The organism is Granulicella mallensis (assembly GCF_014203225.1).
In the GTDB taxonomy this organism is placed as follows: Bacteria; Acidobacteriota; Terriglobia; order Terriglobales; family Acidobacteriaceae; genus Granulicella; species Granulicella mallensis_A.
In genome coordinates this window covers 346029-461371 of the sequence record NZ_JACHIO010000001.1, presented here as the reverse complement: position 1 = coordinate 461371, position 115343 = coordinate 346029, and the positions used below count along the sequence as shown (strand labels likewise).

Genomic DNA, 115343 nt, shown 5'->3' with positions numbered 1-115343 from the left:
CATTTATCTTCATGCGAATCAACACTGTGTTGCGAACCGAGCTCCAAATCAGGCAAAGCTGCGGATGCTTTTCGAGACCCAGAATGGGCTGCGCCGCCTATTCTGTCCTTCCGATCCCTTTCATGCGGAGCGTGATGGGCGAATTATCCCCAAAGCATCGGATCTTCCGGGGCATTTAATGCCACTTCTCCGATGGTATGAGGAATGGTGTGCGAAGAGGCGCAGTCGCGCATCCACAGATGACCCTTTGTTGGCCCTGGCCGGGTCGGGCAAGGGGCTTTGGGCGTTGGATGCGGTGGAATATGTGAATCGGCTGAGGGCCGAGTAACGATGAGCCGAATCTTCTGGGACACCAATGTGTTCATCTATTTATTCGAGAACCATGCAATTCATCAAAAAGAAGCCATGGCTCTACGAACCAAGATGCTGGTTCGTGGGGATGAGTTAATTACATCCTGGGTCACCGTCGGAGAGATTCAGGTGCAGTCGCCACGGAGAGCAAGCATCGGAAACTATTCGAAGTATCGTGATGTGATCGTACAGACGGCTCGCGTCCTCGCGTTTGAGGAAGTTGCGAGTGATCGGTATCGCGAAGTCCGGCAATTGACTTCGGTACGAGGCCCTGATGCCATGCAACTCGCTTGCGCAGCGGCTGCTGGGGTAGAGATTTTCGTGACCAACGATAAAAAATTGCACGGATTGCAGGTTCCCGGAATTCACTTCATTGCTTCCATTGCGTCAGCAGAGCACCTCTTGTAGCGCATGATCGATTAGAACAATTCTTCCTGTTACACCCAGTCGCCCGCCCGCATGAGAGGCTCGGCAGAGCCATCGGCTGCGAGGCCGTCGACGTTCATCGTTGGCCCGCCGATCATCCAGTCCACGTGAATCAGGCTCTCGTTTGCGCCGAGTTTGGCGAGCTCTTCGTTCGACATCTTCTCGCCGCCGATCAGGCAGGTGGAGTAGGCCTGGCCCAGCGCGATGTGGCTCGCGGCGTTCTCGTCGAAGAGCGTGTTCCAGAAGAGGATGCCGGACTGCGCGATGGGCGAGTTGTGCGGCACCAGTGCGACCTCGCCGAGGCGGCGGGCGCCGTCATCGGTGGAGATGAGCTTGTTGATCGCTTCCTGGCCTTTGGTCGCGGTGGCTTCGACGATCTTGCCGTCCTTGAAGGTGCAGCGAATGTTTTCGATCAGCGTGCCCTGGTGGGAGAGCGGCTTGGAGGCTGTGACGACGCCGTTGACGCGATCCTTGTGCGGCGTGGTGAAGCACTCTTCGGTGGGGATGTTCGGCTGGCAGTAGACGCCGTTGCCTGCCGTGGTGCCACCGCCGGCCCAGAGGTGCTGGTCGGCGAGTCCGACGGTGAGGTCAGTCGTGCCGTCCGGGGTGTAGAAGCGTAGCGAGTGGAAGCGCTTGTTGTTCAGGAAGTCGACGCGCTTCTTGAGGTTGGCTCCGTGCTCCTTCCACTGGGCGACGGGATCGGCGGAGGTGATGCGCGAGGTCGCGAAGATGGCGTCCCAGAGCCTGCCGAGAGCCAACTCCGGTGGATCGTTGGGGAAGACCAGCGCGGCCCAGGAGGGCGTAGCCGCGGCGACGATGGTCCAGTTGATCTCGTGGCGGGTGATGAGTTCCATCGCGGGCTTGGAGGCCTTGGAGGCGGCGATGTTGGCGCGGGAGACCTTGGAGGGGTCCTGCTGCGCGAGCAGAGCGGGGTTGGCTCCGGTGATGGCCATGCGGGCTGCGCCGCTCCGGAACGCCGTGGCGATGGCGTCCTGCAGCCACTGGGGCGCGTAGTCGAAGCTGGCGTCAGGCGCGTGCTGGAAGCGGGCGATGGTGGTGGCGTCGTCGGAGTAGAAGACGGTCACGAGCTTCGCGCCGGCCTTGTAGGCGTGCTCGGTGATGCGGCGGACGAGCGGCAGCGCATCGGTGGGAGCGGTCAGGACGAGCTCCTGGCCTTCGCGCAGATTGAGGCCGATTCGGATCGCCACTTCGGCGAGGCGGTCCAGCTTTTGATCGAAGGAAAGGGCGGCGAAGGCGTCGGAAGGAAGCGAAGACATGCTGAAAGTTTATCGCGAGTGGTGATCCTGGAAACCGGTCAGATTTGATCGTTTTGTGCGCGTTCTCCGTTACCTTCGAGTGCTATCCTGATTGCGCCTCGAACGGGGTGTATCCATTCTGAATGCTTCAAAGGAGTCGGTCATGGGATTTTTGGAAGAAGCGGAAAAGATCGCAGGAGCTGTAGTCGCGGTTGAAGGCGTGAAGAAGCTGGATCCGAATGCGTCGATCCTGACGGAAGGCGCAGCAGCCGTCGCAGGTTACAAAGGTGCTGAAGCCATCGAGGATCATTTCGAAAAGAAGGACGACGAGAACAACCAGTAAGCCAGAGGGTTAGATCCCGAACGAAATCAGAGGGCTGAAGGCTCTATCTCTTGTGGCGACACGGAGGGGCGGTCTTCGGCCCCTTTCACGTTTTGTTGAAAGAAGCGTGTTTCGTTACGTATAGCAAACAAGTCAGCGATTGTGGGCTGTGATCAGTCAGCGAGTCAGGCGCAACACTACAACTGACTTGCTGACGCGAAGCAAGCTGACTCGCTGACTTGCTGTTCCTACAGCTTGTCGAAGACCTCGCGCACGTTGTAGACGCCGGTGCGGGAGGCGAGCCATTCCGCGGCGCGGACTGCGCCTTCGGCAAACGGACGCCGTGATTTTGATTCGTGGGTGAGGAGCAGACGGTCACCGTGGCCGATGGCTTCCAGCGTGTGGATGCCTGCTACTTCGCCGGTGCGGGTGGCGTGAATCGGCACCTCGTTGTTGTTTCCAAGGGTTTCCAGCACGGCGTCGCGGAGGGTGATCGCGGTGCCGCTGGGAGAATCGAGTTTGCTCTCGTGGTGTGTCTCGGAGATGGCAAAGTGGTAGCCCATGTCCTTGAGCGCGGCCGACATCTTCTTCGCGAGGTCGAACATGATCTGCACGCCGATGGAGAAGTTGGTGCCGTAGAGCAGGGCTGCGCCACGGCGCTCGGCGAGCGACTTCATGTCGTCCAGCTTGTCGTACCAGCCGGTCGTGCCGATGACCATCTTCGCGCCGGTTGCGAGGCAGGCGCGCATGTTGGAGACGACAGCTTCAGGGGTGGTGAAGTCGATGATGATGTCGAAGCCGGCGACGAACGGCGCGGTGAGGGCTGCGGCGTCCTTGTTTTCCTTCGCGTCGAGAACGTGAACGCTATGGCCGCGTTCCGCCGCGACCTCCGCAACGAGCTTACCGGTCTTGCCTACTCCGAGTACGAGAATGCGCATGATTCAAAAACTCCTAAGCGTTCGTGGGCACTGCTCGCGCTTCAACGTCCCGTGCGAGTGTAGCTCGCGCTTCAACGTCGAAGATACTCGCGTCGGGTGCGGCAAAGAATCTCTTGTGCAGCGAGCGAACCGCCTCATCTACATCTTCTTCGTTAATCATGAAGCTCATGTTGATTTCGCTGGCTCCCTGCGAAATCATGCGCACATTGACGTGCGAGACCGCGCTGAAGACCTGCGAGGCGATGCCGGCGTGGCCGCGAATGTCCTCGCCCACCAGGCAGATGAGCGCCTTGTTGCTCTCGTACTTGACGTCGGCGATGCGGCCCAGCTCTTCGCAGATGGCGGGTAGCGCTTCCTTGGAGTCGACCGTGACCGAGATCGAGACCTCGGAGGTGGAGACCATGTCGATGGCGCACTTGTGCTTGTCGAAGACGTCGAAGACCGACTTGAGGAAGCCGTGAGCGAGCAGCATGCGGCTGGCCACGATGTCGATGATGGTCAGCTTCTTCTTCGCGGCGATGGATTTGAACGGACTCGCGCAGGACTGCGGCGTCGCGGTGATCTTGGTGCCTTCGTTCTCAGGATTGCGGCTGTTGAGCACCCAGACCGGGATGTTCTTCTGCACGGCGGGCAGGATCGTGGCCGGATGCAGGACCTTGGCGCCGAAGTAGGCGAGCTCGGCGGCCTCTTCAAAGCTGATGGTCTTCACGCGCAGGGCGTCGGGGCAGATGCGCGGGTCCGTGGTCATGATGCCGTTGACGTCGGTCCAGATCTCGATGGCTCCGGCGTGCAGACCGCCGCCGACGAGCGCGGCAGTGTAATCCGAGCCGCCACGGCCGAGTGTCGTGGTTTCGCCGCTGGGCGAGGAACCGATGAAGCCGCCCATGACGGGGATGGCCCCGGAGTCGACGAGCGGCAGGACCTTCGCGAGGAGAGCGCTTTCGATCTCTACTTCGTCGGGTGCGGCCTTGCCGTAGTGGCTGTCGGTGCGGATGATGGTGCGGGCATCGATGTGGGCGCTGGCGGTACCCTGCTCGGCAAAGGCGGCGGCGATGATCAGGCTGGAGAGCCGTTCGCCGAAGCTGACGATGAGGTCGGAGGTGCGTACGGTCAGCTCGCCGACAGCGGCGATGCCGCGCAGCAGCTCATCGAGCGCGTCGAAGTGCTCGTCGATGGAGCGGTGCAGCGCGGTGAGACGATCTCCGCTGGAGAGGCGTGCGGCGGTTTCGATGTGGCGCACGCGCAGGCGCGAGGAGATCTCCAGCGCGGGCTCGCGGTCGCCACGGCCGGCGTGAGCAGCAGCAGAGCAGGCGAGCAGGGCGTCGGTGACCTTTGACATGGCGGAGACCACGACGACGGGGTTGAGGCCCTTGCGCTTGCGTCCGGTGACGATGCCTACGGTGCGCAGGATGGCGGTAGCGTCCTCGACCGAGGTTCCGCCGAACTTCATGACGACGATGTGGTTGCGGGGTGTGCTCATGCCTTCACCACCGCTTCCGCAACCTGTACCGGCTGCTTCAGGGGAGGGAACTGGCGGAAGTCGAGCTTGCCGAGGACGGCGAGGATCTCGGCGTTCAACAGGGCGGCACCGGCTGCGCCGCGAATGGTGTTGTGCGAGAGCACGACGAACTTCCAGTCGAAGATCGAGCAGGGACGCAGGCGTCCCACCGTGGACGTCATGCCGTTGCCACGCATGCGGTCCAGGCGCGGCTGCGGGCGATCGACGGCGGTGTCGTACTCCACCGGGTGGAGCGGCGCGGTCGGCAGGTGCAGGCCGTCGAGGCCCTTGCCGCTGAGCGGCTGGAACTCTTCCCAGGCGGCGATGACCTGCTCGTAGGTTGCGGGCTTGCGGAGCTTGATGCTGACGCACTCGGTATGTCCGTCTTCGACGGCGACGCGATTGCAGTGCGCGGAGACCTTGGCGGGCAGCGGAGAGACCGAGCTGCCGTCAAGCGAGCCGAGCAGCTTGCCGACCTCCTCCTGCATCTTTTCCTCTTCGTTCTTGATGAAGGGAACGACGTTGCCGAGGATGTCGAGCGAAGGCACGCCGGGATAGCCCGCGCCGGAGATGGCCTGCATCGTGGTGACGAAGAGGCTGTCAATGCCGAACCTGTCTTCCAGCGGCTTGAGCGCGAGGACCAGTCCGATGGCCGAGCAGTTCGGATTGGTGACGATGTAACCGCCGGAGGTCTTGCGCGTGGCCTGCCGCTCGATGAGATCGAGATGGCCGGCGTTGACCTCGGGAATGACCAGCGGCACGTCCAGCGTCATGCGGAAGGCGGAGGAGTTTGAGATGACGGCGCAACCTGCCTCGGCGAACTTGGGCTCAAGTTCGCGGGCGATATCGGCGTCGAGCGCGGCAAAGATGATGCGCGGCAGTTCGGTGGTGGAGGCTTCGGGGGTGTTGGGCTGCACGATCATCTGCGCGATGTGCTTCGGCAGGGGGGTGTCGAGCTTCCACTTACAGGCGTCGGCATAGGTTTTGCCGGCGCTGCGGTCGCTGGCGGCTAGCCAGGTAATGTTGAACCAGGGGTGATTCGCAAGAAGCTGAATAAATCGCTGCCCGACCATGCCGGTCGCGCCCAGAATGCCTACGTTACGCCGTTCCATCTATCAAGAATAACGCGTGAATTGTGCGGCGTCACGATTGCTGCAAGAAACAACGGCTGGTTGTGCGACAGCTTGCCGCACAACCAGCTGTTAGGTCTCGCTTAATCTTCGATGACCCTGACGCGGCGACGGCTCACCACGCGGCTTCCGCCCCCACCCCATGCGACCACCAGGCCGATGGCGTGGATCAGGAACCAGAGGCCGATGCCCTGGTCCTGGTAGATCCAGAAGAGGATCAGGATGCGTGGAATCAGCAGGGCCACGATGATCTGGATCAGGTTGAGGGAGGTCGGGATGTAAGCCCCGAGACCATGCTGCAGCCACGCGATCAGCAGGCAGATGCGCGGAAGAAAGAGCGATAACACCAGAAACCACAGCGGCAGCGTGTGCGTGACCAGCAAAACATGAAGATTCATGGCAGTCGTGCTCCAGCGCCGCAAGCTAAAGTTTCCTGCGGCGAAATCCTACTTAGGTGTGAAGGCAAAGCTGGCACTGGCGGTTGCTTTAGGAGCCACAGTTATCTGGATATCCTGTTCGCCGAGCTTCTCATGCACCGCGGCGAGCGTGTAGGTTCCTGCCGGTAGACCCTTGATGGTGAAGCTGCCGTCCGCGCCGGTAACGGCAAAGTATGGGTTGGGAGCAACGTTGATGAAGGCGTTCATCCAGGGGTGGTTGTTGCAGCGGACGGGCAGCATCACCTCGGGCGATTTGAACGAGTGGGTTTGGGGCTGGCCCATGGGGGACTGAGAGATGTCTACGCCTTCGTTGCCGACGGTGGAGGGCATGGTGTGGATGTTGTGCATCGTGGGGTCGGAGTTATGGAACTCAACCGATCCACCCTGCTGCACGGCTACGACGTGGGGCAGGTAGCGGCAGCCCTTCTGGTCGAGCACGACGGGGGCTGTGCCTGCGGGGGCCTGCGAAGGCGCAATACCCGACTTGATGTAGATGTACACGTTGGCCAGCTTGCCGTCGGTGGCGACGAACTGCTCGCTGAGGTTGGGGTCCTTGGAGAACGCGCAGGCCGGGTCCATCGACATGTCGATGGGAATGCGGGCAGGGGCTTTGCCGTCGAAGTGCACGACCCCTGTGACGGTGCCGGTGGTGGCGGGATCGACCGCCGGCACCGGGCTCGACTGTGCGGTCTCGGTGGCCTTCGGGGCAGCGTCGTGCTTGCAGCCGGTGAGGGTGAGGGCGGCGAGGAGGAGGAGCGATGTCGAGCGGAGAGTCACGGTAGTCCTTTGAGGATGCGGTGATGGTGATTGGGAGGCTGGTGTTGCTTGTCTTGCCGTTGCTTTTCTGGTTGTTGCTGTTGCTTTTCTGGTTGTTGCTGTTGCTTTTCTGGTTGTCATTCCGAGCGCAGCGAGTGAACCTGTTGTCTCCCGTTCTTTGCTCGTACCGCCCAAAAAACATTTGAGTTGGAACAGGGCCAGTGCTGCCGCATAGCGTTTATGGCAGCACTGGCGAAAAACGGGAGGAAGCAGGTTCGCTCGCTCCGCTCGGAATGACAAACCAGAAAAGCAAATGCAGGAACAAAACTACAACGCGGCGATAATAGCCTCGCCAAAAGCGCGTGTGCCGGACTTGCCGCCGACATCGCGGGTCAGTGTCTTGCCTGCGGCGTAGACCTTCTCCAGCGCAGCCTGAATCTTGTCCGCGGTGGCTGCTTCGTCGATGTGATGCAGCATCAACACGGCAGACTGCAGCAGCGCTGTCGGGTTGGCCTTGTCCTGTCCGGCGATGTCCGGAGCGGAGCCGTGAACGGCCTCGAAGATCGCGCACTCTGCGCCGAGATTGGCGCCCGGAACCAGTCCCAGGCCGCCGACGAAGGCCGAGCAGAGGTCCGAGAGGATGTCGCCGTAGAGGTTCTCCGTCAGTATGATGTCGTACTGGTAGGGGTTCAGCACCAGCTGCATGCAGGTGTTGTCGACGATGTGCTCGGCGTAGGTGACGTCGGGGAACTCTTCGGAGACTTCCTTACAGCACTTGATAAAGAGGCCGTCCGAGAGCTTCATGATGTTGGCTTTGTGGATGGCGTGGATCTTCTTGCGGCCATGCTTCTTCGCGTAGTCGAAGGCCGACTTCGCGATGCGGGTCGAGCCCTTGCGGGTGATGATCTTCATCGACTGTGCGATGTCGGGATTGATCATCACTTCGAGGCCGGCGTACAGATCCTCGGTGTTCTCGCGGAAGATGACGAGGTCGATGTCCGGGTAGTTGGACTTCAGACCGGGGAGGCTCTTGACGGGGCGGAAGTTCGCGTACAGGTCGAACTTCTTGCGCAGCGTTACGTTGATCGACGAGAAGCCACCGCCGATGGGCGTGGTGACCGGCCCTTTGAGGGCAACGCGGTTCTGCTCGATCGACTTGTAGAGTGCCTTGGGGATGTACTCGCCGGTCTTGGCGTAGGCGTCTGCACCGGCATCATAGTTGTGCCAGTCGAAGCTGCAGCCGGTCTGCTTGCCGGCGGCTTCGAGGATGTTGACGGTGGCGGCGGTGACTTCCGGGCCGATTCCGTCCCCGGGGATGAGCGTGATCTTGTGCGTGCGGGTAAAGTCGGGCAAGGTTCTTCCTTCGTGTTAGAGATGAGGGGGAGGCTAGCGCGAGGCGAGCCGCTTGGATTTAGGGTCTTTGCCGCCGAGCAGCTCTTCGAGCTCCTGCTTGAACTCGCGAACATCTTTGAAGTCGCGATAGACGCTGGCAAAACGGATGTAGGCGACGGTGTCGATGTCCTTCAGGCGCGCCATGATGAGCTCGCCGACGGACGCGGTGGTGCGTTCGCGCTCCGGAGAGTCGATGACGAAGGCTTCGACAGCGTCCACGATCTCCTGCATCTGCGTGACAGAGACCTTTCGTTTCTGGCAGGAGTGCAGCAGGCCGGTGAGGACCTTCTGGCGGTCGAAGTTTTCGCGTCGGCCGTCTTTTTTTACGACCATGTAGGGGATTTCATCGAGGCGTTCGTAGGTGGTGAAACGCTTGTTGCAACGTTCGCATTCCCGCCGCCGCCGGATGGAGTTCGCGTCTTTGCTCTCGCGTGAGTCGATGACCTTGTCTTGAGTGAAGGCGCAATACGGGCATTTCATGTCAATCGGATTTTATCAGTGTTGCCGCTAAACCCTTTCAATTGCGATCTTTCGCTCGCTGCCTATGAACGGAAATCACAGTTTTGCCGGGTTACGACAGATTATGCTGTTTTGCTCCGCTTTCGGCGACGGCCTCCCGCAGGGTAATGCCCTGCAGCCGTGCGGCGATCAGCCCGATTGGAAGGATGTCGAGAGTGGTGACGAAGAGCATGACCGCGCCGCAGGCTGTCGCGGTCTCCCAGGGAACGTTGAAAAAGCCGTGCAACGCCGTGGCGAGGACGCCGGTCTGCGTAAACCAGCCAAGGATCGGCAGCTGCAGCATAGAGCCGCCCAGGCTGGCTGCGACGATAAGCATCGTGGCCGTAAAGCTGAAGTGAGACAGGGTTGGCTCGGTGGTGAAGGAGCGTGCCGACAGCAGGTAGCCGCATGCGATGCCGAGCCACATCAGCAGAGAGATCGCAGAGGCCGTGAAGAACTCTCTCCAGGTGGAGAGGATGTGGAGGCCTTTGCAGAAGTCGACGATGCGGTCATTGACGCGATTCGCAAGATCGGCGGAGAGCGGTGTAATCAGACGGCGGATGAGCTCGGCGACAGTAGTTCCGGCAAAACGCAGGGAGACGGCAAACGCGACGAGGGCGAATGTGGCGGCGAGTGAGAGTGCTCCTGCTTGAACGTAGAGCACGTGGTGCGGGAGATTATGTGGTGCGACCGCGAGCGTAAAGGAGAAGAGAACTGCGGCGGCCCCGACGTCGAAGGCTCGCTCCACGGAGTAGATCGCAAGCTGTGTGGCGACCGGGAGACCCAGGCGGCGGGCAATGAGGTAGGGACGGACCAGGTCGGCGATTCTGCCGATGAGCATGACGGCGGTAAAGCCGATGAGCTGGGGGCCGAGCAGTTCCATCGGGCGGACGCGCTGGACGGGTGTCAGGAGAATGGCCCATCGCCAACTGCGAAGCCCGTAGCCGAGGTAGAGCAGGGCAACGCCTGTGAATACGTATCCGAGAGAGACGGATCGCAGTTGCCGCCCGAGGGTGGCCCAGTCGAAGGTGATGCGGTTGTGGAGCAGCCATGCGAGTACGGCCACCGCAAGGATGGCGACGATCCATGGGATTAGCCGGTTTTTATGTTGGCCCGAGTTCGCTGGCATGCGGTAAGGCTACAGGAGCTTCAACGCGATGCGACGTTAGTGGTCGTCAATTGCGCGGTCTTGCGGCGATTGAACTCCCGGATGACGCGCGAGACGTAAGCGCGAGTCTCGCGATAGGGCGGGACGCCGTGATACTTCGCGACTGCGGCGGGGCCTGCGTTGTAAGCGGCGAGTGCCAGCGCGAGGTTGTCCTTGTAGAGCTTCAGCAGCGAGTCCAGGTAGGCTGTGCCGCCGGCGATGTTCTGGTCGGCGCGGGTGACGTCCTGCACGCCGAGATCGTGGGCGGTGGAGGGCATCAACTGCATCAGGCCCCGGGCTCCGGCGCGGGAGACGGCGTTGACCTGGAAGTTGCTCTCGGTCTTGATGACGCTGGCCAGCAGGTCGACATCGATATCGTGCTCGGCGCCGGCGTGGGCCAGCATCTCGCGCAACTGGGCCAGGGTGGGGGTTGCAGTAAGGTCGGCATGCGCGGCTGGAGCAGGGGCGGGTGGAGGTGGCTTGGGCGGATCGGGCAGCGTCTCGATGCTGGCGATCTCAGCCGACGCGAGTTCCTGGTAGTTGGTGTCTCCGGTATACAGCCGCGTACGATCGCCTACGGCCTCATGGCGTACGCAGTCGACGGAGAAGCCGTTGCGGAGCGTGATGTGCTCGAACGCGTGTGCGGCGGGGCAGGCCATGGCGACAAGGCTCGCCAGGGCGATGCAGTGACGGCTTGGAAAGCGGGAGAACACTGAGGATTCAGACTACCATTAGAGGCTTTTCGGTAGCATTAAGGGTGGATGTAATCTCCAGGGCGGCTTCGATGGCCACCGCGACCCCGTCTTCGTCGTTCGAGGGGCCGATCGTCCAGCCTCGTTCTCCGGCAATCTGCTTCAGATCTTCGGGAGCGTTAGACATCAGCACGGCTTGACCGGCGTGGTCGAGCATGGGCACGTCGTTCCAGTTGTCGCCGATGGCGAGGACGTTCTGCATGGAGATTCCGCGCAGCTCGGCCAGGTGCTCCAGCGCCGAGGCTTTCGAGCAGCCTGCGGGCAGGATGTCGATGATGCAGAGGTCGTGGTCTGGGTACTCGGTGCGGTGCAGGGCGATCTCAGCGTCAGGCCGGCTATCGGCTCCGATAGGGGTTACGAGCGGATGCTCCGCCAGCAGGGCCTCGGCCCGGCGCATGTGGGCGATGGGGCCGCACAGCATCATCTGGGTGGGCGGGTCGCCCCGGAGGGCTTCCTCAAACGAGGGGACGTGCGCGATATAGGGTTCGTTGCTCTGCATCCAGCGGTCCATGTTGGCATACAGGCCGCTGGTCTCTTCGACGACGAGAGCGCCACGGGAGTCATCGCCGTCTTCGCCTACGGTGTCGAAGGTGAGCACGAGAGTGCTGCGGAACTCTGCAACGTGCTCGCAGAGCCAGAGCGCCGTGGAGAGAGGGATGTGGCTGCGGTGCAGCAGTTCCGCCGAGCCGATGGTGCGAATGACTGTGCCGTTGGAGCTGACGAGGGCGCTTGTGCGCCGGAGGTTCAGTTCACGCAGGACGCGCATGGCGAAGGCATGCCGGCGGCCGGTCGCTATGACGATCTCGACGCCGGCGGCTTCGGCGCTGCGGAGCGCGGCGAGATTGCGCTCGCTGACACGGCCGTTGGAGCCGAGCAGGGTTCCGTCCATGTCGATGGCGATGAGTTTGGGAGGTGAGTAGGGTACGAGCATCTTTCTAAGGTTAGATGAGATGCGTGGCCGAGATGGTGAAGTTTCGGCTTTTGCCGTTGTTCTTGCCTTTCTGGCTTGTCATTCCGAGCGCAGCGAGCGAATCTGCTTTCTCCCGTTTTTCGCAAGTGCCGCCACAGTATTCCGTCCCCTTCTAGTTCTCCCCACACGCTTCCTGGTGATACGAGCAAAGAGCGGGAGGAAGCAGATTCGCTCGCTGCGCTCGGAATGACAAGCCAGAAAGGCAAGAGCAAAAAGCAAAGGAGGCAGTACAAGCTTCTACAGTCGTCGGCTAACATCTAAGAGATGCCTGCCATTGCTTACCTCGAGTGCGCTCTCTGCTTCCACCGTCTTCCTGCCGATACCCCCCAGACCCTTTGTCCCATCGATGCCGGGTCTCTCTACGTTCGCTATGACATGGACGCGCTGCAGAAGACTGCCCGCCGCGAACATGCGGCTGAGCTGGCCGCGGCCTCGCCTGCGAGTCTGGGGATGTGGCGCTACGCGGATGTCCTGCCGGATGCAGCGCCGGTGACGCTTGGCGAGGGCTGGACGCCGATGGTTCATAGTCGGCGCTATCCGGGCCTCTTCGTCAAGGAAGAGGGAGCGAACCCTACCGGAACCTTCAAGGCCCGCGGCCTGGCGATGGCCGTGACGATGGCGAAGCACTATGGCCTGCGGCATCTCGCGGTGCCTTCGGCGGGCAATGCGGCCGGGGCTCTTGCGGCTTATGCGGCTGCGGGGCAGATCGCCGCGCATATCTTCATGCCTAAGGATGTGCCGTTCGCCAACTATCTCGAAGGCGTGCTCTACGGCTCGGACGTGACGATGGTCGATGGGTTGATCTCCGACTGCGCGCGTATAGTGGGCGAACGCATCAAGCAGCAGCGTGAGAGCGGTGTGGCGGCGGAGGATGTCTGGTTCGATATCTCGACGCTTAAGGAGCCGTTCCGCGTGGAAGGCAAGAAGACGATGGGCTATGAGCTCGTCGAACAGCTTGGCTGGGAGTATCCCGACGCGGTGTTCTATCCGACGGGCGGCGGGGTTGGGCTCATCGGCATGTGGAAGGCGTTCGAGGAGATGGAGCAGCTTGGCTGGGTGAGCGGAAAGCGTCCGCGCATGTACGCGCTGCAGGCTTCGGGCTGCGCCCCGATGGCAAAGGCCTATGACGCGGGCAACAGCGCGAGCGAGTTCTTCGCCAACGCCGAGACCTTTGCCGCCGGTCTGCGCGTGCCGAAGCCCTATGGCGACCGGCTGATCCTCGACATCGTGCGTGCTTCTGGCGGAAGCGTGGTGGCCTCGGATGATGCCGCGATCCTCGCCTCGATTCTCGACTGGGCAAAGCACGAGGGGCTGTTTCTTTCGCCCGAAGGCGCAGCGGCGACGGTGGCTTATGACACGCTGCTGGCAAGTGGTGAGATCAAGCCCGGCGAGCGGGTCGTTCTGTTCAACACCGGCGCTGGCCTGAAGTACACCGATGTGGTGGCGGAGGCGATGCATCTGCGCCGCCCCGGATCTCTGCCTACATCCTTGCCGGTCGGTGGGATTATTACCCCAGTTTAATCGCGGCGAGTTCGCTGGCGGTGCGCTCAAGCACAGAAACCTGACGTTCAAGGCGGCGGAGCTGCTGTCCTGAAAACGAGTCCTGCAGCGTGGGTGCTGAATCGTTGGCAGCCTCGACTGCGACGAAGGATTCGTGCTGTTCGAGCGCGCGGGAGACGGCGTCGAGTCGTTCCGCGAAGCGTGCGATGAGGCGGCTGGTCTCTTCTTCACCGCCGTAGCCGATGGCCGCCAGCGTCGTGATGGTCTGGGTGAGACGGCGCAGGTAGGTGGTGAAGGTGAGCGCGGCGCGGTTGAGGATCTCGGTGCGGGCCTTGGCCGGATTGAGTGGGATGGAGTGTTCGAGCAGTGCGTGGTCGAGCGTCTCTTCGGCATCGTTGACGGTCAGGCCGCAGAGACGGCGTGCCGGGGCCAGCAGCGATCGCTCAGCGGCGATCCTGGCATCGACAGAGTCATTGTCCGTCTTCTGCCAAAAATTGAGCATGGCGCGCAGGTACGTGGCATCCGCGGCGGCGCCCCGAGCGAGCAGGCTGGGAAGCTGCAGGCTCTCGCGCTCCGGCCAGAGCAGCAGCATGGCCAGGACGGAGACCAGCGCACCTAGGCCGGTCATCTCCAGGCGCACGGCGGCAAAGTGCCAGTCGCGCAGGTGCGGAAGCGTCATGAGTACGACCGTCGGGGTGAGAAAGAAGCAGTACCAGGCGTAGTCGACCGCGTAGAAGGCCACGGCGAGGATCGACCCGACGGTAATGGCTACGAGCAGTCCGGCCTGGCCGTAGATGACGGCTGCCAGCAGTGACGCGACCGCGGCCCCGGCGACGGTTCCGATCGTGCGCTCGCCCGATCGGCGCACGGTCTCGCCCGCGTAGGGCTGGAGCACGATGATGGAGGTCATCGCGAGCCAGTAGCCATGCTGAATTCTCGTGAAGTGAATCAACAGGACGTCAATGGCTACTACGGTTGAGAGGCGCAGCGCATGACGAAACATGATGGAGCGCAGGGTGAGGTTGGCGCGGAGCGTCTCGGTCCAGAGCATGGGCGCAGAGACCTTTGTGGCGACGTCTTCGAGGCCGGAGTTACGCAGCCTTGCGGCCTCGCGGCTGCGCGGCTCGACGCCGGACCAGATCGCTCGAACGGCCTCATAGGTGACTTCAAAGATGAGCAGAGAATCGAGCAATGCCGAGACGAGGTGTGTCCTGGAATCGGAGGTTGAGGTGTCGCCAACAGCGGTTTTCAGACGCGCGAAGGTTCGATGCAGCTCTACCGAAAGCGAGCCTTCCGGCGCGAAGGCTGCTTCGTGATCGACGGGGCGCTGGCGTAGTGCGGACTCGATGGGAGCGAGCGAGGTCAGCAGCCAGGTGGTGATCTCGGGGAGATGCAGGGGAGCATCCGCGGTGAGGTGGTTGCCGTCCGCCGACCTGGAACCGAGTTCGGCAAACCGCATGATGCGGGCCGTCAGCAGGTCGGCGCTCTCGTTCAGGACGGAGAGATTGCGCGCGCGGATAGTGCGTGAGGTCATGCGGGCCGGCGTGGCGGCCAGTGCCAGTTGGGCCTCTTCGATGCGAAGGCGGAGGCGTGCCAGAACTTCATGGAAGTGCGGTTGGCCTTCCGCGGTATGGGCTGCGGGGAGAGCGCGTATGAACTCGCTGAGGGTGAAGTAGACATCGGCGACGGCGTTGCGCGCCGGACGAAACGGGTCAGCCGGCCAGAGCAGCAGAGCGAGTAACGAGGCCCACAGGCCTCCGAAGACGAAATAGCCCGTGCTGGTCAGGCCATAGGAGAACGTATGTTGCGAGCTGCCAAACGCGACGATGTAGGCGACCAGGATGGTAACGCTGGACGAGGCCAGAGGCTGCGAAAGCACGCGAGCCAGTGTGGCGACAAAGCAAAAGAGAAGGCTGACCACGACGGCAACGGGCAGGTTGACGCCTGCGATCACGCCGAGGGCGACTGCAATCGAGCCTCCCAGCAGTACGGTTACGATGTTGGCCAGGCGAGAGCGATAGGGGCCGCCGTTATCGGCCATGATGACTTGAAGACCGCCCAGCGCGGCCCATCCCATGGGTTTGCCGAGAAGATAGCAGACCAGCATGGCGCCGCCGACCGCGAGACCGGCACGCAGGCCTCTACCCCAGTGCGTCCGAAGGAGCGCGGAACGGAATCCTGTGATTTGTACGATCGGCATGGGTCAAGTGTAGCGAGGGGGCAGCACTTACATGGGTGCCACTGCAAAATGCGGGGGTCCTTCGCCTGCGGCTCAGGATGACGACGAAAAACAAACAACAGCAGAGGCAAACAAGGGCAAAACAAACGGCCCCACCGAGGGGCCGTTTGTTATCGAACAAGGGCTATTTGAAGCAGGTCTCGCCTTTTTGTCCGTGAGCGCCTGCGGCTTTGGCGTCGGCTTCGGTCATGTACTTACCGGCCTTGGTCTTGCCGTAGTAGCGGTCGCTGGGGCAGTGGTAGACGTTGCTCGCCGTGTTGACCCAGACCATGTTGGGGCCGCCGCCGGGAGCTGCTGTTGCTGAGGGAGCTGGCATGGACTTCGCGGGCTTCGAAGAGGGCGCCGGGGCCATCATCATGGTGGTGGAAGACTGGGGGGCTGCTGCAGGTGCGGGTGCCGGAGTGGACTTGGCAGGGGCGGCCGCAGGCTTGGCTGGAGTTGCCGCAGAGGCGGTGAACCACTGCTGCACGCCTTTGTGGCCGCGGCAGGCGCCGGCTTTGGTGGCGGCTGTGGAGTAGGTGCCGTCCTTGCATTGGCCGGTCGATCCGGCAGGTGCGCCGGCGGGGGCCTGGGCGAGGGATACGTGACAGCAGAAGAGCGCAGCAGCGAGTGCGGGAAGAGCAAATCGCAATTTCAACATGAGGATTCTCCGATCGGTATTGAATTTAGGGGCGCAAGGTTACCGCAGCATAGTAGCAAAGACCCCTGTGCTTTTGTGCAAAGAACTCAAAGCGGCTCAAGTCTGGGTGGGGGCGAGAGCGTGGTCAGCGCAATCGCCGCGCCGACGATCATGGCTCCGCCGACGAACGCGGATGGCCCCAGATGCTCATGCAGGATGAAGACGCCGAGCAGCGAACCCATCAGGGGTTCCATGTTGAGCAGCACACCGGCCTGTGAGGCGGGAACCTGTGTCATCCCCCAGTTCCAGAGCAGCGTGGTGATCGCGGTGCAGAGAACGCCGCTCGCCGCCAGCGCGGCCCAGGCCTTCAGCGAGATTCCATGGACAGGCGGCAGGCCGTACGCAAAGGGGACGTAGACCGCCAGCATCGCCGTTCCCAGGACCAGGCCATAGGTGGTGATCATGATGGGGCTATGCCGTTCGACCAGGTTCTTATTGAGCAGAATCCAGAAGAGCGCAATGAACATCGAGGCCACGACGAGCAGGTCGCCGGTGAGGGTCGGACCGCCGGTAGCGGTGTTGTGGTGTCCTCCGAGAGCGATCAGCGCAGCTCCTGCGGTCGAGAGGATAAGAGCCACCCAGCCGAGTTTGTGCAGGCGTTCGTGCGTGAAGAACACCGCGCCGACGGCGAGGATCACGGGCATGGTGCCGACCATCAGCGAGGCATGGGAGACGGTGGTCAGCGAGAGGCCGCGGAACTGCGTCAGGAACTGCAGCGGCACACCGAGAAAGGTGCAGATCAGCAGCATGCGCCACTCGGAGGCGTTGAGGCTGGGACGGTGCGTGATCAGCAGCGGCAGCAGGCCGAGCGTGCCAAACAGGAAGCGATAAAACACCATCGAGCCCACGTTCATCTCGGCGAGAGCGATCTTACCGAAGAAGAATCCACAACCCCAGAAGGTACTTGCAAGGGCACAGGCGGCGAAGCCAAGAGAGCGATTGGGGGCGAGACGGGGCACAATCTACTTTCGCATGAGAAGCAGAGGATAGAGCGTAGAGGATAGAGCGTAGAGAAAACCACGCCTTTTCTATCCTCTACGCTCTAAGCTCTACACTCTGTTTTTCTTACCAGATTCGGCAGGCGTCGGTTGGAACCATGGGTGAGGCCTTCTTGCAGCCGAATGCCGGACCAAATCCGGGTTGGTTGACGATGGCTCCGTTGGCGCGGAAGTGGTCCGGTGAGTGTCCGTCGGTGAGCACCTGCTGACGAACCTGCTCGGGACGAGCATTCTCGCACCAGTTCTGTGCGAACGCGATGTAGAAGCGCTGCGGCCCGGTATAGCCGTCGATCTTCTTGTTGATGTCCAGCCCGTCCTGCTTCGCGCGAGCCACATAGGCCATGTACGCCAGTACCAGGCCGCCGTTGTCCGCGGTGTTTTCGCCCAAGGTGAGCTTGCCGTTGACCTTGACATCACCGACGGCGGTGAAGCTGCCGTACTCGTTGACCAGGCAACCGGCACGAGACTCAAACTTCTTGGCGTCGTCAGCCGTCCACCAGTCGGTCAAGTTACCCGTGGCGTCGAACTTCCGGCCCTGGTCGTCGAAGCCGTGTGTCAGCTCGTGGCCGATGACGGCGCCGATATGACCGTAGTTCACGGCGACATCCGCCTTGGCGTCATAGAACGCGGGCTGCAGGATGCCGGCGGGGAAGTTGATGTTGTTCATGCTGGGGTCGTAGTAGGCGTTGACGGTCGGCGGTGTCATGCCCCACTCGAGTTTGTCGACAGGCTGGCCGATCTTGGCCAGTTCGCGGTCATTCTCGAAGGCGGTAGCGCGCTGTGAGTTGCCGAAGGCATCGTCGGGAGCGACGTTGAGCTTCGAGTAATCACGCCAGTGCTCGGGGTAGCCGATCTTGTCGGCGACGGCGTGCAGCTTCTCTTTCGCGCGAACCTTGGTCTGGGGGCTCATCCAGTCCAGCGTGTCGAGATCGTTGTTCATGGCGCTCTCGATGTCGTGGACCATCTCAAGTGTCTTGGCTTTGCTGTCGCCGGCGAAGTACTGCGAGACGTAGACCTGGCCGAGGGCTTCGCCGAGAGAGCCGTCAACGGCAGCGGAGCAGCGCTTCCAGCGGGGACGCTGTTCGGGCTGGCCGCTGAGCTTGCGTCCGTAGAAGTCGAAGCGCTCGTCATCGAAGCGCTTGGGCAGGTTGGAGGCGGCCTCGTCCACAACGTGGAAGCGGAGGTAGGCACGCAGCGTCTGCATGTCGGCGCTGTGAACAGCTTCGATCATCTTGGGAAAGAAGGCCGGGTTGCCGTTGACGAGGGAGTCGATGTGGGGGGAGTGGATGGCCTCGAAGAAGGGAGCGAAGGGGACGTTGCCGATGCTGGCTTCGAAGGCTGCCATCGTTTGCGGATGGTAGATCGCCTCGGGATCGCGGCGCTCGGTGTTGGTCATCGAGGCCTCTGCGAGTGTGGTCTCGAAGGCGAGGATGTTTTTTGCATCTACGGCTGCCTGCTGCGGGGTTTCACCGGCAAAGGTGAGCACCTTGGTGATGTGGGCGACGTACTGGTCGCGGAGCGTCTTGTCCTTGTCGCCGGTGCGTGTGTAGTAATCGCGTTCAGGCAGGCCGAGGCCGCCCTGATCGATGAAGGCAACCTGCTTGGTGGAGTCCTTGAAGTCCTGGAGCTCGCCGAAGCCGAAGAAGACGTTCACGCCATAGCGCTGCAACTCGCCTGCGAAGTAGGCCAGGCCGGGTCGGCTTACTTTGTTGATTGCGTCCAGCAGCGGCTGGATTGGTGCCAGGCCCCGCTGCTCGATCAGGTCGGTGTTCATGCAGGCGGCGTAGTAGTCGCCGATCTTCTGCTCGTTCGGGGTGCGCGAGGGATCGGCCGCGGTGTACTTCTTCAGGATGCCGTTCAGCTCCTGTGTGTTGACGTTGTAGAGCAGGTAGAACTGGTCGACGCCGGTCTGGTCGGAGGGGATGGGGTGGTTGGCCGCGAAGTTGCCGCAGGCGTACTTGTAGAAGTCATTGCAGGGGTCGGCCTTCGGGTCGATGGAAGAGGTGTCGAAGGCGGGCGCGGGGACGTAGTGGGTCTCAGGGGGAGCGTCGGCCTTTGCAGGGCTCTGCGCGGTGAGTGGCGAAGGACAGGTGGCAAGAAGGAATGCGGCCGAGAGCGCGGCTGTCGCCAGCGGACTGATTGCCGCCATGCGCAGGGACTTGTAGTTCATGGGTGGAACTCCCTAAAGGAATTTTGCGCTCCTCTCCTGTTCTTTTGGAGAGTGAGCAGACGTCAGGCTTCGGTTTACAATGGACACCGCGCTAGCCGTTTGTGCAAGAGTACATGTACGCGGAGTCGTCGATGCTGGTTCCCCTGCCAAAGAGACTGCGTTGCGATGGAGCCTGGCGAAGGTTTCTATACCTTCTGCCGCTGGCTGCCGCGTTTGCGGCGCCGCTGCAGACGCTGGCGTTTGAACCCTCCCATCAGGCCCCTCCCGAAGCTCGATTCTCCCTCGAAGATCTGGGTTTTCCAGGGACTTCTCCCAACTTCCTGAATGCCGGAGTCTCCCTGCTGACGGTGCACTTTGCCGACAGCGAGCATCTGCTGGTGACCTTCAGCTTGCGCTGCCTGGTGCCGCGACTGCCGGGTGATCCGCCGGATCATGACGATCGCATGGTTGCCGCTCTTCTGGTGGAGCTGCCCTCCGGCAAGGTGCTTGCCCGGACGGAGTGGCATCTCCATGACCATGGCCGCTACCTGTGGAATCTGGGGGGAGGGCGCTTTCTGCTGCGTGAGGGCAATGCACTGTGGACCTTTACGCCGATGGTGAACCTGAAGTCCGGCCAGCCTTTTGTGCGCAGGCCGTTTCCGCATCGCTCCGGCCAGGTTGAAGCGGTGGTGGTTTCGCCGGATAACCGGCTGGTAACGGTTGAGACAAAGGCTGCGAAGAACTCTGGTGCGACTACGGTCTCGCTTGGCGATGCTTCGTCGTCTTCGATGGTCGCTCTCGACTTCTACCGCATTGCCGGTGGGGGCTCGGATGGTTCTCCTCTGGCGAGCTCCGTTGTGGGGTCGGCGCGCTCGGCCTCAACGATTAACCTGCCGATGAGTGCCGACGGCTATCTCCGGTCAAACGATATGGGGCAGGGCACTCGATGGTCGGTTGCGTTTGAGCCCTTTGGCGGAAAGACGATCAAGCTGGCACCCATCGACAGCAGTTGCCCTCCCGGCCTCCGGTTGGTGAGCCCCACCCAGTTAGTGGCCCTGAGCTGTCGTGGAAGCGTGGACCGGACCATACTGATGGCGTTTGATTTCAACTCCCATGAGATGTGGCAGGAGCCCCTGGACAGCTTCACGGTGCAGCCGGTCTTCGCCTTCGCTCCAGCCGCTGGGCGTTTCGCGGTAAGCCGCACGAATGCCTCTGTAGCGACGGACATCCTGACGACCGATCAGGACAATGTGCAGTCCCAGGAGGTTCGCGTGTACCAGACGCAGACCGGCGATCTGCTGCTGAAGGTGAACTGTTCTCCGGTGCTTCGGACTTCGGAGAACTTCGATCTTTCAGCAGACGGGATGAGAGCGGTCGTGGTCCGGAAGGGGGCTATCGAGGTCTATCGCCTGCCGGAGTTGAGTGCCGGTGACCGGGCCGATCTGGCAGAGCTGCAAAAGGCGGTGCCACCATCCAGGGAGGGGCCTGTCGATCTTAGCGGGCTGGCGGTGGCTGAGACGAAAGAAGCCGTGCCGGAGGAGGAGGTTGTGGCGGGGCCTCTGGCTGTGAATACGGAGGAGGCTGCGGTGCCTGAGGCTCCGGTGGTGAAAGAGGGGGCTGTTCCGCGAAAGCCGCCGACGCTGCTTAATCCGGGGGAGAAGGCGGAGTTTGTGGACAAGTCACCGCGGTAGGACAAGCAGCAGCAAGGACGAAAGACACGCAACGCCAGAGCAAACAGAACAGGCCAGCGCGAGGCTGGCCTGTTCTTCAAATTTGAATGGTATTAAGCAGTCTTGACGACGAGTGCCTTGACGCGGGCGTTGAGACGGCCCTTGTAGCGGCTGGCGGTGTTCTTGTGCAGGATGCCCTTCTGGACGCTCTTGTCGAGGATCGACGCGGTCGAGCGGTAAGCTTCGGTGGCCGACTTGTGGTCGCCGCCAGCGATCGCTTCGCGCATGGCGCGAAGGGTGCCGCGGAGCTTGGACTTGTTGGCGCGGTTGATGGCCGTCTTGGTGAGGGTCTGACGAGCGCGCTTCAGAGATGAGACATGATTTGCCATACTAAAAACTCTTTTCTGTGACCCGAGCTGTGCGGGAAATGGGATGCAGGCCGGAGGCTGGTGGGCACACAGTCCTGCCGCGTCCCTCTGCAACTTCTGATTTTATGGGTTTTTCCGGGCTAGGTCAATGATACTTCGAGTACCCGAAGCAGATTACTGCAAAGACCGCGAAGGAAGCCGGTCTGCGATCTTTCCCGGGTAGATTGAGGAAGCCAGCCAGGTTCGCTTTTGCACAGTCTACCTTGACTCGGGTAAGGCAGCGGGGTTACGCTTTCGCCAACATCGTTACTCTATTGGCAACCCTAGCCAATCCGGTAGAAGCACAGCTCGCGGCGGAACATCCCCACGAGAGTTCGGCCAAACTGGCTGTTCGACAACCGGTCCGTAACATCCCCCTCATAACCTATCTCAAGGTACTTCCTGACGGAGGTCAGATCCTCGCTTGGTAAAAAAATCGCTGCATCTCACTCCCGGAATCGAGCCGCTGTATGGCACGCGCGACGAGAACCTTCGTCTGATGGAAGATGGGCTGAACGTCCAGATCGATTTACGATCGGATTCGATTCAGGTGCTGGGAGATGCCGCGGCCGTCGCGCGCGTCGAAGGCATCTTCACCGATTTTGAGCACTTGCGAAAACTAGGAGTACATCCCCATAACGGGGAGCTGAACGCATTATTGAAGATGGTGGTCTCTGACCCCACCGTGAACCTGCGCGGACTGGTGGAAAGCGGCAAGCAGCGCTCTGCGGGCGTCAAACGCATGGTGCAGCCGCGATCGCCGAACCAGCGCAAATATGTCGAAGCCATCGAGAGCAACGACATGGTCTTCGGCCTGGGCCCGGCGGGTACTGGAAAGACCTATCTTGCTGTAGCCATGGCGGTTAGCGCGCTGCTGGCGAAGAAGGTCTCGCGTATCGTGCTGGTGCGTCCGGCGGTCGAAGCCGGCGAGCGGCTGGGCTTTCTGCCCGGTTCGCTTCAGGAGAAGGTCGATCCGTACCTGCGGCCGCTCTATGACGCGCTCTACGATCTACTCGACCCGGCGAAGGTCGACAAGATGCTCGAGACCAATGTGATCGAGGTGGCTCCGCTGGCGTTCATGCGCGGACGGACGCTGAACGAAGCCTTCATCATCATGGACGAGGCGCAGAACACGACCAACGAACAGATGAAGATGTTCCTGACCCGCCTGGGCAATTCGTCGAAGGCGGTCATCACCGGCGATCTTACCCAGATCGATCTGCCGAACCCGAAGAAGAGCGGTCTGTTCGAGGCATTGCATGTGCTCGATGGGGTGGAGGGCATCAAGTTCTGCCACTTCGAGGATGTCGATGTCGTGCGTCACCAGTTGGTGCAGCGGATCGTCCGGGCGTATGACAGCTATGGACGGGCCGAGCAGTTGCCGCTGGCGATCGACGGTACGCCGTTGGCGTTGCCGGTGGAAGAGACGCGGAAGGTGGCGTTGAAGCCGCAGTAGCAGGGGATTTAGCAGGGATTAGGGCACAGGGATTAGGGATTAGTAGGCTTTCTAATCCCTGATCCCTGTGCCCTAATCCCTTGCTTGCGATAGCATCAGACCACGCATGATCACACTAGAACCTCCACGAAGACTGGAAGCCAGCGCGGACCCCTGGGGTGAGCTGGGGCTTTCCCGGGCCGGTCTGGGACGATTTGTACGGACAGCCCAGGCTGCGGTCGGTCTGCGTGGCGAAGTCGAGATCCTGCTGGCGGACGACCGTACGCTGCGCCGCCTCAATCGTGAGTTTCGCGGCAAGGACAAGGCGACCGATGTGTTGAGCTTTCCTGCTCCTCCGGAGCTGGAAGGGGAGCTTGCCGGGGATCTGGCGATCTCGTTGGATACCGCGTTGAAGCAGGCCCAGGAGCAGGGGCACACGCTACGCGACGAGGTGCGGGTGCTGCTTCTGCATGGGTTGCTGCATCTGTATGGCATGGACCATGAGGTCGATGAGGGTGAGATGGCAGCGCGTGAGACGGAGCTGCGGACGCAGTTGCGGCTGCGGAATGGGTTGATTGCGCGGGTAGAGGCTGTGGTCGTGCCTGAGCGGAAGCCAAAGCAGATTCCCTCCCATTCGACTACGCTCAGGGCGAGTGACAAGAAGAAAAGCAAAGGTAAGAAGGCGTCTGCGAAGAAGGTGTCCGCATGAACTGGATCTTCGGTGCTTCGATCTTCGGGTTGCTCTGCCTGCTGGCGCTCTCGGCTTATATCGACCGCATTTATTTTGAGATGGGCAAGTTTCTCTCGCGTGAGTATGCCGAGAACATCGACGCCTGGGAAAACAACGTAGAGCCAAAGCTGCTGCTGGGGCGGGAGTCGGCGGCGATGTCGGCCTCTGTGCTGCGCCAGATTGCGCTGGGTGCCCTGGCCTTTCTGCTGGCGATGCGCCTGCATGGAAGTGCCGGTGGACATAGCCTGGTGGAGATCTCTCGCGCGGTCTTTGAGCTGGTCCTGGTGCTGCTCTTCTTCGACCGCCTTCTGCCGCAGCTCTTCTTTACCCGCACGCGAGGAGAGTGGGTAGCGCCCATTACCCCGATTGTGCAGGCGCTCTTCTATCTCGTATTGCCGGTGACGCTGATGATCGGCCTGCTGCTCTCAATCGCAGGCCTGGCCGAGCCGGAGGTCGAGGTGGAGGAGCATGCCAGCGAGGCGATGGATGCCCTGCTCGAGGCCGGTGAAGAAGAGGGTGTGCTGGATGAAGAGGACCGGGAGCTGGTGCGCAGCGTCGTGGAGTTTGGCGACAAGGTGGTGCGCGAGGTGATGACGCCACGGCCGGAGATGTTTGCCGTGCCGGGAACGATGTCTCTCGAAGAGTTCACGGCCCAGGTCAACGAGCACGGGTTTTCGCGAGTGCCTGTCTATGCCGGTTCGATCGACGAGATCACAGGCATTGCCTTTGCGCGCGATCTGCTCGGCGTGAAGGACAGCGAGGCGGAAGAGCGCAAGGTGGCTGAATTGCAGCGTCCGGCGGAGTTTGTGCCGGAGAGCAAGAAGGTGAACGAACTGCTCCGCGAGATGCAGGGGCAGAAGCAGCATATGGGCATCGTGATCGACGAGTACGGCGGCGTTGCCGGGCTGGTGACGATCGAAGATCTGCTGGAGGCCATCGTCGGCAATATCGAGGATGAGCACGATGCCCCAGCGGTGGACGAGCCGGTAGAGGAGTCGGATGGTGCATTTCTGGTCTCCGGCAGCTTCGAGGTGAGCCGGTTGCGGGAGCTCTTCGGGGAGAGCCTGCAGTCGCGGGCTAGCTCGGAGGATGGAGCTACGGAGGACGAGCCAGCGGCGGAGGACGTGCTGCCGCAGTTGTTGACGGACTATGAGGCGACGACAGTGGGTGGGCTGGTGAGCGAGATTGCCGGACATATTCCGCTGCCGGGCGAGGTGGTCGAGGATGGGCCGTTGCGGCTGGAGGTGATTGCCTCGACGGATCGGCTGGTGGAGCGGGTGAGGGTTTGTCTGGCGGGGTCGCAGACGGCTAGTGAGCCGGAGTAGTAGCTTTTCGTCATTGCTTTTCTAGCTTGTCATTCCGAGTGTAGCGAGCGAACCTGCTTCCTCCCGCTTTTTGCTCGTGTTGCCACAAGCGTTATCGTTTGTGCGCAAATCGTATCTTCTCGTTCGGGTCGCGTGTTTTCTAGCCGTCACGAACGAAGAGCGGGAGACAGCAGGTTCGCTCCCCTTCGACTGCGCTCGGGGTCGGAATGACAACCAGAAAAACAAAGACAGAGGCAAAAGCAACGGCAAAGACCGCAGAGTCCATCGGACATTGCACACTATCGGTGTCATCATAAAGATATGGCACTTCGCTCCGGATTCATCTCGATCGTCGGGCGCCCCAATGCGGGCAAGTCGACGCTGTTGAACGCTCTGCTCGGGCAAAAGCTCGCGATCGTCACCCACAAGCCGCAGACCACACGCACGCGCATCCAGGGCGTGCTGGAGCTGCCGGTACGCAAGAAGACCAAGACCGATGGCGGACGCCCCGCGTCGCAGATCGTGCTGGTCGATACTCCCGGAGTTCACAAGCCCGAGACGCAGCTCGACAAGCGCATGATGCAGGAGGTCCACGACGCGCTGGAGTCGCGCGATGTCGTGTGGTTCATCGTCGATGTGACGCACCGTCTGCCCGAACCCAAAAAGCTGCTGACGAGCGAAGAGTTTGCCGAAGCCCGCAAAATCCGTACCCTGGGCCAGCATCGCCGCGCGCTGTCCAAGGCCGAAGACGACTTTGCTCTGCAACTGGTGAAGAAGCTCGACTGCCCGGTGATCCTGGTGCTGAACAAGATCGATGCCTTGCCCAAGAGCGCGCTGCTGCCCTTGATCGCGCACTGGACCTCGCTGCATGAGTTCGCGGACGTGATCCCGATTTCGGCGAAGAAGAACGATGGGTTGGAGCTGTTGCTGGATAAATCGGCGAGGCTGCTGCCGGAGGGGCAGCGCTACTTCCCGAAGGACCAGCTTACGGACCAGCCGGAGCGCTTCCTGGTGGCCGAGTTGATTCGCGAGAAGATCCTGCTGCTGACGGGCGAAGAGGTTCCCTATGCGGCAGCGGTGGTGATCGAGCGCTTCGAGGAGCCGGCATCGCTGAAGAAGACCAAGGACGGCAAGCTGCCGGTGACGAAGATTGCCGCGGCCATCTTCGTGGAGCGCAACGGCCAGAAGGCGATCATCATCGGCAACCAGGGCTCGATGCTGAAGAAGATCGGTTCTACCGCACGCAAAGATATCGAATCGATGCTGGGGACTCGGGTCTTTCTGGAGCTGTTTGTGAAGGTGCAGGAGGAGTGGCGCGCCTCGCGCGGCTTCATCGAAGATCTGGACTGGCGGCGGCAGTTGGAGCAGATCGCGGAGAAGCAGCATCGCAATAACAAGCTGGCGGATAGCCGCAATGGGACCTCGGAGTTCGATGGCTCGGAGTTTGGACCTTCGGATACAGAGGACGAGGGATGATCGGTCTCCTGCGGAGCCTGCTAGGGGTCCCGGAGTTGAAGACGGCGCGGCTGCGGCTGGTTGCTATGACCCCCGCCATGCTCGAGGCGGATGCTGCGCGAGACAGCAGCCTGGAAGGGCTGATCCATGCGGAGGTGACTCCGGAGTGGCCGCCGGTCGAGTGGGAGACCTACGTGCTGGCGACGATCTTTTCGCACTCAGCGGCATCGCCCTCGTCTTTGGGGTGGCGACGCTATACGCTTCTGCCGATGGAGAACGGCAGGCGGAGACTGATCGGGTGTGTGGGTGGATTTCCGAAGGCCGATGGGGTGGTCGAGATCGGCTATTCGACGCTGCCTTCATTTCAGCGCAGGGGGTTTGGCAGCGAGGCTGCGTCGGCGCTGGTGGAATGGTTGTTACAGCAGGACGGCATACGGGCTGTGACCGCGCAGGCTTATTGCGGCAAGGTGGAGTCGATCAAGGTGATGGAGCGTTGCGGCATGGTCTATGTGGGCGAAGGCGATGAGCCGGGGACGGTGCGGTATCGGCGGGAGCGGTAGGTCATCGCTTTTGCCTTTGCTTTTCTAGTTGTCATTCCGAGCGTAGCGAGTGAACCTGCTGTCTCCCGTTTTTTGCGAGTGCCACCACAAACCATGTCTCTTGGGATCTAAGCACGATTTTCTGGGTGATCCGAACGAAGAGCGGGAGACAGCAGGTTCGCTCGCTGCGCTCGGAATTACAACCAGAAAAGCAAAAGCAACGGCAAAAACACTTCGGGATAGGTGATTAGACAGCCCTCTTGAGGCGAGCGGTGAGGTTGGCCGCGGCCTCCGGCCAGGTGGGGAAGCTGAACTCGAAGCCATGCTTGAGCAGGACTGTGGGAGCGACTCGACGGCTCTTGAGGATAAGCTCTGTCTCCGTACGCATCGCCATCGCGCCGATCTCGAGCATCCATTTTGTTGCGGGAAGGCCGAGGGACTGTCCCCAGGCCTGGCGCAGGATGCGCAGGAAGTCGCGATTCGGAAGGGGTTCCGGTGCGGTCATGTTGACCACGCCTTCAGTCTCGTCGGTGATCTCGGGATGTTCCATCAGCAGGTCTGTGGCGCGGCAGTAGTCGATGTCGTGCATCCACGAGACGAACTGCCTGCCCGAACCTTGGGTTCCGCCCAGGCCCAGGCGTGCGAGCTTCGAGAAGACGGAGAAGACGCCTCCGGCATCGGGGCTCATGACCATCGACGAGCGCAGGCGGATCTTGCGGGTGCGGGGTGTGGGGATGGCGGCCAGCGCTTGCTCCCACTGGTGCGCGACGTCGACGGAGAACGACCATGTCTCGGGCAGGTCGACGGGTTCGTGTGTGCCGCGCTGGCTGGGCAGATCGCCGAGTTCGCCGGTGTACTCGTCCTGGGGCTCGTCGACCGCGTTGCGATAGAACGTGCTTGTGCTGGCGTTCATCCAGATCTTCGGCGGAGTGGGCGAGGCGGCGATGACTTCGCCGAGCAGCAGCGTAGGCTTCACGCGCGAGTCGAAGATCTGTCTGCGGTTCTCGGGGGTGTAGCGGCAGTTGACGGAGCGTCCGGAGAGATGAATGACGGCATCGCTGCGGTCGATCTCCGTGACCCAGGGGCCGCGTGTGAGGCCGTCCCACGGAAGCGTCGGCCAGGGGCTGGGCTGGGGATGGCGGGAGAGGACGGTGACGTCGTGGCCTGAGGTGTGCAGGTGGCGGGCGAGGAGGGTGCCGACTTGTCCGGAGCCGCCGGGGATGAGGATGCGCATGGTGGTCTCTTATGCCTCTTTTGTAGGTAGATGCGTGAATTTATTTTTCGGCGTCATCCTGAGCGGTACGCGGACCCCCGCATTTTGCACGATGCTGGTGGAGGATGCAGGAGGCTGTTCTTGGCGATGTTTAATGCGTGGTCCCGATGCGGCTTGGGTGGTTCCGAATGCGGGGGTCCTTCGCCTACGGCTCAGGATGACGACGAAAAACAAACAACGGCAACGACAAAGACGTTTGTTCTGGTTCACTCTCCCATGGAGATGCCCAAGGTCTTCATCTTGCGGTAGAGGTGGGAACGTTCGAGGCCCAGGGATTCGGCGGCTCGGGTGACGTTGCCGTGCGAGCGGTCGAGCTCCTTCAGGATGTAGTCGCGCTCGTAAGCCTCGCGAGCCTGCAACAGGGTTGTGAACTCCTCGCGATTGCTGCTGGCCGGTCTTCCGTCGGTACGTTGCACGAGCATGGGGAGGTGCTTGGTTTCGATGCGCTGGGCCTTGGGATTCAGGATCAGTACGCGCTCGATGACGTTGCGCAGCTCGCGTACGTTGCCGGGCCAGTGATATTGCTTCAGTTGGGTCAGCGCGCTGTCGGAGATTTCGACGCGTGGTCTGCCGTACTGTTGGCCGAACTCCTGCAGGAACTCGCGCGCCAGCAGGGGGATATCTTCCTTGCGATCACGCAGGGGCGGAACGAAGAAGGGAATAACGTTGAGGCGATAGAAGAGATCTTCGCGGAAGTTGCCGCGGGCAATCTCCTCTTCGAGGTCCTTGTTGGTGGCGGCGATGACGCGGGCGTCCACGTGGACGGGCGTCGAGGCACCGACGGGGTAGAAGCGCTGCTCGTCGAGGGCGCGCAGCACCTTGGCCTGGGTCTTCAGGCTCATGTCGCCGACTTCGTCGAGGAATAACGTCCCGCCGTCGGCGCGCTCAAAGGTGCCGCGTTTTTCGGTGGGCTGGTTCGGGCCGCCGGGGCCTGCTCCGTGGCGATAGCCAAAGAGCTCCGTCTCGATGAAGTCCTCGGGAATGGCAGCGCAGTTGAGCTCGACGAAGACGCGGTCGTGGCGCAGGGACTCCGCGTGCATGGCGCGGGCGATGAGTTCCTTGCCTGTGCCCGATTCTCCGAAGATGAGCACGCGTCCGTTGGTCGGGGCCATCAGTTTGATCTGCTGGCGCAGGGCCTTCAACGGCACGGATTGCCCGGTGACCGAGCCCTTGGCTGCAAGCTGCCGGGCAAACTCCTGGTTGTCTTCGCGGAGTTGATGCGCCTTGATCGCGTTGCGCAGCACCAGCAGTGTGCGGTCCAGCGAGAGCGGCTTTTCGAGGAAGTCGTAGGCGCCGAGCTTGGTGGCGCGCACGGCGGCCTCGATGGTGCCGTGGCCGGAGATCATGATGACCTCGGGCGCGCTGGCGCGCTGGTCGGAGCCGGACTCGCCGCGGATCTGGGCGAGCACGTCGAGGCCGTCGCTGTCGGGCAGCCAGATGTCGAGAAGTACGGCCTGGTAGTCGGCGTCGCGCACCAGTTCGAGCGCCTCCCTGGCCGTGCCTGCCGTCGTGATGGCGTAGTCCTCCTCGCGGAGGATGGCTTCGAGCGAATCGCGGATATCGGCTTCGTCGTCGACGATGAGGACGTGATTCAAACGGCAGCTCCTTTGTAGGTTCGCTCTGTAGCTTCGGCTGGGCCCTGCATGGGCGTCTCGCCTGAATCATTATCCCGGAAGGCCGGGGGACGGAGTTCGATGATGAAGCGAGCTCCTGCCGGCACATTCTTCTCTGCACGAATCGTACCCTGATGCTCCTGCACGATCTTTGCGGCGATAGAAAGACCCAGCCCGGTGCCGCGCTGCTTGGTCGAGAAGTAGGGGAGGAAGAGGCGCTCGCGCATCTCGTCGGTGAGGCCCGGACCGGTGTCCGCGATGACGAGCTCGACCAGGCCGGAGTCGAGCAGACGGGTGGTGATGTGCAGTTCGCGCAGGAGGCTCTCCTGCATGGCCTCGGCCGCGTTGTCGATCAGGTTGGAGAGAGCGCGTTTGAGGGCCTCGGGGTCGGCCAGCACTAAGGGCAGGCGTGGCGATAGTTCCCGCGTCACGCGGATGTTGCCGAGGCGGCCGGCGAAGAGTGCGAGGGAGTTTTCGACGATCATGTTCAGATCGGCGGGGTGCGGACGAGAGCTGGGGAACTCAGCGAGGGCGGAGAACTGATCGACCAGCGAGCGCATCGTCTCGACAGAGGAGGTGATGACCTCGGAGGAGCGCTGGATGATGGCCGGAGACCGCGACTCGACTCCGTGCTCTGTGAGCTCGGGAACCAATCGCACAATGTGTCGATGGATCAGTTCTGCGTTGAGCGAGATTGGAGTGAGGGGGTTCTTGATCTCGTGCGCGACTCGCCGCGCGACCTCTTTCCAGGCGCTCTGCTTCTGGGCGTGCAGCAGTTGGGTCACGTCTTCCAGCACCAATACGTAACCAAGATGCTCGCGTTCGGCGGTGGACCGGCTCTCGAGCAGCGCGACGGTGGTGGAGAGGTGGAGGATGCGCGAGGCTGAGGTCATCTGGATCTCGGCAGAGGCGTCGCCCATGCGGTGCGCCCGGCGCAGCAGGCGGTCGAGCGACTCCACGATCTCGGCGGGGAAGACCTCACCCAGCGCCGCACCGATGAAGTGCTTCTGTCCGCCCGGGTCGAGCATCTCGGAGAAGGCGCGATTGGCGAGGACGATGTGGCGGTCGGCAGAGAGGGTGACGACGCCGTTGGGAATCGTCTCGATGATGGTTTCGAGCTCCGTTCGACGGGCCTGCAGCGCGGCGTTCAGTTCGGAGAGCTGGGCCGTGGATTGGTCCGCGACGGACCGTGCCGATTCAAGATCGGAGGCCATCGCATTGAAGCTGTCGACAAGCTCGCCGAGCTCTTCCGTGGCTGAGGCGCTGACGCGGTGCGCATAGTCTCCGGAGGCGATGGCCTCCATCGCGTCGGCGAGCGACTCTACCGGTCGTGTGACCTGTTTGCTGAGGTAGAGCGCCAGCCAGCAGCACACGAAGAGCGCCAGACCGGTCATGAGCAGCAGGTAGCCCATGTAGAGGTTGCGCACCTGGCGGCGCTCGCGGAAGAGGACCCAGTAGGCGTCGGCGGCAGAGTGCAGACGCACGGTGGTGGTGGAGATGCCGGGAGGAATGGGCAGCGCCACGAGCACGATGCCGCCGAGCTTGAGCCCTGCGGTCGCCAGCGTGTAGTCGGTGCCGTTCACGCTGTAGATCGGATCGTCGCTACGCTGTGCCGTCGCCAGGATGGTCTGCAGTCCCGCTCCCTGGAGCGGGGTTACGTAGACGACGGGCTTTTGGTTGGGGTTTTCGTCGGTCTCGGTTTCAGCCGGCTGCAGCGACTTGAGCTCGATATGGCCGGCCTTGAAGTTCGGAAGTTGAAACGAGGTGACCACCTGACCGTTGCGATAGAGGATGGCGAAGCCGCCCTGCAGGGTCAACTCGTGATTTTGCAGGACGCGAGCGACCTTGGCGAGTTCAGCGGGGGTGGGCTTTTCCTGGGCTCCGATGGACGAGTCGGAGAGCGCGGCCGCGATGGAGTCGGCCTCGGAGCGGGAGTTCAGCGCGGCGTAGTGAAAGAGCTCGACGGCCATGCGGTTGGCGTCGTCGCGCATCTGGGTGACGGGCTGGGAGAACCAGCGGTCGACGGCCCGGTTCATCAACAGATAGCTGAAGGCGAACATGAAGACCAGGGGCGCGAGGGAGACGAGGACCGCTCCCCAGAGCATGCGCGTGCGCAGGCGAGTGCCGAGCACGCGGCTGCGCTGGTCGGCATAGATCTTCAGCACATTGCGAACCAACAACACCAGAACGCCCATGAAGAGCAGGAAGGCGAGGGTCGAGAGCGCGATGAAGATCAGCGTCTGAAGGGGCGAGCCCGGGTTCAGAAAGTTGAGATTGAACGCGTTGAGGGTAGCGAGCACGAGAAACAGCAACAGCAGGCAGACGCCTAGCCCGATGACGAGCGCCTTGCGTCGGCCTGCTGCTGTTCCCATGCGTGAAAGTGTACTCGTTTCGCTACTTCGAGAGGAGCTGGGAGATGGGGGTGAACGCGCGTTCCTGGCCTTCGGCAACGGCCTTGTAGGTCAGGTGCCCCTCGTAGGTGTTGACGCCTTCCGCGATGCCAGCATCCTCGAGGATAGCTGCCTTCGCCCCGAGTTTTGCGAGCTTCATGACGTAGGGGAAGGTCGCGTTGGTCAGAGCGAGTGTGCTGGTGTTCGGCACGGCCGCGGGCATGTTGGTGACGCAGTAGTGGACGACACCGTCGACCTCATAGCTGGGATCGGAGTGCGTGGTTGGCCGTGCAGTCTCGATGCAGCCGCCCTGGTCGATGGCGACGTCGACGATGACCGCGCCCTTCTTCATCTTGGAGACCATGGCCTTGGTGACGAGCTTCGGTGCAGCCGCACCGGGAATCAGGACGCCGCCGATGACCAGGTCAGCTTCGCAGACCGCGCGTTCGACGTTGTAGGCGTTCGAGGCCAGGGTGTAGACGCGGCCGGAGAAGATGTCGTCCAGTTCGCGCAGGCGGTTGAGGTTCAGGTCGACGAGAGTGACCTTCGCTCCCATACCGAGGGCGATCTTTGCCGCGTTGGTGCCGACGATGCCGCCGCCGATGATGCAGACGTTGCCCGGAGGAACGCCGGGGACGCCGCCCAGCAGGACACCGCGTCCGCCGTGCTCTTTTTCGAGGTAGGCTGCGCCGACCTGTACAGAGAGGCGGCCTGCGACCTCGGACATGGGGGTCAGAAGTGGAAGCGAGCCGGCACGATCGCGGACGGTCTCATAGGCGATGCCGGTGACCTTCTTGGCGAGCAGGGTGTCGGTGAGCTCCTTGAGGGGAGCGAGATGCAGATAGGTGAAGAGCACGAGGCCTTCGCGGAAGTAGCCGTACTCCTTGGCGACCGGCTCTTTGACCTTGACGACCATGTCGGCCAGGCCCCAGACGGCGGAGGCTTCGCCGACGATCTCGGCGCCGACGGCCTGGTACTCGTCGTCGGGAAACGAGGAGAGGTGCCCGGCATTGTGCTCGACGAGCACTTTGTGGCCAGCATCGACGAGAGCTCTTACGCCTGCTGGGGTTATGCCTACACGGCTCTCATGGTCTTTTACTTCTTTGGGAACGCCAATTATCATCGCGGTCAGTTTCCGTCCTTTAGGTCGATTGTACCGAGAGTAGGGGAGAAGTAGAGTGCTCAGATCGCAGTGAATGTGACAGGACTGTGGTTATCTTCCAGAGGGAAATGCCGGTCGGAGAGCTCTTTTCGCCCTTGAAGGGGGTGATTTTCCGGTCTGCGCTGTTGTGCAGTCGGATGCTGGCCGGTCAACCGGATGGGCCCGGCTGCGAAGGATTACACTAGAGTGAGTCTAAGAGCTTATTGGAACAGGATCCGCCCAACAAAATGTCATCGAAGAACTTTCAGTCGCGTACATCGCGCGTGAGCAACATGCGCTCTATCTTCTCGCTCTTCTCCAGCGATCTGGCGATCGATCTTGGGACGGCGAATACCCTCGTCTTCGCGCACGGTAAGGGCATCATTGTGAACGAGCCTTCGATTATCGCCGTCAACCGCGTGACGGGCGAGGTGGAGGCTGTGGGTAAGGAAGCCAAGGAGATGCTGGGTCGAACTCCTGGCAACATCATCGCGATCAAGCCGATGAAGGATGGCGTGATCGCCGACTTCAAGCAGACCGAGAAGATGTTGAACTACTTCATCCAGAAGGCGCACAACCGCAAGATGATGGTGCATCCGCGCATCGTCATCGGCGTGCCGAGTGAGATTACGCAGGTGGAAAAGCGCGCAGTCATGGACTCCGCCTATCGCGCCAAGGCCAGCGAAGTGCATCTCGTGGAGCAGGCGATGGTGGCCGCGATTGGCGCGGGTCTGCCCATCACTGAGCCCGGCGGCAATATGGTCGTCGATATCGGCGGCGGAACGACGGACATTGCGGTGATCTCGCTTGCGGGCATCGTCTACTCGCGCTCGGTTCGCATGGCCGGCAACCAGATGGACGAAGCCGTGATGACCTACCTGAAGCGCAAGTACAACCTGCTGGTAGGCGAGCGCACGGCGGAACAGATCAAGATTGAGCTCGGCTCGGCGTTCCCGCTGGACAAGCCGCTGACGATGGAGATCAAGGGCCGCAATCTCATCGAGGGCGTGCCGAAGACCATCACCATTGAGGATTCGGAGATTCGCGAGGCGCTCGGCGAGTGCATTGCGACGATCATGAATGCGATTCGTGTGGCGCTGGAGCGTACTCCTCCTGAGTTGTCGGCGGATATCTCCGACCGTGGCATTGTGCTGACGGGTGGCGGTGCGCTGATCAAGAACCTTGACCGCCGTATTCGTGAGGAAACAGGTCTGCCGGTTTCGATCGCCGACGATCCGCTTGCCAGCGTGGTGCTCGGAACGGGCAAGATGTTGTCGGATTTTCGGTTGTTGCGGAAGATCTCGATCGACTAATTTTGTGGTGCTGGGAGAGGCCGCCTGCGGGCGGCCTTTTCTATTGGGTGCGTGGCACCATGCGCTTGTGGTATTTCTAGGAGCCGCAGCCCCAATACAGCAACCTGGAGAAAGAATCATGAAGCAGGCAAAGGGAACGTTTGAGGTGAAGATCGCTCCTGCCGAGGCGTCGGCTATCGGAAAAGAGGCCAGAGTCGGACGGATGACGATCGACAAGGTGTTTTCGGGAGAGCTGGAAGGCACCAGCAAGGGCGAGATGCTGACCGGGATCACGGAGAGCACGGGAGCGATGGCCTACGTCGCTATTGAACGGGTCACAGGCAGGCTTGACGGTCGGGCTGGGAGCTTCGTTCTGATGCACAATGCCACGATGAACAAGAATGATCCGAAGTCGAGTCATCTGCAGGTTGTCGTGGTGCCGGAGTCGGGGACGGAAGGTCTCAGCGGATTGAGTGGGACGCTGGCGATCACGATAGAGGCGGGTAAGCATTCTTACAATTTTGAGTATGAGTTGGTGTAGGTGTGGGTTGTTTTTGGTGTGCTTGCTTTGTTTTGCCTTTGCTTTTCTTGTTGTCATTCCGAGCGCAGCGAGGAACCTGCTGTCTCCCGCTTTTTGCCGATCATGGCTACAAGCGCTGTGCGTCCATTTAACCAATCCCAGGTTTAGTTCACGTGGTTCTGGGGAATACGACCGAAGAACGGGAGACAGCAGGTTCCTCGCTGCGCTCGGAATGACAACCAGAAAAGCAAAGGCAACAGTTAGCGGCGGGGTTGAAGCCCCGCCCTTTCAAAATAAAAACTTCGTTACGGCCTGCTATCGTCCCATCCAGCCGCCGTCAACGGTGAGGACGGTTCCCGTTACGTAGTCGCTGGCCGCTGAGGAGAGGAAGAGCGCCGCGCCTGCGAGGTCCTGCGGCTTGCCCCAGCGGGCGGCGGGGATGCGTTCGAGGATCTGGCGATTGCGTGTCTCGTCGGCCTGCAGGGCTTCAGTGTTGGTCGTAGAGAAGTAGCCGGGGGCGATGGCGTTCACCTGGATTCCCTTGGGGGCCCACTCGTTGGCCAGGGCCTTGGTGAGTTGGGCGACGCCGCCTTTGGAGGCCGCGTAGGCCGGAACGCGGATGCCGCCCTGGAAGCTCAGCAGTGACGCGATGTTGACGATCTTCCCTGCGGCTTCGCGCGAGATCATGTCGCGGGCGACGAACTGCGAGAGCTGGAAGACGCTGGTGAGATTGACCTGCAGGACGTGCTGCCAGTCTTCAAGCAAGGTGTCTTCGGCGGCGTTGCGATGGATCGTTCCGGCGTTGTTGACGAGGATGTCGACGCGTCCAAAGCGCTCTTTGACCGCACCGAAGAGAGACTCCGCACCGCTGGTCGAGGAGAGGTCGGCCTGGAAGGCTGCGGCTTTGTTGCCGATGGCCGTAGCGGTCTCGGTGGCGGGCCTGCGATTGCCGTGCACGGCAACCTCGGCTCCGGCCTGTGCGAGTGCCGTGGCAATGGCTGCACCGAGGCCGCTGGCGGCTCCGGTGACGAGCGCGACTTTGCCGTCGAGGCGAAAGAGATCGAGGATGGTCGGAGCGGTGGCGGAGATAGACATGATGAAGAAACTCTACGCGGAGTGACACACGAAGAGCAAAGGGTGGAGGCAATGCCCGAGGCGGACATTTTTATGCTGCCGAAAAATTATTCTCCGTGCAGTCATCCGGTTGTATAAAGCTGACGAGTCTATGCGCTCTTGCGTATGCTGTTGGACAGGTTTGTTGAACTGCGATACCGGAGGCTTGAGATGAAGGACCTGTTGTGTAGGTGGGGACGGCCTGCGCGGAGACTGGCGGCACTGGCGTTCATAGGATCGGCGGCTGTGATGAGCGCACAGTCGGCGATTCAGACGCAGCCTGAGGCATTGAACTTCGATGTGCTTGCGCAGCAGGGCAAGGCCCTTCTGGAGCAGGCGAAGGCAGGCAACGGAAGCGCCAGTATTACGCTGGCGAACTACAACGGCCACTACACGATGCTGTCGGCCCGTACCCAGAGCGGCGGCGGCGAGCTGCATAAGCACTTTGCCGATTTCCTGATCGTGATCGATGGTGAGGGCACGGAGTTGACCGGCGGCACGATGGTCGATGGCAAGGAAGGTCCAAACGGCGAGGTGCGGGGAACGCGGCTGGAAGGCGCGACGCCCCATGTGCTGCACAAGGGCGACTTCATTCACATTCCGGCAGGTACGCCGCATCAGGCGATTGAAGCTCCGGGGCAGACGATTACGACTTATGTGATCAAGGTTGAAGCGCGGGGTGAGGGTGAGGTGGCGAAAGCTCTGGCGGCACCTCCACCACCTCCACTGCCTGCGAAGAAGTAACGTCCATATGCAATAGACAACGGTATGCAATCACAGCGCGCAATCAAGGCGCGTTATTCTTAGAGCCACAGACAAGAGGAGATTTACGATGAAGTTGCTGCAAATGGCAGATCCAGTTCGCTACAGCCGCATGACGACGCCGGAGCTGCGCGAGACCTTTTTACTCGAAGGCATGTTTCGCCCTGGTGGGCTCGATCTTGCGTATGTCGATCTCGACCGCACGGTGATCGGCTCGGCTGTGCCCACGACGTCCGCTTTGCACCTGGAGACGCAGCCGGAGTTGCGGGCTGAGTTCTTCTGCGAACGGCGCGAGCTGGGCGTGCTCAACGTCGGTGGTTCGGGTTCGGTCACGGTGGATGGAGAGACCTTCGAGTTGGGCAAGCTCGATTGCCTTTACATCGGGCGCGGAAGCAAGGTGATCAGCTTTTCCAGTGAGGATGCGGAGAAGCCCGCCGCGTTCTACCTGTTGAGCTATCCGGCCCATGCGGAGTTTCCGACGAAGATGGTGCGCTTCCAGGACCTCGAAGGGCTGAAGCTCGGCGCGGTGGAGACCTGTAACAAGCGCACGATCTACAAGGCGATCTATAAAGAGGGTCTGCGTAGCTGCCAGCTCGTGATGGGCTTCACGCTGCTGGATGAAGGCTCGAACTGGAATACGATGCCGCCGCACACGCATATGCGTCGCAGCGAGGTCTACCTGTACTTCGATGTCGATCCCGCGCACCGCGTGCTGCACCTGATGGGGCCGCCGCAGGAGACACGGCATCTCTTCATCGGCGACCGTGAGGTTGCGGTCTCTCCGGGCTGGAGCGTTCATGCGGGCGTAGGCACCAAGAGCTATGGCTTCTGCTGGGGCATGGGTGGCGAGAACCAGGCGTACGACGACATGGATGCCGTGGCCATTGCGGAGTTGAAGTGAATCAGCGAATCAGCGAGTCAGCGAGTCAGCTAGTCAGTGATTTGGTGCAGGGCCATGGCGGTTTGATCCTGCGCGATCCTGTGCTTTGTGAGTGGGACCTGGTTTCGCTGGGCGAGGTGATGCTGCGCTTCGATCCGGGCGAGGGGCGTATTGTGGGCTCGCGGAACTTTCGTGTGTGGGAGGGTGGCGGCGAGTACAACGTGGCACGTGGAGCGCGCCGCTGCTTCGATCTGCGTACCGCTATCGTTACGGCGCTTGTGGACAATCCCGTGGGCCGGCTCGTCGAAGATCTGATGCTGCAGGGCGGCGTTGACCTGCAGCATGTGCTGTGGCGGGATTTCGACGGCGTCGGACGCGAGGCGCGCAACGGGATTTATTTCCTGGAGCGCGGGTTTGGCGTGCGTGGCGGTCTGGGCATGATGGACCGTGGCAACACGGCGATTTCGCAGATGAAGCCCGGCGATGTGGACTGGGACGAGATCTTTCAGGATGAGGGTGCGCAGTGGTTTCACACCGGCGGCGTTATGGCTGCGTTGAGTGAAGACTCTACCGAGGTGGTGCGCGAGGCGATGGCTGCGGCGAAACGCCATGGCACGATCGTGAGCTTCGACTGCAACTATCGGCCTTCGCTTTGGAAATCACGTGGCGGCAGACAGGGTTCTATCGATGTAAATCGATCGCTGATGCCGCTGGTCGATGTTTTATTCGGCCACGAAGGCGATATCGCGGCGACGCTTGGCGAGGCCTCCCAGGGGCCGGTGTGGCACACGCTGGACAGCTTTCGTGCCATGGCAGGCCGCGTGACGGCGGAGTTTGAAAACCTCAAGGTGATCGCCAGTACAGTGCGGCGTCCGCATACGGCGAACCGCAATGGTTGGAGCGCCTTTGGCTATGCGGAGGGCGAGGCCTATGAGGGCCTGCGCTTCGATGACCTAGAGATCCTGGATCGCGTTGGCGGGGGCGATTCGTTTGCCTCTGGGTTGATCTATGGCCTGCTGCAAGGTAAGGGGATGCGCCACGCCCTGGACTGCGGGATTGCGCATGGAGCGCTCGCAATGACGACCGCGGGTGACTCGTCGATGGCTACGCTGCCGGAGGTGGAACGATTGATGGCGGGTGGTTCGGCGGGGACGGTTCGGTAAGGCGCTGAGAGTTGTTGGGGTGTTTTGAGCTACGAGCTATGAGTAGTTGAGCTATGAGGGGATAAAGATGAGCTTGAGCAAGAGTGAAGTGTTGCAGGAGATACGCAGGATCGGGCTGCTTCCCGTATTGCGTGCGGAGAGTGAAGATCAGGCGCTGGCATTAGCCGAGGCCATTGCGGCAGGTGGCGTCACCGTGCTCGAAGTGACGATGACCGTGCCCGGTGCAGTGCGGGTGATGGCGAGGCTCACGAAAGAACGCCCTGACATCCTCATCGGCGCGGGGACGGTGCTCGACCCAGAGACCGCGCGTATCTGCATGCTGGAAGGCGCGCAGTTTGTCGTAAGCCCTGCGCTCAACGTGAAGACGGTGGAGATTTGCCAGCGCTACTCTGTCGCGGTGTTGCCGGGAGCTCTCACGCCGACCGAGGTGGTGACGGCCTGGCAGTGCGGCGCGGATATCATCAAGGTTTTTCCGGCGAATGCGCTGGGCGGAGCGAAGTATCTGAAGAGTCTGAAGGCTCCTCTGCCGCAGATTGAGTTGATTCCTACGGGCGGCGTCTCGCTGGCGACGGCCCATGAGTTTCTCGAGGCTGGGGCGTTTGCGCTTGGTGTCGGAGCGGACCTCGTGGACACGAAGGCGATTGCCGCTGGGCAGCCGGAGACGATTACCGAGAATGCACGGAAGTATCTCGAGATCGTGAAGCGCTTTCATCACCGCGCTTCAGCGGCCTGAGCAGGGAAACCCGTGTGTCCGTAGCTGTTCCGCGATTTCCGGCGGAGGCTGGGCATCGCAGAGTGCCTGGGCGGCGAGTTTTGCGTCCTGTGCGCCGGAGAGGACGCGCTGCAACAGCCAATCCGTAGCTTCGGGCAGGCGGGTGGAGGCGATGGCTGTCAGCAGCGTTGCGCGGAAGTCACGGTTGAACGTCGCGTCGTGAGCGGTCTGCAGGAGCGCGACGGCCTGGGGTGAGCGATGCTCGGCCAGGACGAAGGCGGCTTCGGCGGAGAGATCGTCTCCGAGTGCAAGAAAGCCTGCGACCCAGGGCAGAGCGGACTCTCCGTCGAGGCGAAGAACTCCACCAATGCAGGCTCCGATCAACTCCGGGGCGTCGCTGCCAAGCTCCGCGCGCAGCCGCAACATCAGGGCTGCGGCATCGGAGCCTATCTGTTCGACGGCGCGAGCGGCGTTGACGCGAACGGGCAGCTCTTCATCGCGAAAGAGCGGGGCGAGATGCCGCAGCAGGGTTGAGGAAGAGATCTCGCGGCACTGCACCAGGGCAAGCGCGCAGGCGCCGCGCAAAGGGCCTGCACTGTCGGAGGGGCCACCCCAGGTGGGTTCCGGCTGGTGATGTCTCATGCCTGCGAGAAAGAGTTCGACATCCTGATGCCCAAACGCGGCGAGTGCTTTGCCGATCTCATTCTTGGCCCAGCACTGCGGATCGGTCTTGGCGGGGTTGCCGGCCGCCGGCATGAAGCGGTAGAAGGCCTCGGCGAGAACTTCTGTGAGGACCGTCAGGTGGAGGCCTCCCGCATGCTTGGCTGCACGCGAGACGATCAGGTTGCTGCGATGGTTGAGGGCCTTGCGAAGCAGCGGCAGGGCTTCGTCCGGCGGGAGCTCGGCGGCAGCGTTCACCGCGTCGAGCTCGGCGTCGAAGTTTCGCGCGGCAGTCATGGTCAGTAGAGCGGAACGGTGGGATCGATGGAGCGCGACCAGGCGTTGATGCCGCCTGCAACCGACTGTGCCTTGTCGAAGCCCTGCTGGCGCAGCCAGGCGGCGACCGAGAGCGAGCGGGCTCCGTGGTGGCAGAGGACGAGGATGTGCTGCTCTTCGTCGAGCTCCTGGTGGGCGCGGGAGGGGACTTCGTTCATCGGCATCAGCGTGCTGCCTGCGATGCTGGCGGTGTTGAACTCCCATTGTTCACGCACGTCGAGGAGCAGCGGCGGCGTGGCGGAGGAGAGTTGTTGCTTGAGTTGGTCGACGGTGATTTCGAGATCCATGTCTTCAGGATATAGCTATTCGTCGTTGATTTCGACGAAGGACTTAAGCCGGGAGAGTGTCTGGTTCCATCGTTCAGAGACTAGATCCAGATATCGTTTGAGTTCGTCGAGGGGCTCCGGATTGAATGCAAAGAGACTTTCGCGGCCCGCGCGCGTGCTGTGCACGATGCGCACGCGCTCCAGGATGCGCAGGTGTTTCGTGACGGCCTGACGCGTTAGCTTAGAACCTTCGGTGAGCTGAGCGATCGACTGTCTCTGCCCGTCAGAGAGCCTGATGAGCAGAGACAGTCTCGTCTCGTCGCCGAGTGCGGCAAAGATCTGTGCCTTGGCTTGCGGCTTATGACTAGAGAGCCTGGGCGACATAGGTCTCGATGTTCTTGAGTTGCTGGGTCCAGCCGGAGTCGTTCATTCGGAAGGCGTCTGCGAAGCGTTCGCGGGGAATGTGCTCGAAACCAGACTCTGTGACGGTGAGTGCTGTGCCGGTCAGGGTCTTCGCGAGCTTGAACTCGACGAGGGTGGGTGTTTCTTTCGAGTAGTCCACGTTCGGATCGATGGCATAGGGGTGCCAGGTAAAAGAGAAGAGGTGCTCTGGCTCTATCTTTTGCACGACGACCTCCATGAGGAGGTGCTCGTAGCCGGGCCAGGTGATGTAGCCGCGAGCGGTCTCACCGGGAACGAAGGGGCCTTCGAGATTGAGGCGGAACCATTCTCCGAACTGGCGGTAGTCGGTGAGGGCCTGCCAGACGCGTGAGAGTGGAGCCTTCAGTTCGATATGCTTTTCGATGCGATTGTCCATAGGGCAACCTCCTGGTTGCATATTATGGGGAGACAAGCAAAAGAGCAACCTTTCGGTTGCTCTTTTTCGGTGCTCTCGATTTGTCGTTAGGCGTTCGCACCGTGGCACTTCTTGTACTTCTTGCCGGAGCCGCAGAAGCATTCGTCGTTGCGGCCGATCTTCTCACCCGAGCGCCGTGGGGCTGCGGTATTGGTGGTTGCCCCGCCAACGTTGCGAGCAGCGTCGAGGTCGCGCTGCTTCTTGCGCTCGAACTCACGCTCCAGCGCGTCGATGGTGGTTGATGGCGGGCGGGTGGGAACGGCGGGCGGTGGCGTTGCAGGCTGCGAGGGCGGCAGGCCGATCTCGTCCGCGATCGAGCGCTGCTGTGGCAGGGACGGAGGCGCGGGCTGTGCCGACTGCAGCGCGGCGAGCTGTTCGGCTGTCTCGATCGGGGTACCATCGGGAGCGAGGATCTGCATGCGGAAGAGATGACGTGCCGTGTCTTCCTGGAAGCGCAGCATCATCGTCTCGAACATCTCGAAGGATTCCTTCTTGTAGGCCACCAGCGGGTCCTGCTGCGCGTAGCCGCGCATGCCGATGCCTTCCTTCAACTGGTCCATCGAGAGCAGGTGTTCTTTCCAGAGACCGTCGAGCACGCTGAGCATGACGATGCGCTCGTGATAGCGCATGTTGGGCTCGCCGAGGATCTTCTCCTTCACGTCGTAACGCTCGCGCAGCTTGTCGAAGATGGTATCTCCAAACTCGTGGCGGTTGAGCTGTGTCGGATCGATGACGCCTTCGAAGTTGGCGCCGAAGATGTCGTAGATCTGGGTGAAGATCTGCTCGACGTTCCACTGGTCCGGGTGGGCCTTTTCAGGAGCAAACTCTTCGAGGATGCCCGACAGGATCGTCGAGACATAATCCTCGGTGATGAGCTGTTTCTGCTCGGTGCCTTCCATGAGCTGGCGGCGCAGGCCGTAGACGGCTTCGCGCTGCTTGTTCATGACGTCGTCGTATTCGAGCACGTGTTTACGTGACTCGAAGTTCTGCGATTCGACGGCCTTCTGCGCGGATTCGATGCGCTTGGAGATCATGCGGCTTTCAATCGGAACGCCTTCTTCCATGCCCAGCGATTGCAGCAGCGTGCCGACCCACTCGCGCGCGAAGATGCGCATGAGGTCATCTTCGAGGGAGAGGAAGAAGCGCGAGGAGCCGGGATCGCCCTGACGTCCGGCGCGGCCGCGGAGCTGGTTGTCGACTCGCCGCGATTCATGGCGCTCAGTGCCCAGGATGTGCAGGCCGCCCGCTTCGATGACGGCATCGTGCTCGACCTTGGTGGCGGCGGAGTGCGAGGCGATGATATCGTCCCACTGCTGCTGCGAGGTCTCGAACTCCTGGGACTGGTAGTAGAAGCGCACAAACCCAGGGGCCGCAACAGGCTGGATGGAGCCTTCGGCGGCGGAGACGGCGCGAGCCAGATTGCGCTTCACGAGGTCCTGGCGGGCCATGAACTCGGAGTTACCGCCGAGCAGGATATCCGTTCCGCGGCCGGCCATGTTGGTGGCGATGGTTACCATGCCGAGCCGTCCGGCCTGCGCGACGATCTCGGCTTCCTTTTCGTGGAACTTGGCGTTCAGCACGACGTGGCGCACGCCCTTGCGCTTCAGGATGTCGGAGAGCAGCTCGGACTTCTCAATGCTGGTCGTGCCCACGAGCACAGGCTGCTTCTGCGCATGCAGGCGTTCGATCTCGTCCGCGACGGCGAAGTACTTTTCCTTCGCGGTGCGGTAGACAACGTCCGAGTTCTCGATGCGGAGCATCTGCCGGTTCGTCGGGATGACGACGATCTCGAGCTTGTAGATGCTTTCGAACTCGGAGGCTTCCGTCTCGGCGGTGCCGGTCATTCCGGAGAGCTTCTTGTACAGGCGGAAGTAGTTCTGGAAGGTGATGGTGGCGAGCGTCTGGTCTTCCTTGCGGATGACCACGCCTTCCTTGGCTTCGACGGCCTGGTGCAGGCCATCGGACCAGCGGCGGCCGGGCATCAGGCGGCCGGTGAACTCGTCGACGATGATGACTTCGCCGTCCTTGACTACGTATTCCACGTCGCGCCGATAGAGAGCGTGCGCCTTGATGGCGACCTCGATGTGGTGCTTCATGTCCCAGTTTTCGGGGTCGGCGATGTTGCCGATGCCGAGGAGAGCTTCGATCTTCTCCCAGCCTTCGTCGGTGACGGTGACGGCGCGTGCCTTTTCGTCGACCACGTAATCGCCCGACCAGATCTTGGTTTCGAGCGACTCAATCAGTTCGCCTGCCTCGATCTTGGGGATGATGGTGTTGGCGATGGCGTATTTGTCGGTGGTTTTGTCGGTGGGACCGGAGATGATGAGCGGGGTACGCGCCTCATCGATGAGGATGGAGTCGACCTCGTCGACGATGCAGTAGTAGTTGCCGCGCTGGACCTGCTCGCTGATCTCGAACTTCATGTTGTCGCGCAGGTAGTCGAAGCCAAACTCGTTGTTGGTGCCGTAGGTGATGTCCGAGGCGTAGGCTTCGCGGCGCTGGCGGTCGTCGAGGTCATGCACGATGACACCGACGGAGAGGCCGAGGAAGCCGTAGATCTTGCCCATCCACTCGGCATCGCGTTTGGCGAGATAGTCGTTGACCGTGACGACGTGCACGCCGTGGCCGGCGAGTGCATTCAGATAGCAGGGAAGCGTCGCGACGAGGGTCTTGCCTTCGCCGGTCTTCATCTCGGCAATCTTGCCGGAGTGCAGCACCATGCCGCCGATCATCTGGACGTCGAAGTGGCGCATGCCGACGACGCGGCGTCCGGCCTCGCGCACGACGGCGAAGGCTTCGGGCATGATCTCGTCGAGCGCGGCCTTTTCGGCGGCGGTGATCTCGTCGGCGTCGGTCAGGCCTTCGATGGCCTTGGCGATGCGGGCTCTGAATTCAAGGGTCTTGGCCTGGAGTTCGGCGTCCGAGAGGACCTTGATGGACTCATCGAAACCGTTGATCTGCGCGAGTACCGGGAGCATGCGCTTTACGGCACGTTCGTTGCTGGTACCAAAGACTTTGGCGAGTACAGTGTTGATCAAAGCGGGTGTCCTTTTTGCGTGGGCGCCGGGTGGAAACACGGGCACAGAGGATCGCAATCTCTAGTTTGTGTGGAACAGATGGGCTGAGCCAAGTGGCGGCCTGCACGGAATGCGCTGGGGAGAAGGGGCCTAAAGGCTGAAGCCGGTGACGGCCTGAAGCTCTGTGCAATGGGCAGAGGGAGGACGCATGGTCCAGACAGCACGGTGCTGGACGAGCGATGCGACAGGAAGATCGAACCGGAGGGCGTCCTTGCTGCCTGAGTTGAGCTCCGCCCAGGCGTCGACTCCGGCGTAGTCCTGCGCCAGCAGGACGCCTATATAGTGGACGCCGCTACGGAGGTCGCCCTCGCGCAGAACCGATCCTTCTGCCGCGCCGAGAGAGGCGAGCAGCAGCAGGACGCTGGCGAGATGGAGGGCGCGAAGTCGCATTAATTGGATTTTAGACGAAAGAGGGCGCCTCGGATGTAAATACACGTCCAAGGGCTTGGCTACCAGCTAGGGCTTGAGGTAGCCGACGAGGGAGACATGGCTCGCACGGAGGGCATCGGCTACGGACTGGGCGTTCTTTTCAGCTCCCTCAGGGCTGGTGTGGGTGTGGTCGATGGGAAAGAGCAGGGCGGTCTTTTCCTGTCCCAGGGCCTCCAACCGGTCGGCTTCCAGGGTAGCCATGTCGATGACGGGGATGTGCTCCTGGTCGGCGATCTGGCGGATGAAGGTGGTATAGCCCATGTCGCGCTCGACGTGCCCATCTTTCCAGATGTTGCGGATGGTAAGGGTAAGGATCATGGGCTGGACGCTCTTGGCTTTGGCTTCATCGATCATCTTGCGCATGTACCAGCCATAGGTGTGGACGGTTTCAACCTGACCGGCGAGCGGGCCGGTGGTTTGGGGGACGTCCTTGGTTTCGTCGCCGATGCCCTTCAGGGTGCCGCGCGGTTTGGCTCCGCCGAGGTCGCCGCCATCGTTGTGGCCCATCTGCAGGAGGAGGAAGTCGCCGGGCTTCATCTCGCTGAGAACCTTGATCCAGCGGCCTTCATTGATGTACGTGCGGGAGGAGCGTCCGGCTACGGCGCGGTTGGCGACGTTGATGCGGGAGGTGTCGAAGAGGGGTCCAACGTGGTCGCCCCAGCCGAGGTTGGCTCCGTTGCGAGCGGTGGAGTCTCCGACGATGAAGACGGTGGGCAGCTTCGGGTTGAGCGCAGCGTCGGTGGGGAGATTGGTCTGCGGGGGAGCGTCGGGGGTAGCGGGCACGCTTTGCTGCGCCGGGGCCAGCGATCCAAAGCCAAAGGCAAGCACGGCAGGAAGTACCAGGCGGCGGAGAGCAAGGGCTCGATTCATGGGTGAAATAGTATCACCATGGAATTGCCATCATGTCTCCGCCTGCCTTGAGAGCTATGGCGGTATAGACGTTTTAGTCTTTGTTGTGAAAGAGAGCGTTGTTGATGTCCGGCCAGAACTCTTTGAGGACGAAGGTGGCTGCGTCGATGCCGATGCTTGTGCCCCATTGGGTGCCGGTGTTGCCCAGGCCGCGCTCCCGGCTGGGATAGTAGAGGTTGGAGAGACCGGCTCCGGCGCCCGCTCCCACAACTTCACCAGCGTTGAAGACCTCTTTGCCGGAGTCCGAGCGGGTGATGACGGTGCGGCTCAGGGCATAGCCGGTGCGCTTGAGAAAGCCTCCGTGGCCCAGCGTGTAGTAACGGGTGTCTTCGTGGGTGGCGGCGGGGACGATGAACTCCACCATGTAGTTTTCGACGGTCTGGTCCACGAGGGAGTGCCAGAAGTAGCGGCCATAAGCAACTCCGCCGTGGCCGAACTCGGGCGTGGCGTTGCGGGCCAGATTGAAGCCTGCGAGCCCTGCCGGTACGACGATGGCGGAGTAGTCGAAGGTGTCCTGGCTCGCGGTTATGAACTTATCTTTGACCGTTTGCGGCGGCAGATGCTGATCTGCGCTTACGGCACGGAAGTTTGGGATGATGCCGAGAATGCGCTTCGTCTGCTTCCCGGAGGAGTCGTCGGACTGGGATGTCGGGATCTGGGGTGTCGGGGCATCGATGAGGGCGGGTGACACTGGAGGATCGCCTGCCCCGTTCGAGGAGCTGTAGGAGACGTTGGCCACCGGTGCTGCAGGAAGATTGGGGGTATCAGACGCCGCAAGCTGCTGCGCACAGAGTTCACCGGTGCAAAGTAATCCGAGGAGAAGAGCGATTGAGACTGTGTGGCGCGGCGTGATCTTCGTCATGCTTCCTTCTGGGTTGGCTGATTCTGAGATGAGTTTTGCAGGATTGAGCTGCTTCGTAATTTATAGCGCTGTAGTTGTTATAGATGGAGAAGTGCCCATCAAAGATGTAAAGAGATCGTAATTCCCTTCGCGGCAGGTTGGAGGCGAGAGATAGACGGACTATTCTGGGGGCATCGGTGTATCGTGCCGGAGCGGTTTTGAGGAGTGTTTTGATGAGCGGCAAGGCAGTGGAGTTTGCAAAGGACAATGGCGCACGGTTTGTTGAGGAGTTGAAGGCGCTGTTGCGCATTCCGTCGATTTCAACCACTCCGGAGCGTGCGGGCGATGTGCGCAAGGCGGCGGAGTTCGTTGCCGAGGGCCTGCGTGCGGCTGGCATGGAGAACGTCCGGCTGATCGAGACGACCACGGCGACTCACCAGGGACATCCGCTGGTCTATGCCGACTGGTTGCATTCTCCCGGGAAGCCGACGGTGCTCTGCTATGGGCACTACGATGTCCAGCCTCCCGATCCGCTCGATGAGTGGAAGTCGCCGCCGTTTGAGCCGGAAGAGCGCGATGGCAATATCTACGCGCGGGGCGCGGTCGATGACAAGGGCCAGATGTGGATGCATGTGAAGGCGCTCGAGTCTCTTCTAAAGGCCGAAGGCAAGCTGCCGGTCAACATCAAGGTGATCGTCGAAGGCGAAGAAGAGGTTGGCGGAGAGGGCATTGCGGCCTTTGTGCGGGAGCATGGGGATGTGCTCAAAGCCGACGCCGCGCTGGTGAGCGACACGGAGATGTTTGCGCCTGAGTTGCCGACGTTATGCGTCGGTCTGCGCGGCATGATCTATACGGAGCTCGAGGTTCGCGGCGCCGCGACCGATCTTCATTCCGGCATGTACGGGGGCGCGGCTCCGAACCCGTTCGTTGCGCTGGCGCAGATCATTGCGAAGCTGAAGGATGAGACCGGACACATCGCTATTCCCGGCTTCTATGACGGCATCGAGGCTCCTACTGCGGATGAGCTGAAGGCCTGGAAGTCATTGCCGTTTGATGAAGAGCACTATCGCAAGACAGAGGTGGGCTCGACGGAACTGACGGGCGAGCCGGACTTCAGCGTCCTGGAACGGACGTGGTCGCGTCCGACGATGGATGTTCACGGCATGCCCGGAGGCTTTACCGGAGCGGGCGCGAAGACTGTGATTCCGGCAAAAGCGCTGGCGAAGATCAGCTTCCGTCTGGTGCCGGGAATGACTCCCGAGGCCACGTTCGAGAAGTACAGGAAGTTCGTCGAAGGGATCGTCCCGAAGGGAACCCAGGTGACGGTACGGATGATTCACTCCGGTGAGCCGATCGTGGTGAGCACGGACAACGACTACATCCGCGCCGCAAAAGAGGCGATGGGCGAGGTCTTCGGCAAGGAGACGGTGTTTGTACGTGGCGGCGGGTCGATCCCGATTGTCGGAGACTTCGTACGCGAGCTGGGAATTCCTACGGTGATGATGGGGTTCGGGCTGCCGGACGATAATCTTCATGCGCCGAACGAGAAGTTTCACCTGGCCAACTTTCATCGCGGGATCGAGTCGATCGTGCGGTTCTTTGGGCTGGTTGGTGGGGCTTAGGCCTTCGAGTTGCGAGATTCGAGAGACGAGATTCGAGAGGGCGACACAAAGCTGCCTGTGCATGGATTCGTGCTGGCCGGAGGAAAGAGCCTGCGCATGGGGCAGGACAAGGCGCTGCTGCCGTTCTGCGGCCGTCCGATGGTCGAGATTGCGGTGGAGAAGCTGCGGGAGTTTTGTGTCGACGTAAGCATCGCGGGGAATCGTGAGGATCTGGCGGGGTATGCGCCGGTGGTGCGGGAGACCTGGAAGAGCGCAGGCCCTGCGGCTGGAATCGAGGCGGGGCTTGCTGCGTCACGGCAGGAATGGGCCTTGTTTATTCCGGTGGATGTGCCGTTGGTGCCTGCTGAAATGCTTCGACGATGGGTCCAGAGACGTCTTCGCTCAAACCCAAGGCTGTTCGGCGGAGCCTATCTGGAAGCGAATTGGGTCAGCCAGCCGACGTTCTGTTTTCTGCCGCGCGATAGCCGAATGCAGCTTTCAAGCGCGCTTGCTGGGGGCGAGCGGAAGCTCGAAACCATCTTGCAGGGAATCAAGCCTTCCGGTATCGGATGGATTGGCCCGGAGAATGCCGCATCCTATGCTCCCGCTCCCCCCCCCACTGCATTGCAAATGGAGTTCTGGTTCTCGAATGTGAATACGCCACAGGAATTGGCTGAAGCCGAGATCTGGGCCCAGCATCGAACTGCATAAAGCCGAATGGGATACTAGCTGGGAGGGAGAGCCATGACTGACGACCACGAGGCCAAGCTGCTGCCGGATGAAGAAGTGTCCCTGACCGCGGAGGTTTCGGCGGACGTTGCTCCTGTGGTCGAGGAGTTCATGGCCGAGTCGGCGCAGGCTAACGAGGAGGAGGCTGAAGCCATTGCGAATGATTCGAATATCGAGGCTGACGCGGGGATTGCCGGTGCGGAGTTCTTAAACTCCACCCAGGTCGGCCCGTACATCTCCTTTGAGCACGTCTGTAAGTCGTTTGGCGACTTCGTTGTGCTGGAAGATGTGAGCTTTTTCGTCAATCCGGGGGAGACGCTCTGTATTTTGGGCCGAAGCGGCGTCGGCAAGTCGGTTTCTTTGCAGATCCTGATGGGTTTCCTCAAGCCGGACCAGGGGACGGTGCTGGTCGCCGGGCAGGATATCTCGGGTCTCTCCGAGCGGGAGATGCAGGAGGTCCGGCGCAAGGTCACGATGGTCTTCCAGAACGGTGCGTTATTCGACTCCATCTCCGTGGGGGAAAATGTGGCTTTTCCCCTGCGCGAGCGCAGGACCATGGAGGAGGACCAGATCCGGCAGGTGGTCAAGGGTTTGCTGGAGATGGTGGGGGTTGCCGGCATGGAAGACCTGCTGCCTTCGGACCTTTCCACCGGTATGAAGCGGTCGGTGGCGATTGCGAGGGCACTCGCGGCTCAGCCGTCGGCCGTCCTGTACGACGAACCGACCACCATGGTCGATCCCCTGATGGCTCATCTTTTGGGAGACCTGATCCAACGTTTAAAAGTGCAGCTGCATCTCACGAGTATTGTGGTCACCCATGATATGCGTTTCGCTCAGAAGTTGGCTGATCGCGTTGTCTTCCTGCACGAAGGCAAGGCGCATTTCTTCGGGACGATGGAGGAGATGCGCTCCAGTAAGGATCCTGTACTTCAAGAATTCCTTGCCTTGGATGCCCTGATTCTGCCAAACTAGGGTTAACAATCATTCACCCTTCGGGGTTCAACGTTTTTGAAATGATGTTGTTACGGGTACGGGCTTGTTAATGTTTTCGAACGCCGTTCAACCGTTGCCCATAGAGTATGGGACACTTCCTAAAGATATATAACAAACACCGTTCCTCGGTGTGGGGCCATTTACGGTAGCTCAAGATGACGACACCTGACTATCTCCAACAGATAGTGATTTCCGGTAGGCACGGGAGGCATGGTGCCTCTGCGGCTGGGACTGCGGGAACTTTATCGCAACCGGCGTTGACCAGTATCGTTTGGGCTTCTTTTGACTTTTTGACCGCTATGTTTGCCGGTTTCATCGCCTTCCGGCTCCGGTTTATCCCTGAAAGCCCTATTCCTGCCGATAGAGTTCTGGCCCACCTGGTGCCGGCGCGACCGGCTGTCTCGTTTATGTTCCTCGCGCTCTTCGGCCTCTACCTGGTGATCTTCGCGCGGATTTACGGGCTGTATGGTCTGGCTCAAAACCACAGCGGCCTGCACGAGCAGCGGATGACCGTCCAGGCGACCCTGACCGCCGGCCTGCTTCTTTGCGGCAACCTGTACGTGATGCACGGGTACGCCATCTCGCGTGTCATGGTGCTCCTGACGGTTGTGATCACGATGGTGCTGGTGATGGTTCGCCGTGCCGTGATGCGCAAGCTGCGAGAGCGCCGCTACCTGCAGGGGCTGGAGACGCGCAATGTCCTGATCGTGGGGGATGGACGCGTCGGGCATGCGCTGCGCAATCACCTGGAAGCTCTTCGCCATATGGGCTTCCGTTTCATGGGTTTCATCTCGCTTGCCCCGAGGGGCGATGATCGGGTTGCCCCCGATGTGATCGGCGACGTCAGCAACTGTGTGGCACTGGCCAGGTCGTTATTCGTCGACGAGATTTACTTCTCGACCCCTGCCGATAAGCAGACCGTCATGGCTGTTGTGGAAGAGGCGCGCTCGCAGGGAATTGATGTGCGCGTTGTGCCCGATCTGTATGACGGCCTCGCCTGGAACGCACGGGTGGAGTACATCGGACAGTTTCCGACGATCCCCTTGCATCGGCGTGACTTCCCACGTGGGGCCTTCCTGCTGAAGCGGGTTCTGGATGTCGTGCTGTCGGTCATCATTCTTGCGATTGCCTCACCTTTGATGATTGCGATCGCCATCGCTGTGCGGCTCGATTCCAAGGGACCGTTCTTCTATCGCGCCCAGCGTATTGGCCGCAAGGGACGGACTTTCACCTGCTACAAGTTCCGCACGATGGTGGTCAATGCCGACCGGCTGCGTGAGAACCTGGCGCATCTGAACGAACGCGAGGGCGTGCTCTTCAAGATCAGCAACGATCCGCGCATCACCAAGATTGGCGTCATCCTGCGGAAGTACTCGCTGGACGAGCTTCCCCAGCTCTTCAATGTGCTGATTGGCGACATGAGCCTGGTCGGCCCGCGGCCGCCGATTGCTGCCGAGGTCGAGCAGTACGAGCTCTCTCATCTGCGCCGTCTGGATGTATTGCCGGGGATGACCGGGCTGTGGCAGGTGGAAGCCCGTCAGGACCCCTCGTTCGACAGCTATATCTCGCTCGACACGGCCTATGTCGAGAACTGGAACCTGTTGTTGGATCTGCGCATCCTGGCACGGACGATCAGTGTCGTTGTGGGCGGCACAGGCTCCTGAGGAACCCCGGGCCGCGATAGACTGATTCTGTGCGGATTGCCCTGGCCCAAATCAACCCGACTGTCGGAGACTTCTCCGGCAATTTGCAGAAGATTCGTGAGTTTACGGAGCGCGCCGTTGCGGAACGCGCCGACCTCGTGATTTTTCCGGAACTCGCGATCTGCGGATATCCACCCGCGGATCTCCTTGAAAAGGAATCGTTCGTCAAACGCGCCGAGGCATCGCTGGCGGAGGTTGCCGCGTTGACCAAGGGGGAAGGGCGTCCAGCCATCCTCTGCGGGACGGCATTGTCCGTTGCACAGCCTACCGGCAAGCATGTGCGCAACGTCGCGGCGCTGCTGGAGGCGGGAGAGATCCGGTGCCTGCAGCAGAAGATGCTGCTCCCGTTCTACGACGTCTTCGATGAGCAGCGTTATTTTGAGCCTGCGACCCATCAATCCCTCGCCGTGGTCAAAGGTCAGGCTGTGGCGCTCACGGTATGCGAGGACGCCTGGAACGACAAGGTGTTCTGGCCGCGCCGCAATTATTCTGTCGACCCTGTTGAAGAGCTGATGAAGCAGTGGGCTGTGCTGCCGCAACCGTTGGGAGGGCAGCGGCTGATCCTGAATATCTCGGCTTCTCCTTACTGGCATGGCAAAGTTGAGGTCCGGCAGCGGATGATCGGCGCGCTGGCGAAGCGGCACCATGCGACGGTCGTGCTGGTGAACCAGGTAGGGGCTAACGATAGCCTGGTCTTCGATGGAAACTCGTTTGTCGCCGGGCCTGACGGGGAGATCGTGGCGCAGGCGCGTGGGTTTGCCGAAGACCTTGTGATCTTCGATACGGACAGCGCTCCGGCCGTTTCCGCAGGGATAGCTCCTGTGCCGGAGACGGACGCCGCAACCCAGACGGCGCTTACCTGGCAGGCGCTGGTGCTCGGAACACGCGATTATGTGCGCAAGTGTGGCTTCAAGAAGGCGATCCTGGGACTGAGCGGGGGAATCGATTCGGCGCTGGTCGCGGCGATTGCCGTAGAGGCTCTCGGTGCGGAGAACGTGCAGGGAATCGGCATGCCGAGCGAGTTCTCGTCCACCGGCTCGGTCAGCGATGCCGAGAAATTGGCGCAGAACCTGGGGATTCCGTTCTCGGTCGTGCCCGTGCGCGAGATCTATACGCAGTTCTCTGACTCGCTGCAGCCGTTTTTTGCCGGTACCCCGTTTGGCTTGGCGGAGGAGAATCTGCAGCCGCGCATTCGCGGCAGCCTGCTGATGGCGCTCTCGAACAAGACCGGAGCGCTGGTGCTGACGACCGGCAACAAGAGTGAGATGGCGACCGGCTATTGCACGCTTTATGGCGATATGGTTGGTGCGCTTGCGGTGATCGGCGACGTGTACAAGACCGAGGTCTACGCGCTGAGCCATTACGCCAACCGTGAGCGTGAGATCATCCCGGAAGACACCTTGACCAAGCCTCCCTCGGCGGAGTTGCGGCCGGGGCAGAAGGATACCGACTCTCTGCCGCCTTACGAGGTGCTCGATCCGATCCTGAGGGCATACATTGAGGACTATGTCTCGGCCGAAGAGATTGCGGCAACGCAGGGTGTTGATGCGAACCTGGTGCGCTCGGTGATCCAGTTGGTGGAGCGCAGTGAGTACAAACGGCAGCAGGCTGCGCCGGTGCTCAAGGTCTCCAAGAAGTCCTTTGGCATGGGGAGACGCTTTCCCATCGCCGCAAAACGCGAAGTCTGAAGTTCAACCGGGGTCTAATGGTTCAAACAGGCCCTAATGGAAAAGCTCGACAAAATCTGAAAGAAATAAACGGCTGAGGCGGAGACCGCTGAAGCCAGGAGACGGAAAGACGTGAAGAACAGCACCCTCGCAACGGCAGCCGGTCTGGCGCTGCTGACAATCGCAGTACCGATGTTCGCGCAGGCGCCGGGCACACCCAAGCTTAGTCCCGCAACGCAGGCTGCAGAGCCCCAGGCTCCCAAGCCGCAGAACGCCGTGCCGCCTGCCAATCCGTTTCCTCCGGTAAATCCGAAGAACTTTACGGCAACCACCCCCACTGCCGATGAGGTTAACAGCTTCCTGAAGGCGATCTGGGGTTACGACGAGAATCGCATCTGGAGCGTTGCCGCAATCCTTGCGACGCCGGCCCCTGGTGTCAGCAAGGTCGTCGTCTTTGTGTCGGATAAGTCGCAGCCGGGCAAAGGCACGCAGACTGTCTTCTTCACCACGCCGGACGGCAAGCACGCGATCGCCGATAACGTGATCGACTTCGGTGCGACGCCGTTTGCCGCAACACGGAAGATTCTGCAGGATCGTGTCGATGGCCCCGCTCGCGGAGCTGCGGGCAAAGAGCTTTTGCTCGTAGAGTTTGCCGATCTGCAGTGCCCGCACTGCAAGGAGGTCCAGGCAACGATGGACAACATCGCGCAGGACTTCCCCCAGGCGCGCATCGTGTTTGAGAACTATCCCCTCAGCGAGATTCATCCCTACGCGTTCCGCGCGGCGGCTGAAGGCGAGTGCGTACGCAAGGCCAAGGGCGATAGCGCGTTCTTTACCTATGCACAGACCGTCTTCGACATGCAGGACGGGCTGACTCCTGAGCGTGCTGATGCCACGTTGAGCGCTGCTGTCACGAAGGCTGGCGGAGATCCTGCGGCGGCGGCTGCCTGCGCGGAGACTCCGGCGATCAAGGATGCCGTCAAGGCCTCCCAGAAGCTGGGTACGGATGTTGGTGTCGACCAGACGCCGATTCTTGCGGTGAACGGTCATCTGCTTCCTGTTGCGGGCATCCCGTACGAGACGCTGAAGAAGATCATTGCGCATCAGGCTGGGCTGGACGGGGTCGTCGTGCACCTGCAGCCTACGCTTTCGACCTTGAAGTAGAGAGCCTGGAAACCCCGTTCTCGACGCGCGGTTTGCGCGGCGGGGATGGGGTTTTTGCTTTTAACAGGCATAAGTCGTCTTTGCTTTTCTGGTTGTCATTCCGACCCTGAGCGCAGATGAAGGGGAGCGAACCTGCTGTCTCCCGTTCTTTGTTCGTATCGCCCGGAAACATATAAGTCAGAACTGAAGCGTCATTTACGCCGGAACGTAATCTTTGTGACATCAACGGCAAAAAAGCGGGAGACAGCAGGTTCGCTACGCTCGGAAGGACAACCAGAAAAACAACAACAAGAGCAGAAGCAGATTCCCTTCGGGAATGATAGCCAGAAAGGCAACAGCAAGTGCCTCCGGACCCGTGTCTTGTGAATGATTGCTTTTGCCTGTAAGCCCTTACTCACAGGGCTGCCAGCGCCAAATGTCATCCTGCCGTAAACTAAGAGTAATGTGCGGTATTGTTGGTGTCTTTGGGCACAATCCGGTTAGTCAGGTTATCTTCGATTCTCTGTCCATGCTGCAACACCGTGGGCAGGATGCTGCGGGTATTGCTACCTATTTTGATGAGCGTTTCTATCTCGAAAAGGGCAATGGCCTGATTACCGAGGTCTTCGATGCCGGCAATATGGCCCGGCTTCTGGGAAACATCGGCATTGGTCATGTGCGGTATCCGACCGCCGGTTGTGCGTCGGTGGCCGAGGCCCAGCCCTTTTATGTGAATTCGCCGTACGGCATCGTCTTTGCGCATAACGGCAATCTCACCAATGTCGCCGATATCGTTCAGAGCCTGTTCGAAACGGACATGCGCCATCTGAACACAAGCTCCGACTCCGAGGTGATGCTGAACGTCTTCGCCCACGCCATGGCGCGGCGTGGCGCGGTGAAGCCCAATGAGTTCGACATCTTTGCCGCCGTGGAAGAGGTACACCGCCGATGTAAGGGTGGCTACGCCGTCGTTGCGATGATCGCGGGCGTTGGCATGGTGGCATTTCGCGATCTGAACGGCATTCGGCCGCTGGTCTTCGGCACCCGCCAGGAAGGCGGCAAGACCGAGTACATGATCGCTTCGGAGAGTGTGGCTCTCCAGGTCAGCGGCTTCAAGCTGGAGCATGACCTTGCCCCCGGCGAAGTGATCTTTATCGACCACAATGGCGAACTCTTTAACCATGTGAGTTTGCAGGCACACGAGAAAGCTCCCTGCCTGTTCGAGTACGTGTACCTGGCACGGCCCGATTCCACGATGGATGGCGCTTCGGTGTATCAGTGCCGCATCAACATGGGCATCAAGCTGGCAGAGAAGATCAAGCGCGAGTGGTCGCATCTACCGATCGACGTCATCATCCCGATCCCCTCGACCAGCCGCATTGCGGCGCAGGAGATCGCAACGCGGCTCAATATCCCTTACCGTGATGCCTTTGTGCGGAACCGCTATGTCGGACGCACCTTCATCATGCCGGGGCAGGCGCAGCGCAAGCAGTCGATTCGCCGCAAGCTGAACCCGATTCCGCAGGCATTTCAAGGCAAGAACGTGATGCTGGTGGACGATTCCATTGTGCGCGGAACGACGATCCGCGAGATCGTCGCGATGACCCGCGAGCAGGGCGCCAAGAATGTTTATGTCTGCTCGGCTGCACCGCCGGTGCGCTATCCCAACGTCTACGGCATCGATATGCCGGCACGCTCCGAGCTGGTAGCTACCGGCAAGACCGTGCAGCAGTTGGCGAAAGACATTGGCGCCGATGAGCTTATCTTCCAGGATCTGGAAGACCTGAAGGATTCGATCACCGAAGCTGCGCCCGATCTGACGCACTTCGATACCTCGGTCTTCGATGGAAATTATGTGACGGGAGACGTCACAGAAGAGTATCTTGCCACACTTGAAAAACAACGTAACGACGCCGCTAAACATACAGAAGATGTCGCCAGCCACATCACCAGAAACCTCTCTTCCCGACTCTAGCCGCCAGGCCTCGGTGCGTCTGCTGCCCGGTCCGGGGGCACTGACGCTGTTCGAGGCCGAACGGCTCGCAGAGCGCCTGCGCGCGCTCGACGCGGGGGTGTCGGCGGTCACGGCGTCGTATCTCTACATGCTGCTCGTTCGCGAGGGCGAGATCGACGAGGCTCGGCTTGCCGAGCTGCTGGGGCCGGGCGATGAGACTCGTTCCGGGGCGAGCGTCTGGATTGCTCCGCGCATGGGAACGCAGTCGCCGTGGTCGAGCAAGGCCACCGATATCCTGCACAATACGGGCTTCGGCAATATCGAGCGGATCGAACGCGCGCGTGTGGTGCATATTGCCGGCGCCCACGACGTGCAGGCGCTGGCCGGTGCGCTGCACGATCGCATGACGGAGAGCGTCTTCTTCAAGAGTGCCGAAGAGTTGCAGGCACTGTTTGCGCCACGGCAGCAGAAGCAACTGGCGCATATCGATGTGCTGGGACAGGGCGCTGTAGCGATTGCGGCAGCGGATCGCGAGCTTGGCCTGTCATTGGCTGCGGATGAGATCGATTATCTCGTTGCAGAGTTCAAAAAGCTGGGCCGCAACCCGACCGACGTTGAGCTGTACATGTTCGCGCAGGCGAACAGCGAGCACTGCCGCCACAAGATCTTCAATGCGACCTGGACCGTCGACGGCGTGAAGCAGCCGCGCTCGCTGTTCCAGATGATTCGCAATACGAATGAGGTCTCCGGCGATAACGTACTCTCGGCCTATCGCGACAATGCCGCGGTGATTCGCGGGTCGCGGGGCGGCCGCTTCTTCCCCGAGCCAACAGGGAATGCGTATGGCTATCACGACGAAGACATTCACATCCTGCTGAAGGTTGAGACACACAACCATCCGACGGCGATCTCGCCGTGGCCGGGTGCTGCGACTGGCTCGGGCGGTGAGATTCGTGATGAGGGTGCAACAGGGCGTGGCGCAAAGCCGAAGGCCGGGTTGAGTGGATTTACGGTCTCGAATCTCAACCTACCACAGGCCCCGCAGCCGTGGGAGCAGCCGTTTGGCCGTCCCGCGCATATCGCGTCGCCGCTGGACATCATGATCGAAGGACCTCTGGGTGCAGCGGCCTTCAACGATGAGTTTGGCCGGCCTAATCTGTGCGGCTACTTCAGGACGTTTGAGCAGAGGAATAACGAGAGCGTCGGTCAGGCCTGGGGATATCACAAGCCGATCATGCTCGCGGGCGGACTGGGCAATATTCGCGCGGAGCACGTCGAAAAGGGTGCGATGAAGCCCGGCTATGCGCTGGTGGTTCTCGGCGGCCCGGCGATGTTGATCGGCCTCGGCGGTGGAGCGGCTTCGAGCAGTGCGGGGAACGGCAATACGGAGCTGGATTTTGCCTCGGTGCAGCGCGACAACGCGGAGATGGAGCGCCGCGCGCAGGAGGTCATCGACCGCTGCTGGCAGTATGGCGAGGGCAATCCAATTGCGTTTATCCACGATGTCGGCGCGGGCGGTCTGTCGAATGCCTTCCCGGAGTTGATCAAGGATGGCGGCTGCGGCGGCACGTTCGACCTGAATGCGATTCCGCGCGGCGAGGCGGGCTTGAGCCCGCTGGAGACCTGGTGCAACGAAGCGCAGGAGCGCTATGTGCTGGCGATTGCGCCGGAGAACCTGGCGGCCTTTGAAGCGATCTGTGTGCGTGAGCGCTGCCCGTTTGGAGTCATCGGTTATGCGGAGCAGGAACCGCACCTGACGCTGAGCGATGGAGCGGAGAAGCCTATCGACCTGCCCTTGCAGGTGCTCTTCGGCAAGCCGCCGAAGATGGAACGCGCATTTACCCGCACGGACTTGAAGGCAACACCGCTGGAGCTTTCGGGCGTGACGGTCGAGGCTGCGGTGGAGCGCCTGTTGCGTCTGCCTGCGATTGCATCGAAGTCGTTCCTGATTACGATTGGCGATCGCAGCGTCGGCGGCATGGTGGTGCAGGACCAGATGGTTGGCCCGTGGCAGGTTCCGGTGGCTGACTGTGCTGTGACGATCACTTCTTACGACACGACGACCGGTGAGGCGATGGCCGTGGGCGAGCGTACGCCGCTGGCGGTGATCGATGCCGCGGCTTCGGCGCGCATGGCGGTAGGTGAGGTCATCACCAACATGGCAGGCGCGGCCATCGACAAGCTTTCGGACATCAAGCTTTCAGCCAACTGGATGGCGGCTGCAGGGCAGGGGAACGAAGATCAGAAGCTCTTCGACGCGGTGCATGCTGTCGGCATGGAGTTCTGCCCTGCGCTGGGGATGACGATTCCCGTGGGCAAGGACTCGATGTCGATGAAGACGAAGTGGCGCGAGGGCGAGGCGGAGAAGTCCGTGGTGTCGCCGCTGTCGCTGATCGTCTCGGGCTTTGCGCCAGTGAGCGATGTGCGCCGGACGCTGACGCCGCAGTTGCAGACGGGCGATGCCACGCTGATCCTGATCGATCTTGCCGCAGGCTGGAATCGTCTGGGTGGGTCGTGTCTTGCACAGGTATACGGCCAGGTGGGCGATGAGACACCCGATGCGCCGCAACCCTCAGTGCTCAAGGCCTTCTTTGAGGCGATCCAGAAGCTCAACAGCGAGCAGAAGCTGCTGGCGTATCACGACCGCAGCGATGGCGGCCTCTTCGTCACGCTGGTGGAGATGGCCTTTGCCGGGCACATGGGGCTGGCGATCGATCTTGCTCAGGCCGATCTCGGTGCCTTGTTCAGTGAAGAGCTCGGGGCTGTGATTCAGGTTGCCAGTGCTGATGCTTCTGCCGTGCTCGACTCTCTGACGGATGCGGGACTTGCCGCGCAGGCGATTGGTCATGGCGTTGCCGGGAACGAGATTGTGTTCCGCCATGACGGACAGGTGGTCTATCGCAACACGCGCACCGCGCTGCAGAAGATGTGGGCGGAGACGAGCTTTCATATTCAATCGCTGCGGGACAATCCGGAGTGCGCCGCTCAGGAGTTTGCGCTGCTTGACGATGCGGAGCGTCCAGGGCTGTCGGTGAGTGTGCCGTTTGAACTGGCAGAGCGTGTCAGCGCGCCGTTCTTCCATAGCGAGCGACCTCGGGTGGCGATTCTGCGCGAGCAGGGCGTGAACGGGCAGGTGGAGATGGCAGCGGCCTTCGACCGCGCTGGCTTTACTGCGGTCGATGTGCACATGAGCGATCTGCTGGCCGGTCGCGCGGAGTTGAAGGATTTCAGCGGCCTTGCAGCTTGTGGCGGGTTCTCCTACGGCGATGTGCTGGGAGCGGGAAGCGGCTGGGCGAAGACGATTCTGTTCAACGATCGTCTGAAGGATCAGTTCACGGACTTCTTCCATCGCGAGGATACTTTCTCGCTGGGCGTCTGCAATGGCTGCCAGATGATGGCGCAACTGCGCGATATTATTCCGGGGGCGTCGGACTGGCCGCACTTCGAGCGCAATGTGTCCGCACGCTTTGAGGCGCGGGTCTCCATGGTCGAGATTCAGGACACGCCTTCGCTGTTCTTCAGCGGCATGGTGGGGTCGAAGATTCCTATCGTGGTGGCACATGGCGAGGGCTATGCTGGCTCGGGCGGGGATTTAACAGCCCTGCGTTACATCGACACCTATGGCGCTGTGACGGAGAGCTATCCGCTGAACCCCAACGGTTCGGCGCAGGGTGTCGCAGGATTGAGCAGCGCCGATGGCCGCGCGCTGATCCTGATGCCTCATCCCGAGCGCGTCGCGCTGGGGCTGCAGCACTCCTGGACACGGAAATTGCGGCATAGTCCCTGGCAACGTATGTTTGACAATGCTCGTCGATGGGTTCGGTAGTAACGAGTCCGGCGGGTATGTAAGAGAGCGGTTCCTGTGAGCTACGAGCTTTGAGGTTTAGAGCTACGAGGAAGAACAGGCCAGAATTGAGGAGAGAGCTTGAGCGCGAAGATTGATTACAAGTCTGCTGGAGTGGACATTGAAGCCGGGAATGAGGCGGTGCGACGCATCAAGTCGCATGTAGCACGCACGCATTCGGCTGCGGTGCTGACCGGGCTCGGATCGTTTGGCACGCTGTTCTCGCTGAGCGATGCGATCAAGGGCATGACCGAGCCGGTGATGGTGCAGAGCACCGACGGCGTCGGAACCAAGACCAAAGTGACGGTGATGGCTGGTCGCTATGAAGCTCTTGGCCATGACCTCGTCGCTGCTGTTGCGGGCGACATCGCTGTCATGGGCGCGAAGCCTCTGACGTTTCTCGACTATGTGGGGCTGCACAAGACCGACCCTGCGGTTGTGGAGGAGTTGGTGCGCGGCATGACTGCGGCCTGCTTCGAAGCGGGTATTGCGCTGGTGGGCGGCGAGACCGCCGAGATGCCCGCGGTCTACGCGGAGGGCGATCTCGATGTGGTCGGCTTCGTTACGGGTGTTGTCGAGCGCGAGAAGCTGCTGACGGGCGCGGGTATTGTTGCGGGCGATGTGCTCTATGCAATCAACTCCAGCGGCCTGCACACCAATGGGTTTTCGCTGGCACGCAAACTGTTCTTTGAGATCGGTGGTTATGCCATTGATGCGACGCCGGAAGAGTTCGGCGGCAAGTCGCTGGCCGATGTGCTGCTTGCGCCGCACGCCAACTACGTTGCACCGATCCAGAGGATTCTTGGGGCCGGTATTCCGGTGAAGGGGATGGCGCATATCACCGGCGGCGGGCTGGTCGAAAACGTGCCGCGCATTATTCCCGATGGGCTTGGCGTGGTGGTTGATCGTGCGACGTGGACGCCACAGCCTGTATTCGCGACGATGCAGAGGCTCGGCGATATCGACGATCTGGAGATGCACCGGACGTTCAATATGGGCGTTGGTCTGGTGATCGTTGCGCCGGCGGGTTTGCAGGATGATCTGGCCGCCGCGATTGGTGATTTTCCGGCGTTGCGCGTCTGGGAGCTTGGCCGCGTCGAAGCGGGCACGACCGGCGTGCGGTTCAGCGGGGTGTAGAGATGGAACGACAGAGATTGATCGACGCCATTCCGTATTGCCTTACGGAGACCAACCTGCCTTTGCTGGATAAGTATCCCGGCAAGGTGCGTGATACGTACGACCTGGGAGATGGGCGTTTGCTGCTCGTCACGACGGACCGGCAGAGCGGTTTCGACCGCATGCTGGGAGCGATTCCGTTTAAGGGACAGGTGCTCAATCGCACCTCGCTGCACTGGTTTGCTGCGACGAAGCATATCGTTGGTAACCACGTTCTCAGCAGCCCTCATGCGAATGCGCTGCTTGCACGGAAGTGCCGGGTGTTGCCGATTGAGTTCGTTGTGCGCGGCTATCTGACGGGCTCGACCGATACTTCCATCTGGACGCAGTATGCGAAGGGTGTGCGCCAGTACTGCGGTCATGCGCTACCCGAGGGAATGCGCAAGAACGAGAAGCTGCAGCAGAACATCGTTACGCCTACGACGAAGGAGACAGCGCATGACCGTCCCATTACGGCGCAGGAGATCGTTGCCGAAGGCTGGATGACGGCGGAGCAGTGGGAGTTCTGTTCGGCCAAGGCGCTGGCGCTGTTCGCATTTGGGCAGAAGATCGCCGCGGAGCATGGGTTGATTCTCGTCGACACGAAGTATGAGTTTGGTGTTGGAGACGATGGCGAGATCCTGTTGATCGACGAGATTCACACGCCGGACTCCAGCCGTTACTGGCTTGCGGACAGTTATGCGGAGCGCCTCGCGGCAGGGCAGGAGCCGGACATGATCGACAAGGAATTCTTCCGTCTGTGGTTTCGCGAGCGCTGCGATCCGTACAAGGACGCAATTCTTCCGGTACCTCCTGATGACCTCATCGCCGAGTTGGCCTCGCGTTACATTCAACTCTTCGAGAGGATTACGGGCACGGCGTTCGTGCCGGATCTGCGTCCGCTGGACGCGACCGTGATCGCGGGTTTATCGGCATGAAGGAAAAGATTCTGATCATTGGCTCGGGCGCGCGTGAGCATGCCATCGCTGTTGCGCTGGCGCGTTCTCCGGAACAGCCCGAGTTGATCTGCTTTAGTGGAGCGCGTAATCCGGGCATTGCAGAGCTCTGCGGTGCTTATGGGATTGGCAGCATCACGGATGCCAGCGCCGTTGTGGCGTTTGCGGTAGAACATGCGCCGACGCTGGCGATTGTCGGACCTGAAGCGCCGCTGGCTACGGGCATTGCCGATGCGCTGTGGGCTGCGAAGATTCCTGTGGTCGGGCCGACGCAGGCGCTCGCGCGTATCGAATCGAGCAAAGGTTTCGCGCGTGAGTTGCTCGCGAAGTACGACATTCCCGGTAACCCTTTCTTTCAGCGCTTCGAGTCGCTGGATGGGCTGGAGGAAGTGCTCGGCCGGTTTCCGAACCGGCACGTTATCAAGGACGATGGGCTGGCTGGCGGCAAAGGGGTAAAGGTCTGCGGCGATCATCTGCTGTCGCAGGATGATAGCTTTGCCTTCTGTCGTGAATTGGTGGAGAGCGGCCATCCCTTTGTAGTGGAAGAGAAGATTGAAGGCGAAGAGTTTTCGCTGATGAGTTTCTGTGACGGCAAGACGCTGCGGCATATGCCTGCAGTGCAGGACCACAAGCGTGCCTACGAGGGCGACAAGGGCCCGAACACCGGCGGCATGGGAACCTACACTGATGCCGACCACAAGCTGCCCTTCCTGACCGATGCCGATATCGCAGAGGCGCAGACGATCAATGAGCGCGTGACGGAGGCTCTTGCGCAGGAGTGTGGCGCGCCATATCAGGGCATCCTGTACGGTGGCTTTATGGCGACGAAAGACGGCGTCAAGCTGATCGAATACAACGCACGTTTCGGCGATCCGGAGTCGCTCAATCTGTTGTCGCTGCTGGAGACGGACTTTGTAGCGGTGTGCCGCGCGATTGTGGATCAAACGCTCGATCAACAGACTGTGAGCTTTGCGGGTGAGGCCAGTGTTTGCAAGTACATCGTGCCCGATGGCTATCCGGATGCGCCGCGCAAGGGTGATGCGGTGTCGCTGCCAGCGCAGTTACCGCCGGAGGTTACGCTGTTTCTGAGTGCGGTGGATGTGAAGGACGGTCAGTTGATCGCGACGGGCTCGCGTACGGTGGCAGTGGTTGGCAGAGCTTCTACCATTGCCGAAGCTGAGGTGCTGTGCGAGCAGGTGGTGCAGCAGATTCCCGGCCCGTTCTTCCATCGCACGGACATCGGTACGGTGGCGTTGATTGTACGCCGTGTCGAACATATGAAATCGCTGAGGTCCGCATGAGTTTGAAGATTGGTGTTCTCGGATCAACGCGCGGTACGGCCTTGCAGGGCGTCATCGACGCCATCGAAGGCGGCACGCTCGACGTGGAGATCGCGTTGATTGTGTCGGATAAGGCTACGGCCCCGATCCTGCAACGAGCAGCGGATCACGGCATCCCGTCGGCCTTTCTTTCTCCTGCCGGATTGACGCGTGAGGTGTATGACGCGCAGGTAACGGAGGCGTTGCAGCAGGCGGGCGTGCAGCTTGTTTTGCTGATCGGCTATATGCGGATCGTCTCCGCCTCTTTTGTTGAGGCGTGGCGCGGGCGGCTGCTCAATGTGCATCCTTCGCTGCTGCCGGCCTTTGGCGGCAAGATGAACAAGAGCGTGCATGAGGCGGTGCTTGCCGCTGGAGTGACCGAGACCGGCTGCACGATTCACCAGGTAACGGAAGACGTGGACGCGGGGCCGATCGTGCTGCAGAAGCGCTGTGCTGTGCTGCCGGACGATACGGTGGATAGTCTGAAGGACCGTGTACAGGCGTTGGAGCAGGCCGCATTCGTCGAAGTGCTGCAGAGTTGGAGAGTGTAATGGCGAAGCAGAAAAATATCTATGTCGGCATCATCATGGGATCGAAGTCCGACTGGCCGACGATGGAAGAGGCCGCGAAGATGCTGGACGAATTCGGCATCGGCTATGAGGCCGAGGTCGTATCTGCGCATCGCACGCCGGACAAGATGATCAAGTACGCCGAGAGCGCGAAGGATCGCGGTCTGCGACTTATCATCGCGGGCGCGGGCGGAGCAGCGCATCTGCCGGGAATGGTGGCATCAAAGACGAGCCTTCCTGTGCTGGGCGTTCCGGTGAAGAGCCGCGCACTGGATGGACTGGATTCGCTGCTGTCGATCGCGCAGATGCCTGCGGGCATTCCGGTGGCGACGTTCGCCATCGGTCCGGCGGGAGCGAAGAATGCGGCGCTGTTTGCGGTGGCAGTTCTCGCGCTCGAAGACAAGGCCCTCGCCGTGAAGCTGGAGAAGTTTCGCAGCACCCAGACGAAGACCGTTTTGAAGAACCCGAATCCGCGCGCATGACACAGACAGCACGAACCCGTATTGGTATCCTTGGCGCCGGGCAGTTGGCGCTCATGCTGGCGGAGGCCGGCAGGCGGCTTGACGTGGACATCGTCTGCGCAGGTCAGGCTGGCGATTGTGCCGAACAGGTTGCGCCGGTGGTAGCTGTCGATCTGAACGATGCGGCAGCGGTCACGACGTTTGCGGCTCAGGTCGATCTGGTCACGATCGAGAGCGAGAACATTGATGCCGCTGTGCTGCACGGGCTGAACCTCTATCCGAATGCGCGTGCGGTCGGCATTGCGCAGGATCGTTTACCGGAGAAGAGTTTCTTCCAGGCCTGTGGGATCGGCACTGCGCCGTTTGCGCCAGTCGATAGCCTGCAGGATTTGGAGCAGGCGATCGTTTCTACCGGACTGCCGGCGATTCTCAAGACGCGCCGCATGGGCTACGACGGCAAGGGGCAGGTGCGGTTGCATCGTCCTGAAGATGCTGCGGCGGCGTGGGAAGAGATCGGCGGCGTGCCTTGCATTCTCGAGGGAATGCTGCGGTTCGATGCCGAGGTATCGTTGATTGCGGCACGCGGACGGACGGGGCAGATTGTGTTCTATCCGCTGATCGAAAATCATCATCGCGACGGCATTCTGCGGACCTCTATCGCGCCTTATGCTCATGCTTCAGATCTCCAGGCGCAGGCTGAAGCCTACATGACGAAGATCCTGGAAGAGCTCGATTACGTCGGTGTGCTGGCGATTGAGTTCTTTGTGCAGGGAGATACGCTGCGGGCCAATGAGATGGCGCCACGCGTGCATAACTCCGGCCACTGGAGCATTGAAGGCTCGAAGACGTCGCAATTTGAAAATCATCTGCGTGCCATTGCTGGGATAGAGTTGGGCAGTACGGAGAGCCAGCCGACGGTCATGCTGAATTGCATTGGAACGATGCCTTCGGTAGAGGAGACGGCGCAGTTTCCGGGGTTGTTTCGGCATGACTATGGCAAGGAGTCGCGGCCCGGGCGCAAGGTGGGGCACCTTACGTGCGCGGCGTCTGAAACAGCAGTGATTGCAGAGTGGCAGCGGCGGTTGGGGTAGCTTTAGACAAGCTATATCCGGGTGCCCCATCCTTGACGCGTGTTTTTTGCGCGGCAGGGTGGGGTATAGACGCTAAGCGAACCCCACAGATCTTCGAAGCGCGCTCTGCGTCGGGGGTATCGTGCGAAGCACGACCGCTTTTGCTTGTAGTAGCAACATCACCTAAATGGAGGAGTGCGGTCGTTTGCTACCACAAACGATACCCCACCCTGCCGCGCAAAAAAACGCGCGTCGAGGATGGGGCACCCAGGTGTGATGTGCAAAACGCGCTACGTCCCTAGTCGGTTTTGCTGTCCTTTTCGATGGCTTTCAGCACAATATCCTTGGTCAGCAACTCAGGCAGCACATCGGCGTTGGAGTTCTTGCCTCCGGGGTAGATGACGTAGGTGGGGACACCGCTGCGACCTACCGCAGCCAGTTCCTGCGTGATCTGCGGGTCGTACTGTGTCCAGTCGGCCTTGAGCAGTTGGACGTGGTTGTCGATGAGCTTCGACTCGATGTCCTTTGAACGCAGAACGGCGCGTTCGTTGACCTGGCAGCTCAGGCACCAGGCGGCGGTGAAGTCGATGAAGATGGGCTTGCCGGAGGCGCGTGCGGCATCGAAGTTCGCCTGGGTATAGGGCTGCCAGATGAGCGTCTCAACCGCAGGCTTACGCAGCGGGATGAAGAGTCCTCCAAGGATCAGCAGGACAGCGACGATAGTCGAGCCCCACTTTGCTGGCCAGCGTCCCAGCACCCAGCCTGCAATTGCCAGCACCAGGAAGCAGGCCAGTAGCGCGACCATGCGGTCGATGCCATCGCTTGCGTAGAGGTGTCCGAAGACCCAGGTGAGCCATATGGCAGTGATGAACAGGATCACCGAGGTGAGCTGCTTGAACACTTCCATCCAGGCGCCGGGCCTGGGCAGAATTTTCGTCCACTGCGGTTGCATGGTGAGTGCGAGGTAGGGCAGTGCGAGACCCAGGGCCAGCGCTGTGAAGACGAGGAATGTGAGCCACGCCGGTTGTGCAAGGGCGAAGCCGATGGCCGCGCCCATCAGAGGACCTGTGCAGGGCGTTGCGACGACGGTGGCGAGCACTCCGGTGAAGAAGCTGCCTGCCAGGCCTTGCTTCTGAGCCAGGCCTCCGCCGGTGCTGGTGAGAGAAAGTCCGAGCTCAAACTGTCCGGCGAGCGACAGGGCGAGGAAGAAGAAGAAGCCGGCCAGAACGGCGACGAACGCCGGAGACTGAAGCTGGAAGCCCCAGCCCAGCTCTTTGCCCGTTGTCCGCAGGACGAGCAGCACGGCGACCACAACCCAGAACGAGGCGACGATTCCCAGCGTGTAGACAAGCCCATGGGTTCGCTGACGACCACGTTCCTCCGTGGAGGAGTTCACCAATGCCATGCCCTTGATGAAGAGCACGGGGAAGACGCACGGCATCAGGTTGAGGATTAGTCCGCCGAGAAACGCGAGACCTATGGCGCCGAAGAGGGTCACGCTGGTTGCACCGGTGGTATCCGTGCCTTTCTTCGCTCCGGCAGTGGGGGTTGGAACTTCCCCCGGAACGACCTTTGCCGTGAAATCGTAGGCCTCGGTGTCGGTCAGTTTGAAGAGGCCATGAATCGTTGCCGGGAGGGGCGTAAGCTGATCGGACTCGGGCGAGACGTGCGCCCGCGGCACACGCACGCGGATGCCATCGGGCAGCGGCTCGACGGTCTGGTCGGCGGTATCGCTGATCTGGCCGGAGTCGAACGGATAAAGTTCCGCTTCTGCCTCGCGTCCGCCGGTTTTCAGGGTGAAGACGACCTCTTTGGCCCCGCCGATCACGTCAACGCTCATGTCTGGGCGCAACGGACGGGGAAGGCTGCTGACAGCTGCGCCAAGTGTGCCAACGACGGGCGGTGTCGGCAAAGGACCTTTCGCGACGTCGAGGTCAAGGCCGAGGTGGGCTCTACCCGGCAGGCAAACGCTGCTGCATACCAGCCAGTTCACATGCGCATCCAGATGCACTTTGCCAGGTTTCAGCGAGGGCGAGGCGGTGACGGTGAAGGGCAGCGCTACGTGGTCCTCGTAGCCGTAGTCCATGAAGGTGCCGAGCGGCAACCGTGAAGGCGGCGGAAACTGGAGGGGGCCGGTGGTGATGCCTGTAGGCAATGTCCAGTTGATCTTTGGCGGCTCTCCGGAGAAGCCGGCGTTGACCCAGTAGACGTGCCAGTGCTCCTCGATGGTGATGACCAGGCCCGCCTGGACCTGTCCGCCAGCGGCGACCTGCGGGGACAGGCTTGTGAGTTCGACCGTGAGGTGCGGGGCCTTTACAGGCCCTGGACCGCCATCTCCCACTTCGGTTAGCTGGGCCCGTACGGCAGGGGTTGCAGCGCAAAGCATGAGAGCGAGCATGGCCATTGCCAAGCGCGGCAGAGCACGGAGGGAGCGTCGTAGATCCATCAGATGATTGTAGAAGCTCATGGAAGATATAAATATCCGAACATTGTCATCTCGGCAGAAGCTCGGAATTTCGCCTTTCAACGGGAAGATGGTGTTATGCATGGGACAGTACAGTCCCCTCGTTTACAATCAGATGTTGATAGACCCGATATCGAGTCATCGGCTTGAGCGGTTTCCCAAAGGTTTGTTAGGAGCAGTTTTGCACGGAGCAACGATGCAACAAACAGCAGTAAAGGAGCGGCGCAACCTGTTGGCCGTCTTCACGGTAGCCGCTGCGGCGGCGGTTTTTGCGTGCGGTTGCGGCAATCAGTACCGCCCTGTCGTTACGGCTACCAATCCGGTTGGGCCCGCTGGGCAGCCATCTGGTCAGTACGCTATAGCGATCTCCAATCCTGGACCTGATCCTGCAAACGCGGCCACATGCCAGTTTTTGCCTGGCCTGCTCACGTTTGTCGATGTCTCTGGCGATACGGTGCTTTCAACGCCCAACATCCTTCAGCTTCCGACGCTTTCGCCAGCGCTGCCGTCTCCCTGCGGTGCTCCGACCCCTGTCAATCCGAATATGTTTGCGCTCAATGCCGCCGGAGCGACGACAACCAGTGGATCGACGACCGTCAGTACTTCCGGATATGTGGTCAATCCCCAGGGAAGCTTCAATGAGTTCCCGCTCGGCAATCCGACAACCCTGCTGACCCAGGACGTCGTGCAGACGGCCCTTTCGGAGGGAGCAAATCCTATCAGCATGTCGGCGATCTCGGTGGGAACCGCTGGTGAGACGGTGTTCGTAACTCAGGCAGGCACGCTGCCGAGTGTCGGTGCCTCGATCGCGGCACTGAGCGTCTCGCCCACTCCGTCGTTGCTGCAACCTATCAACCTTCCTCCCGGCCAGATTCCCGGATATGTGGTCGGCGCCGATGGAACGCAGCGCGTTTATGCGATCAGCCAGGATGCAAGCGGCAATGGGGAAGTGTCCTCTATTGAAGGCACGCAGTTGGCTACCTCGGCCACTATTCCCGTGGGAACGAATCCGGTCTATGGTGTGATGACTCCCGATACCAGGCGCGCTTTCATCCTGAACCAGGGGTCAAACAATATTTCGGTGATCAATGTGGTGAACAATGCACCGGATACCGGTGTACAGGTTCCCAATTCTTCGGTTGGCACGATTCCTTTGGCTGTCGGTACGAATCCTGTCTGGGCAGATCTTTCGACGATCAACTCCCAACTAGCTGTACTGAGCAAAGGTGACGGCACGACTCCCGGCACTCTCACCATCATCAACATTCCGCTTTGCAACATCGCCTCGCCAACGGGCAATCCGAACTGCAATCCTGCCAATCCGACGGATGCGAGTAACTTTGGAATGGTTTTGGGGACGGTTTCCGTTGGTGTTAACCCGAGCATGGTTTCGGTGTTGAGCGATGGCACCAAGGCCTATGTTGTGAATAACACCGATCCTGTGCATTGCGCTGCCACGGAAGGTTCGGTCAGTGTCGTGAGTCTGTCTTCGTTCACGGTGACTGCAACGATCTGCGGCATCACAACGCCACTGGCATCGGACCCGAATGCGAACCCCACGCTGGTGCACGGACATCCGGCTACGATCGCGTCGACCGCCGGTAAGCCGACCGGCAAGGTGTATGTCACCTCTCCGGACAGTGAGGACCTCACGATTATTCGCACCGATGATAATACGGTTGAGACACATATCACTCTGCAGGGCGTGGGTATTCGAGTTCTGACCACGCAACGGTAGATAACCCCCGTCGAGTTTCGGCTCGATATCAGCGATAGAATCCCTCGCGTGTTTGCGGACTGTCCTTGTCGCAAACACGCGAGGAGTTTAACAAGGAGTGCTATGAGGGCATGGTTTGACCATGTTCCTCCGATCTCATGAAACTTCGACTGGACAAGCTTCTGGTGGACCGTGGATTGGCGGCTTCGCGCGAACGCGCGCAGGCGCTCATTCTGGCGGGGCGTGTTCTGGTCGAAGAGCAACGCATCGACAAGCCGGGAACGTCGGTCGAGGCTGAGGCCGTAGTGCGCATGCTGGGCGATGACATGCGCTTTGTCGGGCGCGGGGGGCTCAAGCTGGAGCATGCGCTCGAGACCTGGTCGATCGCTGTAGAGGGGCTCTCCTGCGCCGACATCGGCGCCTCTACAGGCGGCTTTACCGACTGCATGTTGCAGCGCGGCGCGGCCAGTGTGCTGGCGGTCGATACCGGCTACGGGCAGATCGCGCACAAGCTGCGCGTCGACCCGCGTGTGACCCTGATGGAGCGTACCAACGCGCGCCTACTTGAGCCGGGCTCCCTGGTGGAGCATGCGCCGCAGCCTATCGGTTTTTTTTGCATGGATGTCAGCTTCATCTCCGCGACCCTTGTGCTGCCGGCGGTGGTAGCCGCGCTCGCTCCTGCGGGCAGTCGCTGGACGGGCGATGCGGTGGTGCTGGTAAAGCCCCAGTTTGAGGCTGGACGCGAGCACGTCGGCAAGGGGGGCATCGTACGCGATCCGGCGGCCCAGCAGCTTGCTGTAGACCGCGTGGAGGCTGCCGTGCTTGGGCTCGGAGGCGAGGCGCTGGCCCTGATCGACTCCCCGATCCTTGGCATGGAAGGCAACCGCGAGTTTCTGTTGCGCGCTCGTTTTGCCTGACGCGGTTACACTGACATTACAGACGATGCCAATAGCCGCCATCATTTCCAAGCCGCAAAAACCCGAGTTGGAAACCCTTCTGCCCGAGTTGATGACGTGGCTCAAGGCAAACAACTTCGACTCTATCCTCGACCCTGAGAGCGCCGCCTATGTCGGCCGCAGCAACGATGCGATCGAGCGCCCCGATATGTGCTGCCTGGAGCCCTCGATCGTGATCTCGCTCGGCGGCGATGGGACCCTGCTCTCGGCTGCGCGTGCCTTTGCCAAGACGGACACGCCTATTCTCGGCGTCAATCTCGGTTCTCTCGGGTTCCTGACCGAGGTGCCGCTGCCTGAGCTGTACATGACGTTTGAAGCCTGGATGAGGGGCGAAGCGATTGTCGACGCGCGCAGCCTGATGCACGCGGAGCTTATCCGCGATGGCCAGCTCTTTCGCCAGTGGGATGCGCTGAACGACGTCGTGCTCTCGAAGGGCGCGATCGCCCGCATGGGCGAGTTCGCCATCGAGCTGGACGGCCAGTATGTGGCACGTTTCCGAGCGGACGGTGTGATCGTCTCCACGCCGACGGGTTCGACGGCGTACACGCTGGCTGCGGATGGGCCTATTCTGATCCCGAGTGTCGATGCCATGGTGCTGACGGCGATCTGTCCGCATCTGCTGACGATCAGGCCGATTGTGGTCCCTGGCAGCTCCGAGATCTGTGTCTCGGTCGACGGGGTGCCGCATGAGACCTATCTCACGGTCGATGGGCAGGAGGCTGTCGAGCTGCTGCTTGGGGATCGCATTCTTTGCAAGCGGTCGGAGCGCAGTATCCAGTTGCTGCGGCTGCATCCTAATGGGCTGTTCAATGTGCTGCGGTCGAAGTTGAGCTGGGGCGAGCGGTAGGTTTTAGCTTTTGCCGTTGCTTGTTTTTCGTCGTCATCCTTGAGAGAGCGTAGCGAACGAAGGACCCCCGCATTTTGCTCGTGGTGGCACAAACGCCAGGCGCAGCACCAACGTTGATGGTGCTGCGCCTGGCGTCTGTGGTGGCACTTAATGCGGGGGTCCTTCGCCTACGGCTCAGGATGACGACGAAAAACAAGCAACGACGAAAAACAAGCAACGACGAAAAATAGGCAACGGCTAAAACAGGCAACAGCAAAAGCGGCCTGGAGTGTCTGAGGTTACTGGCTTAGCTTCACCACATTCGACACGGGATGGCAGAACACCTTGCCATGGCTCAGGGCAATCTTGCGCTGTGCCAGCGCGGCCATTTCGGGATCATGGGTGACCATTACGATGGTGTGTCCGTTCGCGTGCAGCTCGGCCAGAATCTCCGCTACGATACGCTGATTGGCCGCGTCGAGATTGCCGGTGGGCTCATCGGCCAGAAGAATGGGTGGGTCATTGATGAGGGCGCGGGCGATGCAGACGCGCTGCTGTTCGCCGCCACTCAATTCGCTGGGCAGATGCTCGGCGCGGTGGCTGAGGCCTACGCGGTCCAGCGCGGCGCGGGCATCGCTCTCGTTGGTCATCGAGTGAAAATATTGTGCGAGCATGACGTTTTCGAGCGCAGAGAGGTAGGGGATCAGATGGAACTGCTGAAAGATGAACCCTACTTTGTCGGCGCGGAAGCGGTCCAGGTCGCCGCCGCCCATCGTGTGGACTTCGGTGCCGTCGATACGCAGTGTGCCGGCGGTCGGGGTGTCGAGACAGCCCAGCAGATTGACCAATGTCGATTTGCCGGAGCCGGAGGGCCCGGTGATCGCGACCCACTCGCTCGCGCCGATGGTGAAGCTGGCATCGTTGAGCGCGTGAACAACTCCCGAGCGTGAAGGGTAGACGCGCGAGACGCCGAGCAGCTCAATCACAGGAGCTGCGCCCTCGAGCATTGCCTCTGCGTGTTGCCGTTGTGCTTCCGAGACCATCTTCATGGTTGTTACTCACCCTTCAGTAGCGCGGCAGGCTGCAGGCCGCGGAGGACGCGCGCGGGGAAAAGTGCGGCGCACGCTGCGATCCCCAGGTTCAAGAGTAAAACGAGTGGCAGGATCGAGAGCTTCGGCCAGGTGGCCGTGCCAAAGTTTGCGATACCGATCGCCCAGGCCAGCCCCGAGCCGAGGAGATAGCCGGCGACGACTCCCACAGTGGCAAGGACAAGCGCCTCCAGCAGAAAGTGCGCGAACAACTGAGACTGAGAGGCTCCCAGCGCCTTCATCAGCGCGAAGTCGCGGCGGCGTTCAAGGACGCTCGCTGAAAGTGTCGCGAGCACGCTGACCGCTACGGTCAGCGCGATCAACAGAACAGCTCCGTACATCAGCGCATGGGTCTTGTCGACGATGCTGGACTCGCCGGCGACGAGCTGGCGTACGGGTTCGGCATGCAACTGCGGCAGATCGTGCTGTAGCTGCGAAAGAACGGCGTTCACGCGTCCTGCGCCGCCGGGGACTTGTATCTCGAGGACATGAGGCTGCACGCCGATCCAGTTCTCGAAGGTCGCGAGCGGCAGGTAGATGCGGGAGTCCTCGTCGCCGCCGGTGCTCAGGCGTCCTGTGCCGTGCAGTGTGAGCGCTTTGCCGGCGTAGGTGAGCGTTACTTCCTTCTCGTTGGCGATGAAGCCCGCGGCACGCTGGCCAAGCAGGACTTGATCGGGTTGGCCAGGCCAGGTGCCGACCTTCCACCAGTTGTCGAGCTTCTGCATGGTGGCGAAGTCCACCCCCGCAACAACGACCGGAGTTTTTCGGTCGGTCTCTGCTATGGCGTAGGCAATAGGGGCAGTGAGGGAGTTAGTGCCCGCGATGTTCTGGACCTGCAGGATCTCATCCGGAGAGATGGCAACGCTGGTCGAGTTGACAACGACGTTGGCGCCGAAGCTGCGGAACTCGTGGTGCAGCTTCGCGTCGAGATCGTTGTAGAGCGTGAGCAGCGCCGTCGACACGGCTGCTGAAACCGTCAGCGCGGCTAGTGCGGAGAAGCTGCGTGCGCGGCGATGCGCGAGCGAGCGCAAGAGCATTCGCCCAAGAGAGATGTTCGCCTTGCTGGTTGCCGTCGTGCTCATGCGTTATTCCTTAAGACGGCGGAGGGATCCATACGTAAGGCGCTACGGATCGACGCGGTGCTTCCGGCGATGGCGACCAGGAGCGCAATGCCCAGGACCACCGGCAGCAGTGCTGGATTGAAGGCATGAGCCATGGCCACACGCAACGTGATGCCGGACTGTTCGCCAAAGATTCTCGCCGTCAGCAGTGCGGCGAGGAGGGAGCCGATTCCATAGCCTACGATCCCTCCCAGGAGCGCCAGCAGACCGGCTTCGGAGTAGAACAGGGAAGCGATGCGGACCTTGCTGGCGCCGAGCGAGCGCATCAGGCCGATCTCGGTGCGGCGTTCGAGCACGGCGGTCGCCATCGCCGCGGAGACTGCCACGGCTGCAGCCAGCATCGCTGCGGCGCTTACCAGCCACATCAGGCCGCTGATGCGTTCGAGGATCGTGCCCTCGCTCTGTTCCACCTGCCGTACCTGTTCGGCCGCAGCTCCGGGGATCGCTTCACGGATCTGATAGGCGATGGAGTTCGCGTAAGGGCGGCAGTACCAGAGGTCGCGCTGTTTTGGTGAAAGGGTATCGGGGTCCTTGCGTGCGAAGGCATCTTCCGGCTTGGTGCGTGCGCTGACATCGACACGAGAGACGGCATCGGGAAGATCGGCGTATTGCTGAAGCGTGCTCAACTCAAAGATCGCTTTTGCTTCGGTGGCATCACCGGTTGTGAGAATGCCCGTCACCGTGACGGGGTCGGCTACGTCAGAGACTCCCAGCACCATGAGGCGGTCGCCAATCCCTACTTTCAGGCTCTTTGCGAGGGTCGCGCCGAGGACGATCTGGCCACTGCCCTGAGGGGCTGAGCCCTGCAGCTTCCACCACGGATGCAACTGCGTTGCGCCGGTGATGAGTTTTACCTTTGCGTCGCCGAAGTTGTGCTGGAACCAGAAGCCGGCTGCGGGAACAGGAGAGGGTGGCACGGAGTCCAGCTTGCCGAGGCTGATGCTGGAGTCCAGTTCCGGACTCAGGCCGGTGATGTTGTTGGCCCAGAAGATGCCGTGCAGCTTTTCGAGGTCGCTCGCATGCAGATACACGCCGCCGGTGGTGGGCCGCAGCGTCTGGCCGCCGATCTTTACGTCGAGGGTATCGGCCTTGGGATAGACCGTGATGTTGGCTCCATAGACGGCCAGCTCGCGGTGGATGCGGTCGCCGATGGTCGTGGCGAGGGCCAGCATCGCGGTCACGGCAGTGGTGCCGAGCAGGATCGCGAGACCTGCAAGCAGCTTACGCCGCCGCTGCCGCACGAAACTTTCACCCAGCATCCGCAGAAACATGGGCCGCTACTTTCCGAAGACTTTGACGAGCGGTTCGAGGTCGGCACGGGCGATGACGATCATGCCGCCTTCGATCGTCGACTTCAGAGGAATCGGGTTGCAGCCACCGGGCTGGCCCATCGAGCTCGCCACCAGGGGCGAGGAGCACATCTTGCAGGTGATGCCCTGCTCGCCGATGTAGAAGCCGACCGGCCCGCAGATGGAGCACGCATCGGCTGCGGCGACCAGGTTGCCGTCGGGCTTGCGGAAGAGCAGGAAGCGCACTTCGGTCGATTTGCCGTCGCCGTCAATGTGCACGGAGTAGCGGTGCAGCTTGGCGTCGTTGATGTCCGCTGTCGGCACGGTTACCTGCGAGCCCACCAGGGTGACCGGTGTGGCTGCGCTTAGCGCTGTGGAGCTCTGCGCGTAGATGAACTCGGCTGTCGAGAGGAAGATGAAGAGGAAGCTGATGACGACGACGGAGGTCATCCAGACGCGTTCACGCTTGGCGGTCCACTCCAGCTTGCGGCGGTCTGCGGGGGTGGCGTCGGAGGGAACGACTTGCGGGGCGCGGCGGCGGTACTCAAACAGCACCATCAGGCCAGCGAGCGCGAGCATCGTGACGAAGAAGAAGAGATCGTTGCGTACGATAGGGCCGATGTAGCGCATCTCCGTGGTGCTGGAGGGCAGGACGCCGTTCTCGGAGAGCTCATGCAGGCCGCTGACCAGGAGCTGGAAGACAACGAAGTAGAGAATGATCGTGGTGACACGGAAGAAGCGCTGCAGGTTGATCCGCACGCTGCCGCGAATGAACAGCACGCCAAATACGACAGCTGCGCCGATGCCGAGGAGCGTTCCGGTGAAGCTCATCAGCTCGGTTGAGTTCAGCGAGACGCCGGCGAGGATGAGCACGGTCTCAACGCCTTCGCGGAGCACCATCAGGAAGACGAACATGAAGAGTCCGAAGCGGTTGCTGGTGAGCTTTGCCACCTTCGACTCGATCTCGCCCTTCATGCTGCGCGCGGTCTTGTGCATGAACCAGATCATGCCGATGACGAACGCCGCGGCGACGAGCATCACCCAGCCTTCAAAGATGTCCTCATTGAACTGGGTGCGCGAGATGACGATAGCGACGCCAATGCTGGCGGCGACTGCGGAAAGCAGCGCGACAAAGGCAGTCTTCTTGAGCTCGCGGCGATTGATTTTGTCGAGGTACGCGAAGATAATTCCTACGATCAGCGCCGCTTCGACACCCTCGCGGAGCGTGATAATAAAGGCTTGCAGCATCCCAGTCTTCCTAGCTGGGCGAGCCAGTTGGCACCCATGCTCGCGACGCTATAACTTCCGTCGTTTCTAGCTCGATTCTAATGCGGACTAAATCGGTCGTCAATTGGCAAGGCGTGGCGAGGCACTCTGCGTAAGGGCAGGGAAGGCTAATTGGGAGGGGTGGGTTTGGAAGGGGTATGGTGCGCCCGGAAGGATTCGAACCTCCGACCTACTGGTTCGTAGCCAGGCGCTCTATCCAGCTGAGCTACGGGCGCACATTGCAATGACGCAACTAAGTAAGAATAACCGATGAATGAGGATGAGGCAACTGTGTTGTTTGTTTTTCGTCGTCATGCTGAGGTGAGGCTGACGAGTCCCTGAGTTTTGGGTGATGCGAGCTGCATGGGGGGCCCAAAATGCGGGGGTTCTTCGTCCATTCGACTTCGCTCAGGACTCAGGATGACGACGAAAAACAAACAAAAGCGAGCCTGCTAAATTGTTAGCAGATCCGCACGTTTGCGTAGGATGGCTCGCATTGCATCCGTGGCTGAAGGAATCTCGCTGAGGTTCTCGATGATCCAGGCGCTGCCACTGTTTTGTGTCTTCGAACGCAGCGCGGCTGCGATGACCACCATCTCTTTGTCCACCTCGCCGAGCTGGGACAACGTATGGGCTTCGTTACGGTGCCGCTGCCACATGCGATCGTTCTCCGGCGCAGGTGCGGAGCGTATCTGCGCGGCCACGGCGGTTAGCGCTGCGGCTACTTCGTCGATGGCTTTGGCGGTGCGTACGGCATCCGCGTTGGGAAATGGATTCTCGCGTGTCGGAGGCGGCAGATGCTCGTGGCGATACTTGATTCCTGCATCGACGATATCGGTGCGCGCGTCGGCCAGCAGCTCGCTGACCTTGCTGCGGACCAGCAGATCGTCGGTGCGTAACTGATTTTCGACACGATAGAAGTTGTAGCCCCAACCGTAGAAGAGATTGATGGCGAGCTGTTCGAACTCGTTGGCCTGATAAAAGGACGACATTTTCAAACCCCTGCTTCTAAAAGGTGAGCCCCGGATGCTCCGGGGCTCTTGGTACAAGTTTTGCTACTTGAGATTCATGTTCTTATCCAGGTTGAAGGCGCCCAGCGCAGAGCCACCGATATTGAACGGAAGTCCCGCAGCGGCGTTGGGTGCGGAGATCAGGCCCTTCTCCGCCATCTGCAGTGCCAGGTAGTAGCGCACGGCCTGCTCGGGTTCGAGGCCGAAGGCCTTCAGCGAGATCAGCTCACGCATCCGCGCATCTTTAGGAAGCATCAGCAGCTTCACGTCGTTCAATGCGATGCCGTAGATCTTAAGCGTGGCTGCGAGATGTTCCTTGATGAGCTCGACGATGTCATGCACGCGCTCGTTGATCTGTTCGAGCGGGGTGACCTGGATGATCTGGTTGATGGCCTGTTCCACGACGGGGCCCGCGTACTCGGCTACTTCGCTGGCTGAGATCGACATGCCGTCGAAGGGCATATGCGTGATCAGGTCGAGTGCATCATCGGTGCTGTCGATGTGGATGTAGTAGTCCACCTGGTACTGGACTTCGGCCATCTCTTTGCTGGTCGCGATGCCGACGCTGCTCAGGAGCAGCTTGCTGCGATTGATGTAGATGACCTCGTACACCCAGGGCGACGAGCCACCGAAGAAGCCCTGCGCAATGGACCCGAGCAGGGGCTTGTCCGGGGTCTGAATGGAATACTGGCCCGTCTCGTAAACGGACAAAACAGCGCCGCGTGACTTCAGAACACAAAAGTGATTGCTCTCGACCGTGAGCAGTGAGCCGCTGACGATGCTCTCATCGATGATCTTGATGGCAACCGTTTTTCTGCCGAGTAGATCGGAGCCGTCTCGTCCGAGAGAGGTTATAACCTGCCGCGTAATAGCCACTTGTAATGCCTCGTGTTGGGATGCGAAGCCGAAACCGCAGAAGGCAGCTCTGCCTCGTTGGCAGAGAATTATACGGTTGGCAGATACCCTGGGCGTTACAAGGAGGCGCTTAGCTTGCGGCAGGAGCGGCAACGGGTTCAGGTGCAGGTTGAGGGGGAATCAGCGAGACGCGTTCCACGACATCCAGACCGGACCGGCGAAGCAGTTGATGCACGATGGGTTCGGTAAGGCGGGTGGCGTCGTACTCTATACGCACGGTCTTCGTGGCCTCGCTGAACTCCATCTTCCGAATGCCGTAGACCTCGCGAATCCGTCCCAGAGCCATCATGGCGGCCTCAGTGGGCGCGGCGCCGTAGCGATACATTACATCAAGCTGCGTCATAGGGAAATTTTAGCAGTGCCCGGTCGAAATGCTTTTGTTGGGAGCTCAGGCAGCCAGTTTTTTGAGGAAATCGACGATCTCGGGGCTGGTCCAGTCCTGCGGCCCGATGAACTTGCGCCGGACGACACCGTTCTTGTCGATGGCGTAGGTCTCGGGGAAGCGGAAGCTGCCGTAGAGGGAGTTGGACTCCTGAGCGCTGTCCAGCACGGTGAAAAGATGGACGGGGCGGCGCTGTAGGAAGCTCTTGTAGGCGCTGGAATCGTCGTCCGTGGCGACGGCTACGACCTGTACCTGCGGCAGTTGCTGCTGCAGGGCTTCAAGGCTTGGCATCTCTTCGATGCAGGGCGCACACCAGGTCGCCCAGAAGTTCAGCAGGACGACGTGGCCACGCAGCTTGGCGAGGTCTACGGATTGCTGGCCATCGCTGATGTGGAACGTGGGCGCGGTATTGCCGAGCTGGCCCGGGTGCTCGTTGCGGTCGCAGCCGGTTGCGCTCAAAAGCGTCACTGCCGCCACCGCTGCCAGGGTCCGAACTGCGCGCTGAAGTGTCATCACTTCCTATAATACGAATCTATGCTGCCTGAACCCAACTCGGACGGTGGTTCGCGGTCTTTTGCGGGCCAGAAATTGAGTCCGATCCTTGGACTTCCTATGGATGAGCCGATATCCGCGCCGGTGCGGGGGAGTGAAGAGGGAGGGGCTGCGCTGCGGTTGAGCGTTATCGTTCCTGCCCGCAATGAGGAACAGAATCTTCCCGCCTGCCTGGCCTCGCTGCTGGCGCAGGCCGATGAGTTCTTCCCTTTGGACCATGATTGGGAGCTGATTGTCGTTGACGATGACTCCAAAGACCGCACACGGGCGATTGCGATGGAAGCCGCCACGCAGCATGCGGGCGTGCGGGTGATCGAGGCTCCGCCGCTGGAGCTGCGTGCTACTCAGCGCGCTTTTACGGGCAAGACCAACGCCTGCTGGGCTGCGGCGCAGCAGGCTCGTGGCCAGTGGCTGCTCTTTACCGATGCGGACACCGTACACGAGCTCGGCGATCTTGTCCGTGCACTGCACGAGGCGGAGAAGCATGAGGTGGCGTTGCTTTCCTACTCGCCACAGCAGATCGTTCAAGGCTTCTGGCAGCGAGCTCTGATGCCGCTGGTCTTCTCGGAGCTGGCAAGCGTCTACCCGCTGGATCAGGTTAACGACCCGGATAAACGCATCGCGGCTGCCAACGGGCAGTTTCTGATGGTGGAGCGCGAGGCGTACTTTGCGGTGGGGGGCCATCGCGTGGTGGGGCGTTCGGTTCTTGAGGATGTCGATCTGGCCTACAGCATCAAGCGTTCCAAGAGAGGTCTGCGCTTCCGCTATGCGCCCGACGCCCTGAGCACGCGCATGTATCGCGGATTGAGCGACATGGTCGAGGGGTGGACGAAGAATTTAGCCCTGCTGTTTCCGCATGCGCTGGCACTGGCTGCGTGGAGGTTACTGGATCTGGCCCTGCTTCTGCTGCCGCTGCTGATCTTTGCCTTGCCCTATCTTGTGCTGTGGCAGAAGATAGCGATTCTCCTGCTCTGGGCGAGGACGCTGTTGCGGTACTCCCGCCGTGTCGCGCGGTCGAACTTCAGCTTTTTGAACTGCTCGCTCTCGGTGTTTGCCCTGCCGCTGTTTATCGCTCTATTGGTACGCAGCTGGATGAAACACAAGCTGTTTCACCATGTCACGTGGAAGGGCAGGGACTACCGTACAGGGCGGTGAAGCGTTTGTTGATGTCGTTGTTTGTTTTTCGTCGTCATCCTGAGCGGTACGCGAAGGACCCCCGAATTGGTGATGGCACAACCGCATGGGACTACCCCGAACAAGCGATGTCGGGCCGAGCATAACTGGCCGGTGAGCCGTGTTCGCTCCAGTGGCACCGTGCAGAATGCGGGGGGCCTTCGCGTACCGCTCAGGATGACGACGAAAAACAAACAACGACGAAAACACAACGACGAAAAACAGGCAACAGCCTCTGTCTAATATCCTTGTTACAAAGCTGCAGCCCGGGTTGAAGCGCAATAAACTCCTCGCGCATCCAACTATCTCGATGTAGTCTTAACTGTTTACTGAATCCTATGATCCTGCTCACTCGCAAAGCCGACTTCTCCGCTGCTCACTTCTACTGGAACGACTCCTGGACTGAAGCCGAAAATTTCCGTGTCTTCGGCAAGTGCGCCAATCGCCAGGGTCATGGCCACAACTACACGCTGGAGGTCACGGTCGAAGGCGAGGTCGATCCTGTTTCGGGCTTTGTCGTCGACCTGAAGCAGTTGAAGGACATCCTGGAGCAGGAGGTCGTTTCGGTCTACGACCATCGCCACCTGAATCATGAGGTTCCCGAGTTCAAGACCGCTGTCCCTACAACGGAGAATATTGCGATTGCTATCTGGCACAGGCTCGACGGCAAAGTTCCCAATGCGAAGCTGCATCGCGTGCGCGTCTACGAGATGCCCGAGCTCTTCGCCGACTTCTACGGAGAAGGCGCATGAACGGCCCGATTGCCCATCTGAGCCGCCGCTATCGCTTTTCGGCGTCGCACCGCCTGCACGTCGATGCTATTTCGCCCGAGCGGAATCGGGAGATGTTCGGAAAGTGCAACAATCCCTTTGGGCACGGGCATAACTACATTGCGCAGGTTACGTTCTCCGGCCCAGTGGATGTGGCGACGGGCATGGTGACGAACCTCGCCGACCTCGACAGCTTTGCGCAGCGTGAGCTGCTCGATCACTTCGACCACGCGAACTTGAACTCGCTGGAGTTCTTCCGCGACCGGGTGCCGAGTACGGAAAATGTATGTGTTGAGCTATGGCGCATCTTTGCCGAGTATCCGTATGCGAAGCTCGAGCGCGTCCGCGTGGAAGAGACCGGCAACAACTCCTTCGACTACTTCGGAGAAGGGGCAAAGATACAACACGAAGAGTAAGATTGCGAATCCTTCGCGAGCGATATTGAAAGGCTGTAAACAGACCCTCCATGACCAAGAAGAGCAGTAAGCCATCTGCCGAATCTTCCACCCCTACGCTCGCGAGTGCGAGCCTGCAGCAGATCTATGCCGAGTTGCTGACCCGCATTGGCGAAGACCCTTCGCGTGACGGGCTCCTGAATACGCCGAAGCGTATGGAAAAATCGATGGCGTTTTTGACGCAGGGTTACACGCAATCCATCGACGCCGTGCTGCACGGCGCTCTGTTCGATGTGCACTACGACGAGATGGTGATCGTCAAAGAGATTGAGTTCTACTCGCAGTGCGAGCACCATCTGCTGCCGTTCTTCGGCAGAGCCCACGTGGCTTATGTGCCGAACGGCAAGGTCATCGGCCTCAGCAAGATTCCGCGGATCATTGATGTCTTCGCGCGCCGCCTGCAGGTGCAGGAGCGCCTGACACAACAGATTGCGAAGGCCATCGAAGATGCGATACAGCCGCAGGGTGTGGGTGTCATCGTCGAGGCACAGCATCTCTGCATGATGATGCGTGGTGTCGAGAAGCAAGGTTCGAGCACGGTGACCAGTGCGATGCTCGGTGTCTTCAAATCGCAGCAGCAGACGCGCAACGAGTTTCTCTCACTCGTCGAACGGCGGCGCTAGCTGCATGAATGGTCTTCTGGTTCTAGATAAACCTGCTGGTATTACCTCTCACGACGTCGTCTCGATTGTGCGCCGCGCTACAGGCGAACGCTCCGTCGGCCACCTCGGCACGCTGGACCCCATGGCTACTGGGGTTCTGCCGCTGCTTCTTGGCAAATACACGCGCCTGGCGCAGTTTTTTGGCCAGGCGGAAAAGCAATACACCGGCGATATTCGCTTCGGTTTTGCGACCGACACTTTCGATGCAGAAGGCACACCTGCGGCCGAGCCGCAGGCATTGACGCAGTCGCTCGACGAGCTGCGTGTGCTGGCACAGCACTTCCATGGCGAAATGGACCAGATGCCGCCGGTCTTCTCCGCGAAGAAGATCAACGGTGTTCCTGCGCACAAGCTCGCACGTGCGGGAAAAGAAGTTCCGGTGAAGCCGGCGCGTATCTGCATCCACTCGTTTGAGCTAAAGGGTCTTGAAGGCAACACTGCTGACTTTGCAATGCATGTTTCAGCGGGCGGCTATGTGCGTTCGGTAGCCCATGAGCTTGGACAGTTTGCCGGTTGCGGAGCGCATCTCTCGTCGCTGCGCCGTACACAGGCCGGTGCTTTCACTCTGGAGCAGGCGATTACAGTTGACGATCTGAAGACGCTAAATGCTGCTGAGATCGAGGCGCGACTACCGCATCCGCGTACGTTGTTGCCGGAGATGCCTTCAGTCACAGTGGATGAGCAGACGGCAGGCCGCATTCGCAACGGGATGCAGGTGAATGTGCCGGAGTTCTCGCAGGCGTCGCTGGTAAAGGTCTTTACGGGGCCGAGAGAGATGATTGCGATCACTCGGCGTATTGCAGGTACGTTGATGCAGCCGATTGTGGTGCTTGCGTAGTTTTTGTTGCTGCTGTCGTTGTTTGTTTTTGCCGTTGTTTGTTTTTCGTCGTCATCCTGAGGCGTAGCCAAAGGACCCCCGCATTCGTGGTGGCACCGAGGCATGGGCGGCGAACCACGAATGCGCGCCCGAACGCCCGTGGTGGGTATGGGCGTCTGTGGTAGCCCCAATGCGGGGGTCCTTCGCGTACCGCTCAGGATGACGACGAAAAACAGGCAACAGCTGACTCTCGCAGCGGTTGCGTTGTCGTGGCTCAGCGCCTCAACAGTGGCTCGATCAAATGCTGGACGTTGATCGCAACCTGCTGATTGCCCTTGGCGGTGGCATGGGTGCTGTCGTCCTGCATGTCGCCGGGCACGCCGTACACTCCCTGTAGCAAGAACGGGAGCAGCGGCACGTGATACTTTTTCGCCAGTGCCGGATACATCGCGTTGAACTTTGCGATGTAATCGGGGCCGTAGTCCGGGGGCAGGGTAATTCCGGCGAGTACGACTTTGGTACCGCTGGCCTGCAGTTGTTCGACGATGCTCGCAAGACTCTGTTGGGTCTGTTCGAGTTGCAGGCCGCGTAGACCGTCGTTGCCGCCGAATTCGACGACAACTAGTTCGGGATGTTGTGCGATCACACGCGCGATGCGGCTCAGGCCATCCTTCGTGGTATTGCCGCTTACACCGGCATTTACAACATGATAGTGAAAGCCTGCATCGTCGAGCCTCTGCTGCAGGTAATCCGGATAGCTCTGGCCGGGGTCTGTCCCATAGCCCGCGGTCAGACTATCGCCGAAGCAGACGATCACGGGGCGGTCCGAGACCGGCGCCGTGGTCACGGGCTTTGGCGGGACGGGCTGCTGCGTGTTCTGGCTTGTCTCCGGCTTGGTTGTGTCGGACTTACAGCCGCTGAGCGCCAGGGATGCGCAGAGCACAGCTAAGATAGGAAGCATATTGAGTCGCTGCACAAGTCGATTCTACCCAGAGGGCCCGCCGCTTGCTCGAAACTCCGTCAGCTTCTTCATCGTCCATGATCGTCGTCGAGTCTCTGCGCAAGTCGCTGCGGACAGGAACCACCACGGTTGAGATCCTCAAGGGCATCGATTTCACCATCGATAAGGGCGAGTTTGCCGCCATCATGGGGGCCTCGGGCTCGGGGAAATCGACGCTGCTCGGCCTGCTCGCGGGGCTTGATAATCCGACCTCCGGCAACGTCCATCTCAACGGCACGGCGATCAGCTACCTGCCTGAAGACAAGCTCGCCAAGCTGCGAGGACGCACCATCGGCTTCGTCTTCCAGAGCTATCAGCTCATCCCAACGCTGACTGCATTGGAGAATGTGCTGTTGCCTTATGAGTTGAACGATGAATCCGGCGACCGCAAGGCGGGCCTGGAACGCGCGCGGCAGCTTCTCGTGTCGGTGGGCCTGGAGTCGCGGCTCGATCACTATCCGGTGCAACTCTCCGGCGGCGAGCAACAGCGCGTTGCACTGGCGCGGGCGTTTATTCTGCGTCCGCCGATCGTGCTGGCCGATGAACCTACCGGCAACCTCGATACCTCCAACGGCAAGCATGTGCTCGATCTTCTGCTCCAGCTCAATCATGCTGAGGGCACGACGTTGGTGCTCGTTACGCATGATCCTGCGTTGGCCGATTATGCGACCCGCGTCATTACACTGCGCGACGGTCTGGTCATCAGCGATCACCGACAATCTCCTGTTGCAACACAGCTCTGAGGAAGGGAAGACTACCGATGCCCAGCCTCAGCTATTCCACCGCCGCCCGTATTGCCGCTCGCGAACTTCGATCTTCGCGTGGCAAGTTCACGTTTGTTCTGTTGTCCGTGGCTATCGGCGTCGCCGCGCTCACGGGCGTGCGTGGTTTCTCGTCTTCGTTTCGCGCAATGCTCCTGCTGCGTGCCCGCAGCATTATGGCGGCGGATGTTTCCGCGCGCACAACGCAGCAACTTACACCGCAGGAACAGGCTGGTCTGGATAAGCTCGTTGCAGGCGGTGGCGATGAGACCCCGATTACCGAACTGCTTTCGATGGCCTCGTCCACAACCTCGCTCGATCCTCTCCTGGTCTCGGTGAAGTCGGTTGATCCTGCGAAGTATCCGTTCTATGGAGCGGTCGTTCTGGCGCCCGCAATGCCTGTTGCCCAAGCTTTGACGCCTGCGACTGTCGCTGTCGGCGACGACCTGCTGCTGCGCCTACACCTCAAGATTGGCGATTCCATTAAGCTGGGCACGCGCACGTACCGCATCGTCGCCACAGTGGTGGACGAGCCGGACAGGCTCTCGGGCTCGTTTGCTGCCGGGCCGCGGGTACTGCTTTCGCAGACGGCCCTGGTGGATTCGGGATTGCTGGCTGCGGGGTCGCACGCCGCGCGGCGTTATCTCTTCAAGCTCCCGGCTACAAAGCAAGGAAGTGCAAGCTCTGACGATGTCGTGGCTGCGCTCAAAACGCAGCTCGAAACGCTACTGCCTGAAGCGCAGATCACGGACTATCGAGAGGCTAATCCTGCACTGACGAAAGGGCTGGACGGCGCAACTGGACTGCTCACGCTGATGTCGCTGGTGGCCCTGGTCCTCGGAGCGGTGGGCGTGGCGATGGCCATGCGCGCGCATCTGCAACAGCGGCTCGATTCCATTGCGATTATGAAGTCGCTGGGTGCCGGTTCCGGGCAGATCATGAAGATCTATCTGCTGCAGACGCTGCTGCTGGGGCTAGGCGGAGGCCTGCTCGGCGTTGTGCTCGGTATCGGCGTGCAGCTTTCGTTCCCGCTCTTCCTTGCGAAGCTGCTGCACATCACGCCGGACTTCCGGCTTGACCCTCGCGTGTTTGCAACTGGTCTGGGCGCGGGCCTGCTGACCACGCTGCTCTTTACCTTGCCGCCGCTGCTCGATATTCGCAATGTTCGTCCGATCCTGATTTTACGCAGGGCAGTCGAGACCAGCGACGATCCGTTCACTGCCCGGCTGGCGCGTAAACTGCGCGGCTCGCTCGCACAGCTCAGCGCGATTGTTCTGATCCTTGCGTGCCTCACGCTGATCGCGTCGCGTGTATCGGATTCACGGCAGGTGGGTGGCTACTTCGCGGCGGGGCTGGCGTTGGTACTGCTGGTTCTGTTGGCGATGTCGTGGCTCACGCTGTATCTTCTGCGCGTGTTTTTGGGACGCACACGACTGCATCTGCCTTCGGCGGTGCGGCATGGTCTCTCAAATCTCTATCGTCCCGGCAATCCATCCGCCGCGCTGCTGGCTGCGCTGGGTCTTGGCGTTATGCAGATTGTGGCCGTCTACATTGCGCAGCGCGCTGTCGTGCAGGAGATGCAGATTTCAACGGCTGCCAATCTGCCGAATATCTTTCTTCTCGACATCGCAACGGACGAGGTCGAGGGTGTGCGTTCCCTGCTTGCGCATCAGTCCGGCGTTCAAGGCACACCGGAGATCCTTCCCATTGTTGGTTCGCGGCTGCTGTCGATCGACGGTGTGCCGGCTTCACAACTCAAGCTACAACACCTGCCGCGCCGCGTGCTGCAGTCGATCAACATTACGTGGCCGGCAACGGCCGATGCGCCTCCACTTGGCGACAAGGTGGTAGAAGGCGAGTGGTGGACCGCGCAACAGTCGGCGGACTCCGTGCAGCATCCTCTGGTGGCCATTGCACGGCAGGCGGCGGATCATCTGCACGTCCATCCCGGGCAGCAGATGACCTTTGCGGCGCAGGACACGCAGTTTACCGCGACGGTTGCCGCGATCTACGAGCCGGATAGCCGTCATGCATCTTCACGCGCAGAGTTCGTTGTGCCGCAGCCTGTGCTCGCCGGACTGCCTGTGGTCTGGTATGGCGGTGTGCATTGCGATACGGCTGCCACCTCGCTGCTGCAGCGCGCGCTGTATGAGCACTATCCCACGATTACGGTCATCAATGTTGCGGCCACGCTGGAGACGGTGCGGCAGGTGATCCTGCAGATCACCTATGTCATCCAGTTTCTTGCGGCGTTCAGCATCTTTGCGGGCATCGTGATTCTGGCAAGCTCTATTGCGGGCACGCGCTATCGCCGTATCCGTGAGGTCGTCGTGCTGAAGACGCTCGGTGCCACTCGCGTACGTATCGCCACGATCTTCTCTATCGAGTTTGCGGTGCTGGGATTAGTTGCGGGTGCGGTGGGTCTGGTATTTGCGAACCTGCTGGCGCGCCTGATTCTGATTCATGCGCTGCACTTTGAGTATCATTTTCAGCCCTGGCTGAATCTCGGAGCATGGGCGGCAACGGCAGCGCTTACCGTGGCTACGGGATGGCTGGCGAGCCATCGGATCCTTGGTCAGAAACCGCTGGAGGTTCTGCGCGAGGAGTAGGGCCAAGCTGTTGACCCAATGGGCGATGCAACGTACACTCAATAAGGCGGCTGATTGTGGCTCCCGCCGAGCCTGCAGCTGCCGTACAACCAGCATTGCCCTCTCGTTCAATGGTAGGACTGACGACTCTGACTCGTCCAATCGGGGTTCGAATCCCTGGGGGGCAACCAAAACTCTTAAAAACCGAACTTCCTCGCACCTCCCTGAACATCCTCGCACGTGAGGATGTTCTTGTTTTACAACGACTTACGCGAAAATAGCGTGCGAAGGAGTCCGAGGGCGTGCGACCAGAGCCAACCTTTTCATTGGGGAATAAGTTGGGGTACGATCTACCAAAGTTTGGGGAATGAAATTCCCCAAACTTTGGAGGCACACGATGGCACTGACGATCAAAGAGATCGAAAATGCGAAGCCGAAGGACAAGAAGTACAAGATGCTCGACGGAGGTGGCCTCAGTCTGCTCGTCTTGCCGACAGGCACGAAGCTTTGGCTTTGGCGCTATCAGTTCAATCGCAGCGAGAAGAACATGACATTCGGGGAGTACCCAGTTGTCGCTCCTAAGAAAGCTCGAGATCTTCACTTCGCTGCGAAGAAGCTACTAGCTACTGGCATCAATCCGATGGCGGAACGCAAGGCAGAGGCCGAAGCGAAGCAGCAGGAGTTCAGAGCACTTGAACGCGAAGCTGATAGCAGTTTCGAGAAAATCGCCCGAAAGTGGTGGGCATGGTGGTCGATTGGCAAATCTCCCAGGCACGCAGAGATTCTGATGAATCGCCTTGAGAGTGATGTCTTCCCCGTCATCGGGCACCTGCCCATCGATGGCGTTCAAGCAGGCCATATCCGAGACATCATGCTTGCGATCGAGAAACGAGGCGCTAGCGATGTCGCCAAGAGAGCACATCAATCCATTGGGCAGATTTTCCGCTTTGCAACCGTACGCGAACTTGCGAGCCGGAATCCTGCGGCTGATTTCATGCCGAGAGATATTTTGGCTGCAGCAAAGACAGAGAACTTCGCGCGAGTCGACGAAAAAGATCTCCCCGAGTTGCTGGCCAAGATGGATGAGTACAACGGAGACGCGCTCACACGCTTTGGGCTCAAGCTTCTGGCCTATTGTTTCCCTCGTACAAGCGAACTGATCGAGGCCCCGTGGATAGAGTTCGACTTGGTCCAAGCGCGATGGGTCATCCCGCCGGAACGAATGAAGATGGATACCCCTCATATCGTTCCTCTGTCACATCAAGCCGTGGCCGTGCTTCGCGCTCTCAAATTGCTTACCGGGAATGGCGAGCTGGTATTGCCAGGTGCAATGGACAAGAAGAAGCCTATGAGTAACAACACGCTACTGTACGCGCTCTACAGGCTTGGATATCGAGGACGCATGACTGGACACGGATTTCGTGGCATCGCCTCAACCATTCTTCATGAGAACGGTTTCGAGGAAGCACACATCGAACTGCAGCTTGCACACATGAAACGCGACAAAGTAGCTGCGGCCTACAATCACGCAAAGTATCTGAAGCCGCGTGCGGAGATGATGCAGTGGTGGGCGGATTACTTGGACGCTCAACAAGCCAAAGGAAGGCTGAAGTTGGCGGCCTAAGCCCACTTCTTCGACGCCCACTGTCCGGGGAGAGCGCGCTGCGGTTGCAGTCTGCTGCCGACAGGGGGCGGAGGCGTTCTTGAGTTGAGGATGCGCTCCGCAGCCCATTGTCTTACCTCCGAGCTTACCCAGGCTACGGTGCGTGGTCCGATCTGGACAGGGGCAGGAAAATTATTGGCGCGAATCATTTCGTAAAGGCTCGATTTAGATAGGCCTGTTACAGCCTTCACTTTAGGTAGGCGCAAGAAGATCACCTCATCGAGGTTGCCCGGGACCTGCTTTCGAATCCCCGATGTGATTTCTATGTTTTCGATAGCTCTTGGTTCCGTGGTTGATCGACCACTCATTTCCACCTCCAACTCAGTGATCTGGCGTTGCTCTGAAGTCGCCCAACTCCCAGAGATATGTTTAGGTATTCACGGTCGGTTCCTTGCTCAGTCAAGAGTCATGCAATCCACCTACAAAGATGTAATGTCGCTACCAGCGGACACTCGAATTACACCTAGCCTGTCTCGGCTGGAGAGTCCTGTCTAATACTTTCCATTTATCGGGTGATACGTTTTACGTATCACTTCGGGACAACTTCGCCTCATGCAGGTAGCGCGCCGCGCGTGCGTAAATATGGCCAAAATGGAGTTTTCTGTTGATTTCTGCAACTTGGATTGACGGAATTTCCATAGGTGGGGACGCGATTATCCGCTCGTTTGAAGTCGGACCGAGGGCGCTCCTTCTTGTCGAGCAGTGCGCTATGTATGAATGGGCCGAACTTCGCCATTTCAGATATTTGCTGACGATCCTTGAGAGACAGGGATTCCGAGCCGCCGCTGAGGAACTGCGTACCGCGCAACCCAACCTCAGCGTCCAGGCACAGCAGTTCCAGGAGAATGCTTCGGTTCGTCTCTTTCGCAAGATGAAGGGCGGCCGTATCCGGCCCACGGACACCGGAGTAGCCTTCAAGGTCTTAGCCCGGCTCTTGTTGGAAACACGCGATGAAGTGATCGATGCACTGATAGCGATTGAGCGCGGTGAGATTCGTTCCGTTCGATTTGGATGCAGTCCCTTGGTTGAACAGGGCTTGTTTCGAACCTTCTGCGATCTACATAAAGAGCTCCTCCCTGTGTGCCCTGTGCGGCCAACGCATGGAGACACCGTGCATCTGGCGGAAGAAGTTATTTCGGGAAAGGTCGATGCTGCCTTTGTGACTTTGCCGCTGCGGCACCCGGATCTACGTATCGAGGAGTTGCGGCGAGACCGGCTTGTTGCCTGCCTGCGACGAGACGATTCGCTTGCAGCAAAAGCCTCTCTGCAGGCCAATGAGTTGCAGGGCAATCTTGCAGTCCTGTATCACCCGCAACGACATCCGGATGCTCATGAGCGGCTTCAGGAACTTCTCAGAGAAGCCGGTGTGTATCTCGAAGACTACTCGTGCGCCTCGCATCCCTCCGAGATGCAGGCGCTGGTTAAAGACGGACATGGCCTGGCATTGATCTGAGAGGGAACAACCCTCGATGAAGAGTTGACGACTCGCCCGATTGCCGGAGTGGACTGGACCGTGGATACAGCTTTGATCTATCACAAACTGCGTCATCCGAAGACGGTTCCGATTCTGGTCAAACGGCTCATGAAGCACCTCTCTCAGAATGGCAAAGAGATGTTAACGAACAATCTATCAACACCCGTACAAGCGTCGATCGCAAACGGAAAGCGTCCTTCGCGACGTGCGACAGATGGTCCGGTTCAGATGACGCTCATAGATTGAAACTTGAAGCATCGGCGCGAGATAGCCCGAGGTGATACTTCGGAGCTATCGGCTGATAAATAATATGTATTGGACGTGAGCCAGGTGCGAGCCTAATCATCACGGCATATTCCCGACTGAGACCAGTCGATGGAGGAGCCGATGTCCCGTAGATACCGCGTCGTTATCCCAGGCAATTCAGCCCACCTTGCCAAGCGATTGGCACAACCCTTCTCCAAACAAAACCTGCGCAGCGTGGCCCGCGCGGTATCGCCTGTTCTGTTTGGGCTCGCACTCTCAGGCGTCGCCCATGCGCAAGGCACGATGGATTTCTCCGGAGCGCAGACGCTCATGGGAACTTTCAATATGGGTTCGTCCGCCATTCAATCGACGGTCGTATTCCCGAATCCCGTCCAGATCATATCCAAACAATCGGTGAGCGCCTTCGATCGTCAGCGAGAATGTATCCGCAATCTCCAGCAGCATGCTCAGCGTCGGATGGTTTCCCATGCGGCTTAGGTTGGAGAGGAGGTTTTTGGTTACGAGTTCGCGTCGTTCGAAGGCATAGCGTTCGCGATCATTCGACGGCGTGAACTGTCGATGCAGTTCACGGAGATGCACGACCGCGTCAGAGATCTCGTTACGGGGAACAGGTCGATACACAGCGAAGGGCTTCTCTCAAAAGGACTCAGCATCAGAGCTGCGACATCGAAAAGCCAGGAACTGAGTGTCACATGTCGTTCAGTGGCTTCTGAATGACAGTGTCCCCCCAAAGCAGCACTCACGAATATGTCCCGAGAGCGAAGTTATCCCTCTCCCCCTCGACCGAAGATGGCTGGCTCTCACGCGGGCAATTCATCTTGGATGGATTCCGCGATGTAACTTTTCATCGCCTGACTCAACTGCGAATCCACTTCATCGGCAATCGTCATGATGCCGAGAAGCAGGATGCTGAAGTCGATGGTGCCGAGGTTTTTCTGGAGAGTGTGGAAGATTGTTACCTGGAGAATGCGGCTCTCTTCCACCATCATCGCTGCGGTGTATCCCTGTCGGCGCCGTTCCAGCCCATGGTTCGAGGCAGATTCCGATTTCAGTTCTTTGGTGCCCAGTGGCTTAAAGACTTGCAGACGCCTTGCCAGGTCAAGGAAGACCTGAGGCAGATGCTTGCAACGCTCCTCGCGGGTGAGAAGAACTGCCATTAAGGCGTCTTCCTTCTCTACTGCTTCATACCAGTCAGCGATGCTGGCCTCGGTCGTACGTTCCAGAATCGTGGCCAGGGTTTCCACCTTGCGCTTGTGCAGTGGTCCCTTGGCGAGCCGCTGCGTGATCGCGTCAATGAGGTCCGGGACATTCATCGGCTTCACCAGAATCTCGTCTGTTTGCATCAGGATGGCGTTCGCTGCCGCGGACATCTCAGGAAATGAACTCAAGAGGAGGGTCACGGCTTGAGCATTTGCGTGACGCATGGCACTCACTACGGTGAGGCCGTCTCCGGCGCCGGGCATGTGTAAATCGCTCAACAGGACATCGTATTTCTGGGAGCTGATGTACCGTAATGCTTCGCTGACGTCGCCGGCAGCGGTGGTTTCGAAGCCATGCTTTTCAAGAATGGCGCATAGACTCAGACGAATTGATTCACTGTCGTCAACCACCAAAACCCGTGCCCGCGCCATAGATACCTCCGCATGGTCGCAGACGAGTGTCCGAGTGTCCCCAGTTAAGCATAAGCATACGCTCTGTCGTCCAGCCGACAGATGAACATCCAGAGCTTCGGTACGCAGAACGCGCCATGCACCCTTATCGCTGTGAGCATAAAAGCATTGGGGGGGAAGAAGTCTCTTCCCGCGCTTTAGCCGCGTGTGCGTCTCTCGCTGCCATCTCAGCGGGATGTTCCTTCCTGCAATGCCCCTAGTTCCGCGTGCTGCGCACGTAAATATTCTCCTTCAAGGGATCGCTGTCACAACGGCTCGGTTCCCGCCAGAAAAAGAAAGTTGACAATGTTCCGTTCGGATGGCTATATTTCCGCTGTCGAAATGATATCGATATCATTCATAGCGAAAAGGAAGAATCTAAGTATATCGAACGATTCCAATCGGTTCTCCCGGCATCTACCTCGAAGAGGTTTTATGTCTTGCCCAGGCTACGGTGCGAAACCGCGCTGAAGACACTGCGGAAGATTAATCTATTCGGTTCGCAGGGTTTCTGGCAGATTCAAGCTGGAATAGTGAAACGCAAGGGAACTGCATCTCGTTCCGACCATCCACCCGTCGTTTTCAGCACGCTTCGAAAACTCAATCACAACCAAGAGTATTGAAAGTTTTTGCAGTAAACCTATTGGAGCGATAAATGATACCGATATCAATCGATAAGTACCTGAAATTGCTGGGCATTACGGCCTTGCTGCTTCTACTGGTCCCTGGCACTTCGCGGGCACAAAATATCACAGCAGACGTTCTCGGCACAGTGACTGACAGCACTGGCGCTATTGTCCCCAATGCGGCCGTCGTAATTGAAAATTTGGATACACATGAGACGCGTAACGCCACCACCAGCCCTGCAGGTGAGTATGGCTTCACCCTCCTCCCGATCGGTACGTATACTCTACGGGTCACCGCGCCTGGTTTTTCCACCTTCAGCCAGGCAACGCTTCCGCTCTCGGCAGGAGATCGTAGACGTGTCGACGCTAAACTGCAGATCGGAGCTGCAAGCGAGCGGATTACCGTGACCGGCGCGCCACCCGCGCTCCAGACCGATGACTCGACGATTGGCACTACGATTGGCGAGCAGGCAGTCCAGGATCTGCCCACAAATGGTCGCAACTTTATCAATCTGGCGCAGCTCGTGCCCGGTGCGAATTCGGGTACGGCAAACTCCATTGCCAGCGGCTCGCGTCCCGACGACCGCCGCGAAACCTCGGCGGTCTCCGTGAACGGTCAGAGCACGATGGTCAATACCGAGGAGATCGACGGTCTCGACAACAATGAGCGCATTATCGGTACTATCGGTGTCCGCCCGTCAATCGATGCTATTCAGGAATTTCGAGTTGAGACGAATCAATACACTGCGGAGGTAGGGCGTACAGCGGCCGCAGTCATCAACATTCTGACCAAATCAGGCACCAACACCTTCCATGGCTCGGCATACGAGTTTCTGCGCAACGATATCTTAGATGCGCGCGACTACTTCTCGACAAGCGGCCCCAAACCCGAGTTTCGTCAGAACCAATTTGGCGGTTCCATCGGTGGTCCGATTATCCGCGATAAGACCTTCTTTTTTGCTGACTTTGAAGGTCTGCGTCGTGTCCAGGGAACGACGAGCACTGTGACCGTTCCAACGCTCTTCGAGGAACAGAATCCAGGCAATTTTTCCGACGCGGGCGGCCCGGTGCTGACGGCAGCCCAGCTCAATCCGATTGCTCTTAACTATTACAAGCTTTATCCCACACCCACGTCGAGCGGCTTCTCGAATAACTTCGTAAGTTCTCCAAACGACACGCAGAATGCAGAACTCGCCGATGCACGCATCGATGAGCATTTCAATCAGAACAATCTCTTCTTCGCTCGCTATTCGATCAACCGAACCAACACAAATACCCCAGGACCCTTTCCTGCGGTAAATGGGATCGAACCTGGCGGCAATGTGTACGGTGAAGACGGCGTTTCGAACCAGCAGGAGCAAAATGTCGCTCTCAACTACATTCATATCTTTACGCCGTCTGTTCTTCTTGAGTTGAAGGCCGGTTACACGCGCATCAACAATGCCTCTCTCCCGCTCAACTTTGGCAACTCTGTCTCCTCTCAGTTCGGATTAACAGGGGCAAACTATTCCGACCCTACCTCTCACTTCCTGACACCCTTCGTCCCAAGCGGCTATGGGTCGGTCGGTGACGGCGAGTATCTGCCCCTGCAGGACATCGACAACGTCTTTCAATACAACGGGTCGATCTCCATCAATAAGGGCAATCACAGTATGAAGATGGGGGCGACGCTAATCCGCCGCCAGGCCACCAATATCCAGAGCGCGTTTGCCGCAGGAGCCTTCAACTTCAACGACAACTTTGCGGCAGGCCAGGTTAGTGCAGGGACCTTAGGGGCCTGCAATAATCCTCAGGCAGACACCTGTACTCTCATCTCTATGCTCGAGGGAGTAGCGTTTACCGCGCAGCGCAGCAACCAGCTTTATCCCATCTCCTATCGCACCTGGGAGCCAAGTGTGTACTTCCAGGACAACTGGCGTGCTCTGCCGTGGCTGACCCTCAACCTTGGGGTTCGCTACGATCTCTTCACCCCCTATACCGAAAAGCACAATCGCCTCTCCAACCTCGACCCGACGACGGGCACACTGATTTTGGCGGGAGTTGGCGGAGTGAATAACGCAGCCGGAGTTGAAACCGACTATAGCAACTTTGCTCCTCGCTTCGGATTTGCCGCTACGTTGCCTTATAAAGCGGTCGTCCGTGGTGGCTTCGGAATGAGCTTCTTTCCGGATAATTATGGGACCTCGGGCGATCGGCAGAACCAGCCCTTCGTCTTCAACTTTCAACCGGCCCCGGAGTACAACATCTCACAAGGCCTACCGGTGCCATCCCTCGACAACAGCCAGATCGCGAACCCGCAGGGTGCTATCGCGAATGCCATGGACCCCAGCTTTCGTAACGCGTATATGTATCAGAGCAGCCTGACTTACGAGCAGCAGTTCGGTGCGAATGTGCTTACCGTTACCTATGTAAGTGATATTGGACGCCATCTAGCTCAATTTATCCCGAACATTGATGTACCGCTGCCATCGGCGCAGCCCTACCAGGACAATTGTGCTCCGGCCGGCAGTGCGGCCTGCACCGCGCTTCCAACACTTCAGTCGGTTCGTCCCTTCAATGGGACGTTGCCTGGAATCACGAGCATCACTCAGACTTACAGCCACGGCGTTTCTTACTACAACGCAGGCGAGATCGCTTTCCAGCGGCGCATCAGCCAGGGCCTCACCTTCAATGTGAACTATACCTTGGCTCACATGCTCGACAACGCTGCCGATCTGAATCAGGACAATCAAGCCGGTTACGGTCTGATTCCGTCGTTGATCTCGACCTACGACTATGGCAATAGCGACGCAGATGTGCGCAATCGTCTTGCAGGCTCCTTCAACTACGATCTGCCCTTCGGCAAGAGCTTGACGGGCTATAAGAAGGCAATCGCAGGTGGATGGAAGACGAACGGCATTCTCGTCTGGCAGTCGGGACTGCCATTTACTGTGCAGAATAATGTGCCTCAGATCAACACGGGAGCAGGTGACGACCGTCCGAACCTGGTCGGCAACCCTACCCTCAGCCATCCAAACAATACGCAGTATTTCAATGTCGCGGCCTTTCAGCCTCAAGCATTCGGTACTGCCGGTGATGCCCCGCGCAATCCGCTGCACGGGCCGCACTACCGCCACTTTGATTTTTCCGCATTCAAGGAGTTTCCAGTACATAAAGATCTCCACCTTGAGTTCCGCACAGAGATCTTCAACTTAACGAACACGGCAAGCTTTGCGGTGCCCAATGCCGCGCTCGGTACCAACGGAGTTGGCTCCGTCAGCGGCGATGCTCCTTATTACACGCCGCGCGAGATTCAATTCGCTCTCAAGCTGTTGTTCTAAAAAGCGGATGAGGCGGCTCTCAAGTACCCCACCCTTGTCGACGAACAAGGGTGGGGCCTTACGGTATTGTCGCTACTGGCATATATAAGTAATGGCGAAGGTTCTCAGGTAAATAGAGGCTTCGTGTGTCCTGCCCGCATGAAATGGTATGCATCGTTTGAAACCGCATGGCTATCCGCTTCAGCAAACATACTTGTCCGTCAAAGCGAACTGCCGGGCAGAAGAAAGGGTTCACCCTCTATGAGCAAGTGGCTTCGATCTTTCACCTTCGCATGGATATTCTTTGCCTTTGGGGGTGTATGGCGAGCCTCTGCGGAGGTTCGTCTGCCGAAGATCATCGGTGAGCACTCTGTACTGCAGCGGCGAGTGCCGATTCACATCTGGGGATGGGCTGCGCCGGAAGAGCAGGTAAGCGTGAGTCTTCATTCACAATCGAAATCGACTGAAGCTAATACCTATGGTGAATGGAGCGTGTGGCTCCAACCCGAGCAGGCTGGCGGCCCCTACACACTCACGGTCAAGGGCTCAGCTTCCGACAGTCATCCACTCTCATTCTCCGACATCCTCATCGGAGACGTTTGGGTTGTGTCCGGTCAATCGAATATGGAGATCCCGCTACGAGGCTTTCCCGGCTCCGCCGTCATCAAGAACGCCGATGCTGAAATAGCGTCCGCGAACCGACCCCAAATCCGATTATTGCTCATCGATCACAAGATCTCTGATACTCCAACGAATGACATCGGCAGCGGCTGGACGCTCTGCACGCCGCTGACAGCAACCGAATTTTCAGCAGTCGCTTATTTTTTCGGGCGAGAGATCAGCAACGACGAACATGTTCCCATCGGGCTCATCGACTCGACCTGGGGCGGCACGCCTATCGAGTCGTGGATGAGTCTTGATGCGCTTAGTAGTGATGCCTCGCTGATGCCCGCGTTCGCCTTTCGAGCACGCTTTGCCGATGAGCAGAGTCGATTGGCCCAGGTGGAAGCGGCCGAGAAGCGAGAAGATGAAGCTGCCGCGCAGGCCCATCAACCGAAACCAAAACATCCCTGGCATCCAGCCGAGGGATCCTGGCTGCCGGCGGCCCTTTACAACGGCATGATTGCGCCACTCACGCCCTACTCGATTAAAGGGTTTCTCTGGTATCAGGGTGAGACCAATAGCGCCCCTGAGCGCGCACCGCTCTATGCCAGGCTCTTTCCTGTGATGATCGCCGACTGGCGCGCGCAATGGCGGCAGGGCAACCTGCCTTTCCTCTATGTACAGATTTCCAGCTTCCATTCTGACGGAGAGAATTGGGGAATTATCCGTGACGCGCAGCGACGCACACTTGCCGTTGCCAATACCGCCATGGCCGTTTCAATCGACGTGGGCGAAACAAATAATGTGCATCCGGCGGACAAACAAAGTGTAGCGGCGCGTCTGGCGCTGGCCGCTCATGGCATGGTCTATCACGATGGCTCCAGCAACTACGCTGGCCCTCTCTTCCGCCAGGCCACGACGGAGGATGGAGGTATGCGAGTCTGGTTTGATAACGCTGCTGGCGGACTCCGTGTTGGTAGGCCCTCACATTCAGGTTCATCCTCATCGACCAGCTTTGAGTCCGCTTTCGAACTGGCTGGAGATGACCGTAAGTTTTCGCCAGCGCACGCGGTAGTGGAGGGCGAAACCGTATTGGTCACGAGTTCCGCAGTGCGAAATCCACGCTATGTCCGATACGCCTGGGACAACGAGTCGATGGGAGGCCTATATAACCAGGACGGTTTGCCGGCCTCCACCTTTACTTCAGAATAGTGCAAGGATTTGTTCTGGGCCTCCCGCAAACAGTATTTTTACCGCATTGAGGATGGTGTATCTTGCAACCAGTTAAAGCAAGAATGCGTGATGTTGCTAAGTTGGCTGGGGTCGGGACTATGACCGTCTCCCGCGTTCTCAACGGCAGTGCCCCGGTCACCAAGGAGACCAGGGATCGCGTCTATCAGGCGATCAATCAACTTAACTACCAGCCCAATCCCGTGGCCCGGTCGCTTCGGCAGGCGCGGTCGCGCTCCATCGGGATCATCGTTCCCAACTTCTACGATCCGTTCTTCGCGACCTGTGCGCATGCAATCGGTCTCGTTGCGAAGAAGCACCAATACTCTGTAAGCGTGACGACCTCGGATGAAGATGCCAGAGCCGAATTTGCGGAGGCCAATTTGATGGCGCTCAATCATGTCGATGGTTTGGCCGTTATTCCCGCAGCCTTCGGCAGGTCTTGCTTTGACCGCCCTGAGTTCCATTCAACGCACATTGTCGCGTTAGATAGGCCAATTCGAGGCCATCGCTTTAATAGCGTTTTGGTGGAGAATCGGGAGGGTGCCAAGGAAGCGGTCGAGCACATCATCTGGCATGGGCATAAAAAGATCTCACATCTCGGCCTATCCGAGAAACTTTATACGCTCAATGAGCGTTACCAGGGCTATAAGAAAGCGATGCAGCAAGCTGGCCTTACCCCTGGCCAACACCTCACCTGCGGAACGGAAGAGGAAACCCGCGCGTGTATCCAACAGGCTATGTCCGGCCCCACGCCGTCTACTGCGTTCTTTATTGGCAACAACCTGGTCATGCGAAATGCATTGCACGCATTCTCCAAATTGAACATCAGAATTCCAGACGACGTCGCCGTCATCGGCTTCGACGATTTTGAAATGGCCGACATCTTCAATCCATCGATCACGGTTGTTCGCCAACCGATATTGGAACTCGGCCGCGTAGCAGCAGAGCTCCTATTCTCAAGACTGGAAGAGAGGAACGTATCTCTCGTTGGGCAGCAAATCGTTCTCGCGTGTGAACTTGTGATTCGTCAGTCGTGCGGCTGCAATTCTCAGACTTCACTCAAAGCCTCTCAAAAGACATTGATTCGAAAACCTGCGGTGCAACGACCTCCCGATAAGCATCGTCCGCTCGTGACATCCACTTACTAATCGCCGGTTTCCTCTTTTGAAATCGTTATCGTTCCTTAGGAGTTGATCTTCCATGTCCTTGCTTACAAGCCGCTTCTGGTCAAATCCAAACCTGTCCATGAACCTCCCGAAATATTCATGGTTTGTTGCAATTGCTGCGCTCGTGGCATGTTCTGCGGTAGCAAAGGCACAGCTTCCTCCGACCAACGATCCACCGCAGTATGGCCCCTACAATGGGACTTTTATCCCCGATGGCCCGGGCCTCGAAATACCCATGGCGAACACGCACGATTCGGTACTACTCGCCGATTCTCCCTGGACACTCTACTGCTGGATCAAGACTGCTGCGCCAAAGGATGCTGAGGAATTAGTAATTGGTGTTGGCGACACCTCGGCTGAGTATCCTCGATATCTCGGTGTGAATGCCGATAAAGTCGTACTGTGGATGGGCCAGGGCAATCAGCTTGCGGGAACTGCCGATTTCAGGCCAGGACAATGGCATTTGCTCACAGCCACCTTCGATGGCAAAAGCTTTCATCTGTACGGCAACGGACAGCCCGTCGCTAGTGGCGCGCTAACGCTCGGCAGTACGAATGCATTGCTTCAGATGGCACCTGCAGAATCCCCGCTTACCAATGGAAAGCATTTCGGAGGACAGATTGCATCGTTCACTGTCCTGCGCCGTGCCCTGTCGGACACTGAGGTTCGCCAACTTCAGCAAACTCCCCCTGACTTCGCAGCTATCCAGTTTGAGGAGGGGGCAAAGCCCTGGCCCGTGCAAACCCGTGGTCAGGCCGGCTACCGTGCCCCGCAAGACCCTTCCACGTTGCCGAGGAGCCGCGCCCCGTTCTCCCAGCCAGTTGCTCTCAAACGGCCTCCCGTCGGTGAGTCTCTCGTTGCGACCGGGATCGGCGAGTGGACCTTCTCCGACGGCTGGACTCTACGCGAAGCTCCAAAGGTCGATGCCGACGGTGCGCATTTGGCCACGCCTTCCTATGGCGCAAGGGACTGGATGCGAGCAACCGTCCCCGGTACTGTACTGACGACGATGATCGACGACGGTATCTACCCCGATCCAGACTTTGGCCTCAACAATCTGGCTATTCCCGAATCCCTCAACAAGCAGGACTACTGGTATCGCAACGAGTTCACAGTGCCTGTTCCCCTGCAGTCGAGCGACGGCGCACGGCATGTCGAACTTACCTTTCAGGGCATCAATTACGAGGCTTCGATCTGGCTCAACGGCACTGCCCTCGGCACCATCAAAGGAGCCTTCCGGAGAGGAACCTTCGACGTAACATCTTTGCTCAGGCCGGGGGAGAAGAATGTCCTGGCGGTTCGAATCTCGCCGCCACCGCACCCTGGCATACCACAGGAGCAATCCATCCTCGGAGGCCCGGGAGAAAATGGTGGACTGATGGAGCTCGACGGCCCCACCTTCCTTGCCACCGAAGGCTGGGACTGGATACCTGCCATCCGCGACCGCAACAGCGGCATCTGGCAGCCGGTCACACTGAAGGTTACGCGAAGTCTCAAGCTGGGCGACGCTCAAGTGGTAACTTCTTTTCCCCGTCACGATACCTCGCAAGCTGCCGTGGATATTGATGTCCCGATAACAAACTTCTCCGACAAGCCTGTGCAGTCGACCCTCAGCGCAACCATCGAGGAGACGACAGTTCAGAAGACCGTTACGCTCCCGCCAGGTGAGAGCGTCATTAAGCTCAGCCCCACAGAGTTCGCACAACTCAACCTTCAACATCCGCGTCTCTGGTGGCCTAACGGCTATGGCAGTCCCAATCTTTATCATCTCAAGCTGGCGCTCAATGACAGCGCCGCTGTGTCCGACACGAAGGACATTCGATTCGGCGTTCGTGAGATTACTTATGAACTGAGCCTGCTCGACAGTACAGGACACCTACGTCGCGTTGAGTACTCTCCCACAGTTGCACGCGGATCGTCAGACCCCGTTGTCGACGTAAGCCACGAAGGAATGCGTGAGATTCCTTTCGCTGATGCCAAGGTGCTCAACGCATCGGAGTCCTCCGAAGCTCACCGCGAAAGGCGCTACTCTCACGTGGCCTCGCTTGCGGCTGGTGCTGAGAACTCTCCCTCCCTCAGTACTGTGAGCGACACAGGTCCCGAACCCTACCTTGTGATTAAGGTGAACGGTGTTCGCATCGCGGCGCGTGGCGGCAACTGGGGAATGGACGACTCTCGTAAGCGAGTCTCTCGTGCCCACCTCGAGCCTTTCTTCCGCCTCAACCGAGATGCCAACCTGAACATCATCCGTAATTGGGTGGGCCAAAGTACAGAAGAGGTCTTCTACGATCTAGCCGACGAGTATGGCATGCTCGTCTGGAATGATTTCTGGGAATCGACTCAAAATTACAATATCGAGGCCGAAGATCCAGCACTCTTTCTTGCTAACGCCAGTGACACCATTAAGCACTTTCGCAATCATCCCTCGATCGCTCTCTGGTGTGGCCGCAACGAAGGCGTCCCGCAACCGATCCTGAACCTTGGCCTCGAGAAGCTCGTTCGTACGCTTGATGGCACACGTTACTATTCGCCCAGTTCCAACCAGGTAAATCTGCAGGGAAGCGGCCCCTATCGTTATCAGAACCCGGCGCTCTACTATTCTTCGCTCAATCGCGGCTTCTCCGTCGAGACCGGCACCCCTTCCATGTCCACGCTCGAATCTTTCCAAAGCACAATTGCGAAAGAGGACCAGTGGCCCATCAATGATGTCTGGGCCTACCACGACTGGCATCAGAGCGGAAACGGCGACGTCGCTCCCTTCATGGCCGAAATCCAATCGGAGTTCGGCGCACCGACGAGCCTCGAAGACTTCGAACGCAAGGCTCAGATGCTCAACTATGTAGATCATCGCGCTATCTTCGAAGGCATGAACGCTAACCTGTGGGCTCCCAACAGCGGACGCATGCTGTGGATGACGCAGCCCGCATGGCCGAGCACCATGTGGCAGATTCTCAGCGCCGACTACGACACTCAAGCCTCTTTCTATGGAACGCAAAAAGCCTGCGAGCCTTTGCATGTTCAACTCAACCTGGCGACCTATCAAGTCGATGTCATCAATACAACACCGTCCGCCCACGCCGGGCTTACCGCCATCGCGAAGGTGTACTCGCTCGCCAACACACTTCTCTTTCAGGGCACGGAACAGAAGGATATCGCTGCTGACTCTTCGACTGCCGGCCTAAAACTCGACCTTGCGCCATACCTCGCAAAGGGAATGGTCATTGTTCAATTAGAGCTTCGGGATGCAACGGGCAAACCTCTCTCGCAAAACCTCTATTGGCTTGGAGCGAAACCTTCTTCGTATCGCGAACTAACTCATCTCTCGTCCACTCTTTTGAATACAAATGCCATGGCGAGCACAACCGACAATATGGTGAAGGTGAAAGTGGAGCTGACGAATGGTGGATCTGTAGTAAGTCTGGCAAACAAGCTCACCATGATCACCACAAAGGATAGGCAGCGTATTCTGCCGGCATACTACTCTGACAACTACATTTCGCTCCTCCCTGGGGAGAAACGTACTGTAGAGATTGAATACCCGATCAGCGCTGCGAAGGGAAGTGCTGAGATCGCCATTCGTGGTTGGAACACTACGCCACAAACGATAAGGATTGACATGCAAAAGTGATTCTCTGGCGATAAGAACCACGTATTTGACCTGGTCTGATGAGGTGGAACAACTGCTTGCTCTATCGGTTCCTCAGTATGCCTTCATTGCCGTGGCAGTTAACGTTTCTATGAAGTATCTTCGAAGGAGATTCTTGCGATGCAGCAGACTCGACGTACTTTTCTGAAGGGCGCGGCGTGTTCCTTACCCGGAATTGCGGTCGCGACAAGCAACAGTCATGGATGGGCAGCGCCACTGGGGTTGCCGGTTGGGCTGCAACTGTATTCCGTGCGTGACCAGTTGGCAAAGGACTTTGCCGGAACTCTAAAACAGATCGGTGCGATCGGCTATCGCGAGGTGGAAGCCGCCGGCTTCTACAACCACACGCCTTCGCAGGTAAAGCAGGCAATGGCGGATGCGGAACTGCATTGCGTGAGTGGCCACTATAGTTACAAGGACCTCAGTCCCGCTACTGACAAGATCTTCGCGTTCCACGAGGAACTTGGCTGCCACTATGTGATCTGCTCGTTTCCGGGGTTTCGCGATCCATCGCGAGCGGCGGGTCTGTCGTTTGCGGACCAGGTGCGTGCGTTTACGGTAGAGGACATGCGCTGGACCGCTGACCAGTTGAATAAGATTGGTGAGAAGGCGCGGAAGTTCGGCCTGCAGGTGGGATATCACAATCACACGATGGAATTCGCTCCGCAGAATGGAGTGGTGCCGTTCGACGCGATGATCGCGGAGGCGGATTCAAATCTGGTGATCTTCGAGTTGGACTGCGGTTGGGTGAAGGTCGGTGGTGGAGATCCGATAGCCTATTTGAAGAAGTATCCGACACGGTTTTCGATGCTGCATATCAAGGATTTCAAACGCTCGAACAAGCCCGCTGACGTGGTAAATCCACCCCCTCCCGCCGAGCTGGGGCGCGGGACAGAGAACTATCTTCCAATCTTTGAGGCAGCTAGGGCTGCGCACATCAAACACTACTTTGTCGAGCAGGAGGGTTTTAACATGCCTCCGATGGACTCATTGCGCATTGACTTTGAGTATGTGAAAAACCTGAGAACCTGAAGCGTTTAGACAGCACAGGCAATGCAGGTGTGGAGACGTCACGTTGCTCCTGGAGTTGCTGCCGATGAAGCGTCTAGCCGGCATTGATACCGGTATCATTGATAAACGGAAGGCTCACTTGAAACCCTTTCGGGCAGCGTGCCGATTGGCGAATAGGCACGCTGAAGAATGAAAGTCTGCGTGGTTGATGTTGCCGCCGGTTTGAGTGGGGAATCTTGGATGTGCTTCAGTATCTCCGCGATCTTGTTGATGGCCTCAATTGCTGTGCTGAGAGAAGGAGTCGAAGTGAAGAAACATCGAGTCATAGGGCTACTGACTAACTGCGTGATCATCGTAAGTTCACAGTGGGGCAATGGTGCTCAGGCGCAGGTCGACGCTCGTCCATGGATGAACCCGAAGATCGCTCCCGACGTTCGGGCCGAGATGGTGCTCCATGAGATGACCCTGGACGAAAAGATCACGCTGCTTCATGGAACCGGCCAACCGGGTTTCGGTACACCTGGACCCAAGGCAGTTTTATCCAACGGAGGAGCAGGTTATGTCGATGGCATACCCCGGCTTGGGATTCCAGGTATTCAAATGGCCGATGCTGCCTATGGCGTGACTAAGAGTGAGCGCGCCGGGCGCTATGCAACCGCGCTGCCGAGTAATATGGCGCTTGCTGCCACCTGGGACCTGGAGAGCGCAACCGATTTTGGAACTCTGATCGGGAGAGAGCTTCGGGCTCAAGGCTACAACATGACGTTGGGAGGCGGCACCAACCTTGCACGTGAACTTCGGAACGGCCGCAATTTTGAGTATCAGGGAGAAGATCCGCTTTTAGCGGGCACGATGGTCGGCAGGACGATGAAAGCGCTACAGGCCCAGCATGTAATCGGTGATATCAAGCATTTCGCGATGAATGACCAGGAGAGCGGACGGAACGCCGTGAACGTCCAGATCGATGAACGCTCGATGCGGGAGACGGATTTACTGGCGTTTCAAATTGGCCTTCGCGACTCAGGCGCCGGTGCGGTCATGTGCTCCTATAACCGCGTCAACGGAGATTTCGCGTGTGAGAACAAATATCTGCTGACAGATGTCCTCAGAAAATCTTTTGGATTTCAGGGATTCGTAGTCTCTGATTGGGGCGGCACACACAGCACCATCAAAGCGTCCGCGGCCGGCCTTGACAACGAGGAACCCGGAGAGTTCTTTTATGGCGAGCCGCTCCGGCACGCTGTCCTGGACGGCACGATCTCTCAAAAAGAGCTGGACGAGCATGTAAAGCGAGTGCTGTTTGCGGAGTTCTCCGCAGGCCTGTTTGAGCATCCTCAGCAGCGGAGCGTCGTGGACGCTGAGCGGGGGCTTCAGGTATCGCAGGCGATTGCTGAGCGATCGATGGTGTTGTTAAAGAATCAAAACAACATTTTGCCGCTGGACTCGAAAGCTCTCCGGCATGTTGCGATCATCGGTTCACACGCCAATATCGCGATGCTTTCGGGGGGCGGGTCGGCGCAGGTAGATCCGCCGGTCGGCAATGCAATTGCGCCGCCAGGCCAGGGGCAAGAAAAATGGATGTCCGAAGTCTGGTTTCCTGCATCGCCCCTTCATGAACTTAGAGTGCGGTGCCCGAACGTCGCCTTCAATTTCGCATCTGGTGATGATCTGCAAGAAGCGGCAAAGCTTGCAAAGAACTCCGATGCGGTGATCGTCTTCGCCAACCAATGGGAGAGCGAAGCTATGGATCTGCCGACTCTGGGATTATCAGGACGGCAAGACGAGCTCATCGCGGAGGTGGCTCATGCAAATCCCAATACTGTCGTTGTTGTGGAGAGCGGTAGCGCTGTGCTGATGCCGTGGGCGGGAAGCGTCAAGGCGATTCTAGAAACATGGTATTCAGGCAGCCGAGGTGCAGCGGCGCTCGCCAGAGTGCTTTTGGGGGACGTGAACCCGTCGGGTCGGCTGCCGATTACCTTTCCCCTGGCGGACCGGGATCTACCGCAGGCATCCATCGTGCAGCCACCGAAGGCTTCGCAAGGACAGTTTTATGGGAACTATGAGGATGAGCAAAATCGAAAGGGCTTTCCGCCCTTTGATGTGAAGTATGATGAGGGCCTCAACGTAGGGTATAAATGGTACGCCTTCAAAGGGAAGCAAGTCCTGTTTCCATTCGGCTTTGGCCTTTCCTATACGACCTTTTCATATTCCGATTTAGTCATGTCGATTCATGGCGATCGGGTCTCAGCTACGATGACTGTCCGCAACACCGGCAATCTGTCTGGAGCCACAGTGGCGGAAATTTATGCATCCCTTCCCGCCAGCGCTGCTGAGCCTCAACGTCTGGTGGCTTGGAAACGAGTTGAGCTGGCTGCTGGCCAAAGTCAACAAGTCCATCTGGATCTCGATCCTCTTGCACTTTCCGTCTTTGACTCTGCCAGTGAGCGTTTTCACCGCGCTGAGGGCAGCTACGAATTTCGTGGAGGTGCATCATCCGCGGATTTGCCCGCGAAAACTGTATTAAACATTCGATAGGGATTAGCCGGTCTGAGGATTATTGAAATTGATCCGCATGTCGCAGCCTCACGAAAAAATGATCAGACAATATCATTCGTTGTGCCTTGTATCATTTGCAGAATTCAAGCTCAATGAAATCAGTTGCTTGCGTTTGATGTGCACCATAGCCTGTACAACCACTCTGACCGCCCCGTAATATCTGCAAATGATGGAAGCGAGCCACTCAATCGACACAGTCAGCGGGGATATATCTCCGGACACCGCTAGGCGGACTCCAGGGGCGCAGCGTAACGAAGATTTCGTCTCGATCGCCGAACGGCTCGCCCTGTCTCCGGTGACAGTTCGAATGGCTCTGAGTGGGCGGAATCTGGGGCATATGATGTCTCCCGGAGTTCAGGAAAGAGTCTTTCTTGCCGCCAAGGAATTTGAAGTGTCTTCGAGCAGCAATCTCTTTGCTCCTAGCCCGGGAGCCAGCTTTAGCATCGGGGTTGTTGTCCCTGAGGTCGCTGACGGGTATCTAGCTTCCGTCCTCAATGGAATTGAAAAAGAGCTTTTTGAAACGGGCTATCTTCACAGTGTCGTCTGCCACCATGGGCGGGAGGATCTTCTCACGGCCTATGCCGCGAGTCTTGTAGATAGCCGTGTCGATGGCTTGATCTTCGTCAACTCCATGCTCCCGCCCCCAACGAACGTGCCTTCGGTGGCCTTGAGCAATCACCAAACGGCGGCATGGGCTACCCGGATTCACATCGACCATGACTTAGCGGCGGAACTGACGCTCCAACATCTTCTCGGGCTCGGCCACCGTCGTATCGCATTCATCCGGGGACAAAAGGAGTCCCTCGACGCGAAGTCGCGCTGGACCAGTCTCTGTTATGCGGCCAAAACGCTTGGGCTGGATATTCATGAGGAATTATGCCTGCAGTTGGAGGAGAACCAGTGGAGTCCAAGACTGGGCTATCCGGTTGTGCGAGATCTTCTCGCCAGGAGGACGGACTTCACCGCGATCTGTTGCTTCAACGATTTCGTGGCGATCGGGGCGATCAAAGCCATCAGGGAAGCGGGCCTCTCCTGCCCCGATGACATTTCGGTGATCGGATTCGATGACATTGAAAGTGCGGAGTATTGCGAGCCGAGCCTGACCACCATCAGGCAGCCGCTCAAGCACATGGGCTCCCTGGCTGCCCGTGTCCTCTTAAACAAGATCCACTACCCGGAAGCGAAGGCCTCCAAGTCGATTTTGATGCAGCCAAGCTTAATCGTTCGTTCCTCCACCGGTCCCGTGAACTCCGAGCGGCTCCATATCGGAACAACTGCAACAAAACCTGGAAAAACGAACCGAAAACTTACCGTCTAGAAGGGGCGCGGGCGATTGCATGCCCGCTCTTGCGGTCATTCGATTCCCGTTGAATGAGTTCAACGGGTAAGCTTACATTTCCTTCTGATTTCAACTCACTATGCTCGATCTTGCCGAAGAGCATGTTGATGGCCAGGGTCGCCATCTCCGTAACGGGTGTACGGATGATCGAGACCGGCGGTATCAGGAGATCTGCAGCAGGGAAATCATCAAAGCCCATAAGGCATAGCGAAGGTGCCTTAATCTTTCCAAGAGACCGGAGGCTGCGAATCGTGGCGAGAGTCGCACTCTCATTCCCGGTAACAGCCGCTGTAATGCCTTCTTGGCTCAACGCCAGTTGTTTCCTGAGAACGGTTTCGAGTGTTTGCTGCGAATTGCCATAGAAGCATTCAATCGGTTTTAGTCCCGCATGCAACATCGCGTTACGATATCCCTCGTGGCGCTCGCGCAAAATGTATGTTGAAGCCCCCTCGGCGATGAACAGGATATTCCGATGCTCGCGCTCGACCAGGTGTTCAACGACCGCTCGCGCTCCCTGCCGTTCTTGAGCCAGGACAGCGTCGACCGGCATTCCTGGCATTGGGTTCAGAAGTGCAACGAACGGGACCTTCTCGATATTCTCATAGTGAAAACTGTGAGACTCCTGTTCGTTGGGGATGATGACGATCCCCTCGACGCCGCGCTGGATCATGAGTTTGACCTGAATGTTCTCCGTTTCAGGGCTGCCATTGGAAGTTGCCAAATTCACGGTGTAATTATGCATCTTCGCGACGTCATTGATCGCTGCGACGCTCACAGAGACGGCTCTGTCGGTCAGGTTCGGAACGATTAGCCCAATACTATGCGAGCGATTCCAGCGAAACGCCTGCGAAAGCTCGTTGGGCTGGTAGCGGAGCAGAGCGACTGCCTTTCGAACCCGTTCCGCCGTGGCATCTGCTACCTTGGCGGAGCCGGTAAGGACCCGCGAAACCGTCATAGGAGCAACACCGGCCATTCGAGCAACGTCACTAACAGTGGCGCGCATCCCCTGTTTCATCCAAGACCCCATTACGCAATGACTCTAAAATCAACGATACCTTCGGCGGACGAACCTTAGGACACGTCAGACGCCAGCTCTGAAAGCTAACATCTGTTGTATCATTTCGCACTTTTGTCGGCGACAGAGGTCCACGAATCGATAGCCATCGGAGCAATGTCTATCCATTGCGCGTCGATCCAGGAGCAGGTGAGCTGCCGTGCGAAATTTCGATGGAGGCATGGGCAGGGCACCGTGACCGACATCGGCGACGCACAGGATTATACCTAGATCGTCACGAGGTTTCACCACGCAGTCACGACAAGCTTCAGGGGAAGAGACCTATGCAGCTTGTCTATTCCGACGGTTTCTCACCACGATCTGCGTCCGTTTGACGCGCTGAGTCATCCTCATACCTCTGCGCGCCGTCGCGAGAACGGTCACGCTCACCAGCGTACTTCATGGTCATTGGTTCTTACGTTTTAAGGAACAATCCCTGACGCCGGCCAGTGCGTCGGCTGCGCATTCTGATTGTCCTGAATTGCTAAGGCACTATTCACAGCTTTAACTGTCACGTTATAGCCGTCAATCTCAATCACTGGAGGCTCCTGTTTCAGATCTTTCGTCGCGGCTTGGATAGTCACTCGCCTCGTCTCACCAGGTATGAGTGAGATGTAGTTATCCGAGTAGAAAGCCGGAAGCACTCGTTCGCCTGAAGGTCCCCGATGAAGTTGCAGGTGAGTCATCAACGCAATTGCGTTTGTATTGTTCTTCAGATCGACCTGGAGAATCGTTTCGTCACCCTCAACGTGAGAGGAACCCGAGGCATCGAGGCTGACGAGCGGCATCGTCTCAAGTGCGTCAAAATCATCCTGAGCAACGTTCTGCCAATAGAAGTTGGTAGAGACTACAGAACCGGATGAATCGGTCAGATCCAGCTTGACGAAGTATATCGATGAAATCCTGGCTGGCACTTCGATCTGCGCGATCTTGACCGTGGTACTGGCAGGGATGCCATTCACAGGATAGGATTTTCCGAGAGCTTTCTCCCCGTCCAGGCTGAATACCGTAGCCGTTGCTGTGAGGTCGGAGAGCTTCTTCGAGGTATTGTTTACGACCTGAACCGCGCCGTTCGACTCGTTCAGTTGTATATGGATTGGTTCGGAAGCCTTCTCGACAGCAAAGAGTGAGGCGTTTGGCTCCAGGTCGTAGTGATAAAGCTGCCAGACAAAGCTCGGCTGTGCTGGATGGCTCATCCAGGTAATGACGCCCGTGGTGGTTTTGAACATTTCGGCATTACGTCCCTCATACATCGCGCGGAAGGTCTCATAGTTGGCGAGTTGACTCTTGCGTACAAAGTCGGCCAGATTGCGAATCTTTCCATATCGCTTCGCTAACACGAGAGGGTACTCATCGCCCCGTTGAGCCCCTTTGGCTAAATCGTGCTGAGCCCAGTCGTCATTGATGGTCTCCCAATCCTCTTTCGGCATCATGCCTTGAATAGACTCGATCGTTGGGATCGAGACCGAGCCTACTTCTGTCTTGAAGCTTTCGTTGAACGCGTAGAAGTATCGTGGTGAGCGCCAGAAGTAAGGTCCGTGGGATGAGACCCCGCGACCGTCTGCGGAGTTCGACTGATAGAGACGGCTCGGATCGAGGATCAGCATCTTTGCTTTGATTGCCTCGTCGAGAGCCTTCGGAGGATAGCCTTCGTTGCGGGCACACCAGACAGCAATGGCCGGATGGTTGCGATAGCGCAATACCTTATCGGTGACGTTCGCCATATAGGTGGGAATATCGGTGATGTTGGGCCCGTCTCCCGGATTTGGCTGAAAGAACTCGTCCCAAAGGAGAATGCCATATCGATCCGCCAGGTCATAGAAGTCGGGACTCGTACTCTGTCCAACCCAGTTGCGAATCATATTCATGTGAGCGAGCGCGTGCATGTGAAACTGTGCATCCAGGCGTTCGCGAGGAATTCGCTTCATGGCCTCGTCGAGGCCCCAGTTTCCGCCACGGATCATGATTCGAACACCATTCACTGAGATCGTAAGGTTGTCCGAGTCAGGCACTTGATACTCGATCTTCCGAATTCCGAACTGAGTAGATACGGATTGCGAGACGACTCCTCCTACCTCGAATCGCAGATCCAGATGATAGAGGCTCTGTGCGCCATAGCCATTCGGCCACCAGAGAGAAGGCTTCGTCACATGCAGTTCTGGAATCGAGGTGCTGTCGAGTTTGATCTGCCGGCTACTGCCGGCATCCATCAAGACCGGTTCATGGAAGGTGATATCGCCTGAAGGGCCGGTAATCACACCGGTCAATATGCCCTTTACGGGATTGGAGGTGCTGTTCTCAAGAATTGTAGAGATGGCAAGATTCGCGTACGTGTGAGCGTCGTCCAGTTCACTGGTAACAAATGGATCCTTCACTAGGACGGGCCCTGTCTCCGAAAGCGTCACGGGGAGCCAGATACCTGTGTCGCGGTCACGGACTGCCGCCAGCCAGTCCCATCCGATCGTCGAAAGAAAGGTTGGTCCGTCGATAGCCGTTTCACCTCCGTTCTTCCCGACCCCGAGGGCTACGGTATGTTCGTGTGGAATACCCGGATGCGGTTGCGGAGTGACAAAGACAGCCACAATGGAGCTGTGGCCCGGTTTGACTAACTTGGAGACTTCGAAATCGCCCCGAAGAAAGGCACCCCGAATGGTGCCAACCTTCTGCGAATTAATCCAGACTTCGGCCGCATAGTTAATCCCGGCGAAGTGGAGCCAGACCTGCCGATGCTTGTATCTCGATGGGATCGTGACTGTTGACCGATACCAGTATCCCGTCTTGTTGAGGCTCTCGGGGATGTGACGCATATTCTCGCCATAGAGGGGCTCGGGATAGACCTTGTTGTCCACCAGGGTGGTAAGCACGGTGCCCGGAACGGTGGCCCGATACCAATCGGAAGGTTTGAAGTGGGAAGATGAGATCTCCTCCGGAGTCGCCGTCACCTTTGACGCATCCTGCATTGTCCAGTCTTTGACGGTTTCTTGGGCATGAGCGAGAGACAGCGGCAGGGCAATACCAATGGCAAGAATCCAGCGGAGCGTTACAAACACGAGTGCACTTCCTTTCGTCGGTGCGAGTTAGAACGTTAATGGCGATGGTCTCATTCATCAATTTCACCATTCGCCTAACGTGAAAGCATTCCTTGCATAACAAGTTCAACGGTCGCAAATCTACAATATCTGTCCACCGAGTAGTGAATCTCTGCACAGATTGTACCGGTGCCCAAGCTCCTGTCGTTCTGCATCCACTCTGATTCGCAAGGGTAACGGTGAACACCCAGGTCTAGAGACCCACGTGTTCCGTTACAACATACGATTCATTGCAAGACAGGTTATTGCCATTTGAGAAGCGCAGCACTGTATGCCGGGACCATGACGCTCGCACGGACATGAGATTTTCGCTCGGCAAGAGTAATTCCAGAGAGCGCATTGAGTGAGGGCCCCGTCAATCGCATCTCAGTTTTTACCTTGTGCTGACGGAGTGGCTCGTACAAATCAGCACAGCGTACACGCTCAGGGGCGGGGTTTGGCACTATTTCCGCAACCAACGGAAACTACACTCCACGCGTGCTGCAGTTTGTGCTCAAGGTACAGTTTTGATCCCGCGCAGTGACCTATCCCGTGCGGACGGTCACTGCGCGGCTAGCCGACGATTGCGAATTAACGAGCACGGAACGCAATGACTCTCGATATGCCGAGATGAACGGAAAAGACATGCACTAATATGCTGATTGTGGGCACATCGCAGAGCCGTTCGATTTGTGGGTGCGACCGGACGAAATGACGCCTCCACAGCGTGGAGGTTAGTAGACCAACAAACCCATCTATGCCTTTGGCCCGATCCCCGCATGCACTACCTCTTGCTTATGTTGGCCACCGTTCATGTTGGTAGTCACAATGCGTCTCCAGTTCAACCCACAAAAGGAGTTTCACGATGAAAATTAGTAGCCAGAGTTTCAACGACGGTGCAGCAATTCCTGGTGAATTTGCCTTCGCAGTCATAGACCCCGTCACCCGTGTCTCTCTAAGCAGCAACCGCAACCCTCATTTGGCATGGACGGAAGTGCCTGAAGGGACCAAGTCGTTTGTGCTCATCTGTCACGACAGCGACGTTCCGAGCCAGGCGGATGACGTTAACAAGGAAGATCGTGAGGTGCCCGCATCTCTGCCACGAGTCGACTTCTTCCACTGGACGCTCATGGATATTCCAGCAGAGGCTCGGGAGATCGTCGCTGGAGGTCACAGCAACGGTGTCACACCGCGGGGCAAAACGGGGCCTGAAGCACCGAACAATTTGCGTCACGGAATCAACGATTACACGAGTTGGTTTGCCGGTGACGCGAACATGCAAGGGACTTATTTCGGCTACGATGGCCCCGCTCCACCCTGGAACGATAGCTTGTTGCACCATTACGTTTTCACCCTTTACGCACTGGATGTGCCTCATCTCGAAGTGAGTGGTGACCCCACTGGCGCTAACGTTCGAGCGGCACTTGACGGCCACGTCATCGCAAGAGTCACGCTAACCGGGACCTACTCGTTGAATCCGCGTTTACAGAAAAGCTGAGGCTTGAATATCACGGAAGAGACCTTTGCCTTCCATTCTCCGGTAGTGATACTCCATTGAATCCTTCGCGGAGAACATCCATGCAAAGGCCCGAGCGTAAGCGCGCCCATGCGCGATGCACCGATGGGGTTTGCCGTCGCGATCATGAACCTGTACCCGAACAGCCGATGCGCGCCTTCGATCGTCAGCGAAAACATGTCTGCGATCTCCAGCAGCTTGCTCAGATGACTCTCGCTCTGATCAATGCCCTGATATGCCATCCCTTCGCGGCGCTTGTAGCAAACCTCGAGACCGATTTCTCATCCCTCCGTACTGTGACGCATAAAGTGAAGTTGGGATTGATCTATACGGCAAAACCAAATGCTGCGACCGAGTCACGACCAAATTTCGCCAGTGTTGTGTATCCGTCACGAATTCGTCAGCTGAAACTGTGTTGCCGTGCTGAATCTTCGCGGACATCTCATTGATCCGAAATGACTTATCTTCATGTCTAACCCTCGATCAAGGTTGGTATTTCGGTTGCACTAAAAATCTGTGCAATTTGTGGCACCTGACAATGATGTGCCACAAACATGAGAGAGCCCGTTATGAACCAAGATCTTCTGATGAGCGAAGGACGACACTTGCCTGCTGTCGGGTCTATCGTCCGATACCGCACGGTGAAGGGCGGCGAAATCAAGATCTTCTATTGGGAAGCCGGTCCGCAAGACGGACCCGCTCTCCTGCTTTTGCATGGATTTCCGGCGGCAAGCCACATGTTCCGGGATTTAATCCCACGTCTTGCAGATCACTTCCGGCCGATTGCCCCCGACCTGCCTGGCTTCGGGACAAGCCATTTTGCCATTGAGACACACTTCGTGGAGATTGCTGCTGCGATGAAGGAGTTCCTTGAGGCGAATGGAGTCGTCGGCCGGCTGTAGCGGCGGCAAGCCGTTTTAAGCAAACGGCACGGTCGTGTTGGTTCATTGAACTCGTGCCTGCGGATGATCGCAGGCACTTTATTG

Annotated in this window: 96 protein-coding genes and 2 tRNA genes (1 of these 98 only partly in view); 53 read left to right on the top strand and 45 right to left on the bottom strand. The window is 59.4% G+C overall.

Annotation, left to right across the window (positions count from 1 at the left end; genetic code table 11):
• Positions 1-328, top strand: the 3' portion of a protein-coding gene (locus HDF15_RS01730) for a hypothetical protein (protein WP_184252535.1). The gene continues 161 nt to the left of window position 1, outside the view; 328 of the gene's 489 nt are visible here — the last part of the coding sequence; its start codon lies beyond the left edge, outside the window; its stop codon occupies positions 326-328.
• 2 nt (positions 329-330) lie between these two features.
• Entirely contained in the window at positions 331-759 is a 429-nt protein-coding gene (locus tag HDF15_RS01725) for a PIN domain-containing protein (RefSeq protein WP_014266856.1), read from the top strand.
• A gap of 29 nt (positions 760-788) precedes the next feature.
• On the opposite strand, the gene HDF15_RS01720 is transcribed toward HDF15_RS01725, so the two are convergent.
• A complete protein-coding gene (locus HDF15_RS01720) occupies positions 789-2054 on the bottom strand; it encodes an aminopeptidase (RefSeq protein WP_184252534.1) in 1266 nt (421 codons plus the stop codon).
• 142 nt (positions 2055-2196) lie between these two features.
• Between HDF15_RS01720 and HDF15_RS01715 the strand changes: the two genes are divergently transcribed.
• On the top strand, positions 2197-2376 hold the full coding sequence (locus HDF15_RS01715) for a hypothetical protein (RefSeq protein ID WP_184252533.1): 180 nt from the start codon (positions 2197-2199) through the stop codon (positions 2374-2376).
• A 227-nt stretch (positions 2377-2603) separates the two neighbouring features.
• On the opposite strand, the gene dapB is transcribed toward HDF15_RS01715, so the two are convergent.
• The 10 genes from dapB to HDF15_RS01665 all read right to left on the bottom strand — a co-directional run bounded on the left by dapB (position 2604) and on the right by HDF15_RS01665 (position 11834).
• Positions 2604-3293 (bottom strand): 4-hydroxy-tetrahydrodipicolinate reductase, encoded by a 690-nt coding sequence (gene dapB / locus HDF15_RS01710; protein WP_184252532.1) that lies wholly within the window; start codon positions 3291-3293, stop codon positions 2604-2606.
• Between the two features lie 13 nt (positions 3294-3306).
• Entirely contained in the window at positions 3307-4773 is a 1467-nt protein-coding gene (gene lysC / locus HDF15_RS01705; RefSeq protein ID WP_184252531.1) for a lysine-sensitive aspartokinase 3, read from the bottom strand.
• The gene (asd, locus tag HDF15_RS01700) at positions 4770-5903 is read right to left on the bottom strand and encodes an aspartate-semialdehyde dehydrogenase (protein WP_184252530.1); all 1134 of its coding nucleotides are present in this window, start codon (positions 5901-5903) and stop codon (positions 4770-4772) included. Before asd ends, lysC begins: the two co-directional genes overlap by 4 nt.
• A gap of 101 nt (positions 5904-6004) precedes the next feature.
• A complete protein-coding gene (locus HDF15_RS01695) occupies positions 6005-6319 on the bottom strand; it encodes a hypothetical protein (protein WP_014266850.1) in 315 nt (104 codons plus the stop codon).
• A gap of 48 nt (positions 6320-6367) precedes the next feature.
• The gene (locus HDF15_RS01690) at positions 6368-7135 is read right to left on the bottom strand and encodes a carboxypeptidase regulatory-like domain-containing protein (protein WP_184252529.1); all 768 of its coding nucleotides are present in this window, start codon (positions 7133-7135) and stop codon (positions 6368-6370) included.
• Between the two features lie 306 nt (positions 7136-7441).
• A complete protein-coding gene (locus tag HDF15_RS01685; RefSeq protein WP_184252528.1) occupies positions 7442-8467 on the bottom strand; it encodes an isocitrate/isopropylmalate dehydrogenase family protein in 1026 nt (341 codons plus the stop codon).
• Between the two features lie 33 nt (positions 8468-8500).
• Positions 8501-8986, bottom strand: coding sequence for a transcriptional regulator NrdR (gene nrdR, locus HDF15_RS01680; RefSeq protein ID WP_014266847.1), 486 nt, complete (start codon positions 8984-8986; stop codon positions 8501-8503).
• 91 nt (positions 8987-9077) lie between these two features.
• Entirely contained in the window at positions 9078-10133 is a 1056-nt protein-coding gene (locus HDF15_RS01675; protein ID WP_184252527.1) for a lysylphosphatidylglycerol synthase transmembrane domain-containing protein, read from the bottom strand.
• A gap of 20 nt (positions 10134-10153) precedes the next feature.
• Positions 10154-10864 carry a lytic transglycosylase domain-containing protein gene (locus HDF15_RS01670; RefSeq protein ID WP_311733012.1) on the bottom strand — a complete coding sequence of 237 codons (711 nt, stop codon included), beginning with the start codon at positions 10862-10864 and terminating at the stop codon, positions 10154-10156.
• A 7-nt stretch (positions 10865-10871) separates the two neighbouring features.
• The gene (locus HDF15_RS01665; RefSeq protein WP_184252526.1) at positions 10872-11834 is read right to left on the bottom strand and encodes a Cof-type HAD-IIB family hydrolase; all 963 of its coding nucleotides are present in this window, start codon (positions 11832-11834) and stop codon (positions 10872-10874) included.
• Positions 11835-12137: 303 nt separating this feature from the next.
• Between HDF15_RS01665 and HDF15_RS01660 the strand changes: the two genes are divergently transcribed.
• On the top strand, positions 12138-13394 hold the full coding sequence (locus HDF15_RS01660) for a threonine synthase (RefSeq protein WP_184252525.1): 1257 nt from the start codon (positions 12138-12140) through the stop codon (positions 13392-13394).
• Here HDF15_RS01660 and HDF15_RS01655 read toward each other — a convergent pair.
• From HDF15_RS01655 to HDF15_RS01640, 4 genes are all read right to left on the bottom strand, one after another.
• Positions 13381-15573, bottom strand: coding sequence for an FUSC family protein (locus HDF15_RS01655; protein WP_184252524.1), 2193 nt, complete (start codon positions 15571-15573; stop codon positions 13381-13383). The two genes, HDF15_RS01660 and HDF15_RS01655, sit on opposite strands and share 14 nt — an antisense overlap.
• A 163-nt stretch (positions 15574-15736) precedes the next feature.
• Positions 15737-16252 carry a DUF3761 domain-containing protein gene (locus HDF15_RS01650; protein WP_184252523.1) on the bottom strand — a complete coding sequence of 172 codons (516 nt, stop codon included), beginning with the start codon at positions 16250-16252 and terminating at the stop codon, positions 15737-15739.
• Positions 16253-16338: 86 nt separating this feature from the next.
• Complete coding sequence (locus tag HDF15_RS01645) at positions 16339-17250, bottom strand: DMT family transporter (protein ID WP_184252522.1); 912 nt, start codon at positions 17248-17250, stop codon at positions 16339-16341.
• Positions 17251-17356: 106 nt separating this feature from the next.
• Positions 17357-19459: a M13 family metallopeptidase gene (locus HDF15_RS01640; protein WP_184252521.1), complete on the bottom strand. Its 2103-nt coding sequence runs from the start codon at positions 19457-19459 to the stop codon at positions 17357-17359.
• 131 nt (positions 19460-19590) lie between these two features.
• On the opposite strand from HDF15_RS01640, the gene HDF15_RS01635 reads away from it, so the two are divergent.
• Positions 19591-21129: a hypothetical protein gene (locus HDF15_RS01635; RefSeq protein WP_184252520.1), complete on the top strand. Its 1539-nt coding sequence runs from the start codon at positions 19591-19593 to the stop codon at positions 21127-21129.
• Between the two features lie 92 nt (positions 21130-21221).
• On the opposite strand, the gene rpsT is transcribed toward HDF15_RS01635, so the two are convergent.
• Complete coding sequence (gene rpsT / locus HDF15_RS01630; RefSeq protein ID WP_014266836.1) at positions 21222-21497, bottom strand: 30S ribosomal protein S20; 276 nt, start codon at positions 21495-21497, stop codon at positions 21222-21224.
• Positions 21498-21939: 442 nt separating this feature from the next.
• On the opposite strand from rpsT, the gene HDF15_RS01625 reads away from it, so the two are divergent.
• From HDF15_RS01625 to HDF15_RS01605, 5 genes are all read left to right on the top strand, one after another.
• Positions 21940-22971 carry a PhoH family protein gene (locus HDF15_RS01625; protein WP_184252519.1) on the top strand — a complete coding sequence of 344 codons (1032 nt, stop codon included), beginning with the start codon at positions 21940-21942 and terminating at the stop codon, positions 22969-22971.
• A gap of 106 nt (positions 22972-23077) precedes the next feature.
• Positions 23078-23659, top strand: a complete 582-nt coding sequence (gene ybeY / locus HDF15_RS01620; RefSeq protein ID WP_184252518.1) for an rRNA maturation RNase YbeY — start codon at positions 23078-23080, stop codon at positions 23657-23659.
• Positions 23656-25005 carry a hemolysin family protein gene (locus tag HDF15_RS01615; protein ID WP_184252517.1) on the top strand — a complete coding sequence of 450 codons (1350 nt, stop codon included), beginning with the start codon at positions 23656-23658 and terminating at the stop codon, positions 25003-25005. The genes ybeY and HDF15_RS01615 overlap by 4 nt, the downstream gene beginning before the upstream one ends.
• 300 nt (positions 25006-25305) lie before the next feature.
• Positions 25306-26460, top strand: coding sequence for a GTPase Era (era, locus tag HDF15_RS01610; protein WP_184252516.1), 1155 nt, complete (start codon positions 25306-25308; stop codon positions 26458-26460).
• A complete protein-coding gene (locus HDF15_RS01605) occupies positions 26457-26999 on the top strand; it encodes a GNAT family N-acetyltransferase (RefSeq protein WP_184252515.1) in 543 nt (180 codons plus the stop codon). The genes era and HDF15_RS01605 overlap by 4 nt, the downstream gene beginning before the upstream one ends.
• A 226-nt stretch (positions 27000-27225) precedes the next feature.
• Here HDF15_RS01605 and HDF15_RS01600 read toward each other — a convergent pair whose 3' ends face one another.
• From HDF15_RS01600 to ald, 4 genes are all read right to left on the bottom strand, one after another.
• A complete protein-coding gene (locus HDF15_RS01600) occupies positions 27226-28212 on the bottom strand; it encodes an epimerase (RefSeq protein ID WP_184252514.1) in 987 nt (328 codons plus the stop codon).
• A 245-nt stretch (positions 28213-28457) separates the two neighbouring features.
• Positions 28458-29846 carry a sigma-54 dependent transcriptional regulator gene (locus HDF15_RS01595; RefSeq protein ID WP_014266829.1) on the bottom strand — a complete coding sequence of 463 codons (1389 nt, stop codon included), beginning with the start codon at positions 29844-29846 and terminating at the stop codon, positions 28458-28460.
• On the bottom strand, positions 29843-32236 hold the full coding sequence (locus HDF15_RS01590; protein WP_184252513.1) for a PAS domain-containing sensor histidine kinase: 2394 nt from the start codon (positions 32234-32236) through the stop codon (positions 29843-29845). Before HDF15_RS01590 ends, HDF15_RS01595 begins: the two co-directional genes overlap by 4 nt.
• A gap of 22 nt (positions 32237-32258) precedes the next feature.
• Positions 32259-33377 (bottom strand): alanine dehydrogenase, encoded by a 1119-nt coding sequence (gene ald, locus HDF15_RS01585; protein ID WP_184252512.1) that lies wholly within the window; start codon positions 33375-33377, stop codon positions 32259-32261.
• A gap of 266 nt (positions 33378-33643) precedes the next feature.
• Between ald and HDF15_RS01580 the strand changes: the two genes are divergently transcribed.
• On the top strand, positions 33644-34708 hold the full coding sequence (locus HDF15_RS01580; RefSeq protein ID WP_014266826.1) for a rod shape-determining protein: 1065 nt from the start codon (positions 33644-33646) through the stop codon (positions 34706-34708).
• Positions 34709-34826: 118 nt separating this feature from the next.
• Complete coding sequence (locus HDF15_RS01575) at positions 34827-35228, top strand: DUF3224 domain-containing protein (protein WP_184252511.1); 402 nt, start codon at positions 34827-34829, stop codon at positions 35226-35228.
• Between the two features lie 294 nt (positions 35229-35522).
• Here HDF15_RS01575 and HDF15_RS01570 read toward each other — a convergent pair whose 3' ends face one another.
• On the bottom strand, positions 35523-36302 hold the full coding sequence (locus HDF15_RS01570; RefSeq protein WP_221314225.1) for a glucose 1-dehydrogenase: 780 nt from the start codon (positions 36300-36302) through the stop codon (positions 35523-35525).
• Between the two features lie 189 nt (positions 36303-36491).
• On the opposite strand from HDF15_RS01570, the gene HDF15_RS01565 reads away from it, so the two are divergent.
• The 4 genes from HDF15_RS01565 (at position 36492) to HDF15_RS01550 (ending at position 39858) form a co-directional block, all read left to right on the top strand.
• Positions 36492-37064 carry a hypothetical protein gene (locus HDF15_RS01565; RefSeq protein ID WP_184252510.1) on the top strand — a complete coding sequence of 191 codons (573 nt, stop codon included), beginning with the start codon at positions 36492-36494 and terminating at the stop codon, positions 37062-37064.
• Between the two features lie 88 nt (positions 37065-37152).
• A complete protein-coding gene (gene kduI, locus HDF15_RS01560; RefSeq protein WP_014266822.1) occupies positions 37153-37983 on the top strand; it encodes a 5-dehydro-4-deoxy-D-glucuronate isomerase in 831 nt (276 codons plus the stop codon).
• Positions 37980-39125, top strand: coding sequence for a sugar kinase (locus HDF15_RS01555; RefSeq protein WP_311733011.1), 1146 nt, complete (start codon positions 37980-37982; stop codon positions 39123-39125). Before kduI ends, HDF15_RS01555 begins: the two co-directional genes overlap by 4 nt.
• 67 nt (positions 39126-39192) lie before the next feature.
• Positions 39193-39858: a bifunctional 4-hydroxy-2-oxoglutarate aldolase/2-dehydro-3-deoxy-phosphogluconate aldolase gene (locus HDF15_RS01550; RefSeq protein ID WP_014266820.1), complete on the top strand. Its 666-nt coding sequence runs from the start codon at positions 39193-39195 to the stop codon at positions 39856-39858.
• On the opposite strand, the gene HDF15_RS01545 is transcribed toward HDF15_RS01550, so the two are convergent.
• The 8 genes from HDF15_RS01545 to HDF15_RS01510 all read right to left on the bottom strand — a co-directional run bounded on the left by HDF15_RS01545 (position 39847) and on the right by HDF15_RS01510 (position 47232).
• Positions 39847-40794: a hypothetical protein gene (locus HDF15_RS01545; RefSeq protein ID WP_184252509.1), complete on the bottom strand. Its 948-nt coding sequence runs from the start codon at positions 40792-40794 to the stop codon at positions 39847-39849. The two genes, HDF15_RS01550 and HDF15_RS01545, sit on opposite strands and share 12 nt — an antisense overlap.
• Before the next feature lie 2 nt (positions 40795-40796).
• A complete protein-coding gene (locus tag HDF15_RS01540) occupies positions 40797-41120 on the bottom strand; it encodes a rhodanese-like domain-containing protein (RefSeq protein ID WP_014266818.1) in 324 nt (107 codons plus the stop codon).
• A gap of 15 nt (positions 41121-41135) precedes the next feature.
• On the bottom strand, positions 41136-41483 hold the full coding sequence (locus HDF15_RS01535) for a helix-turn-helix transcriptional regulator (RefSeq protein ID WP_184252508.1): 348 nt from the start codon (positions 41481-41483) through the stop codon (positions 41136-41138).
• Positions 41464-41916 carry an SRPBCC family protein gene (locus HDF15_RS01530; protein WP_184252507.1) on the bottom strand — a complete coding sequence of 151 codons (453 nt, stop codon included), beginning with the start codon at positions 41914-41916 and terminating at the stop codon, positions 41464-41466. The genes HDF15_RS01535 and HDF15_RS01530 overlap by 20 nt, the downstream gene beginning before the upstream one ends.
• Before the next feature lie 86 nt (positions 41917-42002).
• Positions 42003-44993 carry a preprotein translocase subunit SecA gene (secA, locus tag HDF15_RS01525; RefSeq protein ID WP_184252506.1) on the bottom strand — a complete coding sequence of 997 codons (2991 nt, stop codon included), beginning with the start codon at positions 44991-44993 and terminating at the stop codon, positions 42003-42005.
• Between the two features lie 129 nt (positions 44994-45122).
• Positions 45123-45422 carry a hypothetical protein gene (locus HDF15_RS01520; protein WP_184252505.1) on the bottom strand — a complete coding sequence of 100 codons (300 nt, stop codon included), beginning with the start codon at positions 45420-45422 and terminating at the stop codon, positions 45123-45125.
• A 66-nt stretch (positions 45423-45488) separates the two neighbouring features.
• Positions 45489-46331 (bottom strand): rhamnogalacturonan acetylesterase, encoded by an 843-nt coding sequence (locus tag HDF15_RS01515; protein ID WP_184252504.1) that lies wholly within the window; start codon positions 46329-46331, stop codon positions 45489-45491.
• Between the two features lie 73 nt (positions 46332-46404).
• Positions 46405-47232: a hypothetical protein gene (locus HDF15_RS01510; protein WP_184252503.1), complete on the bottom strand. Its 828-nt coding sequence runs from the start codon at positions 47230-47232 to the stop codon at positions 46405-46407.
• Positions 47233-47444: 212 nt separating this feature from the next.
• Between HDF15_RS01510 and HDF15_RS01505 the strand changes: the two genes are divergently transcribed.
• The 14 genes from HDF15_RS01505 to HDF15_RS01440 all read left to right on the top strand — a co-directional run bounded on the left by HDF15_RS01505 (position 47445) and on the right by HDF15_RS01440 (position 66396).
• A complete protein-coding gene (locus HDF15_RS01505; RefSeq protein ID WP_184252502.1) occupies positions 47445-48833 on the top strand; it encodes a dipeptidase in 1389 nt (462 codons plus the stop codon).
• 9 nt (positions 48834-48842) lie between these two features.
• Positions 48843-49523: a molybdenum cofactor guanylyltransferase gene (locus HDF15_RS01500; RefSeq protein WP_184252501.1), complete on the top strand. Its 681-nt coding sequence runs from the start codon at positions 48843-48845 to the stop codon at positions 49521-49523.
• A 33-nt stretch (positions 49524-49556) separates the two neighbouring features.
• Complete coding sequence (locus HDF15_RS01495) at positions 49557-50513, top strand: ABC transporter ATP-binding protein (RefSeq protein WP_184252500.1); 957 nt, start codon at positions 49557-49559, stop codon at positions 50511-50513.
• Between the two features lie 278 nt (positions 50514-50791).
• Positions 50792-52198 carry a sugar transferase gene (locus tag HDF15_RS01490; protein ID WP_260330762.1) on the top strand — a complete coding sequence of 469 codons (1407 nt, stop codon included), beginning with the start codon at positions 50792-50794 and terminating at the stop codon, positions 52196-52198.
• Positions 52199-52227: 29 nt separating this feature from the next.
• Complete coding sequence (locus HDF15_RS01485; RefSeq protein ID WP_184252498.1) at positions 52228-53925, top strand: NAD+ synthase; 1698 nt, start codon at positions 52228-52230, stop codon at positions 53923-53925.
• A 111-nt stretch (positions 53926-54036) separates the two neighbouring features.
• Entirely contained in the window at positions 54037-55068 is a 1032-nt protein-coding gene (locus HDF15_RS01480) for a thioredoxin domain-containing protein (RefSeq protein WP_184252497.1), read from the top strand.
• 442 nt (positions 55069-55510) lie between these two features.
• Positions 55511-57022 (top strand): amidophosphoribosyltransferase, encoded by a 1512-nt coding sequence (gene purF, locus HDF15_RS01475; RefSeq protein WP_184252496.1) that lies wholly within the window; start codon positions 55511-55513, stop codon positions 57020-57022.
• Positions 56931-60827: a phosphoribosylformylglycinamidine synthase gene (purL, locus tag HDF15_RS01470; RefSeq protein WP_260330760.1), complete on the top strand. Its 3897-nt coding sequence runs from the start codon at positions 56931-56933 to the stop codon at positions 60825-60827. The genes purF and purL overlap by 92 nt, the downstream gene beginning before the upstream one ends.
• A gap of 99 nt (positions 60828-60926) precedes the next feature.
• The gene (gene purM / locus HDF15_RS01465; RefSeq protein ID WP_184252495.1) at positions 60927-61982 is read left to right on the top strand and encodes a phosphoribosylformylglycinamidine cyclo-ligase; all 1056 of its coding nucleotides are present in this window, start codon (positions 60927-60929) and stop codon (positions 61980-61982) included.
• Between the two features lie 2 nt (positions 61983-61984).
• Complete coding sequence (locus HDF15_RS01460; protein ID WP_184252494.1) at positions 61985-62938, top strand: phosphoribosylaminoimidazolesuccinocarboxamide synthase; 954 nt, start codon at positions 61985-61987, stop codon at positions 62936-62938.
• A complete protein-coding gene (gene purD / locus HDF15_RS01455) occupies positions 62935-64257 on the top strand; it encodes a phosphoribosylamine--glycine ligase (protein WP_184252493.1) in 1323 nt (440 codons plus the stop codon). The genes HDF15_RS01460 and purD overlap by 4 nt, the downstream gene beginning before the upstream one ends.
• The gene (gene purN, locus HDF15_RS01450) at positions 64254-64826 is read left to right on the top strand and encodes a phosphoribosylglycinamide formyltransferase (RefSeq protein WP_184252492.1); all 573 of its coding nucleotides are present in this window, start codon (positions 64254-64256) and stop codon (positions 64824-64826) included. The genes purD and purN overlap by 4 nt, the downstream gene beginning before the upstream one ends.
• Entirely contained in the window at positions 64826-65326 is a 501-nt protein-coding gene (purE, locus tag HDF15_RS01445; protein ID WP_184252491.1) for a 5-(carboxyamino)imidazole ribonucleotide mutase, read from the top strand. Before purN ends, purE begins: the two co-directional genes overlap by 1 nt.
• A complete protein-coding gene (locus tag HDF15_RS01440; RefSeq protein ID WP_184252490.1) occupies positions 65323-66396 on the top strand; it encodes a 5-(carboxyamino)imidazole ribonucleotide synthase in 1074 nt (357 codons plus the stop codon). The genes purE and HDF15_RS01440 overlap by 4 nt, the downstream gene beginning before the upstream one ends.
• A 277-nt stretch (positions 66397-66673) precedes the next feature.
• Here HDF15_RS01440 and HDF15_RS01435 read toward each other — a convergent pair whose 3' ends face one another.
• Complete coding sequence (locus HDF15_RS01435; RefSeq protein WP_260330759.1) at positions 66674-68842, bottom strand: protein-disulfide reductase DsbD; 2169 nt, start codon at positions 68840-68842, stop codon at positions 66674-66676.
• Between the two features lie 193 nt (positions 68843-69035).
• On the opposite strand from HDF15_RS01435, the gene HDF15_RS01430 reads away from it, so the two are divergent.
• The 3 genes from HDF15_RS01430 (at position 69036) to HDF15_RS01420 (ending at position 72359) form a co-directional block, all read left to right on the top strand.
• Positions 69036-70577 carry a YncE family protein gene (locus HDF15_RS01430; protein WP_184252488.1) on the top strand — a complete coding sequence of 514 codons (1542 nt, stop codon included), beginning with the start codon at positions 69036-69038 and terminating at the stop codon, positions 70575-70577.
• A 137-nt stretch (positions 70578-70714) separates the two neighbouring features.
• Positions 70715-71473, top strand: a complete 759-nt coding sequence (locus HDF15_RS01425; RefSeq protein ID WP_184252487.1) for a TlyA family RNA methyltransferase — start codon at positions 70715-70717, stop codon at positions 71471-71473.
• Between the two features lie 25 nt (positions 71474-71498).
• Positions 71499-72359 (top strand): NAD(+)/NADH kinase, encoded by an 861-nt coding sequence (locus HDF15_RS01420; protein WP_184252486.1) that lies wholly within the window; start codon positions 71499-71501, stop codon positions 72357-72359.
• Between the two features lie 278 nt (positions 72360-72637).
• On the opposite strand, the gene HDF15_RS01415 is transcribed toward HDF15_RS01420, so the two are convergent.
• The 9 genes from HDF15_RS01415 to HDF15_RS01375 form a co-directional block, all read right to left on the bottom strand.
• A complete protein-coding gene (locus HDF15_RS01415; RefSeq protein ID WP_221314224.1) occupies positions 72638-73387 on the bottom strand; it encodes an ABC transporter ATP-binding protein in 750 nt (249 codons plus the stop codon).
• A 5-nt stretch (positions 73388-73392) separates the two neighbouring features.
• Positions 73393-74508 carry an ABC transporter permease gene (locus tag HDF15_RS01410; RefSeq protein ID WP_184252485.1) on the bottom strand — a complete coding sequence of 372 codons (1116 nt, stop codon included), beginning with the start codon at positions 74506-74508 and terminating at the stop codon, positions 73393-73395.
• Complete coding sequence (locus tag HDF15_RS01405; protein WP_184252484.1) at positions 74505-75818, bottom strand: ABC transporter permease; 1314 nt, start codon at positions 75816-75818, stop codon at positions 74505-74507. Before HDF15_RS01405 ends, HDF15_RS01410 begins: the two co-directional genes overlap by 4 nt.
• Positions 75819-75824: 6 nt before the next feature.
• Positions 75825-77084, bottom strand: coding sequence for a Fe-S-containing protein (locus HDF15_RS01400; RefSeq protein ID WP_184252483.1), 1260 nt, complete (start codon positions 77082-77084; stop codon positions 75825-75827).
• A 177-nt stretch (positions 77085-77261) separates the two neighbouring features.
• A tRNA-Arg gene (locus HDF15_RS01395) sits at positions 77262-77338 on the bottom strand.
• A gap of 216 nt (positions 77339-77554) precedes the next feature.
• Positions 77555-78094 (bottom strand): hypothetical protein, encoded by a 540-nt coding sequence (locus HDF15_RS01390; protein WP_184252482.1) that lies wholly within the window; start codon positions 78092-78094, stop codon positions 77555-77557.
• 63 nt (positions 78095-78157) lie between these two features.
• Positions 78158-78988 (bottom strand): SPFH domain-containing protein, encoded by an 831-nt coding sequence (locus tag HDF15_RS01385; RefSeq protein ID WP_184252481.1) that lies wholly within the window; start codon positions 78986-78988, stop codon positions 78158-78160.
• Positions 78989-79097: 109 nt separating this feature from the next.
• Entirely contained in the window at positions 79098-79370 is a 273-nt protein-coding gene (locus HDF15_RS01380; protein ID WP_184252480.1) for a hypothetical protein, read from the bottom strand.
• Between the two features lie 45 nt (positions 79371-79415).
• Positions 79416-79922, bottom strand: coding sequence for a TlpA disulfide reductase family protein (locus HDF15_RS01375; protein ID WP_184252479.1), 507 nt, complete (start codon positions 79920-79922; stop codon positions 79416-79418).
• A 99-nt stretch (positions 79923-80021) separates the two neighbouring features.
• On the opposite strand from HDF15_RS01375, the gene HDF15_RS01370 reads away from it, so the two are divergent.
• From HDF15_RS01370 to truB, 5 genes are all read left to right on the top strand, one after another.
• Positions 80022-81116, top strand: coding sequence for a glycosyltransferase family 2 protein (locus tag HDF15_RS01370; protein ID WP_260330757.1), 1095 nt, complete (start codon positions 80022-80024; stop codon positions 81114-81116).
• A 356-nt stretch (positions 81117-81472) separates the two neighbouring features.
• Positions 81473-81886, top strand: a complete 414-nt coding sequence (locus HDF15_RS01365; RefSeq protein ID WP_184252477.1) for a 6-carboxytetrahydropterin synthase — start codon at positions 81473-81475, stop codon at positions 81884-81886.
• On the top strand, positions 81883-82320 hold the full coding sequence (locus HDF15_RS01360) for a 6-carboxytetrahydropterin synthase (protein WP_184252476.1): 438 nt from the start codon (positions 81883-81885) through the stop codon (positions 82318-82320). The genes HDF15_RS01365 and HDF15_RS01360 overlap by 4 nt, the downstream gene beginning before the upstream one ends.
• Positions 82321-82370: 50 nt before the next feature.
• The gene (gene folE / locus HDF15_RS01355; RefSeq protein WP_184252475.1) at positions 82371-82982 is read left to right on the top strand and encodes a GTP cyclohydrolase I FolE; all 612 of its coding nucleotides are present in this window, start codon (positions 82371-82373) and stop codon (positions 82980-82982) included.
• Positions 82983-82986: 4 nt separating this feature from the next.
• Positions 82987-83859 carry a tRNA pseudouridine(55) synthase TruB gene (gene truB, locus HDF15_RS01350; protein WP_184252474.1) on the top strand — a complete coding sequence of 291 codons (873 nt, stop codon included), beginning with the start codon at positions 82987-82989 and terminating at the stop codon, positions 83857-83859.
• 253 nt (positions 83860-84112) lie between these two features.
• Here truB and HDF15_RS01345 read toward each other — a convergent pair whose 3' ends face one another.
• Entirely contained in the window at positions 84113-84799 is a 687-nt protein-coding gene (locus HDF15_RS01345; RefSeq protein WP_184252473.1) for an arylesterase, read from the bottom strand.
• 77 nt (positions 84800-84876) lie between these two features.
• On the opposite strand from HDF15_RS01345, the gene HDF15_RS01340 reads away from it, so the two are divergent.
• The 4 genes from HDF15_RS01340 (at position 84877) to HDF15_RS01325 (ending at position 89811) form a co-directional block, all read left to right on the top strand.
• The gene (locus HDF15_RS01340) at positions 84877-85581 is read left to right on the top strand and encodes an ABC transporter ATP-binding protein (RefSeq protein WP_184252587.1); all 705 of its coding nucleotides are present in this window, start codon (positions 84877-84879) and stop codon (positions 85579-85581) included.
• 17 nt (positions 85582-85598) lie between these two features.
• Entirely contained in the window at positions 85599-88208 is a 2610-nt protein-coding gene (locus HDF15_RS01335) for an ABC transporter permease (RefSeq protein ID WP_184252472.1), read from the top strand.
• Between the two features lie 96 nt (positions 88209-88304).
• A tRNA-Gln gene (locus HDF15_RS01330) sits at positions 88305-88378 on the top strand.
• A 206-nt stretch (positions 88379-88584) separates the two neighbouring features.
• The gene (locus HDF15_RS01325) at positions 88585-89811 is read left to right on the top strand and encodes a phage integrase central domain-containing protein (RefSeq protein WP_184252471.1); all 1227 of its coding nucleotides are present in this window, start codon (positions 88585-88587) and stop codon (positions 89809-89811) included.
• Here HDF15_RS01325 and HDF15_RS01320 read toward each other — a convergent pair.
• Positions 89808-90158 carry an AlpA family transcriptional regulator gene (locus tag HDF15_RS01320; protein ID WP_184252470.1) on the bottom strand — a complete coding sequence of 117 codons (351 nt, stop codon included), beginning with the start codon at positions 90156-90158 and terminating at the stop codon, positions 89808-89810. The two genes, HDF15_RS01325 and HDF15_RS01320, sit on opposite strands and share 4 nt — an antisense overlap.
• 401 nt (positions 90159-90559) lie before the next feature.
• Here HDF15_RS01320 and HDF15_RS01315 point away from each other — a divergent pair, with 401 nt between their 5' ends.
• Both HDF15_RS01315 and HDF15_RS25660 read left to right on the top strand, forming a co-directional pair.
• Positions 90560-91303, top strand: a complete 744-nt coding sequence (locus tag HDF15_RS01315) for a LysR family transcriptional regulator (RefSeq protein WP_260330756.1) — start codon at positions 90560-90562, stop codon at positions 91301-91303.
• 24 nt (positions 91304-91327) lie between these two features.
• Positions 91328-91570, top strand: a complete 243-nt coding sequence (locus tag HDF15_RS25660; RefSeq protein ID WP_260330755.1) for a hypothetical protein — start codon at positions 91328-91330, stop codon at positions 91568-91570.
• Positions 91571-91846: 276 nt separating this feature from the next.
• Here HDF15_RS25660 and HDF15_RS01310 read toward each other — a convergent pair whose 3' ends face one another.
• Positions 91847-92212, bottom strand: coding sequence for a hypothetical protein (locus HDF15_RS01310; protein ID WP_260330754.1), 366 nt, complete (start codon positions 92210-92212; stop codon positions 91847-91849).
• A 179-nt stretch (positions 92213-92391) separates the two neighbouring features.
• Positions 92392-93222, bottom strand: a complete 831-nt coding sequence (locus tag HDF15_RS01305; RefSeq protein ID WP_184252469.1) for a response regulator — start codon at positions 93220-93222, stop codon at positions 92392-92394.
• A 673-nt stretch (positions 93223-93895) separates the two neighbouring features.
• On the opposite strand from HDF15_RS01305, the gene HDF15_RS01300 reads away from it, so the two are divergent.
• The 7 genes from HDF15_RS01300 to HDF15_RS01270 all read left to right on the top strand — a co-directional run bounded on the left by HDF15_RS01300 (position 93896) and on the right by HDF15_RS01270 (position 108698).
• Positions 93896-97186 carry a TonB-dependent receptor gene (locus tag HDF15_RS01300; RefSeq protein ID WP_184252468.1) on the top strand — a complete coding sequence of 1097 codons (3291 nt, stop codon included), beginning with the start codon at positions 93896-93898 and terminating at the stop codon, positions 97184-97186.
• A gap of 240 nt (positions 97187-97426) precedes the next feature.
• The gene (locus HDF15_RS01295) at positions 97427-98980 is read left to right on the top strand and encodes a sialate O-acetylesterase (RefSeq protein WP_184252467.1); all 1554 of its coding nucleotides are present in this window, start codon (positions 97427-97429) and stop codon (positions 98978-98980) included.
• A 62-nt stretch (positions 98981-99042) separates the two neighbouring features.
• Positions 99043-100149 (top strand): LacI family DNA-binding transcriptional regulator, encoded by a 1107-nt coding sequence (locus HDF15_RS01290; RefSeq protein ID WP_184252466.1) that lies wholly within the window; start codon positions 99043-99045, stop codon positions 100147-100149.
• A 52-nt stretch (positions 100150-100201) separates the two neighbouring features.
• Entirely contained in the window at positions 100202-103795 is a 3594-nt protein-coding gene (locus HDF15_RS01285) for a glycosyl hydrolase 2 galactose-binding domain-containing protein (RefSeq protein WP_221314223.1), read from the top strand.
• A gap of 138 nt (positions 103796-103933) precedes the next feature.
• Positions 103934-104845 (top strand): sugar phosphate isomerase/epimerase, encoded by a 912-nt coding sequence (locus tag HDF15_RS01280; RefSeq protein WP_184252465.1) that lies wholly within the window; start codon positions 103934-103936, stop codon positions 104843-104845.
• 180 nt (positions 104846-105025) lie between these two features.
• On the top strand, positions 105026-107359 hold the full coding sequence (locus tag HDF15_RS01275; RefSeq protein WP_184252464.1) for a glycoside hydrolase family 3 C-terminal domain-containing protein: 2334 nt from the start codon (positions 105026-105028) through the stop codon (positions 107357-107359).
• Between the two features lie 358 nt (positions 107360-107717).
• Positions 107718-108698, top strand: a complete 981-nt coding sequence (locus HDF15_RS01270) for a LacI family DNA-binding transcriptional regulator (protein ID WP_184252463.1) — start codon at positions 107718-107720, stop codon at positions 108696-108698.
• On the opposite strand, the gene HDF15_RS01265 is transcribed toward HDF15_RS01270, so the two are convergent.
• Both HDF15_RS01265 and HDF15_RS01260 read right to left on the bottom strand, forming a co-directional pair.
• Positions 108688-109722 carry a LacI family DNA-binding transcriptional regulator gene (locus tag HDF15_RS01265; protein WP_184252462.1) on the bottom strand — a complete coding sequence of 345 codons (1035 nt, stop codon included), beginning with the start codon at positions 109720-109722 and terminating at the stop codon, positions 108688-108690. The two genes, HDF15_RS01270 and HDF15_RS01265, sit on opposite strands and share 11 nt — an antisense overlap.
• A 473-nt stretch (positions 109723-110195) precedes the next feature.
• Entirely contained in the window at positions 110196-112823 is a 2628-nt protein-coding gene (locus tag HDF15_RS01260; protein ID WP_184252461.1) for a glycosyl hydrolase 2 galactose-binding domain-containing protein, read from the bottom strand.
• Positions 112824-113706: 883 nt separating this feature from the next.
• Between HDF15_RS01260 and HDF15_RS01255 the strand changes: the two genes are divergently transcribed.
• Together HDF15_RS01255 and HDF15_RS01250 are read left to right on the top strand one after the other, a co-directional pair.
• Positions 113707-114339 carry a YbhB/YbcL family Raf kinase inhibitor-like protein gene (locus HDF15_RS01255; protein ID WP_184252460.1) on the top strand — a complete coding sequence of 211 codons (633 nt, stop codon included), beginning with the start codon at positions 113707-113709 and terminating at the stop codon, positions 114337-114339.
• Between the two features lie 587 nt (positions 114340-114926).
• Positions 114927-115259 carry an alpha/beta fold hydrolase gene (locus HDF15_RS01250; RefSeq protein WP_311733009.1) on the top strand — a complete coding sequence of 111 codons (333 nt, stop codon included), beginning with the start codon at positions 114927-114929 and terminating at the stop codon, positions 115257-115259.
• Positions 115260-115343 lie beyond the last annotated feature (84 nt).

Bases quoted from the DNA above. Each gene is read 5' to 3' on its own strand.
- HDF15_RS01435 (WP_260330759.1), bottom strand. From the start codon at position 68,842: ATGAGCTTCTACAATCATCTGATGGATCTACGACGCTCCCTCCGTGCT.
- HDF15_RS01675 (WP_184252527.1), bottom strand. From the start codon at position 10,133: ATGCCAGCGAACTCGGGCCAACATAAAAACCGGCTAATCCCATGGATC.
- HDF15_RS01545 (WP_184252509.1), bottom strand. From the start codon at position 40,794: ATGACTGCCGCGCGAAACTTCGACGCCGAGCTCGACGCGGTGAACGCT.
- HDF15_RS01345 (WP_184252473.1), bottom strand. From the start codon at position 84,799: ATGCTTCCTATCTTAGCTGTGCTCTGCGCATCCCTGGCGCTCAGCGGC.
- HDF15_RS01320 (WP_184252470.1), bottom strand. From the start codon at position 90,158: ATGAGTGGTCGATCAACCACGGAACCAAGAGCTATCGAAAACATAGAA.
- purD (WP_184252493.1), top strand. From the start codon at position 62,935: ATGAAGGAAAAGATTCTGATCATTGGCTCGGGCGCGCGTGAGCATGCC.
- HDF15_RS01570 (WP_221314225.1), bottom strand. From the start codon at position 36,302: ATGTCTATCTCCGCCACCGCTCCGACCATCCTCGATCTCTTTCGCCTC.
- HDF15_RS01715 (WP_184252533.1), top strand. From the start codon at position 2,197: ATGGGATTTTTGGAAGAAGCGGAAAAGATCGCAGGAGCTGTAGTCGCG.
- asd (WP_184252530.1), bottom strand. From the start codon at position 5,903: ATGGAACGGCGTAACGTAGGCATTCTGGGCGCGACCGGCATGGTCGGG.
- HDF15_RS01340 (WP_184252587.1), top strand. From the start codon at position 84,877: ATGATCGTCGTCGAGTCTCTGCGCAAGTCGCTGCGGACAGGAACCACC.
- HDF15_RS01430 (WP_184252488.1), top strand. From the start codon at position 69,036: ATGCAACAAACAGCAGTAAAGGAGCGGCGCAACCTGTTGGCCGTCTTC.
- HDF15_RS01305 (WP_184252469.1), bottom strand. From the start codon at position 93,222: ATGGCGCGGGCACGGGTTTTGGTGGTTGACGACAGTGAATCAATTCGT.
- HDF15_RS01410 (WP_184252485.1), bottom strand. From the start codon at position 74,508: ATGAGCACGACGGCAACCAGCAAGGCGAACATCTCTCTTGGGCGAATG.
- HDF15_RS01615 (WP_184252517.1), top strand. From the start codon at position 23,656: ATGAACTGGATCTTCGGTGCTTCGATCTTCGGGTTGCTCTGCCTGCTG.
- purF (WP_184252496.1), top strand. From the start codon at position 55,511: ATGTGCGGTATTGTTGGTGTCTTTGGGCACAATCCGGTTAGTCAGGTT.
- HDF15_RS01520 (WP_184252505.1), bottom strand. From the start codon at position 45,422: ATGCGACTTCGCGCCCTCCATCTCGCCAGCGTCCTGCTGCTGCTCGCC.
- HDF15_RS01575 (WP_184252511.1), top strand. From the start codon at position 34,827: ATGAAGCAGGCAAAGGGAACGTTTGAGGTGAAGATCGCTCCTGCCGAG.
- HDF15_RS01280 (WP_184252465.1), top strand. From the start codon at position 103,934: ATGCAGCAGACTCGACGTACTTTTCTGAAGGGCGCGGCGTGTTCCTTA.
- HDF15_RS01665 (WP_184252526.1), bottom strand. From the start codon at position 11,834: ATGCTCGTACCCTACTCACCTCCCAAACTCATCGCCATCGACATGGAC.
- HDF15_RS01600 (WP_184252514.1), bottom strand. From the start codon at position 28,212: ATGCGCATCCTCATCCCCGGCGGCTCCGGACAAGTCGGCACCCTCCTC.
- HDF15_RS01590 (WP_184252513.1), bottom strand. From the start codon at position 32,236: ATGGGAACAGCAGCAGGCCGACGCAAGGCGCTCGTCATCGGGCTAGGC.
- truB (WP_184252474.1), top strand. From the start codon at position 82,987: ATGAATGGTCTTCTGGTTCTAGATAAACCTGCTGGTATTACCTCTCAC.
- HDF15_RS01440 (WP_184252490.1), top strand. From the start codon at position 65,323: ATGACACAGACAGCACGAACCCGTATTGGTATCCTTGGCGCCGGGCAG.
- HDF15_RS01725 (WP_014266856.1), top strand. From the start codon at position 331: ATGAGCCGAATCTTCTGGGACACCAATGTGTTCATCTATTTATTCGAG.
- HDF15_RS01505 (WP_184252502.1), top strand. From the start codon at position 47,445: ATGAGCGGCAAGGCAGTGGAGTTTGCAAAGGACAATGGCGCACGGTTT.
- HDF15_RS01265 (WP_184252462.1), bottom strand. From the start codon at position 109,722: ATGCGCGCCACTGTTAGTGACGTTGCTCGAATGGCCGGTGTTGCTCCT.
- HDF15_RS01650 (WP_184252523.1), bottom strand. From the start codon at position 16,252: ATGTTGAAATTGCGATTTGCTCTTCCCGCACTCGCTGCTGCGCTCTTC.
- HDF15_RS01315 (WP_260330756.1), top strand. From the start codon at position 90,560: ATGTATGAATGGGCCGAACTTCGCCATTTCAGATATTTGCTGACGATC.
- HDF15_RS01460 (WP_184252494.1), top strand. From the start codon at position 61,985: ATGGAACGACAGAGATTGATCGACGCCATTCCGTATTGCCTTACGGAG.
- HDF15_RS01530 (WP_184252507.1), bottom strand. From the start codon at position 41,916: ATGGACAATCGCATCGAAAAGCATATCGAACTGAAGGCTCCACTCTCA.
- HDF15_RS01270 (WP_184252463.1), top strand. From the start codon at position 107,718: ATGATGTCTCCCGGAGTTCAGGAAAGAGTCTTTCTTGCCGCCAAGGAA.
- HDF15_RS01325 (WP_184252471.1), top strand. From the start codon at position 88,585: ATGGCACTGACGATCAAAGAGATCGAAAATGCGAAGCCGAAGGACAAG.
- HDF15_RS01565 (WP_184252510.1), top strand. From the start codon at position 36,492: ATGAAGGACCTGTTGTGTAGGTGGGGACGGCCTGCGCGGAGACTGGCG.
- HDF15_RS01640 (WP_184252521.1), bottom strand. From the start codon at position 19,459: ATGAACTACAAGTCCCTGCGCATGGCGGCAATCAGTCCGCTGGCGACA.
- kduI (WP_014266822.1), top strand. From the start codon at position 37,153: ATGAAGTTGCTGCAAATGGCAGATCCAGTTCGCTACAGCCGCATGACG.
- HDF15_RS01380 (WP_184252480.1), bottom strand. From the start codon at position 79,370: ATGACGCAGCTTGATGTAATGTATCGCTACGGCGCCGCGCCCACTGAG.
- HDF15_RS01285 (WP_221314223.1), top strand. From the start codon at position 100,202: ATGTCCTTGCTTACAAGCCGCTTCTGGTCAAATCCAAACCTGTCCATG.
- HDF15_RS01550 (WP_014266820.1), top strand. From the start codon at position 39,193: ATGAGCTTGAGCAAGAGTGAAGTGTTGCAGGAGATACGCAGGATCGGG.
- HDF15_RS01405 (WP_184252484.1), bottom strand. From the start codon at position 75,818: ATGTTTCTGCGGATGCTGGGTGAAAGTTTCGTGCGGCAGCGGCGGCGT.
- HDF15_RS01655 (WP_184252524.1), bottom strand. From the start codon at position 15,573: ATGCCGATCGTACAAATCACAGGATTCCGTTCCGCGCTCCTTCGGACG.
- HDF15_RS01400 (WP_184252483.1), bottom strand. From the start codon at position 77,084: ATGCTGCAAGCCTTTATTATCACGCTCCGCGAGGGTGTCGAAGCGGCG.
- HDF15_RS01375 (WP_184252479.1), bottom strand. From the start codon at position 79,922: ATGACACTTCAGCGCGCAGTTCGGACCCTGGCAGCGGTGGCGGCAGTG.
- HDF15_RS01535 (WP_184252508.1), bottom strand. From the start codon at position 41,483: ATGTCGCCCAGGCTCTCTAGTCATAAGCCGCAAGCCAAGGCACAGATC.
- HDF15_RS01335 (WP_184252472.1), top strand. From the start codon at position 85,599: ATGCCCAGCCTCAGCTATTCCACCGCCGCCCGTATTGCCGCTCGCGAA.
- HDF15_RS01420 (WP_184252486.1), top strand. From the start codon at position 71,499: ATGCCAATAGCCGCCATCATTTCCAAGCCGCAAAAACCCGAGTTGGAA.
- HDF15_RS01415 (WP_221314224.1), bottom strand. From the start codon at position 73,387: ATGAAGATGGTCTCGGAAGCACAACGGCAACACGCAGAGGCAATGCTC.
- folE (WP_184252475.1), top strand. From the start codon at position 82,371: ATGACCAAGAAGAGCAGTAAGCCATCTGCCGAATCTTCCACCCCTACG.
- ybeY (WP_184252518.1), top strand. From the start codon at position 23,078: ATGATCACACTAGAACCTCCACGAAGACTGGAAGCCAGCGCGGACCCC.
- HDF15_RS01515 (WP_184252504.1), bottom strand. From the start codon at position 46,331: ATGAATCGAGCCCTTGCTCTCCGCCGCCTGGTACTTCCTGCCGTGCTT.
- HDF15_RS01295 (WP_184252467.1), top strand. From the start codon at position 97,427: ATGAGCAAGTGGCTTCGATCTTTCACCTTCGCATGGATATTCTTTGCC.
- HDF15_RS01300 (WP_184252468.1), top strand. From the start codon at position 93,896: ATGATACCGATATCAATCGATAAGTACCTGAAATTGCTGGGCATTACG.
- era (WP_184252516.1), top strand. From the start codon at position 25,306: ATGGCACTTCGCTCCGGATTCATCTCGATCGTCGGGCGCCCCAATGCG.
- HDF15_RS01635 (WP_184252520.1), top strand. From the start codon at position 19,591: ATGCTGGTTCCCCTGCCAAAGAGACTGCGTTGCGATGGAGCCTGGCGA.
- lysC (WP_184252531.1), bottom strand. From the start codon at position 4,773: ATGAGCACACCCCGCAACCACATCGTCGTCATGAAGTTCGGCGGAACC.
- HDF15_RS01390 (WP_184252482.1), bottom strand. From the start codon at position 78,094: ATGTCGTCCTTTTATCAGGCCAACGAGTTCGAACAGCTCGCCATCAAT.
- HDF15_RS01510 (WP_184252503.1), bottom strand. From the start codon at position 47,232: ATGACGAAGATCACGCCGCGCCACACAGTCTCAATCGCTCTTCTCCTC.
- HDF15_RS01495 (WP_184252500.1), top strand. From the start codon at position 49,557: ATGACTGACGACCACGAGGCCAAGCTGCTGCCGGATGAAGAAGTGTCC.
- HDF15_RS01370 (WP_260330757.1), top strand. From the start codon at position 80,022: ATGGATGAGCCGATATCCGCGCCGGTGCGGGGGAGTGAAGAGGGAGGG.
- HDF15_RS01360 (WP_184252476.1), top strand. From the start codon at position 81,883: ATGAACGGCCCGATTGCCCATCTGAGCCGCCGCTATCGCTTTTCGGCG.
- purN (WP_184252492.1), top strand. From the start codon at position 64,254: ATGAGTTTGAAGATTGGTGTTCTCGGATCAACGCGCGGTACGGCCTTG.
- ald (WP_184252512.1), bottom strand. From the start codon at position 33,377: ATGATAATTGGCGTTCCCAAAGAAGTAAAAGACCATGAGAGCCGTGTA.
- HDF15_RS01255 (WP_184252460.1), top strand. From the start codon at position 113,707: ATGAAAATTAGTAGCCAGAGTTTCAACGACGGTGCAGCAATTCCTGGT.
- purE (WP_184252491.1), top strand. From the start codon at position 64,826: ATGGCGAAGCAGAAAAATATCTATGTCGGCATCATCATGGGATCGAAG.
- HDF15_RS01365 (WP_184252477.1), top strand. From the start codon at position 81,473: ATGATCCTGCTCACTCGCAAAGCCGACTTCTCCGCTGCTCACTTCTAC.
- rpsT (WP_014266836.1), bottom strand. From the start codon at position 21,497: ATGGCAAATCATGTCTCATCTCTGAAGCGCGCTCGTCAGACCCTCACC.
- HDF15_RS01250 (WP_311733009.1), top strand. From the start codon at position 114,927: ATGAACCAAGATCTTCTGATGAGCGAAGGACGACACTTGCCTGCTGTC.
- HDF15_RS01605 (WP_184252515.1), top strand. From the start codon at position 26,457: ATGATCGGTCTCCTGCGGAGCCTGCTAGGGGTCCCGGAGTTGAAGACG.
- HDF15_RS01720 (WP_184252534.1), bottom strand. From the start codon at position 2,054: ATGTCTTCGCTTCCTTCCGACGCCTTCGCCGCCCTTTCCTTCGATCAA.
- HDF15_RS01660 (WP_184252525.1), top strand. From the start codon at position 12,138: ATGCCTGCCATTGCTTACCTCGAGTGCGCTCTCTGCTTCCACCGTCTT.
- HDF15_RS01580 (WP_014266826.1), top strand. From the start codon at position 33,644: ATGTCATCGAAGAACTTTCAGTCGCGTACATCGCGCGTGAGCAACATG.
- HDF15_RS01540 (WP_014266818.1), bottom strand. From the start codon at position 41,120: ATGGATCTCGAAATCACCGTCGACCAACTCAAGCAACAACTCTCCTCC.
- nrdR (WP_014266847.1), bottom strand. From the start codon at position 8,986: ATGAAATGCCCGTATTGCGCCTTCACTCAAGACAAGGTCATCGACTCA.
- dapB (WP_184252532.1), bottom strand. From the start codon at position 3,293: ATGCGCATTCTCGTACTCGGAGTAGGCAAGACCGGTAAGCTCGTTGCG.
- HDF15_RS01425 (WP_184252487.1), top strand. From the start codon at position 70,715: ATGAAACTTCGACTGGACAAGCTTCTGGTGGACCGTGGATTGGCGGCT.
- HDF15_RS01695 (WP_014266850.1), bottom strand. From the start codon at position 6,319: ATGAATCTTCATGTTTTGCTGGTCACGCACACGCTGCCGCTGTGGTTT.